Source organism: Klebsiella oxytoca NBRC 105695, from assembly GCF_001598695.1.
Taxonomy (GTDB): domain Bacteria; phylum Pseudomonadota; class Gammaproteobacteria; order Enterobacterales; family Enterobacteriaceae; genus Klebsiella; species Klebsiella oxytoca.
Genome location: NZ_BCZK01000003.1, coordinates 399,979 through 494,022, shown reverse-complemented (window position 1 = coordinate 494,022; position 94,044 = coordinate 399,979). Strand labels below are relative to the sequence as shown.

84 protein-coding genes (1 of these 84 only partly in view) are annotated in these 94,044 nt (G+C 55.2%); 27 read left to right on the top strand and 57 right to left on the bottom strand.

Annotation, left to right across the window (positions count from 1 at the left end; translation table 11 throughout):
• The 9 genes from tuf to fkpA all read right to left on the bottom strand — a co-directional run.
• A partial coding sequence (gene tuf / locus KO1_RS08075; RefSeq protein ID WP_064406868.1) for an elongation factor Tu occupies window positions 1-825 on the bottom strand: 825 nt, incomplete at its 3' end.
• Between the two features lie 70 nt (window positions 826-895).
• The gene (fusA, locus tag KO1_RS08070) at window positions 896-3,010 is read right to left on the bottom strand and encodes an elongation factor G (RefSeq protein ID WP_004115957.1); all 2,115 of its coding nucleotides are present in this window, start codon (window positions 3,008-3,010) and stop codon (window positions 896-898) included.
• A 96-nt stretch (window positions 3,011-3,106) separates the two neighbouring features.
• Window positions 3,107-3,577, bottom strand: a complete 471-nt coding sequence (gene rpsG / locus KO1_RS08065; RefSeq protein ID WP_004106370.1) for a 30S ribosomal protein S7 — start codon at window positions 3,575-3,577, stop codon at window positions 3,107-3,109.
• Between the two features lie 95 nt (window positions 3,578-3,672).
• Window positions 3,673-4,047 carry a 30S ribosomal protein S12 gene (rpsL, locus tag KO1_RS08060; RefSeq protein WP_002920115.1) on the bottom strand — a complete coding sequence of 125 codons (375 nt, stop codon included), beginning with the start codon at window positions 4,045-4,047 and terminating at the stop codon, window positions 3,673-3,675.
• A gap of 124 nt (window positions 4,048-4,171) precedes the next feature.
• Window positions 4,172-4,459, bottom strand: coding sequence for a sulfurtransferase complex subunit TusB (gene tusB / locus KO1_RS08055; RefSeq protein WP_004106373.1), 288 nt, complete (start codon window positions 4,457-4,459; stop codon window positions 4,172-4,174).
• Window positions 4,460-4,466: 7 nt separating this feature from the next.
• Window positions 4,467-4,826 carry a sulfurtransferase complex subunit TusC gene (gene tusC, locus KO1_RS08050; RefSeq protein WP_016807656.1) on the bottom strand — a complete coding sequence of 120 codons (360 nt, stop codon included), beginning with the start codon at window positions 4,824-4,826 and terminating at the stop codon, window positions 4,467-4,469.
• Window positions 4,826-5,212: a sulfurtransferase complex subunit TusD gene (gene tusD, locus KO1_RS08045; protein WP_004106378.1), complete on the bottom strand. Its 387-nt coding sequence runs from the start codon at window positions 5,210-5,212 to the stop codon at window positions 4,826-4,828. Before tusD ends, tusC begins: the two co-directional genes overlap by 1 nt.
• Window positions 5,212-5,934 (bottom strand): helix-turn-helix transcriptional regulator, encoded by a 723-nt coding sequence (locus KO1_RS08040; protein ID WP_004106380.1) that lies wholly within the window; start codon window positions 5,932-5,934, stop codon window positions 5,212-5,214. Before KO1_RS08040 ends, tusD begins: the two co-directional genes overlap by 1 nt.
• A gap of 166 nt (window positions 5,935-6,100) precedes the next feature.
• On the bottom strand, window positions 6,101-6,937 hold the full coding sequence (fkpA, locus tag KO1_RS08035) for an FKBP-type peptidyl-prolyl cis-trans isomerase (RefSeq protein WP_004106382.1): 837 nt from the start codon (window positions 6,935-6,937) through the stop codon (window positions 6,101-6,103).
• 222 nt (window positions 6,938-7,159) lie between these two features.
• Here fkpA and KO1_RS08030 point away from each other — a divergent pair, with 222 nt between their 5' ends.
• The gene (locus tag KO1_RS08030; protein ID WP_032729079.1) at window positions 7,160-7,378 is read left to right on the top strand and encodes a protein SlyX; all 219 of its coding nucleotides are present in this window, start codon (window positions 7,160-7,162) and stop codon (window positions 7,376-7,378) included.
• A gap of 59 nt (window positions 7,379-7,437) precedes the next feature.
• Here KO1_RS08030 and slyD read toward each other — a convergent pair whose 3' ends face one another.
• The 4 genes from slyD to kefG form a co-directional block, all read right to left on the bottom strand.
• Window positions 7,438-8,025, bottom strand: a complete 588-nt coding sequence (gene slyD, locus KO1_RS08025; RefSeq protein WP_004106387.1) for a peptidylprolyl isomerase — start codon at window positions 8,023-8,025, stop codon at window positions 7,438-7,440.
• A gap of 94 nt (window positions 8,026-8,119) precedes the next feature.
• A complete protein-coding gene (locus KO1_RS08020) occupies window positions 8,120-8,320 on the bottom strand; it encodes a YheV family putative zinc ribbon protein (protein WP_004106389.1) in 201 nt (66 codons plus the stop codon).
• Between the two features lie 11 nt (window positions 8,321-8,331).
• Entirely contained in the window at window positions 8,332-10,137 is a 1,806-nt protein-coding gene (gene kefB / locus KO1_RS08015) for a glutathione-regulated potassium-efflux system protein KefB (protein ID WP_004115968.1), read from the bottom strand.
• A complete protein-coding gene (gene kefG, locus KO1_RS08010; protein ID WP_024274771.1) occupies window positions 10,124-10,687 on the bottom strand; it encodes a glutathione-regulated potassium-efflux system ancillary protein KefG in 564 nt (187 codons plus the stop codon). Before kefG ends, kefB begins: the two co-directional genes overlap by 14 nt.
• Before the next feature lie 172 nt (window positions 10,688-10,859).
• Here kefG and KO1_RS08005 point away from each other — a divergent pair, with 172 nt between their 5' ends.
• The 4 genes from KO1_RS08005 to KO1_RS07990 all read left to right on the top strand — a co-directional run bounded on the left by KO1_RS08005 (window position 10,860) and on the right by KO1_RS07990 (window position 15,075).
• Window positions 10,860-12,764 carry an ABC transporter ATP-binding protein gene (locus KO1_RS08005; protein ID WP_004106394.1) on the top strand — a complete coding sequence of 635 codons (1,905 nt, stop codon included), beginning with the start codon at window positions 10,860-10,862 and terminating at the stop codon, window positions 12,762-12,764.
• Between the two features lie 192 nt (window positions 12,765-12,956).
• Window positions 12,957-13,955: a hydrolase gene (locus tag KO1_RS08000; protein WP_160886763.1), complete on the top strand. Its 999-nt coding sequence runs from the start codon at window positions 12,957-12,959 to the stop codon at window positions 13,953-13,955.
• Window positions 13,952-14,170 carry a YheU family protein gene (locus KO1_RS07995; protein ID WP_004106398.1) on the top strand — a complete coding sequence of 73 codons (219 nt, stop codon included), beginning with the start codon at window positions 13,952-13,954 and terminating at the stop codon, window positions 14,168-14,170. Before KO1_RS08000 ends, KO1_RS07995 begins: the two co-directional genes overlap by 4 nt.
• A 35-nt stretch (window positions 14,171-14,205) precedes the next feature.
• Entirely contained in the window at window positions 14,206-15,075 is an 870-nt protein-coding gene (locus KO1_RS07990) for a phosphoribulokinase (RefSeq protein ID WP_004106399.1), read from the top strand.
• Between the two features lie 46 nt (window positions 15,076-15,121).
• On the opposite strand, the gene KO1_RS07985 is transcribed toward KO1_RS07990, so the two are convergent.
• Window positions 15,122-15,526 carry an OsmC family protein gene (locus KO1_RS07985; RefSeq protein ID WP_004106401.1) on the bottom strand — a complete coding sequence of 135 codons (405 nt, stop codon included), beginning with the start codon at window positions 15,524-15,526 and terminating at the stop codon, window positions 15,122-15,124.
• A gap of 304 nt (window positions 15,527-15,830) precedes the next feature.
• Here KO1_RS07985 and crp point away from each other — a divergent pair, with 304 nt between their 5' ends.
• Both crp and KO1_RS07975 read left to right on the top strand, forming a co-directional pair.
• A complete protein-coding gene (gene crp, locus KO1_RS07980) occupies window positions 15,831-16,463 on the top strand; it encodes a cAMP-activated global transcriptional regulator CRP (RefSeq protein ID WP_000242758.1) in 633 nt (210 codons plus the stop codon).
• A 51-nt stretch (window positions 16,464-16,514) separates the two neighbouring features.
• Complete coding sequence (locus KO1_RS07975; protein ID WP_023321704.1) at window positions 16,515-18,593, top strand: YccS/YhfK family putative transporter; 2,079 nt, start codon at window positions 16,515-16,517, stop codon at window positions 18,591-18,593.
• Here the strand turns inward: KO1_RS07975 and argD are convergent.
• The 5 genes from argD to ppiA form a co-directional block, all read right to left on the bottom strand.
• Window positions 18,583-19,803: a bifunctional acetylornithine/succinyldiaminopimelate transaminase gene (argD, locus tag KO1_RS07970; RefSeq protein ID WP_032729083.1), complete on the bottom strand. Its 1,221-nt coding sequence runs from the start codon at window positions 19,801-19,803 to the stop codon at window positions 18,583-18,585. The genes KO1_RS07975 and argD overlap by 11 nt on opposite strands.
• Window positions 19,804-19,893: 90 nt before the next feature.
• The gene (gene pabA / locus KO1_RS07965; protein ID WP_004106408.1) at window positions 19,894-20,457 is read right to left on the bottom strand and encodes an aminodeoxychorismate synthase component 2; all 564 of its coding nucleotides are present in this window, start codon (window positions 20,455-20,457) and stop codon (window positions 19,894-19,896) included.
• Between the two features lie 31 nt (window positions 20,458-20,488).
• The gene (locus KO1_RS07960) at window positions 20,489-21,091 is read right to left on the bottom strand and encodes a putative adenosine monophosphate-protein transferase Fic (protein WP_004106410.1); all 603 of its coding nucleotides are present in this window, start codon (window positions 21,089-21,091) and stop codon (window positions 20,489-20,491) included.
• Complete coding sequence (ficA, locus tag KO1_RS26970) at window positions 21,081-21,248, bottom strand: FicA/YhfG family antitoxin (RefSeq protein ID WP_004106412.1); 168 nt, start codon at window positions 21,246-21,248, stop codon at window positions 21,081-21,083. The genes KO1_RS07960 and ficA overlap by 11 nt, the downstream gene beginning before the upstream one ends.
• Before the next feature lie 107 nt (window positions 21,249-21,355).
• Window positions 21,356-21,925, bottom strand: a complete 570-nt coding sequence (gene ppiA / locus KO1_RS07955) for a peptidylprolyl isomerase A (protein ID WP_004854889.1) — start codon at window positions 21,923-21,925, stop codon at window positions 21,356-21,358.
• 277 nt (window positions 21,926-22,202) lie between these two features.
• On the opposite strand from ppiA, the gene tsgA reads away from it, so the two are divergent.
• Window positions 22,203-23,387 (top strand): MFS transporter TsgA, encoded by a 1,185-nt coding sequence (tsgA, locus tag KO1_RS07950; RefSeq protein ID WP_004106415.1) that lies wholly within the window; start codon window positions 22,203-22,205, stop codon window positions 23,385-23,387.
• Here the strand turns inward: tsgA and KO1_RS07945 are convergent.
• Window positions 23,384-24,706, bottom strand: coding sequence for a cytosine deaminase (locus tag KO1_RS07945; RefSeq protein WP_004106417.1), 1,323 nt, complete (start codon window positions 24,704-24,706; stop codon window positions 23,384-23,386). The two genes, tsgA and KO1_RS07945, sit on opposite strands and share 4 nt — an antisense overlap.
• A 240-nt stretch (window positions 24,707-24,946) precedes the next feature.
• Between KO1_RS07945 and nirB the strand changes: the two genes are divergently transcribed.
• The 5 genes from nirB to KO1_RS26960 all read left to right on the top strand — a co-directional run bounded on the left by nirB (window position 24,947) and on the right by KO1_RS26960 (window position 30,757).
• Window positions 24,947-27,490: an NADPH-nitrite reductase large subunit gene (gene nirB, locus KO1_RS07940; RefSeq protein WP_023329054.1), complete on the top strand. Its 2,544-nt coding sequence runs from the start codon at window positions 24,947-24,949 to the stop codon at window positions 27,488-27,490.
• Window positions 27,487-27,813, top strand: a complete 327-nt coding sequence (nirD, locus tag KO1_RS07935; RefSeq protein ID WP_004106426.1) for a nitrite reductase small subunit NirD — start codon at window positions 27,487-27,489, stop codon at window positions 27,811-27,813. The genes nirB and nirD overlap by 4 nt, the downstream gene beginning before the upstream one ends.
• 138 nt (window positions 27,814-27,951) lie before the next feature.
• Complete coding sequence (nirC, locus tag KO1_RS07930; protein ID WP_023321706.1) at window positions 27,952-28,758, top strand: nitrite transporter NirC; 807 nt, start codon at window positions 27,952-27,954, stop codon at window positions 28,756-28,758.
• Between the two features lie 220 nt (window positions 28,759-28,978).
• Window positions 28,979-30,352, top strand: coding sequence for a siroheme synthase CysG (gene cysG, locus KO1_RS07925; protein ID WP_004106431.1), 1,374 nt, complete (start codon window positions 28,979-28,981; stop codon window positions 30,350-30,352).
• A 231-nt stretch (window positions 30,353-30,583) separates the two neighbouring features.
• Window positions 30,584-30,757: a YhfL family protein gene (locus KO1_RS26960; RefSeq protein WP_016810006.1), complete on the top strand. Its 174-nt coding sequence runs from the start codon at window positions 30,584-30,586 to the stop codon at window positions 30,755-30,757.
• 254 nt (window positions 30,758-31,011) lie between these two features.
• Here the strand turns inward: KO1_RS26960 and trpS are convergent, their stop codons facing one another.
• The 12 genes from trpS to KO1_RS07865 form a co-directional block, all read right to left on the bottom strand.
• Entirely contained in the window at window positions 31,012-32,016 is a 1,005-nt protein-coding gene (trpS, locus tag KO1_RS07920) for a tryptophan--tRNA ligase (protein WP_004106433.1), read from the bottom strand.
• Between the two features lie 3 nt (window positions 32,017-32,019).
• Window positions 32,020-32,769, bottom strand: coding sequence for a phosphoglycolate phosphatase (gene gph, locus KO1_RS07915; protein ID WP_004106435.1), 750 nt, complete (start codon window positions 32,767-32,769; stop codon window positions 32,020-32,022).
• Window positions 32,762-33,439, bottom strand: coding sequence for a ribulose-phosphate 3-epimerase (gene rpe, locus KO1_RS07910; protein WP_004106437.1), 678 nt, complete (start codon window positions 33,437-33,439; stop codon window positions 32,762-32,764). The genes gph and rpe overlap by 8 nt, the downstream gene beginning before the upstream one ends.
• Window positions 33,440-33,456: 17 nt before the next feature.
• Complete coding sequence (dam, locus tag KO1_RS07905) at window positions 33,457-34,284, bottom strand: adenine-specific DNA-methyltransferase (RefSeq protein ID WP_004106438.1); 828 nt, start codon at window positions 34,282-34,284, stop codon at window positions 33,457-33,459.
• A 78-nt stretch (window positions 34,285-34,362) separates the two neighbouring features.
• Window positions 34,363-35,673 carry a cell division protein DamX gene (gene damX / locus KO1_RS07900; protein WP_032729086.1) on the bottom strand — a complete coding sequence of 437 codons (1,311 nt, stop codon included), beginning with the start codon at window positions 35,671-35,673 and terminating at the stop codon, window positions 34,363-34,365.
• 84 nt (window positions 35,674-35,757) lie between these two features.
• Window positions 35,758-36,852 carry a 3-dehydroquinate synthase gene (aroB, locus tag KO1_RS07895; protein ID WP_004106440.1) on the bottom strand — a complete coding sequence of 365 codons (1,095 nt, stop codon included), beginning with the start codon at window positions 36,850-36,852 and terminating at the stop codon, window positions 35,758-35,760.
• A 54-nt stretch (window positions 36,853-36,906) separates the two neighbouring features.
• Window positions 36,907-37,428, bottom strand: a complete 522-nt coding sequence (gene aroK, locus KO1_RS07890; protein WP_004106441.1) for a shikimate kinase AroK — start codon at window positions 37,426-37,428, stop codon at window positions 36,907-36,909.
• Window positions 37,429-37,697: 269 nt separating this feature from the next.
• Entirely contained in the window at window positions 37,698-38,939 is a 1,242-nt protein-coding gene (gene hofQ / locus KO1_RS07885; RefSeq protein WP_017145320.1) for a DNA uptake porin HofQ, read from the bottom strand.
• Window positions 38,848-39,255 (bottom strand): HofP DNA utilization family protein, encoded by a 408-nt coding sequence (locus KO1_RS07880; RefSeq protein ID WP_032704790.1) that lies wholly within the window; start codon window positions 39,253-39,255, stop codon window positions 38,848-38,850. The genes hofQ and KO1_RS07880 overlap by 92 nt, the downstream gene beginning before the upstream one ends.
• Window positions 39,245-39,685: a HofO family protein gene (locus tag KO1_RS07875; protein WP_017145319.1), complete on the bottom strand. Its 441-nt coding sequence runs from the start codon at window positions 39,683-39,685 to the stop codon at window positions 39,245-39,247. The genes KO1_RS07880 and KO1_RS07875 overlap by 11 nt, the downstream gene beginning before the upstream one ends.
• Complete coding sequence (locus KO1_RS07870) at window positions 39,669-40,208, bottom strand: PilN domain-containing protein (RefSeq protein ID WP_032729088.1); 540 nt, start codon at window positions 40,206-40,208, stop codon at window positions 39,669-39,671. Before KO1_RS07870 ends, KO1_RS07875 begins: the two co-directional genes overlap by 17 nt.
• Window positions 40,205-40,996, bottom strand: a complete 792-nt coding sequence (locus tag KO1_RS07865) for a type IV pilus biogenesis protein PilM (protein ID WP_004115994.1) — start codon at window positions 40,994-40,996, stop codon at window positions 40,205-40,207. The genes KO1_RS07870 and KO1_RS07865 overlap by 4 nt, the downstream gene beginning before the upstream one ends.
• A 117-nt stretch (window positions 40,997-41,113) precedes the next feature.
• Between KO1_RS07865 and mrcA the strand changes: the two genes are divergently transcribed.
• Entirely contained in the window at window positions 41,114-43,672 is a 2,559-nt protein-coding gene (gene mrcA / locus KO1_RS07860; RefSeq protein WP_032729090.1) for a peptidoglycan glycosyltransferase/peptidoglycan DD-transpeptidase MrcA, read from the top strand.
• Window positions 43,673-43,831: 159 nt separating this feature from the next.
• On the opposite strand, the gene nudE is transcribed toward mrcA, so the two are convergent.
• A complete protein-coding gene (nudE, locus tag KO1_RS07855) occupies window positions 43,832-44,392 on the bottom strand; it encodes an ADP compounds hydrolase NudE (RefSeq protein ID WP_032729136.1) in 561 nt (186 codons plus the stop codon).
• Between the two features lie 330 nt (window positions 44,393-44,722).
• Here nudE and KO1_RS07850 point away from each other — a divergent pair, with 330 nt between their 5' ends.
• From KO1_RS07850 to pckA, 5 genes are all read left to right on the top strand, one after another.
• Entirely contained in the window at window positions 44,723-46,852 is a 2,130-nt protein-coding gene (locus KO1_RS07850; protein ID WP_004115996.1) for an intracellular growth attenuator family protein, read from the top strand.
• Between the two features lie 60 nt (window positions 46,853-46,912).
• Window positions 46,913-47,596, top strand: coding sequence for a GMP/IMP nucleotidase (gene yrfG / locus KO1_RS07845; RefSeq protein ID WP_004106458.1), 684 nt, complete (start codon window positions 46,913-46,915; stop codon window positions 47,594-47,596).
• Window positions 47,593-47,994 (top strand): ribosome-associated heat shock protein Hsp15, encoded by a 402-nt coding sequence (hslR, locus tag KO1_RS07840; protein WP_004106460.1) that lies wholly within the window; start codon window positions 47,593-47,595, stop codon window positions 47,992-47,994. Before yrfG ends, hslR begins: the two co-directional genes overlap by 4 nt.
• Window positions 47,995-48,012: 18 nt before the next feature.
• Window positions 48,013-48,897, top strand: a complete 885-nt coding sequence (gene hslO / locus KO1_RS07835) for an Hsp33 family molecular chaperone HslO (RefSeq protein WP_016810014.1) — start codon at window positions 48,013-48,015, stop codon at window positions 48,895-48,897.
• Between the two features lie 348 nt (window positions 48,898-49,245).
• A complete protein-coding gene (gene pckA / locus KO1_RS07830) occupies window positions 49,246-50,868 on the top strand; it encodes a phosphoenolpyruvate carboxykinase (ATP) (protein WP_023321711.1) in 1,623 nt (540 codons plus the stop codon).
• A gap of 59 nt (window positions 50,869-50,927) precedes the next feature.
• Here the strand turns inward: pckA and malQ are convergent, their stop codons facing one another.
• The gene (gene malQ, locus KO1_RS07825) at window positions 50,928-53,021 is read right to left on the bottom strand and encodes a 4-alpha-glucanotransferase (RefSeq protein ID WP_004106465.1); all 2,094 of its coding nucleotides are present in this window, start codon (window positions 53,019-53,021) and stop codon (window positions 50,928-50,930) included.
• 10 nt (window positions 53,022-53,031) lie between these two features.
• Complete coding sequence (gene malP, locus KO1_RS07820) at window positions 53,032-55,422, bottom strand: maltodextrin phosphorylase (protein ID WP_004106468.1); 2,391 nt, start codon at window positions 55,420-55,422, stop codon at window positions 53,032-53,034.
• A 619-nt stretch (window positions 55,423-56,041) separates the two neighbouring features.
• On the opposite strand from malP, the gene malT reads away from it, so the two are divergent.
• Entirely contained in the window at window positions 56,042-58,747 is a 2,706-nt protein-coding gene (malT, locus tag KO1_RS07815; RefSeq protein ID WP_016810016.1) for an HTH-type transcriptional regulator MalT, read from the top strand.
• Window positions 58,748-58,951: 204 nt separating this feature from the next.
• Here the strand turns inward: malT and rtcA are convergent, their stop codons facing one another.
• Both rtcA and KO1_RS07805 read right to left on the bottom strand, forming a co-directional pair.
• The gene (gene rtcA / locus KO1_RS07810; RefSeq protein ID WP_047720555.1) at window positions 58,952-59,971 is read right to left on the bottom strand and encodes an RNA 3'-terminal phosphate cyclase; all 1,020 of its coding nucleotides are present in this window, start codon (window positions 59,969-59,971) and stop codon (window positions 58,952-58,954) included.
• Between the two features lie 4 nt (window positions 59,972-59,975).
• Window positions 59,976-61,190, bottom strand: coding sequence for an RtcB family protein (locus KO1_RS07805; RefSeq protein WP_016810018.1), 1,215 nt, complete (start codon window positions 61,188-61,190; stop codon window positions 59,976-59,978).
• Between the two features lie 320 nt (window positions 61,191-61,510).
• Here KO1_RS07805 and rtcR point away from each other — a divergent pair, with 320 nt between their 5' ends.
• Window positions 61,511-63,109, top strand: coding sequence for an RNA repair transcriptional activator RtcR (gene rtcR / locus KO1_RS07800; protein ID WP_047720552.1), 1,599 nt, complete (start codon window positions 61,511-61,513; stop codon window positions 63,107-63,109).
• On the opposite strand, the gene KO1_RS07795 is transcribed toward rtcR, so the two are convergent.
• The 3 genes from KO1_RS07795 to glpE are packed head-to-tail and all read right to left on the bottom strand — an operon-like array spanning window position 63,091 to window position 65,088.
• Entirely contained in the window at window positions 63,091-63,849 is a 759-nt protein-coding gene (locus tag KO1_RS07795; protein WP_004106478.1) for a DeoR/GlpR family transcriptional regulator, read from the bottom strand. The two genes, rtcR and KO1_RS07795, sit on opposite strands and share 19 nt — an antisense overlap.
• A gap of 19 nt (window positions 63,850-63,868) precedes the next feature.
• Window positions 63,869-64,699: a rhomboid family intramembrane serine protease GlpG gene (glpG, locus tag KO1_RS07790; RefSeq protein WP_004116008.1), complete on the bottom strand. Its 831-nt coding sequence runs from the start codon at window positions 64,697-64,699 to the stop codon at window positions 63,869-63,871.
• A 59-nt stretch (window positions 64,700-64,758) separates the two neighbouring features.
• The gene (glpE, locus tag KO1_RS07785; protein ID WP_004106481.1) at window positions 64,759-65,088 is read right to left on the bottom strand and encodes a thiosulfate sulfurtransferase GlpE; all 330 of its coding nucleotides are present in this window, start codon (window positions 65,086-65,088) and stop codon (window positions 64,759-64,761) included.
• Window positions 65,089-65,290: 202 nt separating this feature from the next.
• Here glpE and glpD point away from each other — a divergent pair, with 202 nt between their 5' ends.
• Window positions 65,291-66,799 carry a glycerol-3-phosphate dehydrogenase gene (gene glpD, locus KO1_RS07780; RefSeq protein ID WP_023321714.1) on the top strand — a complete coding sequence of 503 codons (1,509 nt, stop codon included), beginning with the start codon at window positions 65,291-65,293 and terminating at the stop codon, window positions 66,797-66,799.
• Between the two features lie 52 nt (window positions 66,800-66,851).
• On the opposite strand, the gene glgP is transcribed toward glpD, so the two are convergent.
• From glgP to KO1_RS07725, 11 genes are all read right to left on the bottom strand, one after another.
• Window positions 66,852-69,299: a glycogen phosphorylase gene (gene glgP, locus KO1_RS07775; protein WP_004106484.1), complete on the bottom strand. Its 2,448-nt coding sequence runs from the start codon at window positions 69,297-69,299 to the stop codon at window positions 66,852-66,854.
• Window positions 69,300-69,313: 14 nt separating this feature from the next.
• Window positions 69,314-70,747, bottom strand: a complete 1,434-nt coding sequence (gene glgA / locus KO1_RS07770) for a glycogen synthase GlgA (protein ID WP_004106486.1) — start codon at window positions 70,745-70,747, stop codon at window positions 69,314-69,316.
• Window positions 70,747-72,042, bottom strand: coding sequence for a glucose-1-phosphate adenylyltransferase (gene glgC, locus KO1_RS07765; RefSeq protein ID WP_004106488.1), 1,296 nt, complete (start codon window positions 72,040-72,042; stop codon window positions 70,747-70,749). The genes glgA and glgC overlap by 1 nt, the downstream gene beginning before the upstream one ends.
• A gap of 80 nt (window positions 72,043-72,122) precedes the next feature.
• A complete protein-coding gene (glgX, locus tag KO1_RS07760; protein ID WP_064406867.1) occupies window positions 72,123-74,099 on the bottom strand; it encodes a glycogen debranching protein GlgX in 1,977 nt (658 codons plus the stop codon).
• Window positions 74,096-76,282 (bottom strand): 1,4-alpha-glucan branching enzyme, encoded by a 2,187-nt coding sequence (gene glgB / locus KO1_RS07755; RefSeq protein ID WP_004106491.1) that lies wholly within the window; start codon window positions 76,280-76,282, stop codon window positions 74,096-74,098. The genes glgX and glgB overlap by 4 nt, the downstream gene beginning before the upstream one ends.
• A 248-nt stretch (window positions 76,283-76,530) precedes the next feature.
• On the bottom strand, window positions 76,531-77,637 hold the full coding sequence (gene asd / locus KO1_RS07750) for an aspartate-semialdehyde dehydrogenase (protein WP_004106493.1): 1,107 nt from the start codon (window positions 77,635-77,637) through the stop codon (window positions 76,531-76,533).
• 449 nt (window positions 77,638-78,086) lie between these two features.
• Window positions 78,087-79,427, bottom strand: a complete 1,341-nt coding sequence (gene gntU, locus KO1_RS07745) for a gluconate transporter (protein ID WP_004106495.1) — start codon at window positions 79,425-79,427, stop codon at window positions 78,087-78,089.
• Window positions 79,427-79,957 carry a gluconokinase gene (gene gntK / locus KO1_RS07740; RefSeq protein ID WP_004106496.1) on the bottom strand — a complete coding sequence of 177 codons (531 nt, stop codon included), beginning with the start codon at window positions 79,955-79,957 and terminating at the stop codon, window positions 79,427-79,429. The genes gntU and gntK overlap by 1 nt, the downstream gene beginning before the upstream one ends.
• A gap of 181 nt (window positions 79,958-80,138) precedes the next feature.
• Complete coding sequence (gene gntR / locus KO1_RS07735) at window positions 80,139-81,134, bottom strand: gluconate operon transcriptional repressor GntR (RefSeq protein ID WP_004106498.1); 996 nt, start codon at window positions 81,132-81,134, stop codon at window positions 80,139-80,141.
• A gap of 224 nt (window positions 81,135-81,358) precedes the next feature.
• Window positions 81,359-82,054, bottom strand: a complete 696-nt coding sequence (locus KO1_RS07730) for a pirin family protein (protein WP_023321717.1) — start codon at window positions 82,052-82,054, stop codon at window positions 81,359-81,361.
• A 121-nt stretch (window positions 82,055-82,175) separates the two neighbouring features.
• The gene (locus KO1_RS07725; protein ID WP_017145300.1) at window positions 82,176-83,213 is read right to left on the bottom strand and encodes an oxidoreductase; all 1,038 of its coding nucleotides are present in this window, start codon (window positions 83,211-83,213) and stop codon (window positions 82,176-82,178) included.
• Between the two features lie 255 nt (window positions 83,214-83,468).
• Here KO1_RS07725 and KO1_RS07720 point away from each other — a divergent pair, with 255 nt between their 5' ends.
• Together KO1_RS07720 and yhhY are read left to right on the top strand one after the other, a co-directional pair.
• On the top strand, window positions 83,469-84,128 hold the full coding sequence (locus KO1_RS07720; RefSeq protein WP_004106503.1) for a bactofilin family protein: 660 nt from the start codon (window positions 83,469-83,471) through the stop codon (window positions 84,126-84,128).
• A gap of 250 nt (window positions 84,129-84,378) precedes the next feature.
• Window positions 84,379-84,870, top strand: a complete 492-nt coding sequence (yhhY, locus tag KO1_RS07715; protein ID WP_004106504.1) for an N-acetyltransferase — start codon at window positions 84,379-84,381, stop codon at window positions 84,868-84,870.
• A gap of 50 nt (window positions 84,871-84,920) precedes the next feature.
• Here yhhY and ggt read toward each other — a convergent pair whose 3' ends face one another.
• Window positions 84,921-86,663, bottom strand: coding sequence for a gamma-glutamyltransferase (gene ggt, locus KO1_RS07710; protein WP_024274781.1), 1,743 nt, complete (start codon window positions 86,661-86,663; stop codon window positions 84,921-84,923).
• Between the two features lie 232 nt (window positions 86,664-86,895).
• Here ggt and KO1_RS07705 point away from each other — a divergent pair, with 232 nt between their 5' ends.
• Window positions 86,896-87,216, top strand: a complete 321-nt coding sequence (locus tag KO1_RS07705) for a DUF2756 family protein (RefSeq protein WP_004106506.1) — start codon at window positions 86,896-86,898, stop codon at window positions 87,214-87,216.
• A gap of 16 nt (window positions 87,217-87,232) precedes the next feature.
• Here the strand turns inward: KO1_RS07705 and ugpQ are convergent, their stop codons facing one another.
• From ugpQ to ugpB, 5 genes are all read right to left on the bottom strand, one after another.
• Entirely contained in the window at window positions 87,233-87,973 is a 741-nt protein-coding gene (gene ugpQ / locus KO1_RS07700) for a glycerophosphodiester phosphodiesterase (RefSeq protein WP_004106507.1), read from the bottom strand.
• Window positions 87,970-89,040, bottom strand: a complete 1,071-nt coding sequence (locus KO1_RS07695) for a sn-glycerol-3-phosphate import ATP-binding protein UgpC (protein WP_024274782.1) — start codon at window positions 89,038-89,040, stop codon at window positions 87,970-87,972. The genes ugpQ and KO1_RS07695 overlap by 4 nt, the downstream gene beginning before the upstream one ends.
• A 1-nt stretch (window position 89,041) precedes the next feature.
• Window positions 89,042-89,887: a sn-glycerol-3-phosphate ABC transporter permease UgpE gene (gene ugpE, locus KO1_RS07690; protein ID WP_004116045.1), complete on the bottom strand. Its 846-nt coding sequence runs from the start codon at window positions 89,885-89,887 to the stop codon at window positions 89,042-89,044.
• The gene (gene ugpA, locus KO1_RS07685) at window positions 89,884-90,771 is read right to left on the bottom strand and encodes a sn-glycerol-3-phosphate ABC transporter permease UgpA (protein ID WP_004106512.1); all 888 of its coding nucleotides are present in this window, start codon (window positions 90,769-90,771) and stop codon (window positions 89,884-89,886) included. Before ugpA ends, ugpE begins: the two co-directional genes overlap by 4 nt.
• Before the next feature lie 123 nt (window positions 90,772-90,894).
• Entirely contained in the window at window positions 90,895-92,211 is a 1,317-nt protein-coding gene (gene ugpB / locus KO1_RS07680; protein WP_004106515.1) for a sn-glycerol-3-phosphate ABC transporter substrate-binding protein UgpB, read from the bottom strand.
• Window positions 92,212-92,481: 270 nt separating this feature from the next.
• Here ugpB and KO1_RS07675 point away from each other — a divergent pair, with 270 nt between their 5' ends.
• Window positions 92,482-93,249: an IclR family transcriptional regulator gene (locus KO1_RS07675; protein ID WP_047720551.1), complete on the top strand. Its 768-nt coding sequence runs from the start codon at window positions 92,482-92,484 to the stop codon at window positions 93,247-93,249.
• A 228-nt stretch (window positions 93,250-93,477) separates the two neighbouring features.
• A protein-coding gene (locus KO1_RS07670; RefSeq protein WP_049593672.1) for a dihydrodipicolinate synthase family protein crosses the window boundary here: on the top strand, window positions 93,478-94,044 show its 5' portion. Its footprint extends 333 nt past the window's final position; the window shows 567 of its 900 coding nt (coding positions 1-567); its start codon is at window positions 93,478-93,480; its stop codon lies beyond the right edge, outside the window.

The following is a 94,044-nucleotide window of genomic DNA, read 5'->3' as shown; positions in this document are numbered from 1 at the left end:
AACGTTCTCACCAGCACGGCCTTCGTCCAGCAGTTTGCGGAACATTTCAACGCCAGTACAGGTAGACTTAGCAGTGTCTTTGATACCAACGATTTCAACTTCTTCGCCAACTTTGATGATACCGCGCTCTACACGACCGGTAACAACGGTACCACGACCGGAGATGGAGAATACGTCTTCGATCGGCAGCAGGAACGGCTTGTCAATCGCACGCTCTGGTTCCGGAATATAAGAATCCAGGAAGCCAGCCAGTTCGATGATTTTAGATTCCCACTCAGCGTCGCCTTCCAGAGCTTTCAGAGCAGAACCACGAACGATCGGAGTGTCGTCGCCCGGGAAATCGTACTGAGACAGAAGTTCACGAACTTCCATTTCAACCAGTTCCAGCAGCTCTTCGTCATCAACCATGTCGCACTTGTTCAGGAACACGATGATGTACGGAACGCCTACCTGACGACCCAGCAGGATGTGCTCACGAGTCTGCGGCATCGGGCCGTCAGTCGCAGCAACAACCAGGATCGCGCCGTCCATCTGCGCAGCACCGGTGATCATGTTTTTAACATAGTCGGCGTGGCCCGGGCAGTCTACGTGCGCGTAGTGGCGAGTCGGGGTGTCATATTCAACGTGGGAAGTGTTGATGGTGATACCACGAGCTTTTTCTTCCGGCGCGTTATCGATCTGGTCGAATGCGCGAGCAGCACCACCGTAGGTTTTAGCCAGAACGGTAGTGATTGCAGCGGTCAGAGTAGTTTTACCATGGTCAACGTGGCCGATAGTACCGACGTTGACGTGCGGTTTTGTACGTTCAAATTTTTCTTTAGACACGGCTATATTCCTTACTATAGTGCTCTCCCCTTCAGGAGAGAGCACGGGACTTTGGTTTTAACCCTGCGGCTTATTTACCACGGGCTTCGATTACGGCCTGAGCAACGTTGTTCGGCGCATCATCATACTTCAGGAACTCCATGGAGTAAGAAGCACGACCTTTGGTCAGAGAACGCAGCTGAGTTGCATATCCGAACATTTCAGACAGCGGAACTTCAGCGTGGATCACAACGCCAGTCACGTTGGATTCCTGACCGCGCAGCATACCGCGACGACGGCTAAGGTCACCGATAACGTCACCAGTGTTCTCTTCCGGAGTTTCTACTTCAACCTTCATGATCGGCTCAAGCAGAACTGGTTTCGCTTTCTTAAAGCCATCTTTGAAGGCAATAGAAGCGGCCAGTTTAAACGCCAGTTCAGAGGAGTCAACGTCGTGGTAAGAACCGAAGTGCAGACGCACGCCCAGATCAACTACCGGATAACCAGCCAGAGGGCCAGCTTTCAGCTGCTCCTGGATGCCTTTATCAACGGCCGGGATGTATTCACCAGGAATTACACCACCTTTAATGTCGTTGATGAACTCGTAACCTTTCGGGTTAGAGCCCGGCTCCAGCGGGTACATGTCGATAACGACGTGACCATACTGACCGCGACCACCAGACTGTTTAGCGTGTTTACCTTCGATATCGGTAACTTTCGCGCGAATCGCTTCACGGTAAGCAACCTGAGGTTTACCGACGTTCGCTTCAACGTTGAATTCACGTTTCATACGGTCAACGATGATGTCGAGGTGCAGCTCACCCATACCGGCGATGATAGTCTGGTTAGATTCTTCATCAGTCCATACGCGGAAAGACGGGTCTTCTTTAGCCAGACGGCCCAGAGCCAGACCCATTTTTTCCTGGTCAGCTTTGGTTTTCGGTTCAACGGCGATAGAGATTACCGGCTCAGGGAATTCCATACGCTCCAGAATGATCGGCGCGTTAGGATCACACAGAGTATCACCCGTAGTAACGTCTTTCAGACCGATAGCAGCAGCGATATCGCCCGCGCGAACTTCTTTGATCTCTTCACGTTTGTTAGCGTGCATCTGTACGATACGACCGAAACGCTCACGAGCAGCTTTCACGGAGTTCAGGATGGTATCACCAGAGTTAACCACACCAGAGTACACGCGGAAGAAGGTCAGGTTACCCACGAACGGGTCGGTAGCGATTTTGAATGCCAGAGCAGCAAACGGCTCATCATCGCTAGCGTGACGCTCAGCAGGAGTATCTTTACCATCGTCCAGGATACCGTTGATCGCAGGAACGTCGACCGGGGATGGCAGGTAGTCAACTACCGCATCCAGCATCGCCTGTACGCCTTTGTTCTTGAACGCAGAACCACAGGTTACAAGGATGATTTCGTTATTCAGAACGCGCTGACGCAGAGCAGTTTTAATCTCTTCTTCAGTCAGTTCTTCGCCACCCAGGTATTTTTCCATCAGCTCTTCAGAAGCTTCAGCAGCGGACTCGATCAGGTTCTGGTGCCATTCTTCGGCCAGTTCCTGCATGTCTGCCGGAATATCTTCGTAAGTGAAGGTTACGCCTGCATCTTCTTCGTTCCAGTTGATGGCTTTCATTTTCACCAGGTCAACAACACCGGTGAACGCTTCTTCAGCGCCAATCGCCAGCTGCAGCGGAACAGGGTTCGCGCCCAGACGGGTTTTGATCTGACCAACAACTTTCAGGAAGTTCGCACCCATACGGTCCATTTTGTTAACGAACGCAATGCGCGGAACTTTATATTTGTTTGCCTGACGCCATACGGTTTCAGACTGAGGCTGAACACCACCAACTGCGCAGTAAACCATTACTGCACCATCAAGCACACGCATGGAACGTTCTACTTCGATAGTGAAGTCAACGTGCCCCGGGGTGTCGATGATGTTTACGCGATGCGGTTCATACTGCTTAGCCATACCTGACCAGAATGCAGTAGTCGCTGCGGAGGTGATAGTAATACCACGCTCTTGCTCCTGCTCCATCCAGTCCATGGTGGCAGCGCCGTCATGAACTTCACCGATTTTGTGGTTTACACCGGTGTAGAACAGAATACGTTCGGTAGTAGTAGTTTTACCGGCGTCGATGTGCGCACTGATACCGATGTTACGGTAGCGTGCGATGGGTGTTGTACGAGCCATTTGATTCCTCGTTTATTTCTTTAGGCGTTCAGTTAAGTTATCCAAAACGGGCGACTTACCTGAAGCGCCCGCCTGGTGACTAAGACTCCGAAGGGATTACCAACGGTAGTGTGCGAACGCCTTGTTGGCTTCTGCCATACGGTGAACGTCTTCACGTTTCTTAACTGCAGTACCTTTGTTGTCTGCAGCATCAGAAAGTTCGTTCGCCAGACGCAGAGCCATGGATTTATCACCACGTTTACGAGCAGCTTCAACGATCCAACGCATTGCCAGAGCATTACGACGAACCGGACGGACTTCAACTGGAACCTGATAAGTAGAACCACCAACGCGGCGGGACTTAACTTCGACAGTCGGGCGAACGTTGTCGAGAGCGACTTCGAATGCTTCCAGTTCATTTTTACCAGAGCGCTGAGCCAGGGTCTCCAGCGCGCTGTATACGATTGCTTCTGCAGTAGATTTTTTACCATCTACCATCAGGATATTTACAAATTTAGCCAGCAGTTCTGATCCGAACTTAGGATCCGGCAGGATTTTACGCTGACCAATGACGCGACGACGTGGCATGGAAATACTCCGTTGTTAATTCAGGATTGTCCAAAACTCTAAGAGTTTAGTTTGACATTAATATAAAACGTTTGGCCTTACTTAACGGAGAACCATTAAGCCTTAGGACGCTTCACGCCATACTTGGAGCGAGCTTGCTTACGGTCTTTAACGCCGGAGCAGTCAAGCGCACCACGAACGGTGTGGTAACGAACACCCGGAAGGTCTTTAACACGACCGCCACGGATCAGGATCACGGAGTGCTCCTGCAGGTTGTGACCTTCACCACCGATGTAGGAGGTGACTTCGAAACCGTTAGTCAGACGCACACGGCAAACTTTACGCAGTGCGGAGTTCGGTTTCTTAGGAGTGGTGGTATATACACGAGTACATACGCCACGTTTCTGCGGGCAGGCTTCCAGCGCCGGCACGTTGCTCTTTGCAACTTTGCGCGCGCGTGGTTTGCGTACCAGCTGGTTAATTGTTGCCATTAAATAGCTCCTGGTTTTAGCTTTTGCTTCGTAAACACGTAATAAATCGCCTCATATAATATGAGGACGCAGAATTTTAGGGCGGTGCCGAAAAGGTGTCAAGAAATATACAACAATCCCGCCATTACCAGGACAACTGACCGGCATGTTTGACTGAAAGTCTGACGAAATCAGTATAGCTAACCCTGACGACACTGTCCGCAATTTGACCAGCCAGCCCGCGGGCTTCGATATCGTCTTGCAGAGCGTAGAGGGATATGGGGGCAGATTGCAGGATTTCAAGGAAACGGCCTTGAGCGACAGCGGCGATAACGCCGTCCGACAGCAGCAGCAGCTCGTCACCTTCTTTTATCAAACGGAGCATAGCCGCAATGTCGGCGTGCCAGGGGGATGTGCTTAATGTGTGGAGCATTCAGACCTCAGAAACGCAGTATCACGTTAAAATCGTCCAGCCGGGCGCGCAGAGCCTCTGGCTCCAGCCATTCACCGTCCACGACCCACGGCGTGGCGGAAGTCAGGCCGCGCTCGCGCGCTGAAGCCGCGCAAATCCAGCACTGTTCAATATCGTATAGCGACAGGAGTTTAAAGGTAGAGATATAATCGCGCGCCAGCACTGCGGCTGGCCGCTGATCCGGAAGGAGCTGAAATACGCCATCTCCGACGAAGAAGACGCCAATCTCTTCCGTCAGTGCGGATGTCGCCAGCAGGGCATCCAGCCCTTCCCTGCCCGATGCTGAGCCATGGGGTGCGGACGAAAAAATAAAGGCTATGCGTTTCATCAGAACTGCACCATCCGGTCGCAGGTTAAGGCAGCTTCCGCCAACGCACCTAATCCACTCAGCGTAAAGCCCGGCTGCAAATTATGCGCTGGCAAACTCAGCTGCTGCGCCTCCTGTGCATCGGTTATGCCACGGCGTAAAGCTGCGGCTACACAGATATGTAAGGAGACGCCGTGTTCATCATGTAATGCCTGCCAGGCCCGGACCAGATCAAACTCATCGCTGGCGGGGGCAGTTAGCTGATTCGCATTGTAGACGCCTTCACGATAGAAAAAGATACTGAGCAATTCGTGGCCTTCCTGCAACACGGCTCGGGCAAACTGCAGTGCGCTGCTGGCCTGCTGCGTACCATAAGCCGGCCCCGTCACCGTAATGGCAAAACGCATTATTTATCCAGCCCCTGGAAATCTCCGCTTTTGAACTGACGAATATAGAGATATACCGTGTGCTTAGAGATGTTCAGCCGATCCGCTACCTGATTAATGGCGTCTTTGATATCAAAGATCCCTTTCTCATAGAGGTTCAGAACGATCTGACGATTTTTGGCGTTGTTAGAAACGTTGCGGTCGGCATTCACCTCTTCAATAGTGAACTCAAGCGTCTGTGCAACCAGGTCGTCAACCGATGAAGCAAAGTTGACCTGTGAATTCACTTCTGTCGTTTCTGGCGGAATAAAGGTGCTCATTATTTGCGAGAACGGCACGTCAAGGTTCATGTTGATGCACAGCAGGCCAATAACCCGATGGTCACGGTTGCGGATAGCGATGGTCACTGATTTCATCAGTACGCCGCTTTTGGCGCGAGTAAAATAGCATTTGGAAACGCTGCTATCGGCCCCAGTCATATCGTGCAACATGCGCAACGCAAGGTCGGTAATTGGCGAGCCGATCTGACGGCCGGTATGTTCACCGTTGGCGATACGAATAGCGGAACATTTTAAGTCCTGCAATGAGTGCAGTACGATTTCACAGTGGGAGCCGATGAGCATCGCTAACCCGTCCACTACCGCTTCATAGGATTTAAGGATATCGAAGTCGGTCTGGTCAAAAGGACGTTGATCCAGCAAATCAAGCTCGCTGGTCTCGTTGGTTAAAAGCGACCTGGACATGGAAAAAAGCACTCCTTTTCAGGAGCCTGTCGTTATCGTCAGGGCAGGCTCATCATCATTATTAATCTATCTAAAGTAATACAGCGCCTGAGGTTCTTTCCAGTTTTAATTATATCTGCCCTCAATAAAAAAGCCGCCGCCCCTGGAGGCGGCGGCTTGAGCCAGATTACTTCTTCGCGTCAGCGGCTGGCGCTTCGGCCGCTGCTTCAGGCTTGGCGTCCGCTTTCGGAGCCGGTTTGATGTCCAACAGCTCTACATCAAATACCAGAGTGGAGTTAGCCGGGATACCCGGTACGCCGGTTTTGCCGTAAGCCAGATCCGGTGGAATGACCAGCTGAATTTTACCGCCTTTCTTGATGTTCTTCAGGCCTTCAGTCCAGCCAGGGATTACGCCGTCCAGACGGAAGGACAGCGGTTCGCCACGGGTGTAAGAGTTATCAAACTCTTTACCATCGATCAGCGTACCTTTGTAGTTAACAACAACGGTATCGCTGTCTTTCGGCGCTTCGCCCGTACCCGCTTTCTCTACTTTGTACAGCAGACCGGAATTCGCTTTTTTCACACCCTGCTTTTTCGCATAGGCATCGCGATAAGCTTTACCTTTTGCCTCATTCTCAGCAGCATCTTTTTCCATTTTCTGCTGGGCAGCGGTTTTTACGCGAGTTTCAAACGCCTGCAGAGTCTGTTCGATCTCCTGATCGGACAGCTTGCTCTTATCGGCAAAAGCGTCCTGAACGCCGGCAATCAGCTGAGCTTTATCTAATTTGATGCCCAGTTTTTCTTGTTCTTTCAGGGAGTTTTCCATGTAACGTCCCAGCGATGCACCCAGCGCATATGCAGATTTCTGATCGTCATTTTTGAATGCCGATTTGCTGTCCGTTGCAGGTGCCGCTTTCGCTTCGGTGGCTGCTTTGGTCACAGTTTCAGCAGCAAAGGTCAGCGGTGCATTCAGGGCGACGGCCATTGTGGTCGCCAGCAGCGTTACTTTAAACAGTGATTTCATCCATTTCTCCAGGGCCGGGGCATCTCACCCCAGGGTTATCATAAAAAACAAAAAACGTACTATAGAACGTTGCAGAACAAATCAACATACAGACGTACCTGAATATCGCCTCATTTCAGACTATTTTTGTATGAATTAGTTTCCTGTCAGGCGTAACGATGCTGCGTGAATGCTGAAACTTCAGTAGAATCCGCCCGCAGGATCAGACAGAAGAGGTTACTCATGCACGATAGCACTTTAGAGACTCGCCTTGCAGAGCTGGAGAGCAGACTGGCGTTTCAGGAAATCACCATTGAAGACCTCAACCAGACCGTCACCGCCCACGAGATAGAAATGGCCAGGATGCGCGAACATATGCGCCTGATGGTGGAAAAGCTGAAAGCTACTCAGCCCTCGCATATGGCTTCACAGGCAGAAGAAACGCCTCCACCGCACTATTAAGACGTAAAAAAAGCGGGTCTCCCCGCTTTTTTCTATTCCAGAACGCTAGCGCGATGGAATTAGTGGCAACCGCAGCCGCCGTTACCGCCGCAGCCGCCTTTGCCATGTTCGTGGTCATGGCCGTGACCGTGGCCACCGCAGCAACCGTCATGATCGTGGTCGTGACCGTGGTCGTGGCCGTGAGCGCCATGTACATGACCGTGTTCCAGCTCTTCCGCCGTTGCTTCGCGAAGCGCGACAACTTCAACGTTGAACTTCAGATTCTGGCCAGCCAGCATGTGGTTACCGTCAACAACAACGTGTTCGTCACCCACTTCGGTGATTTCTACCGGTACCGGGCCCTGATCGGTTTCCGCGAGGAAGCGCATGCCAACCTGCAGCTCGTCAACGCCCATAAACACGTCTTTAGGAACGCGCTGTACCAGGTTTTCGTCGTACTGGCCGTACGCGTCATTAGCGCCGACTTCTACGTCAAATTTGTCGCCCACTTCGTGACCATCCAGCGCGCTTTCCAGGCCGGAAATCAGGGAACCGTGACCATGCAGGTAGTCCAGCGGCGCGCTTACCGGAGACTCATCAACCAACACACCGTCTTCTGTACGTACCTGATAGGCCAGGCTGACCACCAGGTCTTTTGCTACTTTCATGATATCTCCTGAGCATGGGAAGAATAGTGGCGCAGATTGTAGCGGAATTCTGCAGCCGTGTACCCTTTAGCTTAAAAAAAGCCGCCCGATAACGCTAGTCCGGATGAAAAATGCCTATCACTTGCTCTTCTTTGCGAACATGCTCGCGGACCTCTTTATCCGCCTCTCGCATCTGGTGTCCACACTTAACGCACTCAACTATATCGACATTATTCTCACGCCACATCGCCAGCGAATCCTGAGCCTGGCACGCCGGGCATTTCGCCCCGGCAATAAAACGTTTACGCACAGCCATATCATTTACCTTTATTCAAATTCATCCCAGCCGTCTAACTGTCTGCTCTCTTTTTGCATCTCACGCTGAAAAATTTCCTCCAGTTCGCGCCTGGCTTCCCGCACGCGGGATATCTGCAGAGTATCACTATGAACCGGCATTAACTCACGCAACATTCGCATATCAAGACGCCGAAAATGCAGCTGCGCGCGCTGCGCCTGATGAGGGTGCATGCCTAGCGAGATAAGCGCTTTACGCCCTAGCTCGAGCGCGCTGGAGAAGGTTTCACGAGAAAACTGCGCCACACCCGCCTGCAGCAGTTCATGCGCCTCGACGCGTCCTCGCGCTCGCGCCAGGATATGAAGATGTGGAAAGTGTTGTTGACACATCTCGACCAGCTTCATGGTATCTTCCGGCTCATTACAGGTAATGACGATCGACTGCGCCTCTTCGGCTCCTGCCGAGCGCAGGAGCTCCAGCTGCGTCGCATCGCCAAAGTAGACCTTATAGCCATATTGGCGCATCAGATTGACCGCGCTGATATCGCGCTCCAGCACCGTAATACGCATTTTGTTAGCCATCAGCAGGCGGCCAATCACCTGACCAAAGCGCCCAAAACCAACGATAATGACCTGCGGTTTATCATCTTCGACCCACGGAGCCTCGCCCTCTTCTTCGGATTGATTGAATCGGCGAGAGAGTATTTTGTCGATTAGCTTCATCAACAGCGGCGTGGTCATCATCGACAATGTCACCGTCACCAGCAGTAGAGCCATTTGATCGTTCTGAAAAAGGCGCATCGAGGCGGGTAATGAGAACAGCACAAAAGCGAATTCTCCCCCCTGGCTCAGCACTCCGGCAAACTGCACCCGTTCTGCGCTACGCAGGCCGTACACCCGCGCAAGGAGATACAGCACGACGCCTTTTACCGACACCAGTATTGCGACGCTGGCCGCTACCCATAGCAGGTGGGTATAGAGCACGCCAAGGTTCAGCGCCATGCCAACGGAAATAAAAAACAGCCCGAGCAGGAGCCCTTTAAAGGGCTCAATAGCGATTTCCAGTTCGTGGCGATACTCACTCTCGGCCAGCAGAACGCCGGCGATAAAGGTCCCCAGCGCCATCGACAAACCGAGCGCATCCATAAATAAAGCCGATGCAAGAACCAGCAGCAGCGTCGCTGCGGTGAAGACCTCCCGCACGCCGGATCCGGCGATAAAACGAAACACCGGCCTCAGCAGAAAACGGCCGCCAACCAGCATTCCGCCAAAGGCCAGGACCTTCATCCCGATGGTGAGCCAATTAAAGTGGTCGTCACCTGAACCGGCAAGCAGGGGCACCACCGCCAGGGCCGGGATAACGGCCAGATCCTGAAACAGCAGTACGGAGAATCCCAGTTGCCCGGACTCGCTGCGGCTCATGCCTTTCTCACGCATCAGCTGCAGCGCCATCGCGGTTGAAGACATCGCCAGCCCAAGTCCGCCCACCACCGCTGCGCGCCATGAGAAGTCGCTAAGCATGAGCAAGCCGCCAAGAATGAGCGCGCTGAAAGCGACCTGCGCGGCGCCTACGCCGAAAATTGAGCTTCTTAGCCGCCAGAGCTTGGACGGATTCAGCTCCAGCCCAATAATAAACATCAGAAAGACGACGCCTAATTCTGAGAAGTGAAGGATTTCATCAACATCGCTGATAAACCCTAACCCCCAGGGGCCAATGGCGATACCGGCCAGCAGATACCCCAGCACGGCGCCAATACCCAGCCTCGCCGCCAGCGGTACCGCCACCACCGCGGCAAACAGAAATAACACCCCGGCCAGCAGTAAATCAGCTCCCGCCATTTGTACCTCCAGCCGTTACAGGATTAGCCAGCCAGTCGCGGTAGGCACGAGCGCGGCTTTTCAGATCGTCAGGCGATTGCCGCCGCGCCCAGTAGACGATAATCGGGCTTATCCAGTGCATGCGGCACATGCCGGCAGTCAGTTCGAACGGGCGAAGAATGTCATTTATTGGATAGCGATGGGCATCGCGTCGATAGGCGCTCTCCGGCTCCCCGGTGGTAATCACGCTACGCCAGTACTTTCCCGCCAGCTGGTTCCCTCCCGCCCCGCTGGCAAAACCACGGCTGAGCACCCTATCCAGCCACTCTTTCATCAGCGCCGGACAGCTCCAGGTATAAAGCGGATGCTGAAAAACAATCACCTCATGCTGGCGCAGGAGATCCTGCTCATGGGCGATATCGATAAAAAAATCCGGATAGTGCGCGTAAAGATCGTGCACGGTAACATTCGACAACTGTAAGGCAGGTTCAAGCAAAACCCGGTTGGCCACGGAATCCTGAGATTCTGGGTGGGCATACAGCAGCAAAACCTTCGCTGTCTGAGACATCATTCCCCTCCCGAACGTCTTCTGGCGGCCTGTGCAGCGGCTGCGTCCCGACGCAACCAGAATGACTTTGTGTATCGTCTTCATTTTGGGCTACCATTGCGGCCCGGTTGAGCGATTCGCTCCACACTACATTATCATAATGACAAATTAACATAGTCAGAACATACGGCGCCTTATGATTGTTTTCTCCTCGTTACAAATTCGTCGCGGCGTACGCGTCCTGCTGGACAACGCCAGCGCCACCATCAACCCAGGGCAAAAAGTCGGCCTGGTGGGTAAAAACGGCTGCGGTAAATCCACGCTGCTTTCGCTTTTGAAAAACGAGATTAGCGCCGACGGCGGCTCGATGACTTTTCCCGGTAGCTGGCAGCTGGCCTGGGTTAACCAGGAAACGCCAGCCCTTCCTCAGCCGGCTATAGACTATGTTATTGACGGCGATCGCGAATTCCGCAAGCTGGAGGCGGATTTGCACGCGGCCAACGAACGAAATGACGGACATGCCATTGCGACGGTCCACGGTAAGCTGGATGCCATCGATGCCTGGACCATAAGATCCCGCGCGGCCAGCCTGCTGCACGGCCTCGGTTTCAGCAATGAACAGCTTGAGAGGCCGGTGAGCGACTTTTCCGGCGGCTGGCGCATGCGTCTTAACCTCGCGCAGGCGCTTATTTGCCGTTCCGATCTGCTACTGCTTGATGAACCGACTAACCACCTCGACCTCGACGCGGTAATCTGGCTGGAGAAGTGGCTCAAAAGCTACAGCGGCACGCTGATCCTGATCTCCCACGATCGCGACTTCCTTGACCCAATCGTCGACAAAATTATTCATATCGAACAGCAAACGATGTTCGAATACACCGGCAACTACAGCTCTTTCGAAGTGCAGCGCGCAACCCGCCTTTCTCAACAACAAGCGATGTATGAGAGCCAGCAGCAGCGCGTGGCCCATCTGCAGAGCTATATCGATCGTTTCCGCGCGAAAGCGACCAAAGCCAAGCAGGCGCAAAGCCGTATCAAAATGCTCGAGCGTATGGAGCTCATCGCCCCTGCCCACGTTGATAATCCGTTCCACTTTAGCTTCCGTGCGCCGGAAAGCCTGCCCAATCCACTGCTGAAGATGGAAAAAGTCAGCGCCGGCTATGGCGAGCGCGTCATTCTCGATTCGATCAAGCTGAATCTGGTTCCAGGGTCGCGCATCGGTCTGCTGGGGCGTAACGGAGCAGGTAAATCCACGCTGATTAAGCTGCTGGCCGGCGAGCTACAGCCGCTGCGCGGTGAAATTGGCCTGGCGAAAGGCATCAAGCTTGGCTACTTTGCTCAGCACCAGCTTGAATTCCTGCGCGCGGACGAATCCCCGCTCCAGCATCTTGCCCGCCTGGCGCCGCAGGAGCTGGAGCAGAAACTGCGCGACTATCTGGGCGGTTTCGGGTTCCAGAGCGACAAAGTCAACGAAGAGACAAAGCGTTTCTCCGGCGGCGAGAAGGCGCGCCTGGTGCTGGCGCTGATCGTCTGGCAACGCCCTAACCTGCTGCTGCTTGATGAACCGACCAACCACCTCGATCTCGACATGCGCCAGGCGCTAACTGAAGCGTTAATTGATTTTGAAGGCGCCCTGGTGGTGGTCTCCCACGACCGCCATCTGATTCGTTCCACTACCGACGATCTTTATCTGGTGCACGATAGCAAAGTCGAACCTTTCGACGGCGATCTCGAAGATTACCAGCAGTGGTTGAGCGACTCGCAAAAGCAGGAAAGCCAGGCATCGGAAGAACCGAAAGAAAACGGCAACAGCGCCCAGGCGCGTAAAGATCAGAAACGCCGCGAAGCCGAGCTGCGTACGCAAACCCAGCCGCTGCGTAAAGAGATTATCCGTCTGGAAAAAGAGATGGAGAAGCTCAACGCCCAGCTGGCGCAGGCGGAAGAGAAGCTCGGCGACAGCGGCCTGTACGATCAAAGCCGTAAAGCAGAGCTTACCGAATGTTTACAGCAGCAGGCCAGCGCAAAGTCCGGCCTCGAAGAGTGTGAAATGGCCTGGCTGGATGCGCAGGAACAGCTGGAGCAGATGCTGCAGGAAGGCTAGCGGCAACATGCGCTACAGCGAGGCGGGGAAACCCGCCTGTTTACCTCTCTCTCCGCGGCTTTTTACACGTAACCTGCCTACCGATTAGCCGCAAGACCACATATTGGCTAACCTGCGTACTTCATGCGCGGTATAGTATGGATAAAGATTATTAATTGCTCTGGTGCTATGGTTGATATCACTCCTACAGAAATGACGCCCCCGGAAAACGACTCGCAGCAGTTTCATCCGATGCGCGGCGTAGGTAATCGTCATTTGCAAACCATGTTGCCGCGGCTAATCCGTCGCAAACTCCGTTTCACTCCCCACTGGCAGCGTCTTGAACTGCCGGATGGCGACTTTGTCGATCTGGCCTGGAGTGAAGATCCTTCTCAGGCACGCCATAAACCCAGACTGGTGGTATTTCATGGCCTGGAGGGCAGCCTGCACAGCCCTTACGCACACGGACTTATCCATGCGGCAATGCAGCGCGGCTGGCTGGGCGTGGTGATGCATTTTCGCGGCTGTAGCGGCGAACCCAACCGAAATAACCGCATCTACCATTCGGGCGAAACGGAAGACGGCTCCTGGTTTCTGCGCTGGCTCCAGCGCGAATACGGTTCGGCACCGACCGCAGCGGTAGGTTATTCGCTCGGGGGCAATATGCTGGGCTGCCTGCTGGCAAAAGAAGGCGACGACATTCCGGTCGATGCCGCGGTAATCGTCTCGGCTCCGTTTATGCTGGAAGCCTGTAGCTATCATATGGATAAAGGTTTCTCACGCGTTTATCAGCGCTATTTGCTTAATCTGCTAAAAGCCAACGCCGCACGTAAGCTAAAAGCCTATCCTGGCTCTCTGCCCGTCGATTTACGTCAGCTAAAAAGCATGCGCCGTATCCGCGAATTTGACGACAGCATCACCGCGAGGATCCACGGTTTTGCCGATGCGCTGGACTATTATCGCCAGTGCAGCGCCATGCCGCGCTTAAGCGATATCACGAAGCCCACGCTGATTATTCACGCAAAAGACGACCCTTTTATGGACCATCACTCGATACCGCCGCAGGAACAATTGCCGGCGAATGTCGAGTATCAGCTGACGGAGCACGGCGGGCACGTTGGGTTCGTCGGCGGTACCTTGCGTAAGCCAGAGATGTGGCTTGAAAGACGCATTCCGGATTGGCTAACCCGCTGGTTAGGAGGAAAATTATGATCATACCCTGGCAAGAGCTCGCTCCCGAAACGCTGGATAGCCTGATCGAAAGTTTTGTCTTGCGCGAAGGCACCGATTATGGTGAACATGAACGTTCGCTGGTTGATAAAGTCTCTGATGTAAAACAGCAGCTAAAAAGCGGAGAGGCCGTGCTGGTATGGTCAGAGCTGCACGAGACGGTCAACATCATGCCCCGCAAGCAGTTTCACGGCTAAGGCGGCACACACTATCGTTTATCCAGGGAGTTGTTATGTCTGCCAAACATCCGGTGATTGCCGTCACGGGCTCCAGCGGCGCGGGTACCACAACCACCAGCCTCGCTTTCCGCAAAATCTTCGCCCAGCTGAATCTGCATGCCGCTGAAGTCGAAGGGGATAGCTTTCACCGCTACACCCGCCCGGAAATGGACATGGCGATCCGCAAAGCGCGGGATCAGGGCAAACATATCAGCTACTTCGGCCCAGAGGCCAACGACTTTGGCCTGCTGGAACAGACGTTTTCTGAGTATGGGCTAAGCGGCAAAGGCCAGTCGCGCAAGTATTTACATACCTATGACGAAGCCGTGCCGTGGAACCAGGTTCCGGGGACCTTCACGCCCTGGCAGCCGCTGCCCGAGCCGACTGACGTCCTCTTTTACGAAGGCCTGCACGGCGGCGTCGTGACGCCGCAGCACAACGTCGCAAACCATGTCGACCTTCTGGTCGGCGTGGTGCCCATCGTCAATCTTGAGTGGATCCAGAAGCTTATCCGCGACACCAGCGAACGCGGCCACTCTCGGGAGGCGGTGATGGACTCGGTGGTCCGCTCGATGGAGGACTACATCAACTTTATCACCCCGCAGTTTTCGCGCACCCATCTCAACTTCCAGCGCGTCCCCACGGTGGATACGTCCAATCCCTTTGCGGCCAAAGCCATCCCTTCCCTGGATGAAAGCTTCGTGGTGATTCATTTCCGCAACCTGAAAAATATCGATTTTCCGTGGCTTCTGGCGATGCTTCAGGGTTCGTTTATCTCACATATGAACACGCTGGTGGTACCGGGCGGAAAAATGGGGCTGGCGATGGAGCTGATTATGGCGCCGCTGGTTGAACGGCTGATGGAAGGCAAGAAAATAAGCTAGCTGCGATCGCCCCGGCGGCAACATAACCTACCGGGGTCGGTTCCGTTTATCCTTCGATCACTTCATAAGAGTGAGTAATGTTTACCGCCTTCTCAAGCATCAGCGCCACCGAGCAGTATTTTTCCGCCGACAGGTCAACGGCGCGGGAAACGGCCGCGTCTTTTAACTCCTTACCGGTCACGATAAAGTGCAGATTGATATGGGTAAACAGACGCGGCGCCTCTTCGCGACGCTCCGAGGTCAGCTTAACTTCGCAGTTGGTGACGTTATGACGCCCCTTCTGCAAAATGGAAACCACGTCAATCGCGCTGCACCCGCCTGCCGCCATTAGCACCATTTCCATCGGGCTGGGCGCTTTATCCCCGGAATTACCGTCCATCAGAATCTGGTGGCCAGAAGCCGACTCACCGATGAAGGTTAACCCTTCAACCCACTTCACTCGCGCTTGCATAAATTTAACTCCAGGGCTGTAATTTTCCTGACAGATTACGCGTAGATAACAATTCTCGCAACGGAAGGCGACCTGGGTCATGCTGAAGCGAGACACCAGGAGACATGCGGCGAAAGCTATGCTAAAACAGTCTGGATGCTACAGTAATACATTGATGTACTGCATGTATGCAGAGGAGTTCACATTACAGGCTGCAGAACACTTTCAGCCGGATTCCCAGGTATAGGGATTCAATACGATTGCATGCCCGGATGCCGTGTAGTGTCGGCACCCGGAGATAGCTTATAACAGAGGATAACCGCGCATGGTGCTTGGCAAACCGCAAACAGACCCTACCCTTGAATGGTTCTTGTCTCATTGCCACATTCATAAGTACCCATCAAAGAGCACGCTGATCCACCAGGGTGAAAAAGCAGAAACGTTGTACTACATCGTTAAGGGCTCCGTGGCTGTACTCATCAAGGATGAAGAAGGTAAAGAGATGATCCTCTCTTACCTCAACCAGGGCGATTTCATCGGTGAATTAGGCCTGTTTGAAGAAGGTCAGGAGCGTAGCGCCTGGGTACGTGCGAAAACCGCATGTGAAGTGGCCGAAATCTCCTACAAAAAATTCCGTCAGCTGATCCAGGTTAACCCGGATATCCTGATGCGTCTCTCTTCGCAGATGGCGCGCCGTCTGCAGGTTACGTCGGAAAAAGTGGGCAACCTCGCTTTCCTCGACGTGACTGGTCGTATCGCCCAGACGCTACTGAACCTGGCAAAACAGCCGGATGCGATGACCCACCCGGACGGTATGCAAATTAAAATTACCCGCCAGGAAATCGGTCAGATTGTCGGATGCTCTCGCGAAACCGTTGGCCGCATCCTGAAAATGCTGGAAGATCAAAACCTGATCTCGGCACACGGTAAAACTATCGTCGTCTACGGTACCCGTTAAGTCGGTAAAACGGCGTATTGCCTGACAATACGCCGTTTTTGTTTTCCCCTCATGTGGCGCAGGCTGATTTACCACCCGGAAGTCAACTATGCACTGCGGCAAACGCTGGTGTTGTGTCTGCCGGTTGCGATAGGGCTTCTGTTCGGTCATCTACAGCAGGGTCTGCTGTTTTCTCTTGTTCCCGCCTGCTGCAACGTTGCCGGGCTGGATACACCGCATAAGCGTTTCTTTAAACGCCTGATTATCGGCGGCTGCCTGTTTGCCGGCAGTAGCCTGATCGTTCAACTCCTTCTGCAGCGAGAAATACCTTTGCCGCTGATCCTCACGGGTCTGGCGCTCATCCTCGGCGTCACTGCCGAAATCAGCTCGCTGCACGCAAGGCTGCTGCCCGCCTCGCTTATCGCGGCTATATTTACGCTCAGTCTCGCGGGCAACATGCCGATCTGGGAGCCGCTGCTGATCTACGCGCTCGGGACGTTATGGTATGGCGTTTTTAACTGGATCTGGTTCTGGCTTTGGCGCGAACAGCCGCTGCGCGAATCCTTAAGTCTGCTGTATCGCGAGCTGGCCAATTATTGCGAGGCCAAATACAGTCTGCTTACCCAGCATACGGACCCCTCAACATCGTTGCCGCCGCTGCTTAATCGACAGCAAAAGGTGGTAGATCTGATAACCCAGTGCTATCAGCAGATGCATATGCTGGCGGCCAACCAGCGCAGCGATCATAAACGCCTGCTGCGCGCATTCCAGGTTGGACTGGACCTGCAGGAGCATATTTCCGTCAGCCTTCATCAGCCGGAAGAGGTGCAAAAACTGGTGGAGCGCAGCCATGCGGAAGCGGTGATTCGCTGGAACGCGCAAACCGTTGCCGCCCGCCTGCGGGTGCTGGCGGACGATCTCCTTTACCATCGTTATCCTCAGCGCTTTCAGATGGATAAACAGATCGGTGCGCTGGAAAAAATCGCCTGGCAGCATCCCGATAACCCGGTCGGGCAGTTTTGCGCCTGGCATTTCAGCCGTATTGCCCGGGTTCTGCGCACCCAGCGGCCGCTGTACGCGCGTAACCTGATGGCGGATAAAACCCGTCGCCTGCCGCTGCTGCCTGCCCTGAAAAACTATCTGTCGCTTAAGTCGCCGGCCTTACGAAATGCGGCGCGTATCAGCGTGATGCTGAGCGTCGCCAGCCTGATGGGCAGCGCGCTAAACCTGCCAAAACCCTACTGGATCCTGATGACGGTTCTGTTCGTGACGCAAAACGGCTACGGCGCCACCCGAGTACGCATCGTCCACCGGGCTGCAGGAACCATTGCCGGGCTGGTCATTGCCGGACTGACGCTGCACTTTCACGTCCCTGAAGGCTATACGCTGACCGCGATGCTCTTTATCACGCTGTTAAGCTATCTGATTATCCGCAAGAACTACGGCTGGGCGATGGTCGGATTTACGGTAACGGCAGTGTATACCCTGCAGCTACTCACCCTGAACGGCGAACAGTTTATCGTTGCCAGGCTGATTGATACGCTGATTGGCTGCCTGATCGCCTTCGGGGGTATGGTCTGGCTATGGCCGCAATGGCAAAGCGGCCTGCTGCGCAAAAATGCCCACGATGCGCTGGAAGCCGATCAGGATGCTATCAGGCTGATCCTCAGCGACGACCATCAGGCCCCGGCGCTGGCCTATCAGCGAATGCGCGTCAACCAGGCGCATAACGCGCTGTTTAACTCGCTGAATCAGGCAATGCAGGAACCCGGTTTTAACTCGCACTATCTGGAAGATATGAAGCTGTGGGTTACCCACAGCCAGTTTATTGTCGAGCATATCAACGCTATGACCACCCTGGCGCGCGAGCACAATATGCTCACGCCAGATCTGGCGCAACGTTATCTGGAGTCCTGCGAGATTGCGCTCCAGCGCTGCCAGCAGCGGCTGGATTCCGATGGGCCGGGCAGCGCAGGGGATGTGAATATCATGGAGGCGCAGGATGCGGAGGTTCCTCGCGGCCCGCTCAGTACAATGGAGCAGCATCTGCAGCGCATCCTCGGGCATCTGAACACCATGCACACTATTTCATCGGTGGCATGGCGTCAGCGTCCGCATCATGGCATCTGGCTGCGCGCCACTAAGCGCTGAGCACCCGCTCAACAGCCTGGGCAAAGCGCGTCATGCCTTCAGCAATATCGCTATCATCAATCACCAGCGACGGTACAAAGCGCATCACGTCCGGTCCGGCATTGAGCACCATGACGCCAGCCTCTGCGGCGGCGTAGAGGAAATCGCGCGCTTTCCCGTGATACTGCGGCTTAAGCTCGGCGCCGATAAGCAGTCCCATGCCGCGGATATCGCTGAACAGATCGAACCGCGCGTCAATTTGCTGAAGGTGCTCAACAAACAGCTCGCGCTTCGCGGTGACGCCGTCCAGCACTTCCGGTGTGTTAATCAGATCGAACGCCGCTCCGCCCACCGCGCAGGCCAGGGGGTTACCGCCGTAGGTCGAACCATGAGAACCGGCGTGGAACGCGCTGGCGATGTCATGGGTGGTCAGCATCGCGCTGATAGGGAAACCGCCGCCCAGCGCCTTAGCGCTGGTCAGAATATCCGGCGTTACGCCATAGTGCATATAAGCAAACAGCGAGCCCGTGCGCCCCATACCGCACTGAACTTCATCAAAGACCAGCAAAGCCTGATGCTGGTCGCACAGAGCGCGCAAGCCTTGCAGAAATTCCGGCGTCGCTGCGGTCACGCCGCCTTCTCCCTGAATCGGCTCGACCACCACCGCGCAGGTATGATCGTCCATCACGGCTTTCACCGCGTGTAAATCGTTAAACGGCACGTGAACGATATCGGCCGGTTTAGGCCCAAAGCCATCGGAATATTTCGGCTGCCCGCCGACGGAGACGGTAAACAGCGATCGACCGTGGAATGCGTTATGGAAGGCGATAATTTTGGTTTTGTACGGACTATGGCGAGTGACGGTATAGTGGCGCGCCAGCTTAAAAGCCGTTTCGTTGGCTTCGGTTCCGGAGTTCATAAACACGACGCGATCGGCGAACGTCGCATCAACCAGCTTACGCCCCAGGCGCAGGGCCGGTTCGTTGGTAAAAACGTTGCTGGTATGCCACAGCTTTTCACCCTGTTCATGGAGTGCCGCCACCAGCGCCGGATGGCAATGTCCGAGCGCAGTCACGGCAATACCCCCGGCGAAATCAACGTACTCTTTCCCCTGCTGATCCCATACCCGGCTTCCTTTGCCCTTCACCGGAATAAATTCCGCCGGTGCATAAATTGGCAAAATAACCTCATCGAATGTCGCGCGGGTGATCGCCGGTTGTTCAGTTGCCATGTCGTGCCCATCCCTCTTCGTTATGCGATAGTGATTATGATAATCTAATCACAAAATATGCATAAAAAATCAACCCATGGCAACTACAAATCACCGATTGAAGAAGTTTGCCAGCAGCTGGTGGCCCTGTTCGCTGAGAATGCTCTCCGGATGAAATTGCACGCCCTCAAGGTCGAATTCGCGGTGGCGAATGCCCATGATCTCACCCTCCTCGCTGCGAGCGGTCACCTCAAAGCATTCAGGCAGCGTTAGCGGGTCAATCAGCAGGGAGTGGTAGCGGGTCACGGTTAGCGGATTATTGAGGCCACGAAATACCCCCTGGCCACGATGGCTAATGGGGGACGTTTTCCCGTGCATGACTTTGGCCGCCCGCACGATCGCGGCGCCGAAAACCTGGGCTATCGCCTGGTGGCCCAGGCAAACGCCTAAGATTGGCGTCTTGCCGGAGAAGTGGCGAATAACCGCCAGCGAAATCCCGGACTCATTCGGCGTGCAGGGCCCCGGCGAAATAACGATTTTCGCGGGCGCCAGCGCAACAATTTCCGCTAACGTCAGCTCGTCATTACGCCTGACCTGCACTTCTGCCCCAAGTTCGCAGAAATACTGGTACAGATTCCAGGTAAAAGAATCGTAGTTATCGATAAGCAGGATCATAGCGGCTCCGGGAACAAAGAACCGCGCTATTCTACTCAGTTTCCGCAGCTTCGCTTACCACTTTACGAAATATCGTCTGCAGTGGAGAAAGGTCGCCCATTGCGCCACTCTGGTTGGCCTGGTTCCATACATCGACGGCAATATCACGCCAGTCCAGCGTATAGCCAGCATGAATAGCCAGTTGTTCAAAGAAAATGCGTTGCGCCAGGCCGTTGCCGATTCGGAAAGGATGCAGGACGTTAATTTCGCAGTAGTAATGAGCGAGACGTTCAATGAATTTATCCTGAGCAAGCCCCACCAGATAGCCTTCCTCTTCCAGGGCCTGAAAGAGCGTGTTCCCCTCTTTTTCGATATAGGCGAAATGGCAGAAACGGGTGTCGCCCTGATAGATATCCACTTCACGCAGTTGTCCCGCCCAGTCGAAAATATCCTGATAGAGCTGGCGATGAATCGCGCAGAGATGAGGCAAGCCGCGCACCAGTGGCCCGAGTTCGATGGTTGCCGCGCGTAGCGCGGTCAGCTCCCACGCCGCCTGCTCAAGGCGCTGTGCCTGGCGGATACCTAAGCGGTTACGCATGACCTGCAGACCGGAGTAAAGATAAGGATCCCGGCCCTCACCAAATTTATCGCTCATAGTGGCTCCTTAACGCCGCAATACGCGCCAGGGCTTCTTCGGGAGTAAGGTTGATTAGCGGAATATCGACGCCCTCCAGCCGCCGGCTGGCCTGAAAATTCACGTTGCGTCGATCCTCCCAGAGTCGGGATTTCTGTTTTTCGGTGAGCTTTTTCATTTAACACCTCCCTGACATGTCCGCAGTAGCCACAAGTATAAGCGGCAAAAAGCGATTTCGCAGGGAAGCGGGGAATGCGCGGGTGAGCGTTACCCGCGCAATTAAGATTACGGCAGTACTTTTGCGGAAAGAATAACGATAGGTTTGGACGGAACATTTTGATACGGCCCAACGTTGTGAGTCGGCACCTGAGAAATTTTATCCGCGACGTCCATGCCTTTGACTACTTTACCAAACACCGCATAGCCGAAATCACGCTGGCCATGATCGAGGAAGGCGTTATCCGCAATATTGATAAAGAACTGGCTGGTGGCGCTGTCCTGATCGGCAGTACGCGCCATGGCGATGGTGCCGCGCGTGTTGCGCAGACCGTTGTCGGCTTCATTTTTAATCGGCGGATTAGGCTGTTTCTGCTGCATCTGTTCGTTAAAGCCGCCGCCCTGCACCATAAAGCCCGGGATCACACGGTGAAAAGTGGTGTTGTTATAAAAACCGCTGTTCACGTACTTGAGGAAGTTATCAACCGAGATGGGCGCTTTCTGGCTATTCAGCTCAAGCTCAATATTGCCCGCAGACGTGGTCAGCAACACATGAGGATCCCCCTTTGCCGCCATGGCCGGGGAAAATGCTGAAATGGCGAAAACGGCAGCCACCGCCGCGAGAGTTGATTTGAGCATGGAAATTCCTTAACGGAGCAGAATAAAAACCGAGTGCTTTGATTCTAAAGAGCCTTTGCATCCTGGGCTAGCCTTTTACCTAATTTTACTTAGCTGAAACACTTGTAACGATGGGCCAGGCGCTCCGCCAAATAATCAAATGTGATACAAGTCACACTAACAATTGCAAAAAACTATAAATTTCAGAATAAACGTTTGCTTGAATCACGCTAACGCATAAAATCTGTCCGCCCGGCGCAGAGTCAACGCGCTTTACATTTCTATTCACAGGCCTGTCATGACTAACAGCAATCGTATCAAGCTCACATGGATCAGCTTCTTCTCCTACGCCCTGACCGGCGCGTTGGTGATTGTCACCGGGATGGTGATGGGAAACATCGCAGATTATTTTCATCTGCCCGTCTCCAGCATGAGCAACACCTTTACCTTTCTTAATGCCGGTATCCTGATCTCTATCTTCCTGAACGCCTGGCTGATGGAAATTGTTCCGCTGAAAACGCAACTGCGCTTTGGCTTTATCCTGATGATTCTGGCCGTCGCCGGTTTGATGTTCAGCCATAGCCTGGCGCTGTTTTCCGCCTCGATGTTCGTGCTTGGGCTGGTCAGCGGGATCACCATGTCGATTGGTACCTTCTTGATTACCCATATGTACGAAGGTCGTCAGCGCGGCGCGCGGCTGCTGTTCACCGACTCCTTCTTCAGCATGGCGGGGATGATCTTCCCGATGCTGGCCGCCTATCTGCTGGCGCGCAGCATCGAATGGTACTGGGTTTATGCCTGCATCGGCCTGGTCTACGTCGCTATTTTCATTCTGACCTTCGGCTGTGAATTCCCGGTCCTGGGCAAAAAAGCCTTGCAGGATAGCCAGCCGGTCGTGAAAGAAAAATGGGGTATCGGCGTGCTGTTTCTCTCCATCGCCGCCCTGTGCTACATCCTCGGCCAGTTGGGTTTCATCTCCTGGGTACCGGAATACGCCAAAGGCCTGGGCATGAGCCTTGGCGATGCGGGTAAGCTGGTAAGCGATTTCTGGATGTCGTACATGATCGGCATGTGGTCATTCAGCTTCATCCTGCGCTTCTTTGACCTGCAGCGTATTCTGACCGTGCTGGCGGGCGTGGCGACGGTGCTGATGTATCTGTTTATTAACGGTTCGCCGGAGCATATGCCGTGGTTTATTCTCACCCTCGGCTTCTTCTCCAGCGCCATCTATACGTCGATCATCACCCTGGGGTCACTGCAAACTAAAGTGTCGTCGCCGAAGCTGGTGAACTTCATTCTGACCTGCGGCACCGTGGGTACCATGCTGACTTTCGTCGTTACCGGCCCTATCGTTGCCGCCAGCGGACCGCTGGCAGCGCTGCATACCGCTAACGGCCTCTATGCCGTGGTCTTTGTGATGTGTCTGATCCTCGGCTTCGTCTCCCGCCACCGCCAGAACAACGCGGCAGCGGAATCGCACTAAGCCTCAGGCCCCTTTGTTCCGGCAAAGGGGCTATTTCGGGTAAAGAACAGCTCCTCCCCGCCCCGATCCATCTGTACCCAGGTTTGCGCCAGCTGCGTGGTAGCGATAACTCTCCCCTGGCGAATTGACCAACGAACCGGAACCTGACAACGCACAGCCTCAAACCCGTTTTCCGCAGGGAGAATCACCAGATTCGCCGTGTTCCCCGTCGCAATACCGTAATCGCTCAGGCCAAACGTTCGCGCGCTATTTTCCGTCACCAGCTTGAGTCCATCGTTAATCTGCTGATAGCCCATCATCTGACAAACGTGCAGCCCCATGTGCAGCACCTGCAGCATGTTGCCGGTTCCCAGCGGATACCAGGGATCAAAGACATCGTCATGGCCAAAGCAGACGTTAATGCCCGCCGCCATCAGCTCCTTCACGCGCGTGATGCCGCGGCGTTTCGGATAGTCGTCAAACCGTCCCTGAAGGTGAATATTGACCAGCGGGTTAGCCACGAAGTTAATGCCGGACAGTTTCAGCAAACGAAAAAGACGTGATGTATAAGCGCCATTGTAGGAGTGCATCGCGGTGGTATGGCTGGCGGTCACTCTCGGCCCAATCCCCTCTTTTAACGCCAGGGCCGCCACGGTCTCAACGAATCGCGACTGTTCATCATCGATTTCATCACAGTGGATATCTAAAGGCCGCTGATACTTTTTCGCCAGACGAAAAGCGATGTGCAGGGACTCCACGCCATATTCGCGAGTGAATTCAAAATGCGGGATGGCGCCCACCACATCGGCGCCCAGCCGCAGGGCTTCTTCCAGCAGAGCCTCACCATTGGGATAGGATAAAATCCCCTCTTGTGGGAAGGCGACAATCTGCAAATCTACCCACGGCGCGACTTCCTGCTTCACCTCCAGCATGGCTTTGAGCGCGGTCAGCGTCGGATCGGAAACGTCGACGTGGGTGCGCACAAACTGAATACCGTTGGCAATTTGCCATTTCAACGTCTTCCAGGCGCGGGCTTTCACGTCTTCATGGCTCAACAGCGCCTTACGCTCCGCCCAACGCTCAATCCCTTCAAACAGGGTACCGGACTGATTCCAGTTCGGCTCGCCGGCGGTCTGGGTCGTATCGAGGTGAATATGCGGTTCAATAAAAGGGGGGATGGCCAGCCCGCCGCGCGCATTCAGCACTTCAAAATTCTCTTTGCGCGCCTCCCCCATAGGGGTGATATCCCCGAAGCGCCCCTTGTCTATCGCTATCTGCCATAACCCTTCGCGATCGGGCAGACGAACGTTCTCAATTAACCAAAGCGGCGCTGCTGTCATATCGATGACTCCCGTAATTGTTGCTGAAATTTTACTCAACCCGCCGTGGGTATCCGTTGCTAATTTTGTACATAAAAAAAGCAAAAAGGAAAAGCCAGCGTTTTCCGTCACTTATAAAAATACTGACAAATCATAAACATACCACTTAAGTAGTAGGTAAAGGTGTAATTGATTTGCATCAATAAGTGTCGCGGCTGAATCGTTAAGGTAGGCGGTAATATAAAAGAAATCGAGGCAAAAATGAGCAAAGTCAGACTCGCTATCATTGGTAATGGTATGGTCGGCCACCGCTTTATTGAGGACCTTCTTGATAAATCCGACGCCAGCCTGTTCGATATTACCGTCTTCTGTGAAGAACCCCGTATCGCCTACGACCGCGTACACCTCTCCTCCTACTTCTCTCACCATACTGCCGAAGAGCTCTCTTTGGTACGGGAAGGTTTCTACGAGAAGCACGGCGTTAAGGTACTGGTCGGTGAACGCGCCATTACCATCAACCGCCAGGAGAAGGTCATCCACTCCAGCGCAGGCCGTACCGTTTTCTATGACAAGCTGATTATGGCAACCGGCTCCTATCCGTGGATCCCGCCGATAAAAGGTTCTGAAACTCAGGACTGCTTTGTTTATCGCACTATTGAAGACCTGAACGCTATTGAAGCCTGCGCCCGTCGCAGCAAGCGCGGCGCCGTCGTCGGCGGCGGTCTGTTAGGCCTGGAAGCCGCTGGGGCGCTAAAAAACCTCGGCGTTGAAACCCACGTCATTGAATTCGCCCCCATGCTGATGGCGGAACAGCTGGATCAGATGGGCGGCGAACAGCTGCGCCGTAAGATTGAAAGCATGGGCGTGCGGGTGCACACCAGCAAAAATACCAAAGAGATTGTCCAGGAAGGACGCGAAGCGCGTAAAACCATGCGTTTTGCCGACGGCAGCGAGCTGGAAGTTGACTTCATCGTTTTCTCTACCGGTATCCGCCCGCGCGATAAGCTGGCCACCCAGTGCGGTCTGGAAGTCGCTCCACGCGGCGGCATTGTGATCAATGACGCCTGTCAGACTTCTGACCCGGATATCTACGCCATCGGGGAATGTGCCAGCTGGAATAACCGCGTTTATGGCCTGGTCGCCCCGGGCTATAAAATGGCCCAGGTTACCGTTGACCATATCCTGAAAACAGAAAACGCCTTTGAAGGCGCGGATCTGAGCGCCAAGCTAAAGCTGCTGGGCGTTGACGTCGGCGGGATTGGCGACGCTCACGGACGCACGCCAGGCGCGCGCAGCTACGTTTACCTCGACGAAAGCAAAGAGGTCTACAAACGCCTCATCGTGAGTGAAGATAATAAAACTCTGCTCGGTGCGGTGCTGGTGGGCGACACCAGCGATTACGGCAATCTGCTGCAGCTGGTGCTCAATGCGATCGAACTGCCGGAAAACCCGGACTCGCTGATCCTCCCGGCGCACGCGGGCAGCGGTAAGCCGTCAATTGGCGTGGATAAACTGCCGGACAGCGCACAAATTTGCTCCTGCTTTGACGTCACCAAAGGCGCATTGATTGCCGCTATTAATAAAGGCTGCCACACCGTGGCGGCGCTGAAAGCAGAAACCAAAGCCGGCACCGGCTGCGGCGGCTGTATCCCGCTGGTGACTCAGGTTCTCAACGCCGAACTGGCGAAACAGGGCATCGAAGTCAACAATAACCTGTGCGAGCACTTTGCGTACTCCCGTCAGGAACTGTTCCACCTCATCCGCGTGGAAGGCATCAAAACCTTTGAAGAGCTGCTGGCAAAACACGGTAAAGGCTACGGCTGTGAGGTTTGTAAACCGACCGTTGGCTCGCTGCTGGCCTCCTGCTGGAACGAATATATTCTGAAACCGCAGCACACCCCGCTGCAGGATACCAACGACAACTTCCTGGCCAATATCCAGAAAGACGGCACCTACTCCGTTATTCCTCGCTCTGCCGGCGGTGAAATCACCCCGGAAGGGCTGGTGGCGGTGGGCCGCATCGCTCGTGAATTTAACCTGTATACCAAGATCACCGGCTCCCAACGTATCGGCCTGTTTGGCGCACAAAAAGACGATCTGCCAGAAATCTGGCGTCAGCTGATCGACGCGGGCTTCGAAACCGGTCACGCATACGCTAAGGCGCTGCGAATGGCGAAAACCTGCGTAGGCAGCACCTGGTGCCGCTACGGCGTGGGCGATAGCGTCGGCTTCGGCGTAGAGCTGGAAAACCGCTACAAAGGCATCCGTACGCCGCACAAAATGAAGTTTGGCGTCTCGGGCTGTACCCGCGAATGCGCGGAAGCTCAGGGTAAAGACGTCGGCATCATCGCCACGGAGAAAGGCTGGAACCTTTACGTCTGCGGTAACGGCGGTATGAAACCCCGCCACGCGGATCTGCTGGCAGCGGATCTGGATCGCGAAACGTTAATGAAATATCTCGACCGCTTCATGATGTTCTATATCCGTACCGCCGACAAACTGACCCGTACCGCACCGTGGTTAGATAACCTGGAAGGCGGCATCGATTATCTGAAGTCGGTCATCATCGACGACAAGCTGGGACTGAACGAGCATCTGGAAGAAGAGATGGCTCGCCTGCGTGCAGCGGTAGTCTGCGAGTGGACAGAAACCGTTAACTCGCCAGCGGCCCAGGTACGCTTCAAACACTTTATCAACAGCGACAAGCGCGACCCTAACGTCCAGGTCGTGCCTGAGCGTGAGCAACATCGCCCGGCCACGCCGTACGAACGTATCCCGGTAACTCTGGTGGAGGAAAACGCATGAGCCAGTGGAAAAATATCTGCAAACTCGATGACATCCTGCCGGAAACCGGCGTCTGCGCGCTGTTAGGCGATAAACAAGTGGCGATTTTCCGCCCGTATCACGGTGACCAGGTGTTTGCGATTAGCAATATCGATCCGTTCTTCGAGTCCAGCGTCCTCTCTCGCGGCCTGATCGCCGAGCATCAGGGCGAGCTGTGGGTGGCCAGCCCGCTGAAAAAGCAGCGCTTCCGCCTGCGTGACGGCCTGTGTATGGAAGATGAAAGCCATTCGGTAGCGCACTATGAAGCCCGAGTGAAAGACGGCATCGTGCAGTTACGTGGTTAAGCAATTTAAGGGAGGCGCAACGCCTCCCTTTTTTTTAAATTTTTTACCTTCAATTGATGACACAACATCATCTGTGCTGCGTCGCGAAGGCTGCCAACCAGGAAGCAGCGCAAAGGATGAGGTGTTAAAGGAAATCCTATGTTTACGGACACAATAAACAAGTGCGCGGCCAACGCCGCCCGCATTGCGCGCCTTTCGGCCAATAATCCAATCAGCTTCTGGGTCAGCTCAATGATGGCGGGAGCCTATGTCGGCCTCGGCATCATTCTTATTTTTACCCTCGGCAACCTGCTCGATCCTGCGGTCCGCCCGCTGGTGATGGGCGCCACCTTTGGCATTGCGTTAACGCTGGTGATTATCGCCGGCTCTGAATTGTTCACCGGCCACACCATGTTCCTTACGCTGGGCGTGAAAGCGGGCACCATCAGCCAGAGTCAGATGTGGGCGATTCTGCCCCAGACCTGGATGGGTAATCTGCTGGGTTCGGTTTTCGTGGCGCTGCTGTATTGCTGGGGTAGCGGCAGCCTGCTGCCGGTCGATAGCAGCCTCGTGCATACCGTCGCGCTGGCAAAAACCAGCCAATCCGCGATGGCGCTCTTTTTCAAAGGCGCGCTGTGTAACTGGCTGGTGTGTCTGGCGATCTGGATGGCGATTCGTACCGAGGGCGCGGCCAAATTTATCGCCATCTGGTGGTGTCTACTGGCGTTTATCGCGTCCGGCTATGAGCACTCCGTCGCCAACATGACGCTTTTTGCCCTCTCCTGGTTTGGCCATCACAGCGATGCGTATACCCTTGCGGGAATAGGTCACAATTTGTTATGGGTAACACTCGGCAATACTTTGTCCGGTGTCGTATTTATGGGATTGGGTTATTGGTATGCTACGCCGAAATCGGAGCGCCCCGCCCCGGAAAAAACTAACGAGACTGAGAGTCTGGCTCAGTAGGCGTAATCGGTGAAGGCAGGTTGAACGCGGACAGCGCGAAACAACCGGAACGTACACGTAGTACGTGAGGATGATTCGCTACGCTCACCCTTCGGGCCGCCCTAAAGGGCGTTCAAAACTCGATGAATTTTGTGTGAGCACTGCCCAGGTTCAACCTGACAAATAAAATAGCCTGATAGCCAGATTCTAAGGCTGCTGCCAATAATTAAGAGGGAATGTCGTGGACCATTTGCCTATATTTTGCCAATTACGCGATCGTGACTGTTTGTTAGTCGGCGGCGGCGATGTGGCTGAACGTAAAGCTCGCCTGTTACTGGACGCTGGCGCCAGATTGACGGTTAATGCCCTGGATTTTGTGCCGCAATTCCAGGTATGGGCCGATGCAAACATGCTAACCCTGGTCCAGGGCGAGTTTAATCCTGCGCTGCTGGATAACTGCTGGCTGGCCATCGCTGCTACCGATAACGAAGCGGTTAATCAACAAGTCAGCGAATCAGCGGAAGAAAGGCGAATATTTTGCAACGTGGTCGATGCGCCTCAGCAAGCCAGCTTTATTATGCCGTCGATTATCGACCGTTCACCGCTGATGGTTGCCGTCTCTTCTGGCGGCACCTCGCCGGTGCTGGCGCGCCTGCTGCGCGAAAAGCTGGAGTCGGTTCTGCCATTACATTTAGGCCAGCTGGCCCACTATGCAGGTCAGCTGCGTTCAAGGGTGAAGAAGCAGTTTGCCACCGTCGGCGAGCGCCGACGCTTCTGGGAGAAGCTGTTTGTTAACGACAGGCTGGCGCAGTCGCTGGCCAACGAGGACCGCCAGGCCGTCGCGGACGCTACGGAGCAGCTGCTGACCGAGCCGCTGGACCATCGCGGCGAAGTGGTGCTGGTAGGCGCAGGTCCTGGCGACGCCGGACTGCTGACCCTCAAAGGCCTGCAGCAAATACAGCAGGCCGATGTAGTGGTTTATGACCGCCTGGTCTCCGACGACATCATGAATCTGGTGCGCCGCGATGCCGATCGGGTCTTCGTGGGAAAACGCTCGGGCTACCACTGCGTACCGCAGGAAGAGATTAACCAGATTCTGCTGCGCGAAGCCCAGGGTGGAAAACGCGTTGTTCGCCTGAAAGGTGGCGATCCGTTTATCTTTGGTCGCGGCGGCGAAGAGCTGGAAACTTTGTGTCATGCGGGTATTCCTTTCTCGGTAGTACCGGGAATTACCGCGGCCTCTGGCTGTTCCGCCTACTCCGGCATCCCCCTGACTCACCGGGATTTTGCCCAGGGCGTGCGCCTGGTCACCGGCCACCTTAAGACCGGCGGCGAACTGGACTGGGAAAACCTGGCGGTAGAGAAACAGACCCTGGTGTTCTACATGGGCCTGAACCAGGCTCCGGCGATCCGGGAAAAACTGATTGCCCACGGCATGGCGGCGGATATGCCCGCTGCCATCGTTGAGAACGGCACGGCGATAACCCAGAAGGTGGTCACCGGTACGTTAGAACAGCTGGATATTCTGGCGAAGCAAATGGCCAGCCCCGCGCTGATTATTGTCGGTCGCGTTGTCGGCCTGCGCGACAAGCTGAACTGGTTCTCAAATCACTAATCTTCCTGGCCCACTATTACCATTAATATTGGGCCATATTTTCTTTCAACATAATCTTGCCGCAAATATATTCCATAATATTTAAAAAGCAATTAAGTTAATTTAATCCTTGAAAATTTGACACCCAAAATAAAATCCTATTAAATCAAAAATAAGAAATGACTCAAAAGCCGTTTCTTATTAGCAATGGAAAGTCAAATATATTATATATCATACGACAGGGATTATCTTATGAAAAACATGCTCAGGTTCGCTGCATTAGCGGCAGTTCTCACGTCGCTCACTGCCTGCACCGGCCACATTGAAAACAAAAATAAAACATGCAGTTATGACTATCTCCTTCATCCTGCAATTTCTATTTCCAAGATGATAGGCGGCTGTGGACCCGCAGCAGATCAGAAATAAAATATCAGGTCGGATTATTCCGGCCTTTTTATATGCGGCCTAAAAACCAGTACAATTAAGAAAGTCATGATTGTGTATGAGCGATACGAATAATGACATTTCGGGCTCACTGCTTTCCGGCCAATCAACGAGTGCTCCTCGCTAATAAATGCAGAGCGTTTACAGAATCACTGCATCATATGGCATCAGCGATTACCAATGAAAAAGCCGGATGTTTTGCACCCGGCTTTTATTGCTCAACCACCGTTAATCCATCAGGGTTTGGCGACGAAACCAATCGCTTCGTAAACCGCTTTCAGGGTCACGGAAGCGCGAGCGCTGGCTTTCTCTGCGCCCTCTTTCATGACCTGATTAAGGAAGGCTTCATCACCGCGGAATCGGTGATAGCGCTCCTGCAGTTCGGTCAGCATACCGGAAACGGCTTCTGCCACCTCGCCCTTCAGATGACCGTACATTTTGCCTTCAAAATGCTGCTCCAGCTCTGGAATGCTCTGACCGGTAACCGCAGAGAGAATATCCAGCAGGTTGGAAACACCCGCTTTGTTCTGGATGTCGTAGCGAACAACCGGCGGCTCGTCGGAGTCGGTGACCGCGCGTTTGATCTTCTTCACTACCGATTTCGGGTCTTCCAGCAGACCGATAACGTTGTTGCGGTTATCATCTGACTTGGACATCTTTTTGGTCGGCTCCAGCAGCGACATCACGCGCGCGCCGGATTTGGGAATAAACGGTTCCGGAACTTTAAACACGTCGCCATAGATAGCGTTGAAACGCTGGGCGACATCGCGGCTCAGTTCCAGGTGCTGCTTCTGGTCTTCGCCAACCGGGACCTGGTTAGTCTGATACAGCAGAATGTCGGCAGCCATCAATACCGGATAGTCAAACAGACCGGCGTTAATGTTTTCCGCATAGCGCGATGACTTGTCTTTAAACTGGGTCATACGGCTCAGTTCGCCGAAATAGGTGTAGCAGTTCAGCGCCCAGCCCAGCTGCGCATGCTCAGGCACGTGGGACTGAACAAAAATGGTGCTTTTTTTCGGGTCGATACCGCACGCCAGATACAGCGCAAGCGTATCCAGCGTCGCCTTACGCAGCTGCTGCGGATCCTGACGGACGGTAATCGCGTGCTGGTCAACGATGCAGTAAATGCAGTGGTAATCGTCCTGCATGTTTACCCACTGACGCAGCGCACCCATATAGTTGCCAATGGTCAATTCACCTGAGGGCTGTGCGCCACTAAAAACGATGGGCTTGGTCATTTTTTATTCCTGATTTTCACTGTACGGTAGCCCGAAAGCGGGCAAGAGTTCATTAAATTGGTCAAAGATATAATCCGGCTCACTCAACGAAATCGGCTCGCCGTAGTTGTAGCCGTAGGTCAATCCGATAGAGCAGCAGCCGGCGGCCTTCGCGGCCTGAATATCATTGCGCGAGTCGCCAACGAACAGCAGCTCTGCGGGCGCCAGCCCCAGTTTCTCCGCGACCATCAGCAGCGGTTCCGGGTGCGGTTTTTTGTTTTTTACGTCATCGCCGCCGATAACAACGGTAAAATATTTGGCGATATCCAGCGACGACAGAATTGGCGCGACAAACGGCGTTGGCTTATTGGTCACCAGCGCCAGCGGCAGGCCTTTTGCGTGCAGCGCGCCCAGCGTATCGGCAACGGCAGGAAACAAAAAGCTCCCCTCTTCCGCCACTTCGCCATAGTAGCGATCGAACAACTTGCGCAAAATGGCCTGTTGCTCAGCCTGCGGGATATCATCATGATCGACGGAAGGTTTGCCCTGCGCCGCTCTGAGCGTCGCGCGCTCCTGACGAGCCCAGGTCAGGGCCCGCTGGATGAGTACGTCAGCGCCGTTACCAATCCAGGTCACGACTCGCTCTTCGCCCGCCATCGGGAGTTCCAGCGCATACAGGGCGTTATCAACGGCAGCGGTCAATCCCGGCGCGCTGTCCACCAGCGTTCCGTCGAGATCAAACGCCACACCGCGAATGTTGTGTAACTTATCCATGGCTAACCTTTGCTAATTCACTACGCATTTGTTCAACGACTTTTTTGTAGTCCGGCTGATCGAAAATAGCCGAGCCAGCAACAAACATATCCGCACCGGCAGCAGCAATCTCAGCGATGTTGCTCACTTTTACACCGCCATCCACTTCCAGACGGATGTCGTAGCCGGATTCATCAATGCGACGACGAACTTCACGCAGTTTATCCAGGGTATGCGGAATAAAGGACTGACCACCAAAGCCAGGGTTGACGGACATCAACAGAATGACATCCAGCTTATCCATCACGTAATCGAGGTAGCTCAGGGAGGTCGCCGGGTTAAATACCAGGCCGGCTTTACAGCCGTGCTCTTTGATAAGCTGCAGCGTACGGTCAACGTGTTCGGAAGCTTCCGGATGGAAAGTAATGATGCTGGCGCCCGCGGCGGCAAAATCAGGGATGATGCGGTCAACCGGCTTGACCATCAAATGCACATCAATCGGCGCGGTGATACCGTAATTTCGCAGTGATTTCAGCACCATCGGACCAATGGTCAGATTCGGCACGTAGTGGTTGTCCATCACGTCAAAGTGCACAACATCCGCACCCGCAGCCAACGCATTGGCGGTATCCTCGCCCAGACGGGCAAAATCAGCCGACAGAATCGAAGGGGCAATCAAATACTGCTTCATCCGCATCTCCTTGAAATTTATTTGGTCTTGGGCGGACGGTACAGAGCCAGAAGCTCGTCCACCTTCTTACGTGTACCACCGTTACTGCTGATGCTGCGTCGAACCTTCACAATATGCGTCTCAGCGGCGTTTTTATACCACTCCTGAGTGAGCGGCGTGCGATGGTTGGAAATCAGCACTGGAATACGCTTTTTCATCAGCGATTCCGCTTTTTTAGCCAGCAGCTCCTGCTGCTCCTGGCTAAAGCTATTCGTATGATAGGCCGTGAAGTTAGCCGTTGACGACAGCGGCGCATAGGGCGGATCGCAGTAAACAACGGAACGGTGATCTGCCCGCTTCATGCACTCTTCATAAGATTCACAATGAAACTCGGCATGCTGCGCCTTCTCCGCGAAATGATACAGTTCAGCTTCGGGAAAATAGGGCTTTTTATAACGGCCAAAGGGCACGTTGAACTCCCCGCGCAGGTTGTAGCGACACAGACCATTGTAGCCATGACGGTTCAGATACAGGAACAGCACCGCGCGGCGCAGCGGCTCCTGGCTCTGGTTAAACTCGTCGCGAAACAGATAATACTGTTCAGCAACGTTGTTCTCAGGCGTAAACATCTCTCGCGCCGCCGCAACGTACTCATCGGTTTGCAGTTTGACGATGTTATACAGATCGATCAAATCACTATTGATATCAGCGAGGATATAACGAGAAAAGTCGGTATTAAGAAATACCGACCCGGCGCCCACGAAAGGCTCAATCAAGCAGTCGCCCTGCGGCAAGTGCTTTTTAATATCATCAAGCAGGGGGTATTTGCCCCCTGCCCATTTCAGAAAAGCGCGATTCTTTTTCATGCTGCCTAACTAATTACACATTCTCCGGCTGTGGAGAAAGCTCCGACAGCATCCAGCGCTTCAGACTACACTGCGGCATTATTTCAGGTCAGACTGAACCTGATGCAGCGGTTTTGCCCACGGATTTTTCGCCTGTACATCTGCTGGCAGCGTAGCAACGGCACGTTTCGCTTCATCTTTTGAAGCGTAAATACCGCTCACCAGCACATACCAGGGCTGACCGTTACGCGTAGTCTCGTAGACAACATATTTCTCCAGCTTCTCTTTCTTCGCCCAACTGTTAAGGTTGTTGTAGTTAGAAGAGCTGCTGAGCTGCAGCGTATAGTGGCCGGACGGCGCAGACTTCATCGAACCAACATCGCCAGCGCTTTTACCCGTAGTCGCCGCTGTTGCTGCCGGAGCGGCAGCTGCAGTCGCAGCCGGAGCAGTAGATGCTGTCGCGGTGGTCGCCGCAGGAGCGGTAGTCGCAGCCGGTTTAGCCTGTGCAGTAGCGGTAGGCTTAGTGGTCGGCTGAGTTTTTGCCGGGGTCGTAGCGGCGACGCTTTCTGTACGCTTAGGCTGAACCGGAACCTGTTTCGGCTGCGTCGGCGCTTTCGCCGTGGCCTGCGGTTTTGGTTCGATAACCGTATGCTTACGCTCAGCCGGACGCGGCGCTGCCGCCGTCTGACGCTCGGTAGTGGCCTGACGCGGGGCGGCGCCATTGCGCAGCGGCGCAACGGTAGCAGGTTCTGTAGGCAGAGTAGAGTTGGCTACCGCGCTATCAATTTGCCCCTGCTGCTGGGTCAGCGCGTTATTCAGATCACCCTGAACCTCAACGCGCTGCTGCCCTTGTGGTTCAGCCGTCGTCTGCCCTTGAGTCGGGTTAGACGCGATGGGCGGCAGAGAGACATCCTGCGATTGCGCGTTGTTTGCCGCAGAGGAGTCCTGGGCCGCTGGCTGGGTATTATTGTCCTGATCTCCGGACAAGTTGATGCTCTTCTCGCCGGAAGCGGTTTGCTCGTTGGATGAGGATGGTGATTTCAGCGCGGAACCAACGCCAACGATCAGCAGCAGCAGAACGAGGATGCCTACGCCCATCATGATGTACTGACGGGAGGCCGGTTTTGCCGGCGCTTTCTTACGCTTACGCGGACGACGCTCAACCTGACGCTCTTCGTCATCGCCTTCGTCAGACTCTACTTCTTCTTCGTACTCTTCATACTGCTCTTCATCGCGCTCACGGCGTGCTTTGCTGCCGCGCGTCGGGCGACCATCGTCAGCATCATCAAGATCGACATCATCAAAATTGATTTGCGGATCGGCATCACGCTCTGAAGACTGACGAGAACGACCAGTACGACGATCGCTGCGATCGGCTTTCATATCGTCTTCTGGTTTTAATTCATCCATTTAACACCCCACTAAAAGGCTTATGCTCACGACTATTGCATGTCACCCGAAATGATAACGCCGCGCGAACGCGGCCAGACCTTCTTATTGTTGCGCCTGCTGAGTATCAGCAATCGCGCCAAGAACAACATCATGCGGTACTCCGCCGCGTATCTCGCTCTTCCCTATCGCGAGGGGTAGCACCAGCCGCATCTCGCCTGCCAGTACTTTTTTATCACGCATCATGTGGGGCAAATACGCGTCAGCTGTCATCTCCTGCGGCCCGCACACCGGCAGGCCTGCACGTTGCAGCAGATGGATAATTCGCTGCGTATCCTGCGGATTAAACCGCCCCAAACGCTCGGACGCATGCGCCGCCATCACCATGCCGGCAGCAACCGCTTCACCATGTAACCAATTACCGTAGCCCATTTCAGCTTCGATAGCATGACCAAAAGTATGGCCAAGATTGAGTAAAGCACGTAACCCGGTTTCGCGCTCGTCGGCAGCGACAACTTCAGCTTTCAGCTCACAACAGCGACGGATACAGTACGCCATCGCTTTTTCATCCAGCGCCATCAGTGCATCAATATTATTTTCCAGCCAGTCGAAAAATTCGCCGTCAAGAATCACGCCGTACTTGATCACTTCAGCCAGACCGGAAGAGAGCTCACGCTTCGGCAGCGTTTTAAGACAGTTGAGATCGACAACAACGGAAACTGGCTGCCAGAAGGCGCCAATCATGTTTTTACCGAGAGGGTGGTTGACGGCCGTTTTGCCGCCCACCGAAGAGTCCACCTGCGACAGCAGAGTGGTAGGAACCTGAATAAAGCGCACGCCACGCTGGTAGCTGGCGGCGGCAAATCCGGTTAAATCACCGATCACCCCACCGCCGAGCGCCACTAGCGTCGTGTCGCGGCCGTGTGGTTTTTGCAATAGCGCGGTAAAAACAGTATCCATCACCGCCAGGCTTTTAAACTGCTCGCCGTCGGGAAGAATCACGCTATCGACTTTTACTCCCGCTTGCTCAAGTACGGAGCGTACGGTATCCAGATAAAGCGGCGCCAGCGTTTCATTGGTGACCAGCATAACCTGATCGCCTGATTTCAGTGGCAGGAAGGAAGCTGGATCGTTAAACAAACCAGCCGCGATGGTAATCGGGTAACTACGTTCCCCGAGGGTTACAGTAAGCCTCTCCATAACGCGACGTCCACCTCAGTTGCTTTTACTCTGACGCACTTTATTAAGCCAGAATCAATTGCTTTCCAGCATATGAATAATCTGGTTTGCTACCACTTTCGCGCTTTGATCGTCAGTGCGGATAGTGACATCAGCAATCTCTTCGTACAGTGGATTGCGCTCATCTGCCAACGCTTCCAGAACTTCGCGAGGCGGCGCATCAACTTGTAACAAAGGACGCTTTTTATCGCGCTGCGTACGGGCAAGCTGCTTTTCGATAGTTGTTTCCAGGTACACCACCACGCCGCGGGCGGAGAGACGGTTACGCGTTTCACGGGATTTTACAGAGCCACCGCCGGTTGCCAGCACGATTCCCTGTTTTTCCGTCAACTCATTGATGATTTTTTCTTCACGGTCGCGGAAGCCGTCTTCGCCTTCTACATCAAAGACCCAACCCACATCTGCGCCAGTGCGTTTCTCAATTTCTTGATCGGAATCGTAAAATTCCATGTTGAGCTGTTGGGCTAACTGGCGCCCAATAGTGCTTTTGCCGGCACCCATAGGCCCAACCAGAAAGATATTGCGTTTCTCTGCCATTTTTTCGGTACTACTAAGACTATTCGTTAATGGTAAACCCGCTTCGCAGACACCCAGCGCAGCAGGACATGAACTGAAACCTCATATGCAATAGAGCGAGAGTCAGACTAAAAATTATCTCAATACTCCGGCTGGTTTGGCAACAGAATAAATCACCGGACAAGAAAGGGAGGATTGATGTCGTACCCGACTCTCAAATCGGTACCCCTTGTATGCTAAATCCGTCCTCACGTCAAACACCTGAAACGTGTTTAGCATGAAAAACCCGCTTAATGCACTGCCAGAATACGTGGAGTGATGAAGACAACCAGTTCACGTCGTTCGTTATCCTTGCCGTCGCGGCGAAACAGCTGGCCAAACCAGGGGATGTCGCTAAGGAGAGGAATACCCTCGCGAGAAGTTTTATTTTTTTGCGCAAAGATACCGCCTAAAGCCAGGGTCTCGCCGCTTTTAACCTCTACCTGAGTTTCTATTTCTTGTTTATCAATAGCCAATACTTCGCCATTATCCTGTTTGAGCACCTGGCCCGGCGTATTTTCGCTAATTCTGAGTTTTAAACGTACGCGGTTTTGATGTAACACCGTCGGCGTTACCTCCATCCCCAGCACCGCCTCTTTAAACTCCACAGAGGTTGCGCCGCTTTCGCCGCTGGAGACCTGATAAGGTATCTCGCTTCCTTGCTTAATGCTGGCGGGCTGCATATGCGAAGCCAGCAGTCGAGGGCTGGCGATGATGTCTACCTGCTGCTTCCGCTCAAGCGCGGAGAGCTCCAGCTCCAGAAGCCGCCCGCTGATGCGGCCGATGTTAAACCCGGCCCTTGTACTGGCATCCCCTACCGCCAGGTTGCTGCTCAAGGTGGTTAACTTACCCGAGCCTGGCGGGCTGCTCGCTTCTGCCAGGCTCCATTTAACGCCCAGTTCCCGCAGGCTGGTTTCGCTCATTGAAACGATATGCGCCGCCAGCTCGACCTGACCTACGGGTACATCCATCTCCTGGGCCCATGCTTTTAACGCCGGAAGGTGCCGGGCATCATCTCGAATCAACAGACGGTTGGTTCGCTTATCGACCGTCAGATGTCCGCGAGCGCTCAGCAATTTTTCGCCGGCTTTAGCCAGATCCTCCGCATCAGCATAGCGAAGGGTCACGCTATGCCCCTGCAAAGGGAGATTCTGCAGAAGCTTTGCTCTTTCCGCCTCAAGGTTCATCTGCTGCGCCTTTTGCCACGCCTGGGTGTGTACGTAGAGAACCGAACCTTGCTGAGTAAGGGTCAAACCGGCGCTGTCGATCACCGATCGCAACGCCTGCAGCCAGGGAACCTCATTCAGATGAAGAGATACCGAGCCGCTGACGTCAGGTGCGATCACGAGATTTTTTTGCTTTAGCTCCGCCAACGACTGGAGTACCTGAGCCACCGGGGCATCATCGATGACCAGCGACACGGGAAGATCCTTTTTTGCCGCGTCGCCCATCAGCGGCAGGAGCAGAAAAAGCAGGCTTATCCATCGCATCATTCTTTATTCCCTTTCGCAGCCAGACCCACTGTGCAGGTTCACACCCGGGGCCGGTTAATATGGTTATTTTCTCTGCCGTCAGCAGCGTCACCCGCCAGCCCGCGGGTAAAATCGTCTCCGTCCTCACCCGACGCCACTTCCCGGCGCTATCCTGCAAAATGCCAATAAGCGCCAGCGGGTCGCCGACAGCTCCGCCATAGCGCCACTGGCTAAGCTGCGCCGTCCGGCAGCGATCCACCGGGGGGCGGAACGGATCGCGTTCCACCGCCAGCAGCGGAAGTGGGAACAGCAGCCAGTACCACCATTTAAGGCGCATCTTCCGCCCCCAGATGCAAAGTCAACCGTAGAGCCTGTTTTTCCGGCTGCACAGAGAAAGCCGTAGCTCGCATCCCGCAGCGGGCAAGCCAGGAAAAGAGCGCAGGCACCGCTTGCCAGTCAGCCTCCAGCTGCATCTCGCCCCCGCCGCCCATCGGCCGCCAGGCGATAAGCGCCACCCCAGCCACCGGGAGCTCAATGGGAGAAAATGGCTGGGTCGCTGCGTCATCTATTCCGGCGGCACGTAGCGCGCTCACCAGCGACAGCAGTTTTCGCCACTGCATCTGTATGCGCGGCGAGAGCTCCACTGGCGTTTCTGTCTGGGAAGTCAGCATGAGCCAGCGCCCGATTGCGGCAATCAGAACCAGCAGGAGAGGTATTGCTAACAGACTTTTACGCTCCGCCAGCAAGCGTTCAATGCTCCCCCGCATGTTCGTCCTCTCCAACCATGGAAAAGTGAAATAGCCAGCGTCCTTCACTATCGCGGTGCGTTTCCCCTGCCTTTGCCGGAAGAAAACCGCTAATGTTTGCCAGCGCCTTTTCCAGCGCGGCTAACCCTTTAAGATTCAACGTTAGCCCGCTCAGCGACAGAGCGTTCTGGCGGTATTCCAGATGGGTTAACCAGGCATCTTCCGGCATACGCGCCGCTATCTCCTGCAGCCTTGGCTGCCACGCGGCGGTTTTTTCGCGCCGCAGGCGGCGCAGGCGCTGTTGCTCCCTGTGCTGTAGCTGCTGACGCATGGTGCGCTCACGCTGCTGTAATGCGCTGTAAAGCTGGTTATCAGCGTTTAGCTTAACGGTTGCCATCCAGTGAGCGGCCCGTTTGTTGAGCCGTGGGGCAAGCAGCGCCGCAAGCAGGATAAGCAGTAAACCGACGCTCACCAGGCCGCCTATGCGCAGGCGCTGTTTTCGCCGCGTTTCGCGCCAGGGAAGAAAGTTGACGATGTGGCTCATAGCTGGCGCGCTCCCAGCGCCAACCCCAGAGCAACGGTATAGCTGTCGCCGCAGCTCGGCAGAGGCGGCTGCAGGCGATCGATGACGCTCCAGGCGTCAAAGCTCTGCCCGTCGCACGGCGCTGAAGTACAGAGACGAAATGCTCCGGCGTTTACCCGGGAAACCATGTGGGGAAAAGAGGGAGCGTCGCTGCACAAACAGTATCCCCAGTTCTCGGCGGTTGCCCAAAGCCAGCTCGCTTCGTCGCGCCACGCCAGCCCCTGCGTTTCAACCGGCAGCCAGGGGATAAAAGCGCTAAGCGCGCTGGCATCCGGGACAATCCCCACCACTCTTAACCTGAGACGGGTTGCCAGCCGGCATAGCGCGTTGACGTCTAAGCGCTGCGCAGCGGTAACCCGCCAGCCATCGACCGCAGCAGATTGGGCATAATCGACGCACAGCGAAGAGGCGGGCATTTCCAGCTGCTGCGCCATGGCGCTGGTTATCCATGTCGCCTGCTCGCTTTCTCTTAATGAAATCTGCGGACGCGGGAGCTGCTTCTGCAGCGTTCGCGCCGCCGGGAAGGCAATGCAGACTTGATGCTGCAAAGGCAGCTCCCGCCGCCAGCTTTGCAACTGGTGGGCCAGCGACTCAACGTCCACTACCATCCCCTGACGCACGGTGCCGGGCATTAATGGGATATTCCACCAGCGGCGCAGCGCCCAGCGTGAGCGCTCATGCAACAACGCGACAATAGCAATATGGTCCTGCTGAATATGCATTCCTATGCGCCAGTTTCTAAAAGCCATGCCTACGATCTCCTTATCAGCCGATATGCTTCGCTATATCAATGCTCCAGGCTTGCCTTTATACTACTGCGCGTTTGTTTATAAACTGCCCAATGAAAACTAAATGAGAAATCTCCGGTGAAGTTCGTAAAGTATCTTTTTATCCTTGCAGTCTGTTGCGTACTGCTGGGAGCAGGCTCGATTTTTGGTCTCTATAAATATATAGAGCCGCAGCTCCCCGACGTCGCAACGCTGAAGGATGTGCGCCTGCAAATCCCGATGCAGGTCTATAGCGCGGATGGCGAGCTGATCGCGCAATATGGCGAAAAACGCCGTATTCCCGTCACGCTGCAGCAAATGCCGCCTGAGCTGATTAAAGCGTTTATCGCCACCGAAGATAGCCGTTTTTATGAGCATCATGGCGTTGACCCTGTCGGGATTTTCCGCGCCGCCAGCGTCGCGATGTTCTCCGGTCACGCCTCGCAGGGCGCCAGTACGATTACCCAACAGCTGGCGCGTAACTTCTTCCTGAGCCCCGAAAAAACGTTGATGCGTAAGGTGAAAGAGGCCTTCCTCGCGATCCGCATCGAGCAGTTACTCAATAAAGATGAAATTCTTGAGCTGTACCTGAACAAAATCTATCTTGGCTATCGCGCCTACGGCGTCGGCGCGGCCGCGCAGGTCTACTTTGGCAAATCCGTCGATCAGCTTACGCTGAGCGAGATGGCGGTGATTGCAGGCCTGCCTAAAGCGCCGTCAACCTTTAACCCGCTCTATTCCATGGATCGTGCAACCGCCCGCCGCAACGTTGTTCTCTCGCGTATGCTGAGCGAAGGCTACATCACGCAGGCGCAGTACGATCAGGCGCGTAGCCAGCCTATTGACGCAAGCTACCATACCCCGGAAATCGCCTTCTCCTCGCCGTATCTCAGCGAAATGGTGCGTCAGGAGATGGTCAGCCGCTACGGCGAGCAGGCTTATGAAGACGGCTATCGTGTCTACACCACCATCACCCGTAAAAATCAGCAGGCAGCCCAGCAGGCGGTGCGGAATAACGTGCTGGATTACGATATGCGCCACGGCTATCGCGGGCCGGAAAAGGTGCTGTGGAAAGTGGGTGAAACGCCGTGGGATAACCAGAAAATCATCGATACCCTGAAAAAAACCCCAGGCTCCGGACCGCTCTCTCCGGCGGTTATCACTTCGGCAAATCCGCAGGAAGCCGTCGCGCTACTGAGCAACGGAACCTCGGTCTCTCTGAATATGGAAGGCATCCGCTGGGCGCGGCGCTTTATCTCCGATACTCAACAGGGCGCCACGCCGCGTAAGGTGAACGATGTCGTGCAGACCGGACAACAGGTCTGGGTTCGCCAGGTAGGCAACAGCTGGTGGCTGGCGCAGGTGCCGGACGTCAACTCGGCGCTGGTATCGATCAACCCGCAAAACGGGGCGATCATTGCGCTGGTCGGCGGTTTCGATTTCAACCAAAGCAAGTTCAACCGCGCCACTCAAGCGCTGCGTCAGGTTGGCTCTAACATTAAACCGTTCCTCTACACCGCGGCGATGGATAAAGGCCTGACCCTGGCGAGCATGCTCAACGATGTGCCGATTTCCCGCTGGGATGCCGGTTCCGGCTCCGACTGGCGGCCGAAAAACTCCCCGCCGCAGTATGCGGGTCCTATCCGCCTGCGCCAGGGTTTGGGTCAATCAAAGAACGTGGTGATGGTCCGCGCGATGCGGGCTATGGGCGTGGATTACGCGGCTGAGTATCTGCAGCGCTTCGGCTTCCCGGCGCAGAACATCGTGCGGACCGAATCACTGGCCCTGGGCTCCGCATCGTTCACGCCGCTGCAGGTTGCGCGCGGCTACTCGGTTATGGCTAACGGCGGTTTCCTGGTTAGCCCTTATTTCATCAGCAAAATCGAGAACGATCAGGGCGGCGTCATTTTTGAAGAGCGGCCAAAAATTGCCTGCCCACAGTGCAATATTCCGGTGATTTACGGCGATACGCCGAAGTCTGATGTGCTGGAAAATAAAGACGTTGAGGACGTAGCGACCTCGCAGGATCCGCAAAATCCCGGCGTTCCTCCGCAGCCGCAGCTGGCGCAGGCAAACCAGTCTCTGGTCGCGCAAAGTGGCGCTCCGGAGTATGCGCCGCACGTGATCAACACGCCGCTGGCGTTCCTGATTAAAAGCGCCCTCAACACCAATATCTTCGGCGAACCCGGCTGGATGGGTACCGGCTGGCGAGCAGGCCGCGACCTGCAGCGTCACGATATCGGTGGCAAAACCGGGACCACTAACAGCTCAAAAGATGCGTGGTTCTCCGGCTATGGCCCTGGCGTGGTGACATCGGTATGGATTGGCTTTGACGACCACCGTCGCGATCTCGGCCGCACCACCGCCTCCGGCGCCATCAAAAATCAGATATCGGGCTACGAAGGTGGCGCCAAAAGCGCTCAGCCGGCCTGGGATGATTTTATGAAAAGGGTGCTGGAAGGCGTACCGGAAGAGCCGCTCACGCCGCCGCCGGGCATTATTACGGTCAACATTGACCGCAGCACCGGTCAGTTAGCCAGCGGCGGGAACAGCCGCGCAGAGTACTTTATTGAGGGAACTCAACCTACCCAGCAGGCCGTTCACGAAGTGGGCACCACCATCACCGATGGCGGGGGCGAGTCTCACGAACTGTTCTGACAAAAAAAGCGCCTGCGGGCGCTTTTTTCTTTGGCTGATGGTCACCATTTTAGAGACGTTGCCCGCCGCGTAGCCAGGCGGCTGGCGCCTTACCCGCCCAGGCGATGCGGTACAGGCATTCACGCCGCAGGCAACGGGCGTTTTTTACCTGCGAGTGCGTTAAAGTCGCCCCTGAGCCTGAAGCCATTCCCGCAGCAGGAACAGCGCGCTCACGTTACGGGCTTCGTTGAAGTCTTCTTCATCAAGCAGCATCATCAGCTGCGCTAGCGGCCAGCGAACCTGCGGCAGCGGCTCTGGCTCATCGCCAGGCAGCGATTCCGGATACAGATCTTCCGCCACCAGGATATTCATCTTGCTGGAGAAATAGGACGGAGCCATGCTGAGCTTTTTCAAAAACGTCAGCTTTTGCGCGCCAAATCCGACCTCTTCTTTCAGTTCGCGGTTGGCGGCTTCCATAACGCTTTCGCCAGGATCGATCAGGCCTTTCGAAAAGCCCAGCTCATAGGACTCGGTACCAACAGCGTATTCGCGAATCAGGATTATGTGGTCATCGACAATCGGCACAATCATCACGGCTTCACGGGTAGAAGGCCGCATCCGTTCATATACGCGGCGCACCCCGTTGCTGAACTCAAGGTCCACGCTTTCAACATTAAAAAGGCGCGAGCGCGCGACTGTTTCAACGTTGAGAATGGTGGGTTTTTGTAATGATTTGCTCATTGTCATCGGTCTATGCTGTGATTACAGAGGGCATTGTGCGATACGCAGCACGGTTTCGGCAATCCAATTCGCCACTAATTTACATAGTTGCAACCTTTTCGTTTTGAAACCTATTATCACAAAGACTCAAAAGTCAATAGGTTGACCAGTATTTGAGAATATACCGATTCCTGGATTTTAACGTTTTTGATAAGGTTGTATGCTGCTGCATTGCACAATAGATGTTCCCGCTTTGACAGGATAAGTGCCGATGGCAACGGCTGTTTTACCTGCATGATGAATGGCAACCGACGATACCAATAAGAAAAGAATAACTATGATGGGATGGGCATGGGCACCTTTCTGATATTTTTGTTAGCTCTGCTAATCTGCGCATTGCTTATCGGGTGGTGGTATCGCTCGCATGCCAGACGTCGCCGCCTGCCGCTGCTGCACGCCTTTAGCGATGCCGCTACGCGCAACCTCTCCGATGAAGAGCGCAGCGCCGTAGAAAAATACCTCGAAAGTCTCAGCCGCAACCAGCAGTTGCCAGCTTCAGGCGCCAGTACCGCGCCGCTAAACCTGATGCTGAACGAACAGAGCGATACCGTTTATAGCGTTACCCGAGCGATCACTCGCTACGGCATCACCACGGACGATCTCAACAAATGGCGCTACTTCCTTGATTCAGTAGAAATTCATCTGCCCCCATTCTGGGAGCAACATATTAATGACGAGAACAGCGTCGAATTAATCTCCACCACGAGCCTACCGCTGGTGATTGCGCTTAACGGGCAGACGCTGAGCGACTATCCGCAGGAGTCCCGTGGTTTCGCCCTTGAACAAGCCCCGGCGACCCAGGCATCTATCCGCGGGGAAGAGAGCGAACAAATTGAGCTGCTCAACATCCGCCCGGAAACGCCTGAAGAGCACGCACTGAGCCGCCCCGACGGCCTTCGCGAAGCTATTCTGGCAGTCGCCGCGTTCCTGCTGTTTTATTGTAGCCTGATCGCCCCCGACGTCTTTTCGCCCTGGCTTCTCGGCGGCGGTATACTGCTACTTCTTGCCAGCGTATGGGGAATCTACGCGCCGCCGCGCAAAACATCGCTGCGGGAAATTCATTGTCTGCGCGGTATGCCTAAACGCTGGGGGTTGTTTGGTGAAAACACCCAGGAGCATACCAACAATATTTCTCTCGGCATTATTGACCTCATCTACCCGCGCCACTGGCAACCGTGGATCGCGCAGGACCTTGGTCAGCAAACGGATATCGACATCTATCTCAGCCGCCATGTAGTCCGCCAGGGACGCTATCTGTCGCTGCACGATGAGGTTAAAAACTTCCCGCTTCAATACTGGCTTCGTAGCACGATTATCGCCCTGGGAGCACTACTGGTGGTTGTCATGCTGTGGGCCAGCGTTCCGCTAAACATGCCGTTTAAATTCACGCTGTCATGGCTAAAAGGCGCACAGACCATCGAAGCCACTACGGTCGCCCAGCTGGAGAAATCGAAAATTCGCATTGGCGATACGCTGCGCCTGAAAGGCTCGGGAATGTGTAACATTCACACCCCGGGCGCGTGGACAGCAAAAGAGAACTCGCCGTTTATGCCGTTCGATTGTTCACAAATCGTCTGGAATGATGCGCCTCCCCTGCCGCTGCCGGAGTCAGATATCGTCAGTAAGGCCGCCGCGCTGATGCAGACCGTTCAGCGCCAGCTCCACCCCGAATCCGATGACGATTCGCGGGTCAGCCCGGCGCTACGCTCCGCTATTCAGAAATCCGGCATGGTGCTGTTGGATGACTTTGGCGATATCGTCACCAAAACCAACGACCTGTGCTCTGCGAAAGACGATTGCGTTCGCCTGAAGAATGCGCTGGTTAACCTCGGTAACACCCGTAACTGGGAAACGCTGACCAAACGCGCCAGCGCGGGGAAACTGGACGGGGTTAACGTGCTGCTGCGTCCGGTAAGCGCGGAGTCGCTGGAGAATCTGGTGACCACCTCCACCGCGCCGTTCGTCAGTCGGGAAACCTCACGTGCCGCTCAGGCGCTGAATAGCCCGGCGCCTGGCGGTTTTCTGATTGCCAGCGATGAAGGCAGCGACCTGGTCAATCAGCCCTGGCCAAGCACCGGATTATACGACTTCCCTGCGCACCAGCAGTGGAGTGAACTACGGCGCCTGGCGAGCATGTTGATGCACACGCCGTTCCAGGCTGAAGGTATCGTCACCAGCCTTTATACCGATGCTAACGGCACGCAGCATATCAACCTGCACCGTATCCCTGACCGCACTGGCCTGTGGCGCTACCTCGGGACAACGCTGCTGCTGCTGGCCATGCTGGGCTGCACGGCGTATCACGGCATCCAGGCTTTTCGTCGCTATCAGCGCCATCGCCAGCGCCAGGAAGAGATCCAGAAATACTACGAAAGCTGCCTGAATCCGGTTCTGCTCTCCTCGCCGGACCCGCAAGAATAATTCTCTGTACGGCGGGGTGTGATACCCTGTCGCGCAATTTCCCTTCGCTGGAGACTTACCATGCATTTTGATATCGCCTGGCAGGAGGTTGATACCGTTCTGCTGGATATGGACGGCACGCTGCTCGACCTCGCTTTCGACAACTACTTCTGGCAAAAACTGGTTCCCGAAACCTGGGGCGCCGCGCGCGGGCTCAACCTGCAGGAAGCCAGAGACGCGATGCGCCAGGAATATCATGCGGTGCAACATACGCTAAACTGGTACTGCCTGGACTACTGGAGCGAGCGCCTGGGTTTGGATATTTGTGCGATGACCAGCGAGCAGGGGCCAAGGGCGACGCTACGTGATGATACCGTGCCGTTCCTTGAGGCGCTTAAAACCAGCGGTAAGCGCCGGATTTTGCTGACTAACGCGCATCCGCACAATCTGGCGGTGAAGCTAAAACATACCGGGCTGGATGCGCACCTTGATTTATTGCTTTCCACCCACACATTTGGTTATCCGAAAGAAGATCAGCGTCTGTGGCACGCTGTGGCTGAAGAGACCGGCTTCGACGCGCGTAATACGCTCTTCGTCGACGATAACGAGGCGATTCTGGACGCGGCGGCGGAGTTTGGCATCCGCTATTGCCTGGGCATCACCAACCCAGATTCCGGACTGGCGGAAAAAAGCTACGTTCGTCATCCCGGGTTGAATGACTACCGGCATCTGATCCCCTCGCTGACCCTACAGGAGAGGCCATGAAAGAAAAACCCGTCGCAGCCGTCAGGCTGGACAAATGGCTGTGGGCAGCCCGCATTTATAAAACCCGAGCGCTGGCGCGCGAGATGATTGAAGGCGGCAAGGTACACTACAACGGACAGCGTAGTAAGCCGGGAAAAGTGGTCGAACTCAACGCCACCCTGACGATCCGCCAGGGCAATGATGAACGCACTATCGTGGTAAAAGGCATTACCGAACAGCGCAGACCTGCCAGCGAAGCCGTCGCGCTCTATGAAGAGACGGCAGAGAGCATCGAGAAACGCGAGAAAATGGCGCTGGCGCGAAAAATGAACGCGCTAACTATGCCGCATCCCGACAGGCGTCCGGATAAGAAAGAGCGCCGCGACCTGATGAGATTTAAACACGGCGATAGTGAATAACTGTGGCCCGCAAGAGAGATGATTATGACTCAACACGATCAATTACACCGCTATCTGTTTGAAAACTATGCCGTACGTGGTGAGCTGGTGACAGTTTCTGAAACGTTAGAACAGATCCTGACTAACCATAGCTATCCGCAGCCGGTGAAAACCGTGCTCGCGGAACTGCTGGTCGCCACCAGCCTGCTGACCGCGACGCTGAAATTCGCTGGCGATATCACCGTTCAGTTGCAGGGCGATGGCCCGCTGTCGCTGGCGGTGATCAACGGCAACAACCAGCAGCAGATGCGCGGCGTAGCCCGCGTCCAGGGCGAGATCCCGGATGGGGCGGATCTGAAAACTATGGTCGGTAACGGATATCTGGTCATCACCATCTCTCCGGAAGAGGGCGAGCGCTATCAGGGCGTGGTCGGCCTTGAGGGAGACACCCTGGCTGCCTGCCTGGAAGATTACTTCCAGCGTTCCGAACAGTTGCCGACCCGGCTGATCATCCGCAGCGGCGAGCACGAAGGCAAACCGATGGCCGGCGGCATGCTGCTGCAGGTTCTGCCGGCGCAAGATGCGCAGGCGGCTGATTTTGAACATCTGAGCACGCTGACCGAAACCATCAAAGCTGAAGAGCTGTTTACCCTGCCAGCGAACGATGTGCTCTGGCGTTTGTATCACGAAGAGGAAGTCACCGTTTACGAACCGCAGAACGTCGAGTTTAAGTGCACCTGCTCTCGCGAACGCTGCGCCGGCGCGCTGAAAACGCTGCCCGATGAGGAGATTGATAGCATCCTCGCCGATGAGGGTGAGATCGATATGCACTGCGACTACTGCGGAAATCATTACATCTTTAATGCAATGGATATTGCCGAGATCCGCAACAACGCCTCTCCGGCCGACCCGCAGCTCCACTAATCCTCAATTCGTCAGGAGCGAGCTCTCCTCTCGTTCCTGACGTCAACCTTTTTCATCCGCGTGATGAATCGATTCCCCATGAAAGAGTTACGTAATTTTCTTTCAGGTAAGCGATTACATTCACATTTCAACAGTTTTTTTAATTACTTTTTAACCATTAAGAAACATCTACCCCCACCGACGCATCAATTCCTGAGATAATCCCCTATGCCTCGTGACAGGAGTCACAACGTTTTTCGTAAGTCCGTCGTTTGTCGAGATACGTAAATCTATGAGCCTGGTCGCGGTCTATACCCCGTAATAACCCCTACAATTTAAAGCAGTACATATTGGCTAAGGAGCAGTGACATGCGCGTTAATAATGGTTTAACCCCGCAGGATCTCAAGGCTTATGGTATCAATGACGTCCAGGATATCGTCCATAACCCCAGCTACGATACTTTGTATCAAGAAGAGCTCGCCCCCAATCTGGAAGGTTATGAACGTGGCGTATTAACAAATCTTGGTGCAATCGCCGTAGATACCGGTATTTTTACCGGCCGTTCTCCAAAAGATAAGTATATCGTTCGTGACGACACCACCCGCGATACGGTGTGGTGGGCTGATAAAGGCAAAGGCAAGAACGACAATAAACCGCTGTCAGAGGAAACGTGGCAGCACCTGAAAGGACTGGTCACCCGCCAGCTCTCCGGCAAACGTCTCTTCATCGTTGACGCCTTCTGCGGCGCTAACGCCGACACCCGCCTGAGCGTCCGCTTTATTACCGAAGTCGCCTGGCAGGCGCATTTCGTGAAGAACATGTTTATTCGCCCGAGCGATGAAGAACTGGCAAACTTTGAGCCGGATTTCATCGTGATGAACGGCGCCAAATGCACCAACCCGCAGTGGAAAGAGCAGGGTCTGAACTCCGAAAACTTCGTCGCCTTTAACCTGACCGAGCGCATCCAGCTGATCGGCGGTACCTGGTACGGCGGCGAAATGAAAAAAGGGATGTTCTCGATCATGAACTACCTGCTGCCGCTGAAGGGCATCGCTTCCATGCACTGCTCCGCCAACGTCGGGGAAAAAGAGGATGTCGCTATCTTCTTCGGGCTTTCCGGTACTGGCAAAACCACCCTTTCCACCGACCCGAAACGCCGCCTGATTGGCGATGATGAACACGGTTGGGACGACGACGGGGTATTTAACTTCGAAGGCGGCTGCTACGCTAAGACGATTAAGCTTTCAGAAGTCGCAGAACCGGATATCTATCATGCGATTCGCCGCGATGCTTTGCTGGAGAACGTGGTCGTACTGGCCGACGGCACCATCGACTTTAACGACGGTTCGAAGACCGAAAATACCCGCGTCTCCTATCCGATCTACCATATCGAAAACATCGTTAAGCCGATATCCAAAGCGGGTCATGCCACTAAGGTTATCTTCCTGACCGCCGACGCGTTTGGCGTTCTACCTCCGGTTTCTCGCCTGACCGCCGACCAGACCCAGTACCACTTCCTGTCTGGCTTTACCGCCAAGCTGGCCGGTACCGAGCGCGGCGTCACGGAGCCGACGCCAACCTTCTCCGCCTGCTTCGGCGCCGCGTTCCTTTCGCTGCACCCGACGCAATACGCTGAAGTGCTGGTAAAACGCATGCAGGCCTCCGGCGCGCAGGCCTATCTGGTCAACACCGGCTGGAACGGCACCGGCAAACGTATCTCGATCAAAGATACCCGCGCCATTATCGATGCGATCCTTGACGGTTCGCTGGACAATGCCGAAACCTTCACGCTACCGATGTTTGAGCTGCAGATCCCGACCGAGCTTCCGGGCGTGGATACTCATATCCTCGATCCGCGCAACACCTACGGATCGCCGGAGCAGTGGCAGGAAAAAGCGGAGCAGCTGGCGAAACTGTTTATCGAGAACTTCGAGAAGTACACCGATACGCCAGCGGGCGCTGCGCTGGTGGCCGCAGGGCCAAAACTCTAATCGGTTCAGCAGAAAATACAAAGCCGGGAATCACTTCCCGGCTTTTTTAACGCTCCCAATCAGGCGGATTTCTTCTTACTTGCCGACTTACGCCGCTTATCCAGATCCTTAATCAGCTTATTCACCTGCTCATCGGCAAACATCGCCTCGAGCGTGGTGGAGAGCTTGCGACGCCAGTTTGGATACTCCGTGCTGGTGCCGGGAATATTGACCGGCTCGGCCATCTCCAGCCAATCTTCCGGCTGCAGGCCCAGCAGCGCGCTGTTGCTGTCGGCAATATAGCGCTGCATACCGCGATTCAGGGTTGAGGTCATCGCCATCAGCGACGCTTTATGCCCGGTACGCTTCGGCAGACAGCCGTAGCGGTGCAGAGCATCCAGCAGCCCCTGCTTCGCCAGCTCGCGATCCTGATAAAGTCCGCGCAGCACCACCTCATCCGGATACAGGCCAAGCGATTTCCCCAGCGTCAGGTCGCCGCTTTCCCAGTAGCCGCGCAGCGTTGGCAGGTCATGCGTCGTTGCCACAGCCATTGATTGCTCCGGATACGCCTTCGGCGCACGGAAAGTCTTCTCGTGGTCATTTTCGAAATAGAGCACTTTGTAAGAGTAAACGCCGCTTTTTCGCAGCTTACCGACGATCTCAACCGGTACGGTTCCCAGATCCTCGCCGATCACCATACAGCGGTGACGCTTACTCTCCAGCGCCAGAATCGACAACAGATCGTCTACCGGATACTGAACGTAAGCACCGTGATCGGCCGTCTCACCGTAAGGGATCCACCACAGACGCAGCACCGACATCACGTGATCGATGCGCAGCGCCCCGCAGTTTTGCATATTAGCGCGCAACAGCTCGACAAATGGCTCATAGGCGCGCGCCACCATGATATGCGGGTCCATCGGCGGCAGGCCCCAGTTCTGTCCCAGCGGACCCAGAATGTCCGGCGGCGCCCCGACGGAGGCTTTCAGACAGTACAGCTCGCGATCGCACCAGGTTTCCGCTCCGCCTTCCGCAACGCCGACCGCCAGATCGCGATACAGGCCGATCGGCATGGCATCGTTCTGGCTGGTATGCCAGCACTCGGCGAACTGGGTGTAAGCGAGCCATTGCAGCCACAGGTAAAAATTCACCTCGTCGGCATGCTCGGTACAGAATGCTTTAACCTCCGGGCTATCGGTATCCTGGTAAGCCTTCGGCCACGCGGGCCAGCCCCAGCGCATCGGATCCTGCTTAACCTGCCAGGCGTGCAGCGCGTCATACGCCGCCTGCCAGTACAGACTTTCGCCCTCACGGGTCACAAACTGACGGAACTCCGCCGTCGTCTCATCATTGCGCGCGGAAAAACCTTTCCAGGCCATGCGCAGCGCAGTGAGCTTAAGAGCGGTCACGGCGCTATAGTCAACGTCATCGGTCTGGCGCGCGGCCTGTAAGGCTTGCTGCGTAGCCGATGATTGCCACCATTTTTGCGCCTCTTTGCTGTGACGGAAATCGTCTACCGCGTTGACGTCGATATAGATAACGTTGAGCCAACGGCGTGAAGAGGGGCTGTACGGGCTGGCGCTCTCCGGGTTAGCCGGGTAGAGCGCGTGAATCGGGTTAAGACCAATAAACGCGCCGCCGCGGCGAGCGATTTCCGGCAGCATAGCGCGCAAATCGCCGAAGTCGCCAATTCCCCAGTTCTTCTCCGAGCGCAGCGTATACAGCTGCACGCAGGTTCCCCACAGCTTCTTACCATCCTTCAGCGCCTGCGGTTCATAGCAGCGCGCGGGCGCGACGATAACCCGACAGTGGCTGCGCTCGCCGTCCTGAGTCAGCGTCAGCGTGTGATACCCTTCCGGCAATTTTGCCGGCAGCGGCAGGGTTTCTCCGCCGCGCGCCTGGCCCTGATACTGTTTCCCTTCTTCGGTGGTGAGGATCCAGTGAAACTCCCCCTGGCCCGCCACCGGCAGAGACATCTTTTTGCCATAGGTGAACACCTGCACCGCAGGCAGCGGATCAACCGTCGCCTTCACGGCAGTCGCTGTACGATGCATCGCATCAAGCAGCCGCTGCTTGGTCGCCGCAGCAATAGACTGCGGCTTACCGTGAGCATTGATGTAGCTTGGGCTTATCCCCGCCGCCAGGGCAGCGTTATCAAGGCGTTTACTCTCCATAGGCCTGTCCTTAGCGTTTTGCCTGCCAGATACGTTGCTGATAATCGCGAATCGAACGGTCGGAGCTGAACATGCCGCAGCGCGCGGTGTTCAGAATCGTTGCGCGCGTCCAGGCTTCCTGGTCGCGATACAGCTCATCAACCTGCTTCTGCGCCGCCACGTAGGCTTCAAAATCCGCCAGCACCAGGTACGGGTCGCCGCCTTTCAGCAGACTGTGCAACATCTGATCGAAGGCATGCTTATCGCCATCGCTATATTTACCGCTCTCCAGCTCTTTCAGCACCGCATCCAGCAGCTTATCTTTCTTCCGCCACTTCAGCGGGTCGTAACCTTTGGCCTTCAGCGCTTTCACTTCTTCCACAGTATGACCGAAGATGAAGATGTTCTCTTCGCCCACCTGCTCAGCAATTTCAACGTTGGCGCCGTCGAGGGTTCCCACGGTCAGCGCGCCGTTCAGCGCCAGCTTCATATTGCCGGTACCGGAGGCCTCTTTGCCCGCCGTAGAGATCTGCTCAGAGACATCCGCCGCCGGGATCAGCATTTCCGCCGCCGAGACGCAGTAGTCCGGCAGGAATACGACTTTCAGCTTATCGCCTACCAGCGGATCGTTATTGATCGCTGCGGCAACTTTGTTGATCGCCCAGATAATATTCTTCGCCAGGTAGTAGCCCGGAGCCGCTTTCGCACCGAACAGGAACACGCGCGGTACGCGGTCGGCCTGCGGGTTCTCGCGGATTTCTTTGTACTGCGCGAGGATATTCAGCAGGTTGAGGTGCTGGCGTTTATATTCGTGCAGACGCTTAATCTGAATATCGAAAATCGCCTGCGGATTAATCTCGATACCGGTACGCCGCTTCACGAACTCCGCCAGACGAACCTTGTTGGCCAGCTTAATCTCACGATACGTCTGACGGAACGTCGCGTCATCAGCATATTTTTCGAGGTTGATCAGCTGGTCGAGATCGTTGGCCCACTCTTTCTTCAGCGTTTTATCCAGCAGCGCGGCCAGCGCCGGGTTACACTGCTTGATCCAACGACGCGGGGTAATGCCGTTGGTGACGTTATGGAATTTGTTCGGCCACAGCTGGTGATATTCCGGGAACAGATCTTTCACCACCAGATCGGAGTGCAGCGCGGCAACGCCGTTAACCGCAAAGCCGCTGACCACGCACATGTTCGCCATACGAACCTGTTTGTCGTGCACCACCGCCAGCTTCGCCCAAACCTGCTTGTCGCCCGGCCAGGTTTTATCCACCAGCGTTTTAAAGCGGTCGTTAATCTGTTTGATGATCTGCATGTGGCGCGGCAGCAGCGCTTTTACCAGCTTCTCATCCCAGCACTCCAGCGCTTCCGGCATCAGGGTGTGGTTGGTGTAAGCAAAAGTTTTGCTGGTAATCGCCCAGGCGTCGTCCCAGCTCAGCTGATGCTCGTCAATCAGCACGCGCAGCAGCTCCGGAATCGCAATCGTCGGGTGAGTATCGTTCAGCTGAATAACTTCATAATCCGCCAGCTCTGCCAGCTTGCGACCTGCCAGATGATGGCGACGCAGAATATCGGCAACCGAGCAGGCGCACTGGAAGTACTGCTGCATCAGACGCAGTTTTTTACCCGCCTGATGGTTATCGTTCGGGTAGAGGACTTTCGTCAGTTTTTCGGCGTCAATGCCCTGCTGTTCGGCACGCAGGAAATCGCCGTCGTTGAATTTAGTCAGGTTAAAAGGATGCGCGTGCTTAGCCTGCCACAGACGCAGCGGCTGAGCCACGTTGTTGCGGTAGCCCAGCACCGGCAGATCCCAGGCTTCGCCGGTAATCACAAATGCCGGAACCCACTCACCATTTTTAGTCACTTTACCGCCGAGGCCCACCTGTACGTCCAGCGCTTCATTGTGGCGGAACCACGGGTAGTTGCTACGTCCCCAGTCATCCGGCGCTTCCATCTGCTGCCCGTCAGCGAAAGACTGGCGGAACAGACCGTACTGATAGTTCAGGCCGTAGCCGGTGGCCGACTGACCCACGGTTGCCATTGAATCCAGAAAACATGCCGCCAGACGGCCGAGGCCACCGTTGCCCAGACCCGGGTCGATTTCCTCTTCCAGCAGGTCGGTCAGGTTAACGTCATGCGCCTGTAGCTCATCGCTGACCTGCTGATACCAGCCAAGGTTGAGCAAATTGTTGCCGGTCAGGCGACCAATTAAAAACTCCATTGAGATGTAGTTTACGTGACGCTGCCCTGCGGCCGCTTTCGCTACCGGCTGAGCCGACAACAGCTCGGACAGCGCACCGCTTACGGCGCGCCACCATTGACGCTGGGTCATCTCGGAAGCGGACTGTAAACCAAAATGCTGCCACTGACGCGTCAGTGCAGCCTGAAACTGAGCTTTGTTAAAAGAAGTCTGTGACATAAGAAATCCGGGTCCTTTACTAAAACGTTAGCGTTAGTGTGCCGACCTCCCGGAGTCACGTCCTCATCCCGCCAGGGATTAGCCGGGGAGGAGTAGCAGGGATGAGCGAAAAGTGTGATCGTGGCCACTATTACGTTAGCTTACCGGCAAAATTATGCTGCAAAATTCGCCGCTGCGGAACCCGCAACCTGTCTCTCCTGGCGAACAAAACTTTGTTACAAGCCTGGCTGATAAAAAGGCCATAAAATGCCGTTTTGTAAATATGGCGAAATAAAAGTAAATATTCGAAGAATAAACGGGCTTTAATGCAGAAATAACTCAAAAAGATGACTTATAAGAATAAGCCGATAATATTTTAATAAAAACAAACAAATACTTAGATTGTAAAAAAAGATTAGCCTGTGGTGCCTGAATTTCCCGCAAGCCCAGAAACCGCGCACGCTGCCCTCCTTTATATCAATTTCACTCGATGTCAAAATTTGTGACATAGAGCAAATTCAAGAGCATAAAACTCGGACATAACTTGCAATAAAATTCATTATGGCCGACCTTATTGGGTATTAATTACGAAGCGCAAAAAAATTCGCAATCCCTCCCTTGCACAGCGAAATGAAGAACTATGTTGATTCCGTCTAAATTAAGTCGTCCGGTCCGCCTTGAACACACTGTGGTTCGTGAGCGATTACTGGCGAAACTTTCCGGCGCGAACAATTATCGTCTCGCGTTGGTGACCAGCCCGGCTGGATACGGTAAAACCACGCTCGTTTCTCAATGGGCGGCGGGGAAAAATGACCTTGGCTGGTTCTCGCTGGATGAAGGTGATAACCAACAGGAGCGTTTTGCCAGCTATCTCATCGCCGCCGTTCAGCAGGCGACCGGCGGCCACTGTGCAGCCAGCGAGGCCATGGTGCAAAAGCGCCAGTACGCCAGCCTGCCTTCCCTCTTCGCTCAACTGTTTATCGAACTGGCCGACTGGCAGCGCCCGCTATTCCTGGTGATTGATGATTACCATCTGATCACCAACCCGGTTATTCATGATGCAATGCGCTTCTTCCTCCGCCACCAGCCGGAAAATATGACTCTGGTGGTGCTGTCGCGTAATCTGCCGCAGTTGGGTATCGCCAACCTGCGCGTACGCGATCAGCTGCTGGAAATCGGCAGCCAGCAGCTCGCTTTTACCCATCAGGAGGCCAAGCAGTTTTTCGATTGTCGTCTCAGTTCGCCTATTGAGGCCGACGACAGCAAAAGGCTGTGCGACGATGTTGCCGGCTGGGCCACCGCGCTGCAGCTGATTGCCCTCTCGGCGCGCCAGAACAACACTTCCGCGCAACACTCCGCCCGTCGTCTTGCCGGTATTAATGCCAGCCATCTTTCTGACTATCTGGTCGATGAGGTGCTGGATAACGTCGATCCGCGAACGCGTAATTTCCTGCTGAAAAGCTCGCTGCTGCGCTCAATGAACGATGCGCTCATCGTCCGCGTCACCGGCGAAGAGAATGGCCAGATGCAGCTGGAGGAGATTGAACGCCAGGGGCTATTCCTGCAACGGATGGACGATTCCGGCGAATGGTTCCGTTATCATCCGCTGTTTGGTAATTTTCTGCGCCAGCGCTGTCAGTGGGAGCTGGCGGTCGAGCTGCCGGAAATTCACCGCGCGGCGGCCGAGAGCTGGATGGCGCAGGGCTTCCCGACCGAGGCTATCCATCACGCCCTGGCGGCGGGCGACGCTAAAATGCTGCGCGATATTCTGCTCAATCACGCATGGGGCATGTTTAACCATAGCGAGCTGAGCTTGCTGGAACAGTCTCTCGCCGCGCTACCGTGGTCAAACCTGCTGGAAAATCCGCGGTTAATTCTCCTGCAGGCCTGGCTGATGCAGAGCCAGCACCGCTATAGCGAAGTGAATACCCTGCTGGCCCGCGCCGAGCAGGAGATGGATACGGAAATGGACACCGCCATGCACGGCGATTTCAACGCCCTGCGTGCCCAGGTGGCGATCAACGCCGGCGATCAGGACGAAGCCGAGCGCCTGGCGATGGTGGCACTTGATGAGCTGCCGCTGGCCAGCTACTACAGCCGAATCGTAGCGACCTCGGTACACGGCGAAGTGCTGCACTGCAAAGGCCAGCTGAGTAAATCGCTGGCGGTCATGCAGCAGACGGAACAGATGGCCCGCCGCCATGACGTCTGGCACTACGCGCTATGGAGCATGATCCAGCAAAGCGAAATCCTGTTTGCGCAAGGTTTCCTGCAGGCCGCCTGGGAAATTCAGGAAAAAGCGTTCCAGCTCATTCGCGAACAGCATCTGGAGCAGTTGCCGATGCATGAGTTTTTGCTGCGTATTCGCTCCCAGCTGCTGTGGGCATGGGCGCGGCTGGATGAAGCGGAAACCTCCGCGCGCAACGGCATGAACGTGCTTTCGTCCTACCAACCGCAGCAACAGCTGCAGTGCCTGACGCTGATGGTGCAGTGCTCGCTGGCGCGCGGCGATCTGGATAACGCCCGCAGCCATCTGAATCGCCTGGAGAATCTGCTTGGCAACGGTCATTACCATAGCGACTGGGTATCCAATGCCGATAAAGTCCGGGTGATCTACTGGCAGATGGTCGGCGATAAAGCCGCCGCGGCAAACTGGCTGCGTCAGACGCCCAAACCGGAATTCGCTAACAACCACTTCCTGCAGAGCCAGTGGCGCAATATCGCCCGCGCGCAGATCCTGCTCGGTGATTTTGATTCCGCTGAAATGGTGCTGGAAGAGCTAAACGATAACGCCCGCTCGCTGCGTCTGATGAGCGATCTCAACCGCAACCTGCTGCTGCTCAACCAGCTCTACTGGCAGGCCGGGCGTAAAAGCGAAGCGCAGAAAGCGCTACTGGAAGCGCTCACCCTCGCCAACCGCACCGGGTTTATCAATCATTTTGTGATTGAAGGAGAAGCGATGGCGCAGCAGTTGCGCCAGCTGATTCAGCTCAATACCCTGCCGGAGCTCGAGCAGCACCGCGCCCAGCGTATTCTGCGCGATATCAACCAGCATCATCGCCACAAATTCGCCCACTTTGACGAGAGCTTCGTCGAGCGGCTGCTGAACCACCCGGAAGTGCCGGAGCTCATCCGCACCAGCCCGCTAACCCAGCGCGAATGGCAGGTACTGGGACTTATCTATTCCGGCTACAGCAATGAGCAGATTGCCGGCGAGCTGGACGTTGCCGCCACTACGATTAAAACGCATATTCGCAATTTGTATCAAAAGCTGGGCGTCGCGCACCGCCAGGATGCCGTTCAGCATGCCCAGCAGTTGCTTAAAATGATGGGATATGGAGTCTAATTCCTGCGCGATCTGTGGAAAACTATTCTGTTTTACCTAAAACGCTAACGCATTGTTATGTCATTAAAAAAGCCAGCGAAACGATCCCCTCGCCCCTTCGGGGAGAGGGTCAGGGGAAGAACATGCGCAAAACAGCCCTCATTCCGGCCTTTTCCCGAGACAGAAGAGAATCACCACTTTACGTTTCCGGCGATACCGCAAAGTTTAATCGCGAACCTGAATAAGATAGCCAATATCACTCGGTTCACAGGTAAATCGGATCGGCAGAAACCGCTCAACCACCGCGATATTGGTCAGCAAATGCGCCGATACTTCCGCGACGGTAAACGCACCTTCGCCCGCCAGCGCCAGCGGTAATATCAGCTGGTCGGCCAGATATTCCCCCACAGCCGCTTTGCTTGCCAGATAGCGTTTGACCTGCGAAGCAAGCTGGTGCGCAACCTTTTCAGCACTCACGCCTTTGGAGCCAAAAGCCATAAACAGCTCCGTAAGATGTTCGCACTCCACGGTCAGCGACAGCGTATTTCCCGGCCCGGCGCCGCCCTCCAGCACGCGAATTTTTTTATCTGCCAGCGGCAGCCAGGCCTTCAGCGCTATCACTTCGCGCTCGCCAACGTGGTAAGGAACCGCCGCCAGCAGCGCTTCTGCGGTAAGGCAATTCGTTTCACCACGCGAAAGCAGCTGTAGCCCGCTGAGTGACGCACTCGGCGCCACTTCCGTTAGCGCGGCGCCACCCCCGGCCGGATAGAAGCCATGCTTGATCAAAGCCGTACGCTGGTTTATACCCATTTTCGCCAGCAGCGGCTCCCAGACGCGGCAAATGAAATCCGCGCTCGGGGCCGCCTGATTATGCGTGCCGCCGCTGACTTCGACGCGGGCCGGGCTATCGGCAAACCAGAGCGCCGGTAACACCGTTTGCAGCACCAGCATGCAGCTGCCCGCGCTGCCGATGGCAAATTTATACGCTCCGCCGCGAATCGGCCCTGGGACAAAACGCAGCCGCTGCGAGCCCAGCTCATCGCCGCTCAGCTGAGCGCTACAGATCTCGGCCGCCGCCCGTACCGCCGTGAGATGCTGGCGCAGCAGGCCCGGTTTAGCGCGACCGGCGCGGATGCCGATAATCTCAAACGGCTGGCCGGTTATCATCGACAGGCTCAGCGCCGAGCGCAAAATCTGCCCGCCGCCTTCTCCCTGCGCGCCGTCCAGCGTAATCATCCTTTTCATTACATTATCCTTTCACGCATACCACCTGACGCAGGGTATGCACAATTTCCACCAGATCGGACTGCGCGGCCATCACCGCGTCAATGTCCTTATAGGCCATCGGGATCTCGTCGATGACGTTTGCATCTTTACGGCATTCTACATGCGCGGTGGCGCGAATCTGATCCTCTACGCTAAACAGTTTTTTCGCTTTGGTACGGCTCATCACGCGTCCGGCGCCGTGGCTGCATGAACAGAACGACTCCGGGTTACCGAGTCCGCGAACAATAAAGCTTTTCGCGCCCATCGATCCCGGAATAATCCCGTACTGACCGCGCCGGGCGGATACCGCCCCCTTACGGGTAACGTAAATCTCCTTCCCAAAATGCTGCTCTTTTTGCACATAGTTATGGTGGCAGTTAATCGCCTCGCTCACCAGCGTAAAGGGTTTGTCGATGGTTTTACGCAGCGCCAGCAGCACATTTTCCAGCATCGCTTCACGGTTGGCGCGCGCATAATCCTGGGCCCAGCTCACCGCCCGAACGTAATCCACGAAATGCTCGCTGCCTTCAGAGAAATAAGCCAGATCGCGCGAGGGCAAGTTCGCAATATGCTGCTCCATATCTTTTTGCGCCATTTCAATAAAATAGGTGCCTATGGCGTTACCAATTCCGCGTGAACCGGAGTGCAACATCACCCAAACCTGCTGCGCCTCATCGAGGCAAATTTCAATAAAGTGGTTACCGGTTCCCAGCGTTCCCAGGTGCTTGTAGTTATTGGTGTTAAGGAAGCGCGGATATTTACTGGTTAGCCATTGAAACTCCGCATGCAGCGTTGACCAGTGCGCGTCAACGTTAGCCGGTGGATTTTCCCATGCCCCCGCGTCACGACGGCCCCGCCCGGTCGTCCGTCCGTGCGGCACGGCGGCTTCAATCGCACTACGCAATTCAGCAAGGTTATCCGGAAGATCCGCCGCCGTTAAGCTGGTGCGCAGCGCATTCATTCCGCAGCCGATATCCACGCCAACCGCAGCCGGAATAATCGCACCGAGAGTGGGGATCACGCTTCCGATTGTCGATCCTTTACCAAGGTGCACATCGGGCATAACGGCAACATGGTTGAAAATAAACGGCATCTTTGCCGTGTTAATCAACTGCTGGCGCGCTTCGTCTTCCACGGGTACGCCCTTGGTCCACATTTTCACCGGGGCGTTCTGGGTGGCCATCAATTCATAATTCATTGTCTTTTCTCATTTTATTAATAGGGCGGCGACAAGTTGTGAAGCAACTTAACGCCGGCTTAACCGGAGCCGCATCATGAGAACTTGCCGGCGCGTCATAACGGCGGAACGGAACTGAAGTAGATTAGCCATCTGATTTCCTGGTTCCGTTATTCTCCATGACAGTGTTTTTGCAACCTGCGTGCCAGATTATAAAAATAAAATTATTTGTTTGATTTTTATGGGTTATTTATTTTCACCCGCACTTCATTCAAAAAGACACTGCGTACGGGAAGCGAAAGTACGATAATTAAATATCGTCTTTTATAAGGAAATCTAAGATGCGCAAAACGGTAGCCTTTGGTTTTGTCGGTACGGTACTGGATTATGTTGGCCGCGGCAGCCAGCGCTGGGAGAAATGGCGGCCAACCTTATGCCTGTGTCAGCAGGAAACACTGGTTGTTCATCGCCTTGAGCTGCTTTACGACGCCCGTTCGCGCGGCTTGTTTGAGACCTTAAAGCAGGATATCGCCAGCGTATCGCCGGAAACGGAGGTCGTCGGCGTTGAGATGACCATCCGCAATCCATGGGATTTCGAGGAGGTTTACGCCTGCCTGCACGATTTTGCCCGCAGCCACCGGTTCCATCCTGAAGATGAAGACTATCTGATACACATCACCACCGGCACTCACGTGGCGCAGATCTGCTGGTTCCTGCTGGCCGAAGCGCGCTATCTCCCGGCGCGACTGGCGCAAACCTCCCCGCCGCGGAAAAAAGACAAGCCCCATACCCCGGGCGGCGTGACGATCATTGACCTCGACCTCAGCCGCTATAACGCTATCGCCAGCCGCTTCGCCCAGGAACGGGAAGAGACGCTTAACTTTTTGAAATCCGGTATCGAGACCCGTAACCCGCGCTTCAACCGCACGATCGAGAATATTGAGCGCGTCGCTATCCGCTCCCGTTCGCCGATTCTGCTGAACGGCCCCACCGGCGCAGGTAAATCATTTCTTGCCCGCCGCATTTATGAGTTAAAGCTGGCGCGCCATCAGTTTAACGGTCCGCTCGTCGAGGTGAACTGCGCCACCCTGCGCGGTGATACCGCAATGTCGACGCTGTTTGGCCATGTCAAAGGCGCTTTTACCGGCGCAAGGGAAGAACGGGCTGGCCTGCTGCGCAGCGCTAACGGCGGGATGCTTTTCCTGGATGAGATTGGCGAGCTGGGCGCAGATGAACAAGCGATGCTGTTGAAGGCCATTGAGGAAAAACGCTTCTATCCCTTCGGCAGCGACCAGCAGGTCAGCAGCGATTTTCAGCTCATCGCCGGCACCGTGCGCGATTTGCGCCAGCGGGTTGCGCAGGGCCAGTTCCGCGAAGATCTCTACGCACGTATTAATTTGTGGACCTTTGAACTGCCCGGTCTGCGTCAGCGCCAGGAAGATATCGAACCCAATCTCGAGTATGAAATGGAGCGTCACGCCGCGCTAACCGGCGACAGCGTGCGCTTTAATACCGAAGCGCGCCGCGCGTGGCTGACGTTCGCCACCTCGCCCCAGGCGGCGTGGAGCGGCAACTTCCGCGAACTGTCCGCCAGCGTGACCCGCATGGCGACCCTGGCGGAAAACGGTCGCATCACGGTAAGCACGGTGGAGGATGAGATTGAACGGCTGCGCTACAGCTGGAACGATCGCCGCCCCTCAGCGCTCGACGCGCTACTGGGGGCGGAGGTGGAAAATCTTGACCTCTTTGATCGCCTGCATCTACAAAACGTCATTGCCGTATGCCAGCAGGCAACAACGATTTCCGATGCCGGACGCCAGCTCTTTAACGTTTCACGCCTCGGCAAAGCAACGGTCAACGACGCGGATCGGCTGCGCAAGTATCTGGCGCGCTTTGGCCTGGGCTGGGAAATGCTAAAGGATCAGCACAGCTCCAGCTGAAGGTTGTTATCGGTAATCACCTTCAGTACCCCTGCGGGCGGCATCACATCGGTATAGACCGCATCAACCATGCTGATGCTGCCCATATTCACCATCGCATTGCGGCCGAATTTGGAATGATCAACCACCAGCATTACGTGGCGGGAGTTTTCAATAATCGCCCGTTTGGTGCGCACTTCGTGGTAGTCAAACTCCAGCAGCGAGCCATCGCTGTCGATGCCGCTGATGCCAAGAATGCCAAAATCGAGTCGGAACTGAGAGATAAAGTCGAGCGTGGCCTCACCGATAATACCGCCATCCCGGCTGCGCAGCTCGCCGCCGGCCAGAATGATGCGGAAATCCTCTTTCACCATAAGCGTATTGGCGACGTTGAGATTATTGGTGACGATGCGCAAATCGTTATGGTTAAGCAACGCATGGGCCACCGCTTCCGGCGTGGTGCCGATATCGATAAACAGCGTCGCGCCATCGGGAATTTCGCTCGCGACCTTACGGGCGATGCGCTCTTTTTCCTGGGTCTGGGTCGACTTCCTGTCGTGCCAGGACGTATTCACCGAGCTGGACGGTAGCGCAGCGCCGCCGTGGTGGCGCAGAATCATTTTCTGATCGGCTAAATCATTCAGGTCGCGGCGAATGGTCTGCGGGCTGACGGCAAACTGTTCGACCAGTTCTTCGGTACTGACGTATCCCTGTTTTTTTACCAGCTCGATAATCGCGTCATGACGTTGTGTTTGTTTCATGAAATATCCCTGGGAATCTCTACGTTCGTTTTCGCACATTCTGCGTATCAACAAACGCCATCGCCAGCCCGGTCACCAGACCAGCCACGTGCGCACCGTTCGCAATCGACATGCCGAAAACATCAAACCATCCAGCAACTAACCATACTAAGGAGAAGAGTATCAAGCCGCGCTGTAAATAAACGCCGCTCTGCGGATCGCGCTCGCCCCGTAGCCAGACATAGCCCATTAGCGCATAGACTACGCCGGAGAGTCCGCCAAACCACGGGCCGCTGAACTGATGCTGTACAAAGCCGCTCAGTAAGGCGCCGATCGCGGTAATCACCACCAGCTTGCCGCTGCCGATTCGCTTTTCTACCGCCCCGCCGAGGTACCACCACCATAGCAGGTTGAACAGAATATGCATCAGCGAGAAGTGCATAAGGGCATGGCTAAAGTAGCGCCAGACTTCAAATTTCAGCGAAGGATCGTAGGGCCAGGCCAGCAGCATCATGACCGGTTGATCGCCAATGACCGATTGCAGGACAAAGACGGCGATGCAGGCGAAGAGAACGCTCCAGGTAACCGGCCCGGCGTTGTGGCGAAGCGTCGCTAAAAAAGGGAATCGCTGGTAGTGCAGCCCGCTATTGGTGTGCCCCGACTGCCAGCTGGCGGCCAGATAGCGCGGATCGGCTGGATTTTCAAGAAATCGGGCCAGTTCGGCCTGCACGCGCGCGGCCTGGCTCTCGTCAGCCAGCCAGATATCGCTCTGCGTATGCTGCTGAATAGTCAAAATAATTCCCTGCGTCGCCATATAGTCGACAAACGCCTGGGCCACGCGCGGGTTGGCAAAAGAGGTAATCATTAACATGCAGCGGTTCGCTTATTCCACACAAAGGGGGATATTATAGCCACAACCTGCGCTAACGCCTAAACTGCGCCATGCGCGACTTCCGCCGGAAAATGCCGGTGCCAGGCATCAAACCCGCCGTCCACGCTGTACACCTTGTCGTAACCCTGCTGCAGCAGATACTGCGCAGCGCCCTTGCTGCTATTGCCGTGATAGCACATCACCATGACCGCCGTATCAAAGTCGTTGTCGCGCATGAACGCGCCCAGCGTATCGTTGGTCAGATGAAACGCGCCCGGCGTATGGCCCATCGCGAAGCTTTGCGGGTCGCGGATATCCACCAGCACCGCCGTCTGCTGATGCATTTTCTGGTGGGCTTCTTCTACGTTAATACATTCAAAGTGATCCATAAGCTCTCTTTTTTTCTACAGGCAGGCGACGAAACGCCCCGAATTTTAGCGCCTAGTGTACAGCCTGGCGCGAAATAAACGCCAATATGTTACACGCATCACTCTGAAATGTTTTTTTGATGTTACCAATGGCGCGATTGTTTGCTATATTGAGCGATATCGAACATTTGTGAGCTTAAACGAAAGTGTAAGAGGTAGCAGCGTGGAAACCAAAGATCTGATTGTGATAGGGGGAGGCATCAACGGTGCCGGTATCGCGGCAGACGCCGCAGGGCGTGGTTTATCCGTGCTGATGCTGGAGGCGCGCGATCTGGCCTGCGCGACATCCAGCGCCAGCTCAAAGCTGATTCACGGCGGGCTGCGCTACCTCGAACACTATGAATTCCGCCTGGTGAGCGAAGCGCTGGCCGAGCGTGAAGTGTTATTAAAAATGGCCCCGCATATCGCCTTCCCGATGCGTTTTCGCTTACCGCATCGCCCGCACCTGCGTCCGGCGTGGATGATCCGCATTGGCCTGTTTATGTACGACCATCTCGGTAAGCGCACCAGCCTGCCTGGATCAACCGGTTTGCGTTTTGGTACAGAATCAGTACTTAAACCTGAAATCGTGCGCGGTTTCGAATATTCCGACTGCTGGGTCGACGATGCGCGCATGGTGCTGGCCAATGCCCAGATGGTTGTGCGTAAAGGTGGAGAAGTACGCACGCGCACCCGCGCCATTTCAGCAAAACGTGAAAACGGTTTGTGGATTGTCGAAGCGGAAGATATTGATAGCGGTGAAAAGTTCACCTGGCAGGCGCGCGGTCTGGTTAACGCGACCGGCCCGTGGGTCAAACAGTTCTTCGACGAGGGGATGCACCTGCGTTCTCCGTACGGTATCCGCTTGATTAAAGGCAGTCATATCGTCGTACCGCGCGTACATACGCAGAAGCAGGCCTATATCCTGCAAAATGAAGATAAACGCATTGTCTTTGTGATCCCGTGGATGGACGAGTTCTCCATCATCGGCACCACCGACGTCGAATATAAAGGCGATCCAAAAGCGGTGGCGATCGATGACAAAGAGGTTAACTATCTGCTGAACGTCTATAACGCTCACTTTAAAAAACAACTCACGCGGGACGATATTGTCTGGACCTACTCGGGCGTGCGCCCGCTGTGCGATGATGAATCTGATTCACCGCAGGCGATCACCCGCGACTACACCCTCGATATTCATGATGAGAACGGCCAGGCGCCGCTGCTATCGGTCTTCGGCGGTAAGCTCACCACCTACCGTAAGCTGGCCGAACACGCGCTGGAGAAACTGACGCCTTACTACAAAGGCATTGGCCCGGCATGGACCAAAACTGCGGTGCTGCCCGGCGGCGATATCGGCGGCGACCGTGATGACTATGCGGCTAAGCTGCGCCGCCGCTTCCCGTTTATCAGTGAATCGATGGCCCGCCATTACGCCCGCACCTACGGCAGCAACAGCGAGTTGATCCTTGATAAGGCGACCTCGCTGGACGATCTGGGCGAACATTTCGGTCATGAGTTTTTTGAAGCCGAACTGCGCTATCTGGTTGAACATGAATGGGTTCGTTCACTGGATGACGCTATCTGGCGGCGGACCAAGCAGGGCATGTGGCTCACGGAGGAACAGCAGGCGCGCATTAGCGAATGGCTGGCGCAGCACGCGGGAAAGTCTGAGCTGTCGCTGGCGTCATAACAGCGTAAATAGTAACGGGGCCCGTAGGCCCCGTTTTTTTATGGCAACCCCGTTACAGCCTTACCGGATCGATATGCCAGATATGGTCGGCATACTCTTTAATCGTGCGGTCGGACGAGAAGTAACCCATATTAGCGATATTCAGCATCGCTTTATTGGCCCACTCCTCCGGATGACGGTACAGCTCATCCACCTTATCCTGACAATCCACGTAGCTACGGTAATCCGCCAGAACCTGATAGTGGTCGCCGAAGTTAATCAGCGAATCCAGCAGGTCGCGGTAACGTCCCGGTTCAGACGGACTAAACAGGCCGGTGCCAATCTGCGTCAGCGCCTGGTGCAGCTCTTCATCCTGCTCGTAGTAATCACGCGGTTTATAGCCATTGGCCCGCAGGGCTTCAACTTGTTCCGCCGTATTACCGAAGATAAAGAAATTATCCGCCCCAACGTGCTCCTGCATCTCAACGTTAGCGCCATCCAGAGTACCAATGGTTAACGCGCCGTTAAGCGCGAACTTCATGTTGCTGGTACCGGACGCCTCCGTCCCTGCCAGAGAGATCTGCTCGGAGAGATCCGCCGCCGGAATGATCAGCTGCGCGAGGCTAACGCTGTAGTTAGGAATAAATACCACTTTCAGCTTATCGCCAACTTCCGGATCGTTATTCACTACCGCCGCGACATCATTAATTAAATGAATAATATGCTTCGCCATATAGTAAGCCGAAGCCGCCTTTCCGGCGAAAATATTCACTCGCGGTACCCACTCAGCGTCAGGATCGGCTTTGATGCGATTGTAGCGAGTGATCACATGCAGCACGTTCATCAACTGACGTTTGTACTCGTGAATACGCTTGATCTGCACATCAAACAGAGCTTTCGGGTTGACGACCACGTTAAGCTGCTGGCCGATGTAGTTCGCCAGCCGCTGCTTGTTTTCCAGCTTGGCCTGGCGTACCGCCTGATTGACCTTCGGATAGTCGATATGCTGCTCCAGCTCCTTCAGCTGACTTAAATCCGTGCGCCAGGTATGACCGATATTTTCATCCAGCACTTTTGACAACGGCGGATTCGCCAGCGCCAGCCAGCGGCGCGGAGTCACGCCATTCGTGACGTTGGTGAAGCGCATCGGAAAAATTTTGGCAAATTCGGCAAACAGCGACTCAACCATCAGCCGGGAGTGCAGCTCCGACACGCCGTTGACCTTGTGGCTTACCACCACCGCCAGCCACGCCATACGGACGCGACGCCCGTTAGACTCGTCGATAATCGACGTACGACCCAGCATCGCCGTATCGTTGGGATACTGCTCCTGCAGGGTCTTCAGGAAATAGTCATTAATCTCGAAAATAATCTGCAAATGACGCGGCAGAATTTTACCCAGCATGTCGACGGGCCAGGTCTCCAGCGCTTCGCTCATCAGGGTATGGTTGGTATAAGAGAAGACCTGGCAGGTTACCTCGAACGCCTCATCCCAGCTGAACTTATGCTCGTCAATCAGCAGGCGCATCAGCTCCGGAATCGACAGCACCGGGTGCGTGTCATTGAGATGAATCGCGATTTTATCCGCCAGATTGGCGTAGGTTTTATGCAGCTGGTAGTGGCGGCTGAGGATATCTTGTACCGTCGCCGACACGAGGAAATACTCCTGGCGCAGGCGCAGTTCGCGCCCGGAATAGGTGGAGTCATCCGGATAAAGTACCCGCGACACGTTCTCGGAGTGGTTTTTATCTTCCACCGCCGCGAAGTAGTCGCCCTGATTAAATTTACCGAGGTTAATCTCGCTGCTGGCCTGCGCGCTCCACAGACGCAGCGTATTGGTGGCGTCGGTATCAAAACCCGGGATAATCTGATCGTAGGCTTCAGCAATAATCTCTTCGGTTTCCACCCAGCGTGAATGTTTACCTTCCTGCTGAATGCGGCCGCCGAAACGCACTTTATAGCGCGTATTGTGGCGCTCAAATTCCCACGGGTTACCATACTCCAGCCAGTAATCCGGGGACTCTTTCTGCCGCCCATCGACGATGTTTTGCTTAAACATGCCGTAGTCGTAGCGAATACCGTAGCCACGGCCCGGTAAACCCAGCGCCGCCAGCGAGTCAAGGAAGCAGGCGGCCAGACGCCCCAGGCCGCCGTTGCCCAGGCCCGGATCATTCTCTTCATCAATCAGCTCTTCAAGATTCAGCCCCATCTCTTCCAGCGCGCTATTCACATCTTCATAAATACCTAGCGATAACAGCGCGTTGGATAAAGTACGGCCAATCAAAAATTCCATCGACAGATAGTATACCTGGCGCACCTCCTGAGAGAGCTGCGCCCGGTTTGAACGTAGCCAGCGCTCAACCATGCGATCGCGAACGGCGAACAGCGTAGCATTAAGCCATTCATGCTTGTTCGCGATAGCCGGATCTTTACCGATAATAAACATCAGTTTATAAGCAATAGAGTGCTTTAACGCCTCAACGCTCAGGGTGGGTGATGAGTAGCTAAAAGGTACATTCATAGCTTTGCTCCTGGTTACAGCAAGCGTTGATAAAGTTCGCGGTAAGAGTTTGCGGCAACCTGCCAGCTAAAATCCATATTCATCGCCTGGCGCTGGACGTAACGCCAGAGCGATGGGCGCGACCACAGGACGAACGTGCGTCGAATGGCCCGCAGCAGCGACACAGCGTTGCTATCTTCAAAAACAAAGCCGGTAGCCAGACCGTCGGCGAGATTCTCCAGCGAGCAGTCGGAAACGGTGTCTGCCAGACCGCCGGTGCGCCGCACCAGCGGTAGCGTGCCGTACTTCAGGCCGTACAGCTGGGTCAAGCCGCACGGTTCAAAACGGCTGGGCACCAGAATCACGTCGGCGCCGCCCATAATGCGGTGAGAGAATGCCTCATGGTAGCCAATCTGAACGCCGACTTTGCCCGGATGCTCGGCCGCAGCGGCCAGGAAGCCCTCCTGCAGTACCGGATCGCCAGCCCCCAGCAGCGCCAGCTGACCGCCCTGCTCCAGCAGGCCCGGCAGCGCCTCCAGCACCAGGTCCAACCCTTTCTGGCTGGTCAAACGGCTAACCACGGCAAACAGCGGCGCTTTATCATCCACCTTCAGCCCCATGGCGATTTGCAGCTGACGTTTGTTCTCAGCCTTCTCTTCCAGCCGATCGCGGTCATAGCGCGCGGCCAGCAGCAGGTCGCTTTCCGGATTCCAGATATGATCATCCACTCCGTTGAGGATCCCCGAAAGGCGGCCCTCATGCTGTCGCTGGCGCAGCAGCCCTTCCATCCCGTAAGCGAACTGCGGCTCGGTGATTTCGCGGGCATAGGTTGGACTAACCGCCGTAATATGGTCGGCGTAGTAAAGACCCGCCTTCAGGAAGGAGATCTGACCGTTAAATTCGAGGCCATGAACGTTATAGAACGACCAGGGCAGCTCAATGTCGTTCATATGCCACGAGTAGAACATCCCCTGATAGGCCAGGTTATGCACCGTAAAGACTGACTTCGCCGGGTGGCCGCGCGCCGCCAGATAGGCAGGGGTCAGCCCCGCATGCCAGTCGTGGGCGTGAACAACATCGGGACGCCAGAAAGGATCCAGGCCGCAGGCCATCTCGCTGCCTACCCAGCCCAGCAGCGCGAAGCGCAGCACGTTGTCGGTATAGGCATGCTGATTGGTATCGTGGTAAGGGCTCCCCGGACGATCGTAGAGATGCGGAGCATCAATCAGATAGATGCCCACGCCGTTAAAGTGGCCGAACAGTAAAGTGATACGCCCGGCAAACGTCTCCCGGCGCGTTACCACCTGCGCATCCGTCACGCCGCGGCGGATATCAGGAAACGCGGGCAGCAGTACGCGCGTATCAACGCCCCCGGCAATTTGCGCTGCAGGCAGCGCGCCGATCACATCCGCCAGTCCACCGGTTTTTAACAGCGGGAACATCTCTGAACATACATGTAATACCTGCATTAGCGCTCCTGTGGGTACCCCAATTTCCGCAGCATGTCGCGGGTGACCAGCACGATACCTTCCTCCGAGCGGTAGAAACGGCGTGCATCCTCTTCCGCGTTCTCACCAACAACCATACCTTCCGGTATCACGCAGGCACGGTCAATAATGCAGCGACGCAGGCGGCATGAACGGCCAACCCAAACCTCTGGCAGCAAGACTGCCGAATCAATATTACAGAATGAATTCACCCGCACGCGCGGGAACAGCACCGACTGCACAACCACCGAACCGGAGATGATACAGCCGCCGGAGACCAGCGAGTTGAGGGTCATCCCGTGGCTACCCGAGCGGTCCTGAACGAATTTCGCCGGAGGCAGAGGCTCCATATGGGTGCGAATCGGCCAGTTCTGATCGTACATATCCAGTTCCGGGGTCACCGAAGCCAGATCGAGGTTGGCTTTCCAGTACGCTTCCAGGGTCCCGACATCCCGCCAATAGGGCTCAGACTGCGGATCGGACTGCACGCAGGAAAGCGGGAAAGGATGTGCATAAGCCATGCCAGCTTTGGTGATTTTCGGAATGATGTCTTTACCAAAATCGTGGCTGGAGCTTTCATCGCTGTCGTCTTCTTCCAGAAGCTCATAAAGGTAATCCGCGTCAAAGACATAGATACCCATACTCGCCAGCGATTTGCTCGCATCGCCCGGCATCGCCGGAGGGTTAGCCGGTTTTTCGACGAAATCGATAATCTTATCGCTCTCGTCCACCGCCATTACGCCGAACGCCCGTGCTTCTTCAATAGGCACCGGCATACAGGCAACGGTGCAACGCGCGCCTTTTTCGACATGGTCGATAAGCATCCGCGAGTAGTCTTGTTTGTAGATATGGTCGCCGGCGAGGATGACGACATACTCCGCCTTGTAGCGACGAATGATGTCGAGGTTCTGCGTCACCGCGTCCGCGGTGCCGCGATACCAGTTTTCTCCCTGCATCCTTTGCTGGGCGGGCAGCAGGTCAACAAATTCGTTCATCTCTTCATTGAAAAAAGACCAGCCGCGCTGAATATGCTGCACCAGAGTATGCGATTGATACTGGGTGATGACGCCGATACGACGAATACCTGAGTTAATACAGTTAGATAACGCAAAATCGATAATACGGAACTTGCCGCCGAAATGGACAGCAGGTTTCGCGCGTTTATTGGTCAGATCCTTCAGACGGGTACCACGTCCCCCGGCAAGGATCAGCGCAACGGATTTGATCGGCAACTGACGCGCCAGCATCAATGGATCGTTCTTTTCTACCCCAACCATAATTAACTCCTTTTTTACTCCCCAGCTTGCCTGCCCTTCTCGTCGCGCCGCCGCTTCGAGACCAACCGGAAGCCCCGAGGTTACGACCTTTGAAATACGCACACTCCGTGCGCGGGCCCATGCCAGACAGCCATAGTGACCGGATTATCCTCTCCGGCGAAAGGTGGAATGGCGCGCCATTCCCCCGCGGGTAAAACCATCTCTGCCACCTCGGCGGTGGCGTTCAGCGCCATCAGCCAGCGATCGGACAATATGATCTGCATGCGCGGCGCACCGTGCTGCCATTCATCAGCGGACAGCGGCTGAGCATGTTGGTTTAACCAGCGAACGCTGCCGTCTCCCTCCTGCCACCAGCAATTATCGGTTAAAGCCGAAATACGCTGGCGCAGATGAATCAACGCGGCGGTGAACGCGGTCAGCCCGCGGTTAGTATGGTTCCAGTCCAGCCAGGTCAACGCATTGTCCTGACAGTAAGCATTGTTGTTACCATGCTGGCTGTGACCGTGTTCGTCACCCGCCAGCAGCATCGGCGTTCCCTGCGCCAGCAGTAGCGTCGCCAGAAGAGCGTGAACGCTGGCACGGCGCCGCTCAATGACGGCAAGACTCCCTTCTAATCCTTCTATACCATGATTGTTGCTGTAGTTATTGTTAGTCCCATCGCGATTCTCCTCCCCGTTTGCCTCATTGTGTTTCTGATTGAAACAAACGCAGTCGCGCAGGGTGAAACCATCGTGCGCGGTGACCAGGTTAATCGCCGCCGACGGCGCTCTGCCGTTACGCTGGAAAACGTCGCTCGATGCGGCAAAACGCAGCGCGAAGTCGCCCAGCGAGACGTTCTGCTGTAGCCAGAATCGACGTGCGGTATCGCGGAAATGGTCGTTCCACTCAGCAAACAACGGCGGAAAGTTACCGACCTGGTAGCCCCCGGGACCGATATCCCAGGGCTCGGCAATCAGCTTCACTTCCGCCAGCCGCGGATCGTTACGAATGGCCTCAAACAGCGGCGCATCCTGACGAAACTCTGGCGTCCGCCCCATTACCGAGGCGAGGTCGAAACGAAAACCGTCGACGTGGCACTCATCGACCCAAAAGCGCAGACACTGGCGCGCATACTCCACCACCCCGGGATGGCTGAGGTTGAGGGTGTTCCCGCAGCCGGTCCAGTTGTGGTAATCACCGTCTTCCCTGATCCAATAATAGCTACGGTTGTCGATTCCGCGCAGGGAGAAGGTCGGCCCTTCCAGGTCTATCTCCGCGCTATGGTTCAACACCACGTCAAGGATCACTTCAATACCTGCCGCGTGCAGCGCTTTTACCGCATCGCGAAATTCGTTTAACGCCTGCTCCGGCGCGCTGGCGTAGCGCGTATCGAGGGCAAAAATCGCCAGCGGGTTGTAGCCCCAATAGTTGCTTAACCCCATCCTCTGCAGACGCGGTTCGCTGGCGAACTGCGCCACCGGCATTAACTCTAGTGCAGTAATGCCGAGCGCGCGGAAGTATTCGATCATCACCGGATGACCCAGCGCTTTGTAGGTGCCGCGGATCTCTTCCGGCAGCTCAGGGTGCAGCCAGGTCAGCCCCTTGACGTGGGCTTCATAAATCACCGTCTGGCCCCACGGCGTGCGCGGCGGCTTATCGCCGCGCCAGTCATAATGGAGGTCGATTACCCGCGACTTCGGCGCTATTGCCGCGCTATCGCGGTTATCGGGAACGCTATCGCCGCCGTGAAGTCGCTCGTCGTCAGGCAGTCCGCCATCCACCTGGTGGCAGCAGGGATCGAGCAGCAGCTTTGCCGGATTGAAACGGTGCCCCTGCGCCGGGTCCCAGGGGCCGTGGACGCGGTAGCCGTAGCGCAGACCTGGCCCGACATCGGCGAGCCAGCCGTGCCAGATATCGCCGCTGCGTGCGGCTAGGTCGACTCGCCGCTCATTGCCCTGCTCGTCAAACACGCAGAGTTCCACCCGCTCCGCATGGACGGAAAAGAGCGCGAAATTCACGCCCTTACCGTCGTAGCTGGCCCCTAAAGGCGCGGGCTTTCCTGCCGTGAGTGCGATCATTGCGCCTCCCGCACCAGCCATACCGTCGCCAGCGGCGGCAGCGTAATGGAGAGCGAGTGTTCACGACCGTGGCTGGCGATCGGGTCGCTCTCGACGACGCCGCCGTTGCCGGTATTGCTACCGTGGTAGTGCATAGAGTCGGTGTTCAGCTCTTCACGCCAGCGGCCAGGCTGGTTGATGCCAAAGCGATACTCATGGCGCGGCACTGGCGTGAAGTTGCTGGCGACGATAATTTCGTTACCCGCCCTGTCGCGACGAACAAAGATAAAGACCGAGCGCTCGTGGTCGTCCACCACCAGCCATTCAAATCCGTAGGGGTCAAAATCCAGTTCATGCAGCGCTTTATGGTGGCGATAAGTATGGTTGAGATCGCGCACCAGCCGCTGAACGCCGTGGTGCCAGTTATCGCCGCCTTCCAGCAGATGCCAGTCGAGGCTTGTATCGTGGTTCCACTCTCGCCCTTGAGCAAACTCATTGCCCATAAACAGGAGCTTTTTACCGGGGAAGGCAAACAGCCAGCCGTAGTACGCGCGCAGGTTAGCGAACTTCTGCCAGGCATCGCCCGGCATACGGTCGAGAATCGATTTTTTGCCGTGCACGACCTCATCATGAGAGAGCGGCAGGACAAAGTTTTCGGTGTAGTTGTAGAGCATACCGAAGGTCATCTTGTCGTGATGATGTCGGCGATGCACCGGGTCCAGCTTCATATAGTCGAGGGTGTCGTGCATCCAGCCAAGGTTCCACTTGAACCAGAAGCCGAGCCCGCCGGTGGAGGAAGGACGAGACACGCCGGGGAAATCGGTCGACTCTTCCGCCATCGTCACCGCGCCCGGCGTCTGCTCGCCCAGCACGCGGTTGGTATTGCGCAGAAACTCAATGGCTTCAAGGTTTTCCCGACCGCCGAATTCGTTCGGCACCCACTCGCCCTGTTTGCGGCTATAGTCGCGATAAATCATTGATGCCACCGCATCAACCCGCAGCGCGTCAATGCCGAAGCGTTCGATCCAGTACAGCGCATTGCCGACCAGATAATTACTGACCTCGCGACGACCGTAGTTGTAAATCAGGGTGTTCCAGTCCTGGTGGTAGCCTTCGCGCGGGTCGCTATGTTCATACAACGAGGTGCCGTCAAACGAGGCGAGCGCGAAATCATCCGCCGGAAAATGGCCGGGTACCCAGTCCAGAATCACGTTCAGGCCCGCAGCGTGCGCGGCGTTGATAAAGTAGAGGAAATCCTCCCGGGTGCCGAAGCGACGAGTTGGCGCATATAGCCCGGTTGGCTGATAGCCCCAGCTGCCGTCAAACGGATGCTCATTAACCGGTAGTAGTTCAAGATGGGTGAAGCCCATCCATTTGGCATAAGGCACCAGTTGGTCGGCAAGCTCGCGGTAGCTCAGCCAGAAGTTATTATCGGTATGGCGACGCCAGGAGCCGAGGTGCACCTCATAAATCGAGATTGGCGCATCAAACTGGTTAGCCAGCTTGCGCTCCGGCGGCTGCTGGACCTTTTCCGGCAGCCCGCAGATGAGCGAGGCGCTATCCGGGCGCATCTGCGCTTCAAAAGCGTAAGGGTCGGACTTCACCCGCAGGTTGCCGTGGGCATCAATCAGCTCGAATTTATACAGCTGGCCGTTCAGCGCGCCGGGAACGAACAGCTCCCAGATGCCGGACTCTTTACGCAGGCGCATCGGGTGGCGGCGACCATCCCAGTAGTTAAACTGGCCGACGACCGACACCCGACGGGCGTTAGGCGCCCAGACCGAGAAACGCGTGCCGACCACGCCGTCCATAGTATCGGCATGCGCGCCCAACGTTTCATACGGACGCAGGTGCGTGCCTTCCGACAGCAGCCAGACATCCAGATCCTGCAGCAGCGGGCCAAAACGATACGGGTCATCGATCAGATTCTGCTGCCCGTGCCAGGTGACAGCCAACTGATAACGAAAAGGATTTTTACGACGCGGCAGAACGCCGCTAAAGAAACCGCGCGAGTCGAGGCATTCCAGCTTGCCGACTTTGCGTCCGGTTTTTGGTTCAATGACCCACACTTCGGTGGCATCGGGTAATAATGCACGAACTTCCAGCCCGGCGTCGGTGTAATGCATGCCAAGCACGGAAAAAGGATCCGCAAAATGGCCGGCGATAAGCGCATTAATCACGTCCTTATCGATACGATTAGACATGGTTTCATCCTGTTGTAGGTGTCGCCCTTTCCTGTATCTGGCGACTTTTTTTTGACCTGAACGGCGCAGCACGTTACGCGTCCCCCTGCTCCGTCCCACCTTCAGGTAAGGAGACGTCATGACTCCTTACTTAAAGCATAGCCAAGGCTGAGTTACCTCCGTTGGGAAAAATCTAACATTCGCGTTTACTCCTTGTATTACGCAAAAAAAAGGGGTGTTTCAACACCCCTTTTCTCATCTTGTGACGACTACGCCAGCTGTCTTAGCATACGGCGGAGCGGCTCGGCGGCCCCCCACAGTAGCTGGTCACCAACGGTGAACGCCGACAGATACTCCGGCCCCATATTCAGTTTACGCAGGCGCCCCACCGGGGTGGTCAGGGTGCCGGTGACGGCAGCCGGGGTCAGCTCACGCATAGTAATATCACGATCGTTCGGCACCACTTTGGCCCACGGGTTGTGCGCGGCCAGCAGTTCTTCAACGGTCGGAATAGAAACATCTTTTTTCAGCTTGATGGTAAACGCCTGGCTATGGCAGCGCAGCGCGCCAACGCGAACGCACAGGCCGTCTACCGGAATCGGTGAGGCGGTCGCGAGGATTTTGTTAGTCTCCGCCTGGCCTTTCCACTCTTCACGGCTCTGGCCGTTATCCAGCTGTTTGTCGATCCATGGGATCAGGCTGCCCGCCAGAGGAACGCCAAAGTTATCCACCGCCAGTTCGCCGCTGCGGGTCAAAGAGGTGACTTTGCGTTCAATCTCCAGGATTGCGGAAGCCGGATCCGCCAGCTCAGCCGCAACATGGCTGTGCAGCTGGCCCATCTGGGTCAGCAGTTCGCGCATATGACGCGCACCGCCGCCGGAAGCCGCCTGGTAAGTCGCCACGCTCACCCACTCAACCAGATCCTGAGCAAACAGGCCGCCGAGGGACATCAGCATCAGGCTAACGGTACAGTTGCCGCCGACAAAGGTTTTAACGCCGTTGTTCAGACCTGCGGTAATGACATCCTGGTTCACCGGGTCAAGAATAATGATGGCGTCGTCTTTCATGCGCAGCGAAGAGGCGGCGTCAATCCAGTAGCCCTGCCAGCCGCTTTCACGCAGCTTCGGGTAAATATCGTTGGTGTAATCGCCGCCCTGACACGTGACAATAATGTCCAGCGCCTTCAGTGCTTCCAGATCGAATGCATCCTGAAGCGTGCCACCGGTACTGCCACCAAAGGATGGAGCAGGCTGCCCCAACTGGGAGGTGGAGAAAAAAACAGGGCGAATGGCGTCAAAATCGCGCTCTTCTACCATGCGTTGCATGAGGACAGAGCCGACCATTCCGCGCCAGCCGATAAAACCAACATTTTTCATAACGTATTCCTGCGAGGTGTGTGCTGTTTGTTCCAGGCCAGTTTCCTACTGGTTAGTCCTTCACATTACAAAATGCAGCTAAAGTCGCAAGTGAAATTAATCAATGATTGCCAGGCAATCAGTAACGCAGCTAATTTTGCCTGGCGGCCGCCGTCACTGGCACCCCGGAATACCCGAATAATTATCAGGGAATTTAGATTGAGAAGGGAATATTTTCCGCCGCTATTTTATTGATCAAGATTATGGATTACAGCAGAAATTGGGTTGTTTTATTCTTGCGGAGAAGACCGAAAAAACCAGGCGTGGCGTGGGTTTGTGAGCCGTATGACGTTTATCGTATTTCTGATAGTGGCAGATCGGGAGAGGGTTAAAGCTAAAGGTTTTCGATATAAGTCGAGCATGAAATTAACCCGGCATCGCTTCGCTCCGCCGGGTTATCACTTTGGCGTTTAGCTCAACAGCGTAAACGCAATCATACCAACAATCGCCCCGACGGTGCCGAGGATGGTTTCCATCATCGTCCAGGTTTTCAGCGTTTGCGCTTCGGTCGCGCCGGTAAACTTGCCGAACAACCAGAAGCCCGCGTCGTTAACGTGGCTGACCACGATAGAACCGCCGGCGATACAGATAGAGAGCGCCGCCATCTGCGCGCCGCTGTAGTGCAGCTGTTCAATAACCGGCATCACCAGCCCGACTGCCGTCAGGCAGGCAACGGTCGCGGAACCCTGAATAATACGCACCGCCGCCGCCAGCACGAAGCAGGTGATGGCAATCGGCAGGCCCATACCGGTTAACGCTTCACCGAGGGCAGGGCCTACGCCGGAGTCGACCAGCACCTGTTTAAACACCCCGCCCGCACCGATGACCAGCAGGATGATGCCCGCAGGCTGGAGCGCATGACCGCAAATCTCCATCACCCGATCTTTAGCCATTCCCTGACGTACCGCCAGACCATAGATAGCCACCAGGCACGCCACCAGAATCGCGGTAAACGGATGGCCGATAAACTCAAACCATTCGTAAGCGGTAGAACCTTCCGGCACAAAGCGCGCGGCGATGGTTTTCAGGCCAACCAGCACCAGCGGCAGCAGAATCAGCGACAGGCTGAAGCCGAACGACGGCATTTTGCCTTCGCCAAGGTGTGGCTCGCTAATATCGTCCGGAATGTGCAGTTCAACATAGCGGCTGATGAAGTTACCCCACAGCGGCCCGGCAATAATCATCCCCGGGATAGCGGCGCACAGGCCAATCAGGATCATCCAGCCAAAGTCGGCATGCATCTGCGAGGCGAGCAGCATCGGCGCAGGCCCCGGCAGCAGGAACGCGGCCGCGGCGGCTACGCCAGCAAACAGCGGGATCACCAGCTTCACAAGGTTGGTGCCGGTATGGCGCGCCATTGAGAAAGCCACGCTGATCAGCAGCACGATCGCCACTTCAAAAAACAGCGGCAGCGCGCAGATAAGCCCGGCCAGACCTATCGCATAATGGGCGCGATTGTGGCCGAAAGATCTCAGCATCTTAACGGCAATCTGGTCGACCGCGCCGGTTTCATGCAGGATCTTACCAAACATAGCCCCTAACGCGACGACGATAGCCAGAAAACCCAGCGTGCCGCCCATGCCTTTTTCCATCGTCGCCGCGATCTTATCTAACGGCATTCCGGAAAAAAGCCCTGCTCCAATAGAAACCACCATCAAAGCCACGAAGGCATGCATACGCGCCTTCATGACTAAAAACAGCAGCAGCAAAACGGAGCCGACTGCTGTCAAAACAAGCGTTAATGTACTCACTAGTTACTGCCTTTGTTGATCACCTCAATGGTGCTGGCGACCACGCCTTCCAATGACTGGTCGATATCGACGATTAACACATCGCTTTCATCCGCGCCCGGTTCCTGCAGCGTCTCAAACTGCGTAACCAGCATCTGAGTCTTAAAGAAGTGGCCTTTACGCGCCTTCAGACGTTGTTCGATAACCGCAAAATCACCTTTCAGATAGATAAAGGAGAGGTTCGGGTTACCTTTACGCAGGATGTCGCGATAGCTCTTTTTCAACGCGGAGCAGACAATCAGCGACACTTTATTGGTGCGCTGCATAGCAAAGGCGGCATCGTTCAGCGCCTGCAGCCACGGGGTGCGGTCGTCGTCATTTAACGGTTCGCCGGAAGCCATCTTGTTGATATTGCTGCGCGGATGAAGAAAGTCGCCGTCGAGAAACGCGGCGTGCAGTTGATGCGCCACTTCGCTGGCGACAGCGGATTTCCCGCTGCCGGAAACGCCCATCAGGACATAGATGTGGTGATCATGGTTAGTCGTGCTCAAAGCTTCCTCCCACTGGACACATACGCGCAGCCTGGCAGCGTTTAACGGCGTGGAATACTGGCGTACAGATTAATTGTTACGGGTAACTGTTATCGGTAACATTGTCATGCCGGAGTAGTGGAGAAGCAATAACCATTCGTGCCAGATGTGAATATGTGTGATCTACTTCAAATTTGTCAGTTTAAATAGATCCGCCCGGTGACAATGTGAAACCTAAATCTAACATCTTAGGCGTCACCGCTTCACCGCGTATCCGCGCCAGCAGACGTTCAGCGCCAATCCGCCCCATACGCTCACGCGGCGTCAGCACGCTGGCCAGACGCGGCTCCATCACCTGACCAATATCGTGGCCGTGGAAACCGGCAATCGCCATATCGTCAGGGATTTTAAGCCCCAGCCGCTGGCACTCAAACGCTGCGCCGACCGCAAGGTCATCGTTGGTACAGAAAATGCCGTCAAGCTGCGGATATTCGCGACGCGCCTGGCGCATTAGCTCAATTCCCGATGAATAAGAAGAAGACTGCTCAACCATCACGCTGTAGGGCGTCATACCGGCATCAAGCATCGCTTGCTCATACCCCTTCTGTTTGATGATAGTACGTTCATCAAGACGTGCGCCAAGATAGGCAACGTGACGGTGACCATGATTGATAATCGCCGCGGTCATCTGTCTGGCCGCTTCAAAGTTATCAAAGCCGACGGCGATATCGAGGCACGGCGACTGACTGTCCATCAGCTCCACAACCGGGATACCCGCGACTTCAATCATCTTCAGGGTTCGCGGCGTATGGGTCCGTTCGGTAAGGATCAGGCCGTCAATATTCCAGGAGAGCATCGATTCCAGGCGTTTTTCTTCCATTTCCGGCTTATAGCCGTAGTGCGCCAGCATAGTCTGATAGCCGAAAGAGTCGGTTACGCTTTCAATACCGCGCAGCACTTCCGAGAAGACCTGGTTAGTTAACGAGGGCAGCAGCACGCCAATGGCGCGGCTGGTCGCATTAGAGAGGATATCAGGGGCGCGATTAGGAATATAACCCAGTTCATCGAGAGCAACGGCAATCTTGCCACGCAGCGCTTCGGAAACCTGTTCCGGGTTACGTAAATAGCGACTGACCGTCATTTTGGTCACGCCGACAAGATCGGCTACATCCTGAAGTACGGGTCTTTTCTTTTTCATCGTCCTGACTGTGATAAACGGGAGACATTTTCTCAGTTTATCACGGACAAAGCCCAACCTTCCCGGAGAAAAGAGGGCTAACAGATTAATTTAGAGTGGATACGCAAAATCATTCAAGTTGCATTGAGGCGGCAACGCAACGAACCCCCGGAAGCGTACAAGGGGTACGCGACCGGGGTGAGTGAGGAGAGCCAACAAAAATGCGGCTTGAAGGATGACGCGTATCAGACTGGCGGCAGATCGAACAGCAGTATCTCGCTATCGCCGTCAGCATGCACGGAAATCGCCTGCTCGTCCCAAATGGCCAGGCCATCGCTGGTGGTGGCCTTCGTTCCGTTGATGGTGACTTCACCTTTCACCACCTGGATCCACACCCGGCGTTCGGCGGCAATCTGATGCACCGACTGCTCATCTTTCAGCAGGGCCCAGCGGTACAGTTCCATATCCTGGTACACTTTCAGCGAGCCTTCGCGAGCATCCGGCGACAGCACCAGCTGTTTGCCCTGAACGGCGTCAAAGCGGCGCTGTTCGTAGCGCGGAGTGATGCCATTTTTTTCCGGCATAATCCAGATCTGGTACAGATGCAGTTTTTCCGTGGCGCTTGGGTTGTACTCAGAGTGACGAATACCGGTACCCGCGCTCATGATCTGAAACTCACCCGCCGGAACCTGCTCTTTGTTACCCATGCTGTCCTGATGCTCCACGGCCCCTTCCAGCACGTAGGTCAGAATTTCCATATCTTTATGCGGATGGGTACCGAAGCCCTGGCCTGCGTCGATCACGTCATCGTTGATAACCCGCAGCGCCGAGAAGCCCATAAAGTCAGGATCGTAATAGTTCGCGAAAGAGAAAGTATGCCAGGAATCCAGCCAGCCGTGGTTAGCGTGGCCGCGTTCGTTAGCTTTGCGTAAGTAGATCATGTTGCACCCCCATATGTTTTCGATGGGATAAGTGTGGACCCAATCCCCTGGCGATCATAGAGGGTGAAAATTGACTCCTCTGTTCAAAAAATATGAACAAGCACAGAGGAGCCGGAGTTGCTTATCCTGCAAGGGTTATAGTGGCGGGAGACGGCTGCTCAAAGCCGCGTTCAAGGATCTCGATATTCGTGAGAACCTCAGATTCCTTGACGAAATTAGGCTGGCCGTTAACGAGGGTTTCATACAGCGAATCATAGACGCGGCCATAGTCGCCGGTTTCAAGCGGAACCTCTTCCCGTACGGTTTCCCCTGCTTCATTGACGTACTCCAGCAGGCCCAACGTATCGTCCGCGCCGAATCCTGGCTCACCGGGCATGATATTCGCCTTCAGGCTGGTCTCCTGCTGGTCGATACCGTATTTAATAAATGACCCTTTATGACCATGGACGATGAATTTTGGGTAGGGCAGCTTCACCAGATGGCTGGATTTAACAATCGCTTTCAGATTGCCGTAGAACAGCTGGGCCTCAAAAGTATCGTCCGGGTTGGCCTGGTTGCGCAGGCTACGAATGTCGTAAGACACATGATCCGGGCGGCCAAACAGAGCAATAATTTGGTCCATGGTATGGACCCCCAGACCATAGAACGTCCCATCCTGCGGCAGGCCAGGCTTTCCACCATCTATCGGGCGATAGTTATCGAAATGGTTTTCAATCTCGACGAGCTCCCCCAGTTTGCCGCTCTCAATGACTTTCTTCGTGGTCAGAAAGCAGGAGTCAAAGCGGCGGTTCTGGTACGGAGTGACCGTCAGCCCTTTGCTTTTCGCCAGCGCGAATAGCGTCTTCGCCTCGTCCAGTGTCGGCGTAAAAGGCTTTTCGACCAGCACATTTTTACCCGCCTCCAGCGCCCGTTTGGCATAGTCAAAATGGCTGTCCGCGTGGGTACACACGATCACCAGCTTGACCTGCGGGTCGTTAAGCACTTCATCGAGATCGCTGGTGAAGTGGATGTGCGAATACTGCGGCGCCTGCTCCTCCGGCCTGGCGCTGCGGCGGAAGATATGCGCCACATGCCAGCTGTCTTTTCGGTGCAAAACATAGGGAAGATGGTAGCGGGTGGTACTTTTGCCGAATCCAATAAATGCGCAGTGTAAAGTCATAACGCTGTCCTTAGTTAATATCGCTGCTATTAACCATAGCGCAAGCCAGCAGCGAACTTAAACCCTACATTCAAAGGGGTATATTCTGAAATGTTAAATTTACCGTTCAAAATGATTGACCCCGCAGACTAATTTCTGGATAAGAGAAACCCTCAGGAAGAGAACATTTTTTATCCAGCGCGCTGGCGGTTAGTAAGCCACATCGTCCTTCTCTTTTCCAACCCACGATGACTAAGGAGTAGCCATCTCATTCGCATGGAAAGCAAGTATTTAGCCATAAATAGCGCTCTTCTCTTCTGGCTGCTTGGCCTGCTGGCATGGTGCTTCGAATCCACGTACATGGCCTTGTTATCTGGTTCTTTCTCCCTGTCATCCTTCGTTTTTCATTTTCAATACCATCGGGTTAACCATATGTTTAAAAAGAATAAAACTATCGACGTTACGCCACAGCCAGCCAGCGTACCCGCGCCGGTCAACGACAAAGTCACCTCTGCGGCCAGGAAGCCGGATACCACGGTCATCGCCAGCGGCATGCGCTTTGAAGGAAACATTATTGCGGCGGGTAATGTCGATATCTACGGCACGGTGAGCGGCGATATCGACGCGAAAGAGAACCAAATTAAGATCATGACCGGCGGCCTGCTGGAGGGAAACATTACCTGCCGCGAACTGGTTATTGACGGCTGCGTCATCGGCCAGTGCAGTAGCGATACCATTGAAATCGATAAAAACGGTAACGTCACCGGAACGCTGGCCTACCGTACGCTGGCCATTAAAAAGGGCGGCGTGTTTTCCGGCCAGGCAGAAGTGCTGCCGCCGGTCGCGGAAAAGAACAACGTGGTGGGATTCATCACAGATACCGCGGTAGAAACGAAAGAGAGAGCGGAAGCGCATACTGCCGAAGCGGCGCAGTAACCCACATCCGGGCGCAGGCTGAAAAAAAGCAAAAAAAAAAGCCAGCACCCGGCTGGCTAAAGTAATACTGGAAGCAATGTGAGCAATGTCGTGCTTTCAGGCTTTCCGCAAGGGTCTCCCTGAACGCAAAGCAATAATAATCATTCTCATTCGCACTTGTCCACCTCTTTTTGCAAAAAATAGTCGTTGATCCCTCTTTTAAAGTCAGTGATGTTTAGAAGGACGATTAACCCATCAAGGAAAATGAAGAATGAGCGACATAGTGATACGCCATGCCGAAGCCAAAGATTACGACGCAATCCGTCAGATCCATGCTCAGCCGGAGGTATATCGCAATACGCTACAGGTTCCTCATCCTTCCAGCCATATGTGGCACGAGCGACTAACCGACCGACCGGGCGTCAAACAGCTGGTCGCCAGCATAGATGACCAGGTCGTGGGACACCTCGCCATTGAGGTTATCCAGCGCCCGCGCCGGAGCCACGTCGCCGATTTCGGCATTTGCGTGGATTCACGATGGCACAATCGCGGCGTTGCCAGTGAGCTGATTCGCACCATGATCGACATGTGCGACAACTGGCTCCGCGTTGACCGTATTGAGTTGACGGTGTTTGTGGATAACGCTCCCGCGGTTGCGGTATATCAGAAATTAGGCTTTGAAATTGAAGGGACGGGGAGAAAGTATGCCCTGCGCAACGGCGAATATGTCGATGCCTACTTTATGGCGCGGCTGAAGGGGTGACGCTCAACTAACCCTCTCCCGGCAGGGAGAGGGTCGGGGTGAGGGTAAACCTAATACCCTGCGGTTAAATCATCCGGCGAACGCGGATCGGATGCGCCGTACAGCGTGCCATCCGGGCCAACCATAATACTCTGGGTGCTGCCCATCGCCTCTTTCACCGCCACTTTCTGCCCTTTGCTCTCCAGCAGCTTCAGCGTATCCGGGCTAAACCCCTTCTCTACCCGCAGTTCGTCCGGCAGCCATTGATGGTGGAAGCGCGGGGCGTTGGTGGCTTCCGCGACGTTCATCCCAAAGTCGATGGTGTTCACCACCATCTGCAGTACCGTGGTGATGATGCGGCTGCCGCCCGGGCTACCGGTCACCAGCCAGGTTTTGCCATCTTTCACCACAATCGTTGGCGACATCGATGACAGCGGACGTTTTTTCGCCTCGACGGCGTTAGCGTCGCCGCCCACCAGCCCGTAGACGTTCGGCACGCCGGGTTTAGCTGAGAAATCATCCATCTGATTGTTCAGCAGAATGCCTGAGTTCCCCGCCACGATACCGGTGCCAAAGGTGGTGTTCAGCGTATAGGTCACCGCAACGGCGTTACCGTCCTTATCCACCACCGAGAAATGGGTAGTCTGGTTGCTTTCATAGGGGGCCAGCTTGCCGGGGCGAATCTGGCTCGACGGCTTCGCCTTATTGACATCAATCTGCCCGGCAATCGATTTAGCGTAGGCTTTGCTGGTCAGCGCCTGCCACGGCACCTTGACGAAGTCCGGATCGCCAAGGTATTCCGAACGGTCGGCATAGGCGTGCTTTTCAGCTTCGGCCATCACCTGCATGGCGTCGGCGCTGCCGAAGCCGTACTTATGCATATCGAAGTTTTCGAGGATATTCAGGATCTGCACGATATGAATGCCCCCGGACGATGGGGGCGGCATGGAGAACACCTGATAGCCGCGATACTCGCCGCTCACCGGCGTACGTTCAACCGCGTTGTAATTCGCCAGATCCGCTTTGGTGATTAGTCCGCCGTTATTCTTCATCTCCGCGGCAATCTGGTCGGCGATCGCCCCTTTATAGAAGGCATCTGGCCCCAGCTCGGCAATCAGCTCCAGGCTTTTCCCCAGCTGTTTTTGCACCAGCTTATCGCCCTTTTTCAGCGGCTCGCCGTTTTTCCAGAAGATAGCCCGGCTGTTGGCATGGTCGGGGATCACTTCGCTGCCGTAGGTTTTCAGATCGTCGGCCAGCGCATCGTTGACCGTGAAGCCCTCTTCCGCCAGCTTAATGGCCGGACGGATCACTTTGTTGAGCGGCATCGTGCCGTATTTCTCCAGCGCGAGGGAGAAGCCGGCCACGGTTCCCGGGATGCCGGAAGCCAGATGGGAGGTCAGCGATTTCTTACTGTCCGGATTGCCCTGATCGTCGAGAAACATATCGCGGGTGGCTTGTTCAGGGGCCATCTCGCGGAAGTCAATTGCCGTGGTATTACCGTCTTTGGTTCGCAGCATCATAAACCCGCCGCCGCCGATATTACCGGCCTGCGGATGGGTGACCGCCAGCGCGTAGCCCACCGCCACGGCAGCATCCACCGCATTGCCGCCCTGACGTAAAATATCCACGCCAACCTTCGTTGCCAGCGTATCCACCGAGGCAACCATCCCCTGCTGAGCGCGAACCGGATGAAAAACATCTTCCTCTACACCATACGAGACCGGAGGCGGGGCGGGATCTGCCGCGACGGTAAAACTGCCGCCCGCCAGCAGCGCAGCGATGACCACCTGACGCCAGAGCGTTGTTCTTCTCATTGTCATACTCCTGAATTGTGTTTTATCCCCGTCGATACCCGTTATACTTCAGGCCGCACTTACGCTGTCCGCGCTCGTCACCCGCATCGCTTACCTGAGTAAGCTCATCGGGAGCCACCTTCTTGCGACTCGAATTATTTAGGGTATAAGCCTGGCTGATAAGTCCTAAAAGATCATTGTTACGCCGGAAACGGAGTAGACTTAAGCGATCCCACGAAGTGAGGAGAGAACAATGAAAGCAATGTTATATCTGGCGGCGCTGGTCCCGCTGAGCGTCATGGCGCAGCCGATCAATATCGACAATAACCCCAATCAGCCGGGGTACGTGGTGCCCAGCCAGCAGCGGATGCAAAATCAGATGCAGACCCAGCAAATGCAGCAGCAAAACAATCTGAAGCAGGGTATTCAGAGCCAGTCGCGCACGCAGCAGCAGCATCTTCAGACGCAGTTGAATAACGATCGGCAGCGGGTACAGCAGAATAACAACCTGAACCGGCAGCAGCCTCTACCCAACAACAACGGTGGGATGCTGCAGCGCCAGACGACCCCGTAAGGCCGCCTGCCGCCTGTTATGCCGAAAAGCGTGGGCCGATGAGATCAATCGCATCGGTGCAGATACAGTCAACGCCCCAACGCAGCAGTTCGGCGGCACGCTGCGGTTTATTAACGGTATAGACGAGAATATGCAGGCCCGCAGCCTTCAGGTTTGCCACTCGCGCTTCATCCAGCAGCTTGTGGTTGAGATGAATAGAGACGCAGCCAAGACGCGCGGTGAGTTCGCGCCAGTCGTTGCGCCACTCATCCAGCAGTAGCCCACGCGGTAGTTCGGGCGCTGCTTCCTGCGCCGCTTCCAGCGCATCGATTTCAAACGATGAGAGCAGCGGCGGCGTCATTCCCTGCCACAGCTCACGCGCCGCCAGCGCCACCGCTTTACCGGTCACCAGGCCGGTGCCGGTGGTCGGTTTAATTTCGATATTGGCCATCATGCCGTGCTGACGGCAGCGATCGGCCACTTCGCTCAGCAGCGGCAGCGGCTCGCCTTTGAATTTGCCGCTGTACCAGCTGCCGGCATCCACTTTTAGCAGATCGTTCCACGCCAGCTCGCCCGCCACGCCCCAGCCGTTGCTGGTGCGTTCAAGATTGTCATCGTGCAGTAAAAAAATGTGCCCGTCTTTCGATAACTTAGCGTCAAACTCAATCATCGTATGGCCGTAACGAGCGCCAGTATCGATGGCCGCCAGGGTATTTTCCGGGGCCAGTTTACCGCCGCCGCGGTGGGCGACGATATGGGGATAAGGCCAGTGACTCATGCGCGTTGTCCTGTTTCACTATCAAAAAGGTGCAGACTTTCCTGCGGCAGATGCAGCCACAGAGTGCTGCCCGCCTGCGGACGCTGCTGGTGCGGCAGCCGGACCACCAGCTTTTGCGCGCCCCAGCGCCCGTGAGCAAGGTTATCGGCGCCTAAAATTTCCAGCGTATCCATCACCAGCGGTACGCCCCCTTCCGTCCGGGAGCTTAAAGCAAAATGTTCCGGACGGATACCCAGCGTCATCTTACGCCCGGCATAGCGGCGATGCTCGCCGTTAATGGGTAAAAGCATCCCGCTCTCAAGCTCAAAGCGGCTTCCGTCGTCGCTGACCCGACCGTCCAGCAGGTTCATTGCCGGGCTGCCGATAAAGCTCGCCACAAAGCGGCTGGCCGGTTTTTCATAGACTTCGACCGGCGTACCAATCTGCTCGGCAATACCTTTATTCATCACCATTACCCGCTGCGCGAGGGTCATCGCCTCTACCTGATCGTGAGTCACGTACAGCGAGGTGGTTTTCAGCCGTCGGTGCAGCTGCTGCAGCTCAAGACGCATCTGCACGCGCAGTTTAGCATCGAGGTTGGAGAGCGGCTCATCAAACAGGAATACCGCCGGATCGCGTACGATAGCCCGTCCCATCGCCACGCGTTGGCGCTGGCCGCCTGAGAGTTCGCGCGGACGGCGTTTCAGCAGGCCGTCCAGCTCCAGAATGCGCGCCGCCTCCTGGACGCGCTCAGCAATTAATCCTTTGCCCAAACCGCGAATTTTCAGACCCCACGCCATATTCTCTTCCACGCTCATATGCGGGTAGAGGGCGTAGTTCTGGAACACCATCGCGATGCCGCGATCTTTCGGTTCCATTTCGGTAACACGCTTGCGGTCAATCCAGATATCGCCGCTGGTAACCCGCTCCAGACCCGCCACCATACGCAGCAGGGTTGATTTTCCGCAGCCCGAAGGGCCCACCATCACAATAAATTCGCCGTCCGCAACGTCCAGCGTCAGCGGTTGGATCACCTGGGTTTTGCCATCCCAGCTTTTGGTTACTGCCTGTAGCTTCAGTCCTGCCATTTTATTTCTCACTATCCACTAAACCACGCACAAACGCGCGCTGCATGGCTAAAACGATGACTACCGGAGGAATCAATGTGAGCAGCATCGCCGCCATCACCTGATTCCACTGCGTGGTGCCCTGGCCGATGGCGATCATCCCTTTGATGCCCGCGACCGCGGTGCCGAGATTCACGTCGGTAATAATCAGCAGCGGCCACAAATACTGGTTCCAGCCGTAAATAAAGGTGATGACGAACAGCGCCGCCAGGTTGGTTTTCGACAGCGGCAGGACGATGTCGCGGAAAAAGCGCATCGGCGATGCGCCGTCGATACGTGCGGCCTCGATAAGCTCGTCCGGCAGGGTCATAAAGAACTGGCGAAACAGGAAGGTCGCGGTCGCCGAGGCCATCAGCGGCAGCGTGAGTCCGGCATAGCTGTCGAGCATTTTCAGGTTGGCGATCACTTCCACCGTCGGGAAAATACGCACCTCAACCGGCAGCATCAGCGTGATGAAGATCATCCAGAAGAACAGGTTGCGCAGCGGAAAACGAAACCAGACGATGGCGAAAGCGGAGAGCATCGAGACCGTAATTTTGCCCACCGTGATGCCGAAGGCCATGATGAAGCTGTTGAGCATCATCAGCCAGAACGGCGCGCTATTGGCCCCTACGCCGTTCACCCAGATAAACTTCATGTTTTCGAGAAGATGCCCGCCGGGTATCAGCGTCATCGGCGTGTCAAAGACCGCTTTACTGTCCAGCGTCGCCGCAACAAAGGCGACATACAGCGGGAACAGAATGACCGCGATCCCTAAAATCAGCATCGTGTGGCTGAAAATCGTCAGCCCGCGACGGTTTTCAATCATTGGTAGCGCACCTTTTTCTCAACGTAACGGAATTGCACCACCGTCAGAATAATGACGAGGAACATCAGCACCACCGACTGGGCGGCGGAAGCGGACAGGTCGAGCCCCGCGAAACCTTCACGGTAGATCTTATAAATCAGCGTCGTCGTCGCCTGCACCGGCCCGCCGCCGGTTGCGGCATCGATAACCGGAAAGGTATCAAAGAAGGCGTACACCAGATTCACTACCAGCAGGAAGAAACTCACCGGGGCGATCAGCGGTAGCGCCAGCCTGAAGAAGCGGCGAACCGGCCCGGCGCCGTCAATCGCGGCGGCTTCAACCAGCGAGCGGGGAATCGATTGCAGCGCAGCAAAGAAGAACAGGAAGTTGTAACTAATCTGCTTCCAGACCGAGGCGAAAACCACGAGGAACATCGCCTGACCGCTATTCTGTGCGTGGTTCCAGTCATAGCCCATTTCGCCGAGAAGATGGGTAATCAGCCCGCGTCCAGGGTTGAATAAGAAGATCCACAGCACCGCCGCCACCGCGGGCGCAACGGCATAGGGCAGGAGCATCAGCGTTTGATAGAAGCGGCTGCCGCGCACCACATAATCGACCAGTGCGGCGAAAAACAGCGAGATCAGCAGACCGCTGACGGTAACCATCGTACTGAACTTAATGGTGGTCCAGAAGGAGTCCAGGTAATACGGATCGTGGAACAGGGCTAAAAAGTTGTCCAGGCCGACAAACTGGCTGGAGAGCCCAAAAGGATCGACGCTCTGCAGCGAATACCACAGCGCTTCGCCAGCGGGCCAGATAAAGAATACGACGGTGATAACCAGCTGCGGCGCGACCAGCACATAGGGCAGCCAGCGGGATTTAAACACCGGACGGGATGATGACATAGTTAAACTCTGCGTTGTTTTCCCCTCACCCCGGCCCTCTCCCAAAAGGCAAGGAAGAGGAGTGCGCCGAACGGTCCCTCTCCGCTTTCGGGAGAGGGTGAGGATGAGGGACGGGCTAAAAGATTACGACTTCGTTGACTGTTCGAAACGGCGCAGCAGCTGATTACCGCGCTCAACCGCGGCGTCAAGCGCCTGCTGGGGCGTTTTCTTACCGGTCCACACGCTTTCCAGCTCTTCATCCACGATGGTGCGGATCTGCGGCATATTGCCCAGACGCAGCCCTTTGGTGAACGGCAGCGGCGGCTTATTCAGCATCTGACGCGTCGCAATATCCGCACCCGGATTCTTATCATAGAAACCCTGCTCGCGGGTCAGGTTATAAGCAGCGGTGGTAATCGGCAGATAGCCAGTTTTCTGGTGCCATTCGGCCGCGTTTTCCGGTTTAGTCAGGAAATCGAGAAATCTGGCGACCCCGGTATAGGTTTCTTTGTCTTTCCCCTGCATCACCCACAGGCTGGCCCCGCCGATAATGGCGTTTTGCGGCGCGCCTTTCACGTCGGCGTCGTACGGCATCATCCCTACGCCATAGTTGAACTTCGCGTACTGACGAATATCCGCCAGCGAGCCGGAGGAGGCGGTGGTAATGGCGCAGTCGCCGTTATAGAACTTCTCGGTGGATTCGTCTTTACGCCCGAAGTAGCTGAAGTCGCCTTTCTTGTTCAGTTCTTCGAGCAGGGCGATATGCTTGACCTGCTCCGGCTTGTTGAACTCCAGCACCGCGTCGGTACCGTCGAAGCCGTTGTTTTTGGTGGCCACCGGCAGGCCGTGCCAGGCGCTGAAGTTTTCAATCTGGATCCAGCCCTGCCAGCCGCTGGCGTAGCCGCATTTCATCCCGGCAGCCTTCAGCTTCGCGGTATACGCCGCCAGATCCTGCCAGGTTTTCGGCGGCTGTTCCGGATCTAACCCGGCTTTTTTAAAGGCGTCTTTGTTGTAGTACAACACCGGCGTGGAGCTGTTAAACGGTTGAGAGAGCAGGTGTCCGGTTTTCGAATCAGTGTAATAACCGGAAACGGTGGGAACGAACTGCGTTTCGTCAAACTGAATGCCCGCATCGCTGAACACCTGATAAACCGGCTTAATCGCCTTTGAGGCCATCATCGTCGCGGTGCCGACTTCATAAACCTGTAATAGCGCCGGCGCGTTGCCGGTACGGAAGGCGGCGATGCCTGCGCTCAGGCTCTGCTCATAGTTGCCTTTATACACCGGGACAATTTTATAGTCCGGGTTGGCTGCATTAAAACGTTGCGCCAGTGAATCAACTTCTTTCCCCAACTCCCCTTCCATCGAGTGCCAGAACGGGATAGTGGTTACCGCCAGGGCTTGTCCGGCAAATGCCAGGCTGAGCGCCAGTCCTAAAGCTGTATGTCGTAACGATATCATCGGTTATCTCTCTTGTTGTTCCGGATGCGCGATTTCACGCGTTTTATGTTCGCGGGGGTAACATGACATGCTCGAATGACAGAAAAATAACTATTGCATTACAAAAATATTACAATAAATTGGCAAAAACATGATGAAACGGTGAAAAAAAAGTGGCAGGGAAATGGCAAGGGAAAAAGAGAGGCGGCGCAGACTACAGATAAACGGGGATCTGTAGTTAAATAGAGTGCGTTAAAGAGCACTCTACGGCGAGCCGTCAAAAGGAAAAATATGAAGACGCTTCATAAACCTACCGAGCGCGTTTTGCTCATTCTGGAAACCTTAGCCAACGCGGATGGAATGACGCTTTCCGAGCTATCGCTCAAAACGGATATTTCCAAGGGAACCATTTTCCCGATCCTCAAATCACTGCAGTATCGCAAATATATCAGTCACGACGATCGCAACGGGATTTACACTCTGGGGATCTCCTGCGCGGTTCTGGCCAGTGCCACCGTCGAAAAAGAGTTCTGGCTGAAAACGATCAATAGCGAAATGCACGCGGTGGTCACTGAATGCAACGAAGTTTGCCAGCTCGGCATTCTGGATGACGCCTGGGTACTGTATGTTGATAAAGTCCAGGGCGATCAAACCGTGCAGCTGGTCTCTAAGGTAGGGACGCGCCTGCCGGCAATCTGCTCCGCCCTGGGCAAGGCGCTGCTGCATAAGCACCGCGACGAAGAGATTCTGGAGCTCTATCCGCAGGGTTTTCCTTCCGTTACCGCCCGCAGCGTAAAGAATATGGCCCAGCTTCGTCAGCAGCTGGATATGGTTGCCGCCAACGGTTATGCCATGGACGATCGGGAAATCAACGACGATACCATCTGCTTCGCCGTCCCCCTGCAGCAGAAAGGCATTATTCTGGCGGCGATCAGCGTCTCATTGCCCTCTTTCCGCGCCAGCGATGAAAAAACGCAGCAGGTGATTCGTGCGCTAAAAGAGGCCAAGGGTCGTATCGAAAGCGTGCTGAATAAGCTGCCTGATATTAAAAATTACTGATTTATTTGCTAACGGCGCCTTCGGAATTGTGATTACCCACACAATACCGATATTTAATGATCCACCGTGGCGCCCGACTATTCTGCATAATTCCCCATCTATTCATTGACTTAATCAATTACCCGCACGACTTTGGCGCCATTTGACTTCACGTCGATGGCGTGTTTACTTATGTTTAATCGCAAATACAAACGCTTTTTGTATATACGAACAACAAAGAGGTTTAATATGCAAAGTCATTACATCACCCCGGCAATAACGGTTTTTGATGAGCAGGGCAGGCTGGATCCTGAAGGCAACTTTCGCCTGTATGATTTCATTAAAAGCAGCGTATCGGGATTTGTCGTCATGGGCAGTACCGGGGAGTTTTTCTCGCTGGATATGAAAACATCCCGTCAGGTAATTCAAATGACGGCAGAGTTCCCGCGCGAGGGAATAAAGGCCTATGCGGGTACCAGCCGCATGGATATTGACGAGTGCGTAGAGCTGGCTAACTATGCAGATGAGTGCGGACTGGATGGCGTCATGATTATCAGCCCGTGGTACTTCCGCCTGACTGATGAAGGCATTTATACATTTTATAGCCAGATAGCTCGCCGCACCGCCGCCAAAATATTTATTTATAACTTCCCGGAACGTACCGGCTATTGCGTCTCGCCAGAGGTCTGTTTACGACTTGCCAGAGAGTTCCCAAACATTGTCGGTCTTAAAGACACCATTCCGGACACCAATCACACGTCGCAGGTGATTCGCCAGGTAAAATCTGAACTACCGTATTTTGAAGTCTATGCCGGT

What these genes read in the sequence shown, in the direction of transcription:
- gph (WP_004106435.1), bottom strand. Translation starts at nt 32,769, where the DNA reads ATGGATAAGTTACACAACATTCGCGGTGTGGCGTTTGATCTCGACGGA.
- dam (WP_004106438.1), bottom strand. Translation starts at nt 34,284, where the DNA reads ATGAAAAAGAATCGCGCTTTTCTGAAATGGGCAGGGGGCAAATACCCC.
- pabA (WP_004106408.1), bottom strand. Translation starts at nt 20,457, where the DNA reads ATGATCCTGCTTATCGATAACTACGATTCTTTTACCTGGAATCTGTAC.
- argD (WP_032729083.1), bottom strand. Translation starts at nt 19,803, where the DNA reads ATGGCAACTGAACAACCGGCGATCACCCGCGCGACATTCGATGAGGTT.
- KO1_RS07725 (WP_017145300.1), bottom strand. Translation starts at nt 83,213, where the DNA reads ATGACTTTACACTGCGCATTTATTGGATTCGGCAAAAGTACCACCCGC.
- ugpE (WP_004116045.1), bottom strand. Translation starts at nt 89,887, where the DNA reads ATGATTGAAAACCGTCGCGGGCTGACGATTTTCAGCCACACGATGCTG.
- pckA (WP_023321711.1), top strand. Translation starts at nt 49,246, where the DNA reads ATGCGCGTTAATAATGGTTTAACCCCGCAGGATCTCAAGGCTTATGGT.
- tusD (WP_004106378.1), bottom strand. Translation starts at nt 5,212, where the DNA reads ATGCGTTTTGCCATTACGGTGACGGGGCCGGCTTATGGTACGCAGCAG.
- glpE (WP_004106481.1), bottom strand. Translation starts at nt 65,088, where the DNA reads ATGGATCACTTTGAATGTATTAACGTAGAAGAAGCCCACCAGAAAATG.
- rpsL (WP_002920115.1), bottom strand. Translation starts at nt 4,047, where the DNA reads ATGGCAACAATTAACCAGCTGGTACGCAAACCACGCGCGCGCAAAGTT.
- glgA (WP_004106486.1), bottom strand. Translation starts at nt 70,747, where the DNA reads ATGCAGGTATTACATGTATGTTCAGAGATGTTCCCGCTGTTAAAAACC.
- ggt (WP_024274781.1), bottom strand. Translation starts at nt 86,663, where the DNA reads ATGAGAAGAACAACGCTCTGGCGTCAGGTGGTCATCGCTGCGCTGCTG.
- glgP (WP_004106484.1), bottom strand. Translation starts at nt 69,299, where the DNA reads ATGAATGTACCTTTTAGCTACTCATCACCCACCCTGAGCGTTGAGGCG.
- asd (WP_004106493.1), bottom strand. Translation starts at nt 77,637, where the DNA reads ATGAAAAATGTTGGTTTTATCGGCTGGCGCGGAATGGTCGGCTCTGTC.
- KO1_RS07795 (WP_004106478.1), bottom strand. Translation starts at nt 63,849, where the DNA reads ATGAAACAAACACAACGTCATGACGCGATTATCGAGCTGGTAAAAAAA.
- rtcA (WP_047720555.1), bottom strand. Translation starts at nt 59,971, where the DNA reads ATGAAAAGGATGATTACGCTGGACGGCGCGCAGGGAGAAGGCGGCGGG.
- nirD (WP_004106426.1), top strand. Translation starts at nt 27,487, where the DNA reads ATGAGCCAGTGGAAAAATATCTGCAAACTCGATGACATCCTGCCGGAA.
- tsgA (WP_004106415.1), top strand. Translation starts at nt 22,203, where the DNA reads ATGACTAACAGCAATCGTATCAAGCTCACATGGATCAGCTTCTTCTCC.
- hslR (WP_004106460.1), top strand. Translation starts at nt 47,593, where the DNA reads ATGAAAGAAAAACCCGTCGCAGCCGTCAGGCTGGACAAATGGCTGTGG.
- nirC (WP_023321706.1), top strand. Translation starts at nt 27,952, where the DNA reads ATGTTTACGGACACAATAAACAAGTGCGCGGCCAACGCCGCCCGCATT.
- glgX (WP_064406867.1), bottom strand. Translation starts at nt 74,099, where the DNA reads ATGATCGCACTCACGGCAGGAAAGCCCGCGCCTTTAGGGGCCAGCTAC.
- ugpB (WP_004106515.1), bottom strand. Translation starts at nt 92,211, where the DNA reads ATGATATCGTTACGACATACAGCTTTAGGACTGGCGCTCAGCCTGGCA.
- fusA (WP_004115957.1), bottom strand. Translation starts at nt 3,010, where the DNA reads ATGGCTCGTACAACACCCATCGCACGCTACCGTAACATCGGTATCAGT.
- KO1_RS07960 (WP_004106410.1), bottom strand. Translation starts at nt 21,091, where the DNA reads ATGAGCGATAAATTTGGTGAGGGCCGGGATCCTTATCTTTACTCCGGT.
- glgC (WP_004106488.1), bottom strand. Translation starts at nt 72,042, where the DNA reads ATGGTTGGGGTAGAAAAGAACGATCCATTGATGCTGGCGCGTCAGTTG.
- hslO (WP_016810014.1), top strand. Translation starts at nt 48,013, where the DNA reads ATGATTATGACTCAACACGATCAATTACACCGCTATCTGTTTGAAAAC.
- ppiA (WP_004854889.1), bottom strand. Translation starts at nt 21,925, where the DNA reads ATGCTCAAATCAACTCTCGCGGCGGTGGCTGCCGTTTTCGCCATTTCA.
- rpsG (WP_004106370.1), bottom strand. Translation starts at nt 3,577, where the DNA reads ATGCCACGTCGTCGCGTCATTGGTCAGCGTAAAATCCTGCCGGATCCT.
- KO1_RS07675 (WP_047720551.1), top strand. Translation starts at nt 92,482, where the DNA reads ATGAAGACGCTTCATAAACCTACCGAGCGCGTTTTGCTCATTCTGGAA.
- glpG (WP_004116008.1), bottom strand. Translation starts at nt 64,699, where the DNA reads ATGTTAATGATTACCTCTTTTGCCAACCCGCGCGTGGCCCAGGCGTTT.
- KO1_RS07720 (WP_004106503.1), top strand. Translation starts at nt 83,469, where the DNA reads ATGGAAAGCAAGTATTTAGCCATAAATAGCGCTCTTCTCTTCTGGCTG.
- KO1_RS07705 (WP_004106506.1), top strand. Translation starts at nt 86,896, where the DNA reads ATGAAAGCAATGTTATATCTGGCGGCGCTGGTCCCGCTGAGCGTCATG.
- aroK (WP_004106441.1), bottom strand. Translation starts at nt 37,428, where the DNA reads ATGGCAGAGAAACGCAATATCTTTCTGGTTGGGCCTATGGGTGCCGGC.
- KO1_RS08040 (WP_004106380.1), bottom strand. Translation starts at nt 5,934, where the DNA reads ATGTCCAGGTCGCTTTTAACCAACGAGACCAGCGAGCTTGATTTGCTG.
- gntR (WP_004106498.1), bottom strand. Translation starts at nt 81,134, where the DNA reads ATGAAAAAGAAAAGACCCGTACTTCAGGATGTAGCCGATCTTGTCGGC.
- kefG (WP_024274771.1), bottom strand. Translation starts at nt 10,687, where the DNA reads ATGATGTCTCAGACAGCGAAGGTTTTGCTGCTGTATGCCCACCCAGAA.
- KO1_RS07870 (WP_032729088.1), bottom strand. Translation starts at nt 40,208, where the DNA reads ATGAGCCACATCGTCAACTTTCTTCCCTGGCGCGAAACGCGGCGAAAA.
- slyD (WP_004106387.1), bottom strand. Translation starts at nt 8,025, where the DNA reads ATGAAAGTAGCAAAAGACCTGGTGGTCAGCCTGGCCTATCAGGTACGT.
- KO1_RS26960 (WP_016810006.1), top strand. Translation starts at nt 30,584, where the DNA reads ATGAAAAACATGCTCAGGTTCGCTGCATTAGCGGCAGTTCTCACGTCG.
- KO1_RS08005 (WP_004106394.1), top strand. Translation starts at nt 10,860, where the DNA reads ATGATTGTTTTCTCCTCGTTACAAATTCGTCGCGGCGTACGCGTCCTG.
- rpe (WP_004106437.1), bottom strand. Translation starts at nt 33,439, where the DNA reads ATGAAGCAGTATTTGATTGCCCCTTCGATTCTGTCGGCTGATTTTGCC.
- KO1_RS07945 (WP_004106417.1), bottom strand. Translation starts at nt 24,706, where the DNA reads ATGACAGCAGCGCCGCTTTGGTTAATTGAGAACGTTCGTCTGCCCGAT.
- kefB (WP_004115968.1), bottom strand. Translation starts at nt 10,137, where the DNA reads ATGGCGGGAGCTGATTTACTGCTGGCCGGGGTGTTATTTCTGTTTGCC.
- crp (WP_000242758.1), top strand. Translation starts at nt 15,831, where the DNA reads ATGGTGCTTGGCAAACCGCAAACAGACCCTACCCTTGAATGGTTCTTG.
- rtcR (WP_047720552.1), top strand. Translation starts at nt 61,511, where the DNA reads ATGCGCAAAACGGTAGCCTTTGGTTTTGTCGGTACGGTACTGGATTAT.
- KO1_RS08020 (WP_004106389.1), bottom strand. Translation starts at nt 8,320, where the DNA reads ATGGCTGTGCGTAAACGTTTTATTGCCGGGGCGAAATGCCCGGCGTGC.
- glgB (WP_004106491.1), bottom strand. Translation starts at nt 76,282, where the DNA reads ATGTCTAATCGTATCGATAAGGACGTGATTAATGCGCTTATCGCCGGC.
- KO1_RS08030 (WP_032729079.1), top strand. Translation starts at nt 7,160, where the DNA reads ATGCACGATAGCACTTTAGAGACTCGCCTTGCAGAGCTGGAGAGCAGA.
- malQ (WP_004106465.1), bottom strand. Translation starts at nt 53,021, where the DNA reads ATGGAGAGTAAACGCCTTGATAACGCTGCCCTGGCGGCGGGGATAAGC.
- KO1_RS07875 (WP_017145319.1), bottom strand. Translation starts at nt 39,685, where the DNA reads ATGCGGGGGAGCATTGAACGCTTGCTGGCGGAGCGTAAAAGTCTGTTA.
- yrfG (WP_004106458.1), top strand. Translation starts at nt 46,913, where the DNA reads ATGCATTTTGATATCGCCTGGCAGGAGGTTGATACCGTTCTGCTGGAT.
- KO1_RS08000 (WP_160886763.1), top strand. Translation starts at nt 12,957, where the DNA reads ATGACGCCCCCGGAAAACGACTCGCAGCAGTTTCATCCGATGCGCGGC.
- tusB (WP_004106373.1), bottom strand. Translation starts at nt 4,459, where the DNA reads ATGCTCCACACATTAAGCACATCCCCCTGGCACGCCGACATTGCGGCT.
- ugpA (WP_004106512.1), bottom strand. Translation starts at nt 90,771, where the DNA reads ATGTCATCATCCCGTCCGGTGTTTAAATCCCGCTGGCTGCCCTATGTG.
- ugpQ (WP_004106507.1), bottom strand. Translation starts at nt 87,973, where the DNA reads ATGAGTCACTGGCCTTATCCCCATATCGTCGCCCACCGCGGCGGCGGT.
- tusC (WP_016807656.1), bottom strand. Translation starts at nt 4,826, where the DNA reads ATGAAACGCATAGCCTTTATTTTTTCGTCCGCACCCCATGGCTCAGCA.
- KO1_RS07730 (WP_023321717.1), bottom strand. Translation starts at nt 82,054, where the DNA reads ATGATCTACTTACGCAAAGCTAACGAACGCGGCCACGCTAACCACGGC.
- damX (WP_032729086.1), bottom strand. Translation starts at nt 35,673, where the DNA reads ATGGATGAATTAAAACCAGAAGACGATATGAAAGCCGATCGCAGCGAT.
- KO1_RS07865 (WP_004115994.1), bottom strand. Translation starts at nt 40,996, where the DNA reads ATGGCTTTTAGAAACTGGCGCATAGGAATGCATATTCAGCAGGACCAT.
- nudE (WP_032729136.1), bottom strand. Translation starts at nt 44,392, where the DNA reads ATGAGCAAATCATTACAAAAACCCACCATTCTCAACGTTGAAACAGTC.
- trpS (WP_004106433.1), bottom strand. Translation starts at nt 32,016, where the DNA reads ATGACCAAGCCCATCGTTTTTAGTGGCGCACAGCCCTCAGGTGAATTG.
- nirB (WP_023329054.1), top strand. Translation starts at nt 24,947, where the DNA reads ATGAGCAAAGTCAGACTCGCTATCATTGGTAATGGTATGGTCGGCCAC.
- malP (WP_004106468.1), bottom strand. Translation starts at nt 55,422, where the DNA reads ATGTCACAGACTTCTTTTAACAAAGCTCAGTTTCAGGCTGCACTGACG.
- ficA (WP_004106412.1), bottom strand. Translation starts at nt 21,248, where the DNA reads ATGAAAAAGCTCACCGAAAAACAGAAATCCCGACTCTGGGAGGATCGA.
- KO1_RS07995 (WP_004106398.1), top strand. Translation starts at nt 13,952, where the DNA reads ATGATCATACCCTGGCAAGAGCTCGCTCCCGAAACGCTGGATAGCCTG.
- hofQ (WP_017145320.1), bottom strand. Translation starts at nt 38,939, where the DNA reads ATGATGCGATGGATAAGCCTGCTTTTTCTGCTCCTGCCGCTGATGGGC.
- KO1_RS07990 (WP_004106399.1), top strand. Translation starts at nt 14,206, where the DNA reads ATGTCTGCCAAACATCCGGTGATTGCCGTCACGGGCTCCAGCGGCGCG.
- KO1_RS07880 (WP_032704790.1), bottom strand. Translation starts at nt 39,255, where the DNA reads ATGCGCCTTAAATGGTGGTACTGGCTGCTGTTCCCACTTCCGCTGCTG.
- fkpA (WP_004106382.1), bottom strand. Translation starts at nt 6,937, where the DNA reads ATGAAATCACTGTTTAAAGTAACGCTGCTGGCGACCACAATGGCCGTC.
- KO1_RS07850 (WP_004115996.1), top strand. Translation starts at nt 44,723, where the DNA reads ATGGGCACCTTTCTGATATTTTTGTTAGCTCTGCTAATCTGCGCATTG.
- aroB (WP_004106440.1), bottom strand. Translation starts at nt 36,852, where the DNA reads ATGGAGAGGCTTACTGTAACCCTCGGGGAACGTAGTTACCCGATTACC.
- KO1_RS07985 (WP_004106401.1), bottom strand. Translation starts at nt 15,526, where the DNA reads ATGCAAGCGCGAGTGAAGTGGGTTGAAGGGTTAACCTTCATCGGTGAG.
- KO1_RS07805 (WP_016810018.1), bottom strand. Translation starts at nt 61,190, where the DNA reads ATGAATTATGAATTGATGGCCACCCAGAACGCCCCGGTGAAAATGTGG.
- malT (WP_016810016.1), top strand. Translation starts at nt 56,042, where the DNA reads ATGTTGATTCCGTCTAAATTAAGTCGTCCGGTCCGCCTTGAACACACT.
- yhhY (WP_004106504.1), top strand. Translation starts at nt 84,379, where the DNA reads ATGAGCGACATAGTGATACGCCATGCCGAAGCCAAAGATTACGACGCA.
- KO1_RS07695 (WP_024274782.1), bottom strand. Translation starts at nt 89,040, where the DNA reads ATGGCAGGACTGAAGCTACAGGCAGTAACCAAAAGCTGGGATGGCAAA.
- KO1_RS07975 (WP_023321704.1), top strand. Translation starts at nt 16,515, where the DNA reads ATGTGGCGCAGGCTGATTTACCACCCGGAAGTCAACTATGCACTGCGG.